Source organism: Shimia sp. CNT1-13L.2 (assembly GCF_024331145.1).
Classification (GTDB): domain Bacteria; phylum Pseudomonadota; class Alphaproteobacteria; order Rhodobacterales; family Rhodobacteraceae; genus Shimia.
Genome location: NZ_JANDJO010000005.1, coordinates 1 through 113,328 on the forward strand (window position 1 = coordinate 1; position 113,328 = coordinate 113,328).

111 protein-coding genes, 1 tRNA gene, 3 pseudogenes and 1 riboswitch are annotated in these 113,328 nt (G+C 59.2%); of the genes and pseudogenes, 50 read left to right on the top strand and 65 right to left on the bottom strand.

All coding sequences use genetic code 11. The annotated features are described in order from the left end of the window. Positions 1–411 precede the first annotated feature (411 nt). Positions 412–699: an integrase core domain-containing protein gene (locus tag NNA36_RS19985; protein WP_369681669.1), complete on the bottom strand. Its 288-nt coding sequence runs from the start codon at positions 697–699 to the stop codon at positions 412–414. A gap of 648 nt (positions 700–1,347) precedes the next feature. Here NNA36_RS19985 and NNA36_RS11860 point away from each other — a divergent pair. The 4 genes from NNA36_RS11860 (at position 1,348) to NNA36_RS11870 (ending at position 4,377) form a co-directional block, all read left to right on the top strand. Continuing rightward, positions 1,348–2,474, top strand: a protein-coding gene (locus NNA36_RS11860) for an IS3 family transposase (protein WP_255107250.1) whose coding sequence is annotated in 2 segments (ribosomal slippage) — positions 1,348–1,612 and positions 1,612–2,474 — 1,128 coding nt in all. Because the reading frame shifts where the segments join, the coding sequence is not laid out codon by codon here. A gap of 2 nt (positions 2,475–2,476) precedes the next feature. Next, on the top strand, positions 2,477–2,869 hold the full coding sequence (locus tag NNA36_RS19990) for a tyrosine-type recombinase/integrase (protein WP_369681661.1): 393 nt from the start codon (positions 2,477–2,479) through the stop codon (positions 2,867–2,869). Between the two features lie 602 nt (positions 2,870–3,471). After that, on the top strand, positions 3,472–4,092 hold the full coding sequence (locus tag NNA36_RS11865) for a response regulator transcription factor (protein WP_255107251.1): 621 nt from the start codon (positions 3,472–3,474) through the stop codon (positions 4,090–4,092). A 126-nt stretch (positions 4,093–4,218) separates the two neighbouring features. Continuing rightward, complete coding sequence (locus tag NNA36_RS11870; RefSeq protein WP_255107871.1) at positions 4,219–4,377, top strand: hypothetical protein; 159 nt, start codon at positions 4,219–4,221, stop codon at positions 4,375–4,377. 5 nt (positions 4,378–4,382) lie between these two features. Here NNA36_RS11870 and NNA36_RS11875 read toward each other — a convergent pair. Continuing rightward, positions 4,383–5,105 (bottom strand): annotated as a pseudogene (locus tag NNA36_RS11875) (IS3 family transposase); the annotation flags it as partial. Here NNA36_RS11875 and NNA36_RS11880 point away from each other — a divergent pair. Continuing rightward, positions 5,092–5,874 (top strand): annotated as a pseudogene (locus tag NNA36_RS11880) (IS3 family transposase); the annotation flags it as partial. The pseudogenes NNA36_RS11875 and NNA36_RS11880 sit on opposite strands and share 14 nt — an antisense overlap. Before the next feature lie 207 nt (positions 5,875–6,081). On the opposite strand, the gene NNA36_RS11885 reads toward NNA36_RS11880, so the two are convergent. Further along, positions 6,082–6,588, bottom strand: a complete 507-nt coding sequence (locus NNA36_RS11885) for a hypothetical protein (RefSeq protein WP_255107252.1) — start codon at positions 6,586–6,588, stop codon at positions 6,082–6,084. Positions 6,589–6,916: 328 nt separating this feature from the next. Between NNA36_RS11885 and NNA36_RS11890 the strand changes: the two genes are divergently transcribed. Next, positions 6,917–7,978, top strand: coding sequence for a RimK family alpha-L-glutamate ligase (locus tag NNA36_RS11890; RefSeq protein ID WP_255107253.1), 1,062 nt, complete (start codon positions 6,917–6,919; stop codon positions 7,976–7,978). A gap of 69 nt (positions 7,979–8,047) precedes the next feature. Then, complete coding sequence (locus NNA36_RS11895) at positions 8,048–9,655, top strand: hypothetical protein (protein ID WP_255107254.1); 1,608 nt, start codon at positions 8,048–8,050, stop codon at positions 9,653–9,655. Here the strand turns inward: NNA36_RS11895 and NNA36_RS11900 are convergent. The 6 genes from NNA36_RS11900 to NNA36_RS11925 all read right to left on the bottom strand — a co-directional run bounded on the left by NNA36_RS11900 (position 9,652) and on the right by NNA36_RS11925 (position 19,470). After that, complete coding sequence (locus NNA36_RS11900; RefSeq protein ID WP_255107255.1) at positions 9,652–10,569, bottom strand: glycosyltransferase family 2 protein; 918 nt, start codon at positions 10,567–10,569, stop codon at positions 9,652–9,654. The two genes, NNA36_RS11895 and NNA36_RS11900, sit on opposite strands and share 4 nt — an antisense overlap. 96 nt (positions 10,570–10,665) lie before the next feature. After that, positions 10,666–11,268, bottom strand: a complete 603-nt coding sequence (locus tag NNA36_RS11905; RefSeq protein WP_255107256.1) for a peptidoglycan-binding protein — start codon at positions 11,266–11,268, stop codon at positions 10,666–10,668. Positions 11,269–11,381: 113 nt separating this feature from the next. After that, positions 11,382–15,866 carry a hypothetical protein gene (locus tag NNA36_RS11910; RefSeq protein ID WP_255107258.1) on the bottom strand — a complete coding sequence of 1,495 codons (4,485 nt, stop codon included), beginning with the start codon at positions 15,864–15,866 and terminating at the stop codon, positions 11,382–11,384. A 140-nt stretch (positions 15,867–16,006) separates the two neighbouring features. Further along, a complete protein-coding gene (locus NNA36_RS11915) occupies positions 16,007–16,909 on the bottom strand; it encodes a CsgG/HfaB family protein (protein ID WP_255107261.1) in 903 nt (300 codons plus the stop codon). Next, positions 16,909–17,553, bottom strand: a complete 645-nt coding sequence (locus tag NNA36_RS11920) for a hypothetical protein (protein ID WP_255107263.1) — start codon at positions 17,551–17,553, stop codon at positions 16,909–16,911. Before NNA36_RS11920 ends, NNA36_RS11915 begins: the two co-directional genes overlap by 1 nt. A gap of 294 nt (positions 17,554–17,847) precedes the next feature. Beyond that, positions 17,848–19,470, bottom strand: coding sequence for an acetate--CoA ligase family protein (locus NNA36_RS11925; RefSeq protein WP_255107265.1), 1,623 nt, complete (start codon positions 19,468–19,470; stop codon positions 17,848–17,850). Between the two features lie 229 nt (positions 19,471–19,699). Between NNA36_RS11925 and NNA36_RS11930 the strand changes: the two are divergent. Beyond that, positions 19,700–20,900, top strand: a pseudogene (locus NNA36_RS11930) (IS3 family transposase). Between the two features lie 210 nt (positions 20,901–21,110). Then, entirely contained in the window at positions 21,111–21,917 is an 807-nt protein-coding gene (locus NNA36_RS11935) for a hypothetical protein (protein ID WP_255107267.1), read from the top strand. Positions 21,918–22,240: 323 nt separating this feature from the next. On the opposite strand, the gene NNA36_RS11940 is transcribed toward NNA36_RS11935, so the two are convergent. The 5 genes from NNA36_RS11940 to NNA36_RS11960 form a co-directional block, all read right to left on the bottom strand. Next, a protein-coding gene (locus NNA36_RS11940) for an IS3 family transposase (RefSeq protein ID WP_255107269.1) occupies positions 22,241–23,337 on the bottom strand; the annotation gives its coding sequence in 2 pieces (ribosomal slippage) (positions 22,241–23,088 and positions 23,088–23,337; 1,098 coding nt in all). A 450-nt stretch (positions 23,338–23,787) separates the two neighbouring features. Next, positions 23,788–25,413 (bottom strand): tyrosine-type recombinase/integrase, encoded by a 1,626-nt coding sequence (locus NNA36_RS11945; protein ID WP_255107270.1) that lies wholly within the window; start codon positions 25,411–25,413, stop codon positions 23,788–23,790. Further along, positions 25,410–25,757, bottom strand: coding sequence for an AlpA family transcriptional regulator (locus NNA36_RS11950; RefSeq protein ID WP_255107272.1), 348 nt, complete (start codon positions 25,755–25,757; stop codon positions 25,410–25,412). Before NNA36_RS11950 ends, NNA36_RS11945 begins: the two co-directional genes overlap by 4 nt. Before the next feature lie 236 nt (positions 25,758–25,993). After that, positions 25,994–26,083: transfer RNA gene (locus NNA36_RS11955), tRNA-Ser, on the bottom strand. An 83-nt stretch (positions 26,084–26,166) separates the two neighbouring features. Further along, positions 26,167–27,015, bottom strand: coding sequence for a class I SAM-dependent methyltransferase (locus tag NNA36_RS11960; protein ID WP_255107274.1), 849 nt, complete (start codon positions 27,013–27,015; stop codon positions 26,167–26,169). Positions 27,016–27,053: 38 nt separating this feature from the next. Between NNA36_RS11960 and NNA36_RS11965 the strand changes: the two genes are divergently transcribed. Then, the gene (locus NNA36_RS11965) at positions 27,054–28,118 is read left to right on the top strand and encodes a GNAT family N-acetyltransferase (protein WP_255107276.1); all 1,065 of its coding nucleotides are present in this window, start codon (positions 27,054–27,056) and stop codon (positions 28,116–28,118) included. Here the strand turns inward: NNA36_RS11965 and ychF are convergent. Next, entirely contained in the window at positions 28,115–29,212 is a 1,098-nt protein-coding gene (gene ychF, locus NNA36_RS11970) for a redox-regulated ATPase YchF (protein WP_255107278.1), read from the bottom strand. The genes NNA36_RS11965 and ychF overlap by 4 nt on opposite strands. A 202-nt stretch (positions 29,213–29,414) precedes the next feature. Between ychF and NNA36_RS11975 the strand changes: the two genes are divergently transcribed. The 11 genes from NNA36_RS11975 to NNA36_RS12025 all read left to right on the top strand — a co-directional run bounded on the left by NNA36_RS11975 (position 29,415) and on the right by NNA36_RS12025 (position 39,212). Continuing rightward, positions 29,415–29,900, top strand: coding sequence for an acyloxyacyl hydrolase (locus NNA36_RS11975; protein WP_255107280.1), 486 nt, complete (start codon positions 29,415–29,417; stop codon positions 29,898–29,900). A gap of 113 nt (positions 29,901–30,013) precedes the next feature. After that, the gene (trpA, locus tag NNA36_RS11980; protein ID WP_255107281.1) at positions 30,014–30,805 is read left to right on the top strand and encodes a tryptophan synthase subunit alpha; all 792 of its coding nucleotides are present in this window, start codon (positions 30,014–30,016) and stop codon (positions 30,803–30,805) included. A 5-nt stretch (positions 30,806–30,810) separates the two neighbouring features. Continuing rightward, positions 30,811–31,512 (top strand): hypothetical protein, encoded by a 702-nt coding sequence (locus tag NNA36_RS11985; RefSeq protein WP_255107283.1) that lies wholly within the window; start codon positions 30,811–30,813, stop codon positions 31,510–31,512. A gap of 130 nt (positions 31,513–31,642) precedes the next feature. Further along, entirely contained in the window at positions 31,643–32,809 is a 1,167-nt protein-coding gene (locus NNA36_RS11990) for an alpha-hydroxy acid oxidase (protein WP_255107285.1), read from the top strand. 132 nt (positions 32,810–32,941) lie between these two features. Then, positions 32,942–34,252, top strand: coding sequence for a PD-(D/E)XK nuclease family protein (locus NNA36_RS11995; protein ID WP_255107287.1), 1,311 nt, complete (start codon positions 32,942–32,944; stop codon positions 34,250–34,252). Between the two features lie 114 nt (positions 34,253–34,366). Further along, positions 34,367–34,999 (top strand): 50S ribosomal protein L25/general stress protein Ctc, encoded by a 633-nt coding sequence (locus NNA36_RS12000; protein ID WP_255107289.1) that lies wholly within the window; start codon positions 34,367–34,369, stop codon positions 34,997–34,999. Between the two features lie 127 nt (positions 35,000–35,126). Next, positions 35,127–35,807, top strand: a complete 681-nt coding sequence (gene pth / locus NNA36_RS12005; protein ID WP_255107291.1) for an aminoacyl-tRNA hydrolase — start codon at positions 35,127–35,129, stop codon at positions 35,805–35,807. Then, the gene (locus NNA36_RS12010) at positions 35,804–36,847 is read left to right on the top strand and encodes a DUF2332 domain-containing protein (protein ID WP_255107293.1); all 1,044 of its coding nucleotides are present in this window, start codon (positions 35,804–35,806) and stop codon (positions 36,845–36,847) included. The genes pth and NNA36_RS12010 overlap by 4 nt, the downstream gene beginning before the upstream one ends. 57 nt (positions 36,848–36,904) lie before the next feature. Then, positions 36,905–38,071 (top strand): serine hydrolase, encoded by a 1,167-nt coding sequence (locus NNA36_RS12015; RefSeq protein WP_255107294.1) that lies wholly within the window; start codon positions 36,905–36,907, stop codon positions 38,069–38,071. Between the two features lie 60 nt (positions 38,072–38,131). Then, complete coding sequence (locus tag NNA36_RS12020) at positions 38,132–38,503, top strand: DUF2237 family protein (protein WP_255107296.1); 372 nt, start codon at positions 38,132–38,134, stop codon at positions 38,501–38,503. A 142-nt stretch (positions 38,504–38,645) separates the two neighbouring features. Continuing rightward, the gene (locus NNA36_RS12025; protein ID WP_255107298.1) at positions 38,646–39,212 is read left to right on the top strand and encodes a hypothetical protein; all 567 of its coding nucleotides are present in this window, start codon (positions 38,646–38,648) and stop codon (positions 39,210–39,212) included. Positions 39,213–39,312: 100 nt separating this feature from the next. Here NNA36_RS12025 and NNA36_RS12030 read toward each other — a convergent pair whose 3' ends face one another. The 7 genes from NNA36_RS12030 to rpsA all read right to left on the bottom strand — a co-directional run bounded on the left by NNA36_RS12030 (position 39,313) and on the right by rpsA (position 45,861). Then, complete coding sequence (locus NNA36_RS12030; RefSeq protein WP_255107299.1) at positions 39,313–40,677, bottom strand: FAD-dependent oxidoreductase; 1,365 nt, start codon at positions 40,675–40,677, stop codon at positions 39,313–39,315. Positions 40,678–40,802: 125 nt separating this feature from the next. Continuing rightward, on the bottom strand, positions 40,803–42,056 hold the full coding sequence (gene trpB, locus NNA36_RS12035) for a tryptophan synthase subunit beta (protein ID WP_255107300.1): 1,254 nt from the start codon (positions 42,054–42,056) through the stop codon (positions 40,803–40,805). 91 nt (positions 42,057–42,147) lie between these two features. Next, the gene (locus NNA36_RS12040; protein ID WP_255107301.1) at positions 42,148–42,438 is read right to left on the bottom strand and encodes an N-(5'-phosphoribosyl)anthranilate isomerase; all 291 of its coding nucleotides are present in this window, start codon (positions 42,436–42,438) and stop codon (positions 42,148–42,150) included. Positions 42,439–42,490: 52 nt separating this feature from the next. Further along, positions 42,491–43,159: a phosphoribosylanthranilate isomerase gene (locus NNA36_RS12045; RefSeq protein WP_255107302.1), complete on the bottom strand. Its 669-nt coding sequence runs from the start codon at positions 43,157–43,159 to the stop codon at positions 42,491–42,493. 81 nt (positions 43,160–43,240) lie between these two features. After that, on the bottom strand, positions 43,241–43,582 hold the full coding sequence (locus NNA36_RS12050) for a LapA family protein (RefSeq protein ID WP_255107303.1): 342 nt from the start codon (positions 43,580–43,582) through the stop codon (positions 43,241–43,243). Between the two features lie 3 nt (positions 43,583–43,585). After that, positions 43,586–43,867, bottom strand: a complete 282-nt coding sequence (gene ihfB, locus NNA36_RS12055; protein ID WP_255107304.1) for an integration host factor subunit beta — start codon at positions 43,865–43,867, stop codon at positions 43,586–43,588. A 314-nt stretch (positions 43,868–44,181) separates the two neighbouring features. Then, positions 44,182–45,861: a 30S ribosomal protein S1 gene (gene rpsA, locus NNA36_RS12060; protein ID WP_255107305.1), complete on the bottom strand. Its 1,680-nt coding sequence runs from the start codon at positions 45,859–45,861 to the stop codon at positions 44,182–44,184. Positions 45,862–46,166: 305 nt separating this feature from the next. Between rpsA and NNA36_RS12065 the strand changes: the two genes are divergently transcribed. After that, positions 46,167–46,574 carry a hypothetical protein gene (locus tag NNA36_RS12065; protein WP_255107307.1) on the top strand — a complete coding sequence of 136 codons (408 nt, stop codon included), beginning with the start codon at positions 46,167–46,169 and terminating at the stop codon, positions 46,572–46,574. A gap of 87 nt (positions 46,575–46,661) precedes the next feature. On the opposite strand, the gene NNA36_RS12070 is transcribed toward NNA36_RS12065, so the two are convergent. From NNA36_RS12070 to miaB, 14 genes are all read right to left on the bottom strand, one after another. Further along, positions 46,662–46,907 (bottom strand): DUF6525 family protein, encoded by a 246-nt coding sequence (locus tag NNA36_RS12070; protein ID WP_255107308.1) that lies wholly within the window; start codon positions 46,905–46,907, stop codon positions 46,662–46,664. A 97-nt stretch (positions 46,908–47,004) separates the two neighbouring features. After that, positions 47,005–47,613, bottom strand: coding sequence for a (d)CMP kinase (gene cmk / locus NNA36_RS12075; RefSeq protein ID WP_255107310.1), 609 nt, complete (start codon positions 47,611–47,613; stop codon positions 47,005–47,007). A 38-nt stretch (positions 47,614–47,651) separates the two neighbouring features. Beyond that, positions 47,652–48,170 carry a hypothetical protein gene (locus NNA36_RS12080; protein ID WP_255107312.1) on the bottom strand — a complete coding sequence of 173 codons (519 nt, stop codon included), beginning with the start codon at positions 48,168–48,170 and terminating at the stop codon, positions 47,652–47,654. Beyond that, entirely contained in the window at positions 48,167–49,519 is a 1,353-nt protein-coding gene (gene aroA, locus NNA36_RS12085; RefSeq protein ID WP_255107313.1) for a 3-phosphoshikimate 1-carboxyvinyltransferase, read from the bottom strand. The genes NNA36_RS12080 and aroA overlap by 4 nt, the downstream gene beginning before the upstream one ends. A 173-nt stretch (positions 49,520–49,692) precedes the next feature. Beyond that, positions 49,693–50,406 (bottom strand): tRNA (guanosine(46)-N7)-methyltransferase TrmB, encoded by a 714-nt coding sequence (gene trmB / locus NNA36_RS12090; protein ID WP_255107315.1) that lies wholly within the window; start codon positions 50,404–50,406, stop codon positions 49,693–49,695. A 51-nt stretch (positions 50,407–50,457) separates the two neighbouring features. Continuing rightward, positions 50,458–51,384 (bottom strand): bile acid:sodium symporter family protein, encoded by a 927-nt coding sequence (locus NNA36_RS12095; protein ID WP_369681662.1) that lies wholly within the window; start codon positions 51,382–51,384, stop codon positions 50,458–50,460. A gap of 38 nt (positions 51,385–51,422) precedes the next feature. Continuing rightward, positions 51,423–52,604 (bottom strand): methionine adenosyltransferase, encoded by a 1,182-nt coding sequence (gene metK, locus NNA36_RS12100; RefSeq protein WP_255107318.1) that lies wholly within the window; start codon positions 52,602–52,604, stop codon positions 51,423–51,425. 6 nt (positions 52,605–52,610) lie between these two features. Then, a riboswitch (SAM-SAH riboswitch) is annotated at positions 52,611–52,659 on the bottom strand. 33 nt (positions 52,660–52,692) lie between these two features. After that, positions 52,693–54,177, bottom strand: a complete 1,485-nt coding sequence (lnt, locus tag NNA36_RS12105; protein ID WP_255107320.1) for an apolipoprotein N-acyltransferase — start codon at positions 54,175–54,177, stop codon at positions 52,693–52,695. After that, positions 54,170–55,054 carry a hemolysin family protein gene (locus NNA36_RS12110; protein ID WP_255107322.1) on the bottom strand — a complete coding sequence of 295 codons (885 nt, stop codon included), beginning with the start codon at positions 55,052–55,054 and terminating at the stop codon, positions 54,170–54,172. Before NNA36_RS12110 ends, lnt begins: the two co-directional genes overlap by 8 nt. A gap of 31 nt (positions 55,055–55,085) precedes the next feature. After that, on the bottom strand, positions 55,086–55,589 hold the full coding sequence (gene ybeY / locus NNA36_RS12115) for an rRNA maturation RNase YbeY (protein ID WP_255107330.1): 504 nt from the start codon (positions 55,587–55,589) through the stop codon (positions 55,086–55,088). A 65-nt stretch (positions 55,590–55,654) separates the two neighbouring features. Next, a complete protein-coding gene (locus NNA36_RS12120) occupies positions 55,655–56,695 on the bottom strand; it encodes a PhoH family protein (protein ID WP_255107331.1) in 1,041 nt (346 codons plus the stop codon). 147 nt (positions 56,696–56,842) lie between these two features. Beyond that, the gene (locus NNA36_RS12125; protein WP_255107332.1) at positions 56,843–57,139 is read right to left on the bottom strand and encodes a hypothetical protein; all 297 of its coding nucleotides are present in this window, start codon (positions 57,137–57,139) and stop codon (positions 56,843–56,845) included. A 12-nt stretch (positions 57,140–57,151) separates the two neighbouring features. Next, positions 57,152–57,673: an OmpA family protein gene (locus NNA36_RS12130; protein ID WP_255107858.1), complete on the bottom strand. Its 522-nt coding sequence runs from the start codon at positions 57,671–57,673 to the stop codon at positions 57,152–57,154. 294 nt (positions 57,674–57,967) lie between these two features. After that, positions 57,968–59,302, bottom strand: coding sequence for a tRNA (N6-isopentenyl adenosine(37)-C2)-methylthiotransferase MiaB (miaB, locus tag NNA36_RS12135; protein WP_255107340.1), 1,335 nt, complete (start codon positions 59,300–59,302; stop codon positions 57,968–57,970). Positions 59,303–59,411: 109 nt separating this feature from the next. On the opposite strand from miaB, the gene NNA36_RS12140 reads away from it, so the two are divergent. Beyond that, on the top strand, positions 59,412–60,281 hold the full coding sequence (locus NNA36_RS12140) for a glycosyltransferase family 2 protein (protein ID WP_255107342.1): 870 nt from the start codon (positions 59,412–59,414) through the stop codon (positions 60,279–60,281). Between the two features lie 17 nt (positions 60,282–60,298). Next, positions 60,299–60,940: a hypothetical protein gene (locus NNA36_RS12145; protein ID WP_255107344.1), complete on the top strand. Its 642-nt coding sequence runs from the start codon at positions 60,299–60,301 to the stop codon at positions 60,938–60,940. Between the two features lie 92 nt (positions 60,941–61,032). Here NNA36_RS12145 and NNA36_RS12150 read toward each other — a convergent pair whose 3' ends face one another. Further along, positions 61,033–62,019 (bottom strand): NADPH:quinone reductase, encoded by a 987-nt coding sequence (locus NNA36_RS12150; RefSeq protein ID WP_255107346.1) that lies wholly within the window; start codon positions 62,017–62,019, stop codon positions 61,033–61,035. Between the two features lie 134 nt (positions 62,020–62,153). After that, positions 62,154–62,570, bottom strand: coding sequence for an iron response transcriptional regulator IrrA (gene irrA / locus NNA36_RS12155; protein ID WP_255107347.1), 417 nt, complete (start codon positions 62,568–62,570; stop codon positions 62,154–62,156). A gap of 196 nt (positions 62,571–62,766) precedes the next feature. On the opposite strand from irrA, the gene fabA reads away from it, so the two are divergent. Both fabA and NNA36_RS12165 read left to right on the top strand, forming a co-directional pair. Beyond that, positions 62,767–63,276, top strand: coding sequence for a bifunctional 3-hydroxydecanoyl-ACP dehydratase/trans-2-decenoyl-ACP isomerase (gene fabA, locus NNA36_RS12160; protein WP_255107348.1), 510 nt, complete (start codon positions 62,767–62,769; stop codon positions 63,274–63,276). A gap of 159 nt (positions 63,277–63,435) precedes the next feature. After that, positions 63,436–63,981, top strand: a complete 546-nt coding sequence (locus NNA36_RS12165; protein ID WP_255107349.1) for a hypothetical protein — start codon at positions 63,436–63,438, stop codon at positions 63,979–63,981. A 64-nt stretch (positions 63,982–64,045) separates the two neighbouring features. Here NNA36_RS12165 and NNA36_RS12170 read toward each other — a convergent pair whose 3' ends face one another. Further along, positions 64,046–64,321 (bottom strand): helix-turn-helix transcriptional regulator, encoded by a 276-nt coding sequence (locus tag NNA36_RS12170; protein ID WP_255107350.1) that lies wholly within the window; start codon positions 64,319–64,321, stop codon positions 64,046–64,048. 133 nt (positions 64,322–64,454) lie between these two features. Continuing rightward, positions 64,455–65,378 (bottom strand): LysR substrate-binding domain-containing protein, encoded by a 924-nt coding sequence (locus tag NNA36_RS12175; protein ID WP_255107351.1) that lies wholly within the window; start codon positions 65,376–65,378, stop codon positions 64,455–64,457. Between the two features lie 95 nt (positions 65,379–65,473). On the opposite strand from NNA36_RS12175, the gene NNA36_RS12180 reads away from it, so the two are divergent. Beyond that, positions 65,474–66,775 (top strand): aminotransferase class III-fold pyridoxal phosphate-dependent enzyme, encoded by a 1,302-nt coding sequence (locus NNA36_RS12180; protein WP_255107352.1) that lies wholly within the window; start codon positions 65,474–65,476, stop codon positions 66,773–66,775. A 194-nt stretch (positions 66,776–66,969) separates the two neighbouring features. On the opposite strand, the gene NNA36_RS12185 is transcribed toward NNA36_RS12180, so the two are convergent. Continuing rightward, entirely contained in the window at positions 66,970–67,668 is a 699-nt protein-coding gene (locus tag NNA36_RS12185) for a hypothetical protein (protein ID WP_255107354.1), read from the bottom strand. Positions 67,669–67,877: 209 nt separating this feature from the next. Between NNA36_RS12185 and fabB the strand changes: the two genes are divergently transcribed. Together fabB and NNA36_RS12195 are read left to right on the top strand one after the other, a co-directional pair. Continuing rightward, positions 67,878–69,107 carry a beta-ketoacyl-ACP synthase I gene (gene fabB / locus NNA36_RS12190; protein WP_255107356.1) on the top strand — a complete coding sequence of 410 codons (1,230 nt, stop codon included), beginning with the start codon at positions 67,878–67,880 and terminating at the stop codon, positions 69,105–69,107. Positions 69,108–69,269: 162 nt separating this feature from the next. Then, on the top strand, positions 69,270–70,058 hold the full coding sequence (locus NNA36_RS12195) for an enoyl-ACP reductase (RefSeq protein WP_255107358.1): 789 nt from the start codon (positions 69,270–69,272) through the stop codon (positions 70,056–70,058). Here NNA36_RS12195 and NNA36_RS12200 read toward each other — a convergent pair. Beyond that, positions 70,055–71,110, bottom strand: coding sequence for a nitronate monooxygenase family protein (locus tag NNA36_RS12200; RefSeq protein WP_255107360.1), 1,056 nt, complete (start codon positions 71,108–71,110; stop codon positions 70,055–70,057). The two genes, NNA36_RS12195 and NNA36_RS12200, sit on opposite strands and share 4 nt — an antisense overlap. Positions 71,111–71,353: 243 nt before the next feature. Then, a complete protein-coding gene (locus tag NNA36_RS12205; protein ID WP_255107362.1) occupies positions 71,354–71,782 on the bottom strand; it encodes a peptidylprolyl isomerase in 429 nt (142 codons plus the stop codon). Positions 71,783–71,941: 159 nt separating this feature from the next. On the opposite strand from NNA36_RS12205, the gene NNA36_RS12210 reads away from it, so the two are divergent. From NNA36_RS12210 to NNA36_RS12235, 6 genes are read left to right on the top strand one after another with little or no spacing between them, the layout of a single operon-like run. Continuing rightward, positions 71,942–72,628: a haloacid dehalogenase type II gene (locus NNA36_RS12210; RefSeq protein ID WP_255107364.1), complete on the top strand. Its 687-nt coding sequence runs from the start codon at positions 71,942–71,944 to the stop codon at positions 72,626–72,628. After that, a complete protein-coding gene (locus tag NNA36_RS12215; RefSeq protein ID WP_255107367.1) occupies positions 72,629–73,468 on the top strand; it encodes an alpha/beta fold hydrolase in 840 nt (279 codons plus the stop codon). Further along, positions 73,465–74,439, top strand: coding sequence for a threonine/serine dehydratase (locus NNA36_RS12220; RefSeq protein ID WP_255107369.1), 975 nt, complete (start codon positions 73,465–73,467; stop codon positions 74,437–74,439). The genes NNA36_RS12215 and NNA36_RS12220 overlap by 4 nt, the downstream gene beginning before the upstream one ends. A 10-nt stretch (positions 74,440–74,449) precedes the next feature. After that, complete coding sequence (locus NNA36_RS12225; protein ID WP_255107371.1) at positions 74,450–75,643, top strand: endonuclease/exonuclease/phosphatase family protein; 1,194 nt, start codon at positions 74,450–74,452, stop codon at positions 75,641–75,643. A gap of 2 nt (positions 75,644–75,645) precedes the next feature. Continuing rightward, positions 75,646–76,449 (top strand): 3-oxoadipate enol-lactonase, encoded by an 804-nt coding sequence (gene pcaD, locus NNA36_RS12230; protein WP_255107373.1) that lies wholly within the window; start codon positions 75,646–75,648, stop codon positions 76,447–76,449. After that, complete coding sequence (locus NNA36_RS12235; protein ID WP_255107375.1) at positions 76,442–77,158, top strand: alpha/beta fold hydrolase; 717 nt, start codon at positions 76,442–76,444, stop codon at positions 77,156–77,158. Before pcaD ends, NNA36_RS12235 begins: the two co-directional genes overlap by 8 nt. A gap of 91 nt (positions 77,159–77,249) precedes the next feature. Here the strand turns inward: NNA36_RS12235 and NNA36_RS12240 are convergent, their stop codons facing one another. Further along, entirely contained in the window at positions 77,250–77,687 is a 438-nt protein-coding gene (locus NNA36_RS12240) for a hypothetical protein (protein ID WP_255107377.1), read from the bottom strand. Between the two features lie 279 nt (positions 77,688–77,966). Then, entirely contained in the window at positions 77,967–79,406 is a 1,440-nt protein-coding gene (locus NNA36_RS12245; RefSeq protein ID WP_255107379.1) for an SPFH domain-containing protein, read from the bottom strand. 192 nt (positions 79,407–79,598) lie between these two features. Between NNA36_RS12245 and NNA36_RS12250 the strand changes: the two genes are divergently transcribed. The 10 genes from NNA36_RS12250 to pdeM all read left to right on the top strand — a co-directional run bounded on the left by NNA36_RS12250 (position 79,599) and on the right by pdeM (position 90,911). Then, a complete protein-coding gene (locus NNA36_RS12250) occupies positions 79,599–80,927 on the top strand; it encodes a lyase family protein (protein ID WP_255107381.1) in 1,329 nt (442 codons plus the stop codon). A gap of 73 nt (positions 80,928–81,000) precedes the next feature. Then, a complete protein-coding gene (locus tag NNA36_RS12255) occupies positions 81,001–82,203 on the top strand; it encodes a TCR/Tet family MFS transporter (RefSeq protein ID WP_255107859.1) in 1,203 nt (400 codons plus the stop codon). Positions 82,204–82,313: 110 nt separating this feature from the next. Beyond that, positions 82,314–83,399 carry a Zn-dependent alcohol dehydrogenase gene (locus NNA36_RS12260; RefSeq protein ID WP_255107383.1) on the top strand — a complete coding sequence of 362 codons (1,086 nt, stop codon included), beginning with the start codon at positions 82,314–82,316 and terminating at the stop codon, positions 83,397–83,399. A gap of 23 nt (positions 83,400–83,422) precedes the next feature. Further along, a complete protein-coding gene (locus NNA36_RS12265; RefSeq protein ID WP_255107385.1) occupies positions 83,423–83,791 on the top strand; it encodes a hypothetical protein in 369 nt (122 codons plus the stop codon). A 347-nt stretch (positions 83,792–84,138) separates the two neighbouring features. Continuing rightward, positions 84,139–85,272 carry a TauD/TfdA family dioxygenase gene (locus NNA36_RS12270; RefSeq protein WP_255107387.1) on the top strand — a complete coding sequence of 378 codons (1,134 nt, stop codon included), beginning with the start codon at positions 84,139–84,141 and terminating at the stop codon, positions 85,270–85,272. Next, the gene (locus NNA36_RS12275; RefSeq protein WP_255107389.1) at positions 85,269–85,856 is read left to right on the top strand and encodes an HD domain-containing protein; all 588 of its coding nucleotides are present in this window, start codon (positions 85,269–85,271) and stop codon (positions 85,854–85,856) included. The genes NNA36_RS12270 and NNA36_RS12275 overlap by 4 nt, the downstream gene beginning before the upstream one ends. 221 nt (positions 85,857–86,077) lie before the next feature. Beyond that, on the top strand, positions 86,078–87,310 hold the full coding sequence (locus NNA36_RS12280) for a mandelate racemase/muconate lactonizing enzyme family protein (RefSeq protein ID WP_255107391.1): 1,233 nt from the start codon (positions 86,078–86,080) through the stop codon (positions 87,308–87,310). A 64-nt stretch (positions 87,311–87,374) separates the two neighbouring features. Then, the gene (locus NNA36_RS12285) at positions 87,375–87,695 is read left to right on the top strand and encodes a helix-turn-helix transcriptional regulator (RefSeq protein WP_255107392.1); all 321 of its coding nucleotides are present in this window, start codon (positions 87,375–87,377) and stop codon (positions 87,693–87,695) included. A 4-nt stretch (positions 87,696–87,699) separates the two neighbouring features. Continuing rightward, positions 87,700–90,114, top strand: a complete 2,415-nt coding sequence (locus NNA36_RS12290; RefSeq protein WP_255107394.1) for a ligase-associated DNA damage response DEXH box helicase — start codon at positions 87,700–87,702, stop codon at positions 90,112–90,114. A 101-nt stretch (positions 90,115–90,215) separates the two neighbouring features. After that, the gene (gene pdeM, locus NNA36_RS12295; RefSeq protein ID WP_255107396.1) at positions 90,216–90,911 is read left to right on the top strand and encodes a ligase-associated DNA damage response endonuclease PdeM; all 696 of its coding nucleotides are present in this window, start codon (positions 90,216–90,218) and stop codon (positions 90,909–90,911) included. Here pdeM and NNA36_RS12300 read toward each other — a convergent pair. Further along, positions 90,875–91,534 carry a LytTR family DNA-binding domain-containing protein gene (locus NNA36_RS12300; protein WP_255107398.1) on the bottom strand — a complete coding sequence of 220 codons (660 nt, stop codon included), beginning with the start codon at positions 91,532–91,534 and terminating at the stop codon, positions 90,875–90,877. The two genes, pdeM and NNA36_RS12300, sit on opposite strands and share 37 nt — an antisense overlap. A 243-nt stretch (positions 91,535–91,777) precedes the next feature. Between NNA36_RS12300 and NNA36_RS12305 the strand changes: the two genes are divergently transcribed. Further along, positions 91,778–92,200 (top strand): PaaI family thioesterase, encoded by a 423-nt coding sequence (locus NNA36_RS12305; RefSeq protein WP_255107860.1) that lies wholly within the window; start codon positions 91,778–91,780, stop codon positions 92,198–92,200. Between the two features lie 55 nt (positions 92,201–92,255). Here NNA36_RS12305 and folD read toward each other — a convergent pair whose 3' ends face one another. The 3 genes from folD to NNA36_RS12320 are packed head-to-tail and all read right to left on the bottom strand — an operon-like array spanning position 92,256 to position 95,229. Next, the gene (gene folD, locus NNA36_RS12310; RefSeq protein ID WP_255107400.1) at positions 92,256–93,146 is read right to left on the bottom strand and encodes a bifunctional methylenetetrahydrofolate dehydrogenase/methenyltetrahydrofolate cyclohydrolase FolD; all 891 of its coding nucleotides are present in this window, start codon (positions 93,144–93,146) and stop codon (positions 92,256–92,258) included. A gap of 45 nt (positions 93,147–93,191) precedes the next feature. Then, positions 93,192–93,497 (bottom strand): chorismate mutase, encoded by a 306-nt coding sequence (locus NNA36_RS12315; protein ID WP_255107402.1) that lies wholly within the window; start codon positions 93,495–93,497, stop codon positions 93,192–93,194. A gap of 55 nt (positions 93,498–93,552) precedes the next feature. After that, complete coding sequence (locus NNA36_RS12320; RefSeq protein WP_255107404.1) at positions 93,553–95,229, bottom strand: formate--tetrahydrofolate ligase; 1,677 nt, start codon at positions 95,227–95,229, stop codon at positions 93,553–93,555. A gap of 271 nt (positions 95,230–95,500) precedes the next feature. Here NNA36_RS12320 and NNA36_RS12325 point away from each other — a divergent pair, with 271 nt between their 5' ends. After that, entirely contained in the window at positions 95,501–96,472 is a 972-nt protein-coding gene (locus tag NNA36_RS12325; RefSeq protein WP_255107405.1) for a calcium-binding protein, read from the top strand. 73 nt (positions 96,473–96,545) lie between these two features. Here NNA36_RS12325 and NNA36_RS12330 read toward each other — a convergent pair whose 3' ends face one another. The 16 genes from NNA36_RS12330 to ruvC all read right to left on the bottom strand — a co-directional run bounded on the left by NNA36_RS12330 (position 96,546) and on the right by ruvC (position 110,315). Continuing rightward, positions 96,546–97,130 carry an MOSC domain-containing protein gene (locus NNA36_RS12330; protein WP_255107407.1) on the bottom strand — a complete coding sequence of 195 codons (585 nt, stop codon included), beginning with the start codon at positions 97,128–97,130 and terminating at the stop codon, positions 96,546–96,548. 23 nt (positions 97,131–97,153) lie between these two features. Then, a complete protein-coding gene (locus NNA36_RS12335) occupies positions 97,154–97,912 on the bottom strand; it encodes a methyltransferase domain-containing protein (RefSeq protein ID WP_255107409.1) in 759 nt (252 codons plus the stop codon). An 85-nt stretch (positions 97,913–97,997) separates the two neighbouring features. Next, complete coding sequence (gene ftsH, locus NNA36_RS12340; protein ID WP_255107411.1) at positions 97,998–99,917, bottom strand: ATP-dependent zinc metalloprotease FtsH; 1,920 nt, start codon at positions 99,915–99,917, stop codon at positions 97,998–98,000. A 97-nt stretch (positions 99,918–100,014) separates the two neighbouring features. After that, on the bottom strand, positions 100,015–101,268 hold the full coding sequence (tilS, locus tag NNA36_RS12345; RefSeq protein ID WP_255107413.1) for a tRNA lysidine(34) synthetase TilS: 1,254 nt from the start codon (positions 101,266–101,268) through the stop codon (positions 100,015–100,017). After that, positions 101,259–102,080: a tetratricopeptide repeat protein gene (locus tag NNA36_RS12350; RefSeq protein WP_255107415.1), complete on the bottom strand. Its 822-nt coding sequence runs from the start codon at positions 102,078–102,080 to the stop codon at positions 101,259–101,261. Before NNA36_RS12350 ends, tilS begins: the two co-directional genes overlap by 10 nt. A 13-nt stretch (positions 102,081–102,093) precedes the next feature. Continuing rightward, positions 102,094–102,609 carry a peptidoglycan-associated lipoprotein Pal gene (gene pal / locus NNA36_RS12355; protein ID WP_255107416.1) on the bottom strand — a complete coding sequence of 172 codons (516 nt, stop codon included), beginning with the start codon at positions 102,607–102,609 and terminating at the stop codon, positions 102,094–102,096. A gap of 73 nt (positions 102,610–102,682) precedes the next feature. Next, the gene (tolB, locus tag NNA36_RS12360) at positions 102,683–104,002 is read right to left on the bottom strand and encodes a Tol-Pal system beta propeller repeat protein TolB (RefSeq protein WP_255107418.1); all 1,320 of its coding nucleotides are present in this window, start codon (positions 104,000–104,002) and stop codon (positions 102,683–102,685) included. Further along, positions 103,999–105,060, bottom strand: a complete 1,062-nt coding sequence (locus NNA36_RS12365) for an energy transducer TonB (protein WP_255107420.1) — start codon at positions 105,058–105,060, stop codon at positions 103,999–104,001. The genes tolB and NNA36_RS12365 overlap by 4 nt, the downstream gene beginning before the upstream one ends. A gap of 7 nt (positions 105,061–105,067) precedes the next feature. Further along, a complete protein-coding gene (gene tolR / locus NNA36_RS12370) occupies positions 105,068–105,544 on the bottom strand; it encodes a protein TolR (protein WP_255107422.1) in 477 nt (158 codons plus the stop codon). Positions 105,545–105,547: 3 nt separating this feature from the next. Beyond that, entirely contained in the window at positions 105,548–106,222 is a 675-nt protein-coding gene (gene tolQ, locus NNA36_RS12375; RefSeq protein ID WP_255107424.1) for a protein TolQ, read from the bottom strand. 113 nt (positions 106,223–106,335) lie between these two features. Beyond that, complete coding sequence (gene ybgC, locus NNA36_RS12380) at positions 106,336–106,725, bottom strand: tol-pal system-associated acyl-CoA thioesterase (RefSeq protein ID WP_255107426.1); 390 nt, start codon at positions 106,723–106,725, stop codon at positions 106,336–106,338. A gap of 61 nt (positions 106,726–106,786) precedes the next feature. Continuing rightward, positions 106,787–107,329, bottom strand: coding sequence for an RNA 2',3'-cyclic phosphodiesterase (gene thpR, locus NNA36_RS12385; RefSeq protein WP_255107428.1), 543 nt, complete (start codon positions 107,327–107,329; stop codon positions 106,787–106,789). Continuing rightward, the gene (locus tag NNA36_RS12390) at positions 107,329–107,958 is read right to left on the bottom strand and encodes a hypothetical protein (RefSeq protein ID WP_255107430.1); all 630 of its coding nucleotides are present in this window, start codon (positions 107,956–107,958) and stop codon (positions 107,329–107,331) included. The genes thpR and NNA36_RS12390 overlap by 1 nt, the downstream gene beginning before the upstream one ends. A gap of 144 nt (positions 107,959–108,102) precedes the next feature. Next, complete coding sequence (ruvB, locus tag NNA36_RS12395) at positions 108,103–109,128, bottom strand: Holliday junction branch migration DNA helicase RuvB (protein ID WP_255107433.1); 1,026 nt, start codon at positions 109,126–109,128, stop codon at positions 108,103–108,105. Positions 109,129–109,131: 3 nt separating this feature from the next. Continuing rightward, positions 109,132–109,812, bottom strand: coding sequence for a Holliday junction branch migration protein RuvA (ruvA, locus tag NNA36_RS12400; protein WP_255107435.1), 681 nt, complete (start codon positions 109,810–109,812; stop codon positions 109,132–109,134). Beyond that, positions 109,809–110,315 (bottom strand): crossover junction endodeoxyribonuclease RuvC, encoded by a 507-nt coding sequence (gene ruvC / locus NNA36_RS12405; RefSeq protein ID WP_255107437.1) that lies wholly within the window; start codon positions 110,313–110,315, stop codon positions 109,809–109,811. The genes ruvA and ruvC overlap by 4 nt, the downstream gene beginning before the upstream one ends. 329 nt (positions 110,316–110,644) lie before the next feature. Here ruvC and NNA36_RS12410 point away from each other — a divergent pair, with 329 nt between their 5' ends. From NNA36_RS12410 to NNA36_RS12420, 3 genes are all read left to right on the top strand, one after another. After that, the gene (locus tag NNA36_RS12410; RefSeq protein ID WP_255107439.1) at positions 110,645–110,845 is read left to right on the top strand and encodes a DUF1127 domain-containing protein; all 201 of its coding nucleotides are present in this window, start codon (positions 110,645–110,647) and stop codon (positions 110,843–110,845) included. Between the two features lie 160 nt (positions 110,846–111,005). Then, positions 111,006–112,019 carry a GlxA family transcriptional regulator gene (locus tag NNA36_RS12415; protein ID WP_255107440.1) on the top strand — a complete coding sequence of 338 codons (1,014 nt, stop codon included), beginning with the start codon at positions 111,006–111,008 and terminating at the stop codon, positions 112,017–112,019. Between the two features lie 116 nt (positions 112,020–112,135). Then, positions 112,136–113,275 carry an SRPBCC family protein gene (locus NNA36_RS12420; protein WP_255107442.1) on the top strand — a complete coding sequence of 380 codons (1,140 nt, stop codon included), beginning with the start codon at positions 112,136–112,138 and terminating at the stop codon, positions 113,273–113,275. Positions 113,276–113,328: the final 53 nt, after the last annotated feature.

Here is a 113,328-nt window from a genome sequence, read left to right on the forward strand (position 1 = left end):
CGATGCCGTTTATGCGGTAGGTCTGCTCCCCGATGACCAGTGTGTCTCCGTCAATCACTCTCACCTGGGCCGATGTGGCGGTGCTGAGCCCAACAAATGCGATCCAAATAGCTAACCAGAAACCGACGCTGCTCATTGAAAACCCAAATTTACCCTATGTTAAGAGTTTGATCCAAAACTCGGAGACGCCCCGGATTTGAAGGTAGCTCACAATGGACCTAAATCGCTTTGAAACCAATCAGGAGAGAGAGCTGAAAGCAAGAATGCAAATTCTAGAAGAGGCGCTGGCGGAGTATGTTCAGCGTTATGGATGGACTGTGAAGTCTAGAAAGGTCTTCTTGGGTGGCAGAATCGTAAGGAACTGCGGCAGCAAAGTGTACACAAAACTGAATTGAGCAAATGTAGAATTCATCAGCCCCACTTGAGTGGTCTAATTTGATAGTTAGTGCGTGACCGGCCTCTGGTCCCTCTGGACGATGGTTTCGGGGCCGTTGGACGGTAGCCCAGCGCAATATGTGGGCGTTTGGTGTTTTTGTCTTTGCTCCATCCTTCAATCAGGATTTGGGCTTCTCTCAGGTTGTTGAAGATTTTGCGATTCAGGAACTCATCCCTAACCGGGTATTGTAGCTTTCGTAACATCCGTTCCCCCAAGAGTGATCCGGGTTCGATGTCAGCCGTCTTTGCACTGACGGCTTTGATTCAGTACCCCAAGGTTTGAGCCGCGAACTTCAGACTATTGTCTGACCATATGTACGACAGCACGCCTCACAGGATGAACAGATCACTCAGCGCATCGATGACGTTTCCCGAGTTCAGCTTGCGATCCACACGGATTACCAGGCATTCTCAGCTGTATTCGTCGACAATTGTTAGCGTGCGGAACGCCATCCCAGCATTTGTGCGACATAAGGCGAAATCGTACGATCAAACATGGTTGCGGCGCTCTGGCCGAAACGGGTTTCACGAGCCATCATTCAACCAAAGCTGCCCTTGGCTAGGTTACTTCATTGGCATTTTCAGGCCCTCCTCACAATCCAAGGAGAGCTTTGCCCCAGCCAGCTTCCTTAGTTTGGCTGAAAAGTTGGCCAGCTTTCGTCTGGCATAACTACTCCAAGACCTCGCCCTCCTCGACCAACCTGGCGCGCGCCTCGACGAGCGTCCTTGCTCTTTCGAACTCAGGTGTCCCACGCGTGAGAAAATGCTGAAGATAATCCAGCATCAACTCCTTCTCCTCATCCAACCATTTCTGCTCGGACCGCATGCGATCGATCAACTCAGCACTCTGACTTTCTGGAATGCCCCAACTGAACTGGTCCACCGCTATGTTTAGGAAACGGAGGACCAAGAATGGCGAACAAGAGACACAAGCCAGAGGAAATAGTTCAGAAGCTGCGGCAGGTTGATGTGCTTGTCGGTCAAGGGATGATGCGCGCGGATGCGATCCGCGAAGTTCGCATAACCGAGCAGACCTATTATCGTTGGCGCAAGCAATATGGTGGGATGGGAACCGACCAACTGAAGGAGCTAAAACGGCTCAAGAAGGAGAACGAACGGTTGCGTAAGGCCGTGTCGGACCTAACCTTGGACAAATTGATCCTGAAGGAGGCAGCTCGGGGAAACTTCTGAGCCCCGCCCGCCGGCGAGCCTGCATCGACCTTATCCGCAGCGAGATGAAGGTGTCAGAACGCCGGATCTGTCGGTTGTTGGGGCAGCATCGATCAACACAACGATATCAGCCACAGGGTCGAGAAGATGAAGAGCAGCTTGTGGAAGACATGATCGAACTGGCTAGGGAGTATGGCGGCTACGGCTATCGCCGTGTTGCTGCCCTACTGCAAGATGCAGGTTGGCAAGTCAGCACCGGTCGGGTCGAACGGCTGTGGAAGCGGGAGGGGCTGAAGGTGCCATCGAAACAACCGAAGAAAGGGCGGCTTTGGCTCAATGACGGATCATGCATCCGGCTCAGGTCAGAGCATCGCAACCACGTATGGAGCTACGACTTCGTCCACTGCCGCACTGACGATGGCAAGGCGTTCCGGACATTGAACATCCTAGATGAGTTCAGCCGTGAATGCCTGGCGATCCGGGTAAAGCGAAAGCTGAACTCGACCGATGTGATCGATGCTCTGACCGACCTGTTTATCCTGCGCGGGTCACCTGCATATGTGCGAAGCGACAATGGCCCAGAGTTCATCGCTCAGGCAGTTCGCGACTGGATCACCGCAGTTGGCGCCAAGACGGCGTACATCGAGCCGGGAAGCCCATGGGAGAACGGTTATGTAGAGAGCTTCAACGCACGTTTCCGAGACGAACTGCTGACCCGGGAGATCTTCTACTCGCTAAGAGAAGCCCAGATCATCATCGAAGAATGGAGAAAACACTACAACACCAAGCGGCCCCACAGTGCCCTAGGATACCGACCGCCGGCACCCGAAACCATCGTCCAGATGGACCAAAGGCCAGTCATGCACTAACAATGAACCTGGACCAGTCAGATCAGGCTAGCCAGAGCCGCCTTCCCTCCCGCGAAGATAGCCATTGGATATTCTCAAATACTGGACGCGCACCGATAAGCGATATGACCCTGACCAAAGCGCTCCGTGACAACAGAGTCCCAAGCGACACCCCAGGTCGTACAGCAACGGCCCATGGCTTCAGGTCCAGCTTTCGAGATTGGGCGTCAGAACACCAAGTCCCGCGCGACGTGGCAGAACGAGCCCTCGCTCACACGATCGCAAATGCAACGGAAGCCGCCTATCATCGCACTGATCTATTGGAACAACGGCGCCAAGTTATGCAAAAATGGGCGGATTACGTAATACCAAGACGCTCAAAGAACGCGGAGTCTGGCGGAGCGTCGTCGAGTTAAGCTTCTGTAACTCAAACGGCCTTTACATAACCTGCTGAAAGCATGAGATACAACTATCTAGCCTCATCGAAACTTTATGACCGAATAAGCCTTCCAACGACAACCTTTCTATCTATTACAACCTCGGCCCGACAATCATCAATCATTCGCACCAGGTATCCTTGGGCGAAAATATATTCACCCAAGGTCACAGTTACTAGACGACCTTCTAGAGATCCGTGAGTGGGAGACATTGTAACCTCATAGAAATTGCACTGTAAACTCATAGGAATTGCACTATCGCAATTGTACATCAGTGAAGCGTGGCCATGTAAGCAAACTTACGGCGCACATCAGGTATCATTCGATACACAAACACATCGCAGCTTAACGCGGGTCAGAGATGCCCTCACGTTGGAGAGATCAGGAAGATGAGCAAGGCACCCGACAGCGATAATCTTGGCCCCGGCCAAACAATCAAATGCGTCAAAAAGCTAAACTTTAGATACAAATGCTTACCCAACAAGAACCCACCACCCCCAATGCACATTTGGTTCGCCATGCGGTTCGTGTTTGGTGCAACATTAAGGCAAAATTGATGAAAAAGATGGATCGCGCAACCAATGTCGAGTAATATCTCAGTTCTTCTCGCAGACGATCACTATTTGATAACAGATATCCTCTCTGCCTTCCTCGAAGCTGAGTCTAACATATCCGTTGATGCAGCTCACACCCTTGAGGAAGCAAAAGAAAAGTTGCGAGCAGGCAAGCACGACATTGCCCTGATAGACTACAGAATGCCTGGCGTGACAGACACGAGCTTTGTAGGAGAACTTGCAAAAGAATCCCCCAATACGAAAATATTGGTCTTCTCTGGCGCCATACCGGATTGGCTCGCGATGCAAATCGTTGAAGCTGGCGCGAGCGGATACATCCCCAAATCCATGTCAGCCCAATCAATCGTAAACATCATATGCCTCGTAAAATCGGGCCAGAGCTTTATCCCCGCCTCTCTGATGCAATTTGCTAATAAGAAACAAAGAAGCGTGGAGAGCTTGAGCACGCTCGAGTACCAAATCACGAAAATGATAGCGACCGGTGCAGTCAACAAGGAAATCGCACGAGAGCTCAACTTGTCAGACACGACAGTCAAGATGCATGTGCGCAGTATTTTTTCCAAGCTCGATGTAAGAAACCGTACAGAAGCAGCCATCAAAGCTCGGCATTTCGGGATTCCAGAGTGAAAAAATTTATGTCGACTGGTTTGTGGCGCTGACTTTTTTCTTTCTCTGAGCTACCCCCTGAAATTCGGACACTGACGTAAGCTACGATTTGTTGTCTGCTGATCTTCGACGAAGAGGAGATTAGAGATGTCGCAACGGAAGCAACATGCGCCTGAGTTCAAGGCGAAGGTGGCGCTTGAGGCGCTGAAGGGTGAGCAGACGGTGGCCGAACTTGCGAGCCGGTTCGGGGTTGACCTGAGCCCCAAGTTTCCTCCAACCTTCGGAGAGTCCTTGGTTTTGGTTTGATGGCGTTACGCGGCCAGTTTGTCCATGTTCATTTTCTCTGCAAATTCCGTCGGTGTCAGGTTGCCCAACGCAGAATGTGGTCTTTGATAGTGGTAATACTCCTGCCATGCTTCCAGCGTTTCATGGGCCTCGGCCAGTGAACTGAAAAGCGTTTCATTCAGACATTCGTCACGCAGCTTGCCATTGAAGCTTTCGATGAATGCGTTTTGGGTTGGTTTTCCCGGCGCGATGTAATGCCAGTCGATCCCGTTGTCTTGAACCCACCGCAGGATGGCCATGCTGGTGAACTCGGTGCCGTTGTCGGAAACGATTGTTCCGGGCGTCCCGCGTTCGGAAATGATCCGATCTAGCTCTCGCGTGACCCGCAAGCCTGACAGCGATGTATCGGCGACCAGCGCCAGGTTCTCTCTCGTGTGGTCATCCACCACGGCCAGGATGCGAAAGCGGCGGCCATCCGTCAGCGCGTCAGATACGAAGTCAAGCGACCACCTTTGGTTCGGTCCATCCGGCACAACCATCGGCCTTCTGGTGCCCAGAGCTCGCTTCCGTCCGCCCCTCCGACGCACCTGCAGCCTCTCTTCGCGATAGATCCGCCGGAACTTCTTGTGGTTCACTTGCCAGCCCTGCCGTTCCAACATCACCTGCAGCCGTCGATAACCAAACCGGCGACGCTCTTTGGCGACAGCCTTCATGGCATCTCGCAGCGCCGTGTCATCGTCCCGACGAGCCTGTGGGGTTCTTCGGTTTGATCGCTCCACCTACCACTACAAGTCCCGGCGCACCGATCCGGCAGCATTGAAGAAGCGCATAAAGGAGATCTGTGAAACGCGTGTGCGCTATGGCTATCGCCGGGTGCACTACGTGCTGTGTCGTGAAGGCTGGGAGGTGAACGTGAAGAAAGTCTATCGCATTTACAGGGAGATGGGCCTGCAGCTGCGCAACAAGACACCCAAGCGCCGGGTAAAGGCGAAACTGCGTGAGGACCGTAGCGATGCCGTCAGGCCGAACGATGTGTGGGCCATGGACTTCGTGCATGACCAGCTTGCCACCGGCCGCAAACTACGGGTGCTGACAGTCGTCGATACCTTCTCGAGGGTCGCCCCAGTCATCGATCCGAAATTCAGCTATCGCGGCGAAGATGTGGTCGCGACACTGGATCGTGTGTGCCGTCGGACCGGTTACCCCAAGACGATACGAGTCGACAACGGCAGCGAGTTTATCTCGCGCGACATGGATCTCTGGGCCTATCAGCGCGGTGTGATCCTGGACTTCTCACGGCCGGGCAAACCGACCGACAACGCCTTCATCGAGGCGTTTAACTCCAAGTTCCGGGCGGAGTGTCTGAATGCTCACTGGTTCCTGTCGCTGTCGGATGCTTGCGAAAAGATGGAGGAATGGCGTAGATACTACAACGAGGAGAGACCACACAGCGCCATCGGGAACATCCCACCGGCAATGCTGGCAAACTCACATGGCGACACCAGCCCGCCATGCTGAGAAAAGGCGGGAAACTCTAGCCCTGGGTGGCGGAAGGTTGGGTACCAGAGCAAAGTCGGGCGGACTCTACACAAAACTGGAGGAGATTCAGGGGCTCAGGTCATAAAGCTCCACGGTCCCCAGCGTTGCGAAAATTTTTTGCATAGTGTCGGATATAGAGCGCCGGACCAGAAAGCTACGACAGTCTAGCTTGAATGAATTTCGATATCACAGAATATTCACGTGGGCGCCTTTTCTGACAGTTCCTGAGCTTGCCTGTCTGCGCTGCCATTCAATATTATTCTCAAGCGCAAGAACCACAGCCAGGTCAAGTTTACTAATTCTGAGCGGCAACTTCAAAGATACGTCGCAGACTGACAGTCGTGACAGCGAGAAATCGTCTCGGCCCAAAATACTCGAGGTAAGAATAATGGCTAGATGAGGGTGCCTCTCACGAATATCTGCCAAGTCATCAAGAGCATCCTCAAGTTCACAATCGTCTAAATCGACCATGACCAAAACGAGGTCCTTGCGGAATTCAAGGAATGGCTTCAAGTTTTGTTGGTCAAGGACAATGACATCTGACCCCTGCGCTCGTGACCAACCAATGAAGTCGGAAAACCCACGTATATTACTTGCTACAAGAGCCACAGGCGCACCATTCAACAAGCCACTATCGAAACTGCTTGGGTACGCCTTGAGCGTCGACCCGCCAATGATCGTATTCAAGTTCACGGGGGATCTTGTGGTCTTTGCACCGGACTTGGCACCTTCAGAAATTCGAGATGCATTCTTTCATAGTAACCGCTTTATGCTCTGCATATTTCTTCCCCTTTGGAGTCAAGTTTACCGCATAGAATGCCCCCTAGACGACTGATCCTTGGGTTTTCGAATGCATCCTTCGATCACCGAAGTGATAATAAGTTCTCGTGGCCCGCCAAAAGGATTTAGATCATCTATATTCGGTTGGTAAGACGCCGATCCGCGCATGGTGCACTGGATTTTTTCCGCTCGTGGAAATACTCGAAGCGAGTATCTAACCGCGTGATTTAGGAAGGCGAGTATGGCAGGACTCATTTACGAAGCGATACCCGACAATGGATCGACACGGGTCCGCGGCACCAGCACAAATACTGGAGTTACGCTCGTCTGGCCCAACCGCGCTGTCTTCACTGACAGGATCAAGGGGGAACTCGCCGAACGCGCCGGCACTTTCATCCACTCTGGAACTTCGAACCAAACGATAAAGCTTTCCTGTGATTGGGTTATTAACAGGCTGGCAGATACAGATGAATACGCCAACAGTCTCGCCGCGCTCTCGGACGCCGCTGGCGACACAGTTCGCATCTTCAACCACCCGAATGCGATTGCTGCGTCGCGACGTGATATCAGCTCAAAGCTGCTACTCGGCATCCCAAACCTGGTCGTGCCTAAATGTGTCCGCTTCGTGCCGGCCAAGCTCAACGACTTCCGACAAGTGTTGTCCGAAAACAGCATGCGCTACCCGGTGCTGGTCCGACCTGCAAGATCACAATCTGGCACAGGCCTCCATAAAATCGCATCAGACTCCGAGATGCGCGCTTACATGGCGGTAAGAGAATTGGGTATCGCCTACTACATCACCGAATATGTCGATTGCCGCCGGAAGAATGCCCCGAAACCCTACTCGAAGGTCCGCCTTGCTATTGTCGGCGACGAGATCTTCTTCAGGGGGTTTGGCGAGAGTGACTATTGGAACATCAACCGAGCTTTCGGTAATGAGCCAAGTGACCAAGATGTGAAAAAGTTTCTATTCCTTGAACAGAAATTCGAAGAGATGACAGGCCTACAGGCTCTTGGCAAGGAGATCGCCTCACGAGGGGGTCTTGATTTCTGGGGTGTAGACCTGGGTTACCTCGGCAATGGAAAATACGTCTTATTCGAAGCGAATGCCGCAATGTCCATTCTTAAGCCTCAAGGTTTGCAACCCAATCAGCAGAAAGCAGTGCTGCCCCTCATTACACGCATCGAGGACGCACTGCGCGCGCACATGGAAAACCCAGATAGATGGGTAAACCCGTTCGGCACCGTGACACCGGTAACGATTGGTCGCCAGCACAGGGCTGACACCGTAAAGGCCTCTTGATGGGAAGCAGGTAGCAATTGAGCTACTACCATAGCTGGACAGCCAATCACGTAAACTGATGCGCCTTTCATGCATATAAAAACGCACATTTTCAAAGGTTATGTCTTTGGCGCGATCCAGCCGAGCCTTCTTTTGCGCTTTCCTGCGAATCATGGCCCGTCGTCAAGGCTCTGCGCTGCCATGGATGTCGTTGGCGAGTCACTTGGCATCGATGCCGGCCCTGACCAGTTCCACCCGACCGAAACGGGTTTTGACAAACTGTCCGGACCAGCATGCATTGTTGCAATGCTTGATATGTTTCAACAGCATTGCGGCGATCAGCGCCTGACCCCAATCCGTGTTTTCCCAGTGAGCGACAGTGTTTCATTTGTCTACCCGTCTCTAGTGCCGGACGTGGCTCGCGCGAACCTAACGGTGCTTGCAAAGATGCTTGAGGGCGCGCGCGCTTCGCTCAGCAAAGACAGCGTGAACGCACATGCAATGGCGATGAAGATAAAGGCGCGCCCTTTCTTGCCCTCGGGCACCAACGCAATAAGCTTCATCGCCGCCGCGGCCAAATATCGAATTCCCTTCAAACAGCTCGAAAGACGATACATTGCGTTTGGCTATGGGAAGGATACGAGCATCTTCAATAGCTCCATCACGGACCGTGATAGCGCCGTCGGCATTGGGATCGCTGGAAGCAAATTTGTAAGCCACCGCCTTCTTAAGCTCTCGGGATTTCCCGTCGCCGAGCAGCTTCCCGTCACTTCCGTAGAAAACGCGATTGCGAGCGCCCAGTCTATTGGATACCCGGTCGTGCTAAAGCCCGAGAATGAGGAAGGGGGACGTGGAGTCTGCCCAAACATCCTGAGCGAAGAAGAGCTCGTTTTCACCTATAATAGATTGCAACCCGTCTATCCGAAGCTCTTACTCGAAAAACATATTCGCGGAGATGGTTACAGAGTATACGTTCTAGGCAACGAGATTGTACGCGTTCGGCGGCTCCAAGCCGCGCATATCATCGGTGACGGTCTGCGTGATGTCAAAACCCTGATCGACGCCGAAAACGCTTCCCCATCACGGCATGCAATCAATGCTTCGATGAAGCCGATCAAGGTCGATCAGGAGTTGAGCGACATGATCGCAAAGCAAGGACACACCCTAACGAGTGTCCCTGTCGCAGATGAGAAAGTAGTGCTCGCAGCAACGACCAACCTGAGCCGTGGAGGCAGTTCTACTGATTTCATTGATGAACTGCATGTCTCAAACAAGAGGGCGTGCATCGAGATCGCTAAAACTTTCGGCCTCTACTGCTGTGGTATTGACTTGATTTCCAATGACGCCTCGCGACCTTTGAGGGAGAACGGTGGCGTCGTCTGCGAAGTGAATGCGCAGCCCCAGATTGGGTCAGTGGGACGCGTCAGGATGCACGAAGACATGATCTTGACCGCTGTCAGGAGTTGTCCACCGATCGACCTCCGTGTCCACAGCCGCCCCGTTGGGATCAACCATAGCATCTTCAACAAAGCAGCAAATCGTCTTCGCATTGATATCGACGTCAAAACGCTCCTCACCCACGGTTGCCCTGTGCAATATTTTGACAGCCTAGAGATAGTCGGAGGGGTGAGCGAAGAGGATCGTATGCATCTAGAGGCATTGCTAGAAAGCGTTCGACCGGACCTATCCCCCGCCTAGGCTGAAAGGCCATTATTAAGCGTTTCCTGCACCAAACAGTCCAGCGCCTCGACGAGATTGATCTTGGCGCGGTCAGCATATTCACAGGCACCACCCCAAATTTCCAGCTCAGATGACGGAGAAATCGACGGTGTGAGATCGCTATCGATGAGGGAATACCGCTGCGCCATCAACATCAGCTCAGTATCGCTGAAAACATATCCGTTATTGCGTGCCTGGTCCGCCATCGCGGTCCAATGGTAACCTTCGGTCGGATTGCGCCGTCCTCCCAATGCAAAGCCGGAACTCCCTAACAGCGCCTTTCGAACAATCTGTTCCGAGCTTCTAACGGGCACATGTTGGAGATAGAATGGCAAGATAGGTATCTGCCCAAGCGGGCACTCGGCGGAGATGTCGTGGTTGCCGGTGGAAATCCGACAGGTTTCACCGACTGTCCTTCCAAAAACGACTTTATAATATTGGCGCACTTCCCGACTGCGTGCACGAAAGCGCTCGTGCCATGAACCGCCTTCAGAGCAATCGGAGAGGGGGAGCGGACAAAATGTCTTCCGGGGAACCCTTGCGGCACCCGCGTGGCCAATATACGCCTCGAGACACGCGATGAAATTTGCTCGTTCGACGCACAGGAATTCGTCCGCGTCCAGCGGCATAATATAGTCGAAACGACCAGACGCTGCTATCAAACGTGAAGCAGCTGTCGTAAAATCCGCCTGCCGATAGGACGGATCCCGCAGATGTCTCACGCTAAGCGACACGCCTTCAGCCTGAAGCCTGCTTAGAATTTCCAGCGTTGAGTCACTACTGAAGTGGTTCAGGAAATAGATATGATCGAAGATCTGGCTATTGTGCCGTACGAACTGTTCGACAATATCACATTCGTTCCTGATCATGCAGAGCGCTGCAAGTCTCGTCACTTTACTCGCCCCCTACTGGTTTAGCGAAAATAGATTTCGTGATCGGGCAGAGATTCATAGCAATTCCCCCTGCCCGATCATCTGAGCACATCTCCGTTACTTCTCGCTGAGAAGGCGATAGAGCGTCACAGTGTCCGGTACGCCAGTTTCTTTAATGCCCGCAGCTTTCTGAAAATCAGCAACAGCCTTCGAGGACTTCGGCCCAAATGCGCCATCCACATCATCCTTTGTGAGATACCCGCGGCTTGCCAGCAACGCTTGTACGCTCATGACCGTTTCCCGGCGCAGGGCGACCTGATGCGTTGCAGACTTCACCACCTCAAACGACCCTTTCTCCGCAGAATGATAGGGTTCAAAATGCGTTATAAGAGAGTCCATGACGCTTTGAACCTGTGCCTCCGCCTGTGTTCGGCAAATCGCAGCAACTAGGCGCGAGAATTGTTCGGTGTTTTGAAATGGTAGGTGATCAAAAACGCCATTCTGGGTTTTGTTGGCGTAAGTGACATAGCCACCAACCCAGTTCGAAAGTTCAAGTTGCTTGGTCTTGTTTTCCGGGAAATCCTCGTTGAGAAACGAGCATTTCTGTGCGCCGATACCTCGAATGACAAATTGACCATCTTGGTTGCCAGCATTTGCAGCCTGACTCGCCATACCCAGCGCAATGCTCAAAGTAGTAGCGAGAACTGTTTTCGTCGTCATAGTTCTACCTTTCGTAAGAAAAAGCACAGGCAACATAAGCTGCCTGTGCCAGTTGGCTCCGATCTCCCAGTAAAAAGGGGGGTGGGACGAGCTGATCGAAGCGTTCTCTTGAGTTAGCGGCGTTTGATCACGCTGCTTGCGACGTTGCCCGTTGCGGTGGCCGAGATGGTGTTACCCACGACGCCAGCAGTCGTACCAACAACCGCACCGCTGGTCCCGGCGCCGATCTGCGCATTGCGCACGACCGCCGTAACCATTGCCGTGGTGAACTGCTCGTTGGTCAGAGCGACATTGTTTGCCGATGCACCATCATAGCCGGTCACAGTCACAGTGTTGTATGCGGTGTTGGCAGTGGCCGAAGCCATGACAACGTTGCCACCAACAGACACTTGGCTCGCGTTCAGAGCGTCATACTCACCCAGAGCGCTGTTGAGCGCCGCACCAATGGTGGTGTTCTCTGCGGTTGCAGAAATCGCGCCATCATTGACCTGGTAGCTCGCCAGAAGGAGATCACCCTGTGCGGTGTAGCCGCTTTCACCCTGTGCAATCGCATCCGAATCGTTGAATGCAAGCACAGTGCCGGAAGCGTTGAGCGCGTTGGTGGCAATGTTGCCCCGTGCGGTCGCTGCGACACGGTTTGCATCAATCTCGATCGAGGATGCATCAGCCGCATAGATCGGGTCGGTTGCCGGCTCAGAGCCGTTCAGCGCAACACCGATATCCGCAGAAGCATTCGCCGAGACGTCTGCTTCACTCACCTGGTGGTTCAACACAGCACCGGTCAGGCCCATCACCGCGTCTGCGGCGAGGGTCATGGTGTTGGTGTTGTTGTTGGCAAGTGCGGTTGCAGACACAGAGTTCCCGTTGAGAGCCACAGAGCCTTCAACAAGACCCGCAGTGCTACCTTCAAGCTCATCGAGGTTGTAGATGTTGGCATAGGCGTCGGCATCGATTGCCACCCCTTCACCGAAATCAAGAGCCTCTTGCTTCGCTACGAGAAGGTGATGCGCTTCGAGGGTGTTGCCGGCGTCGACAAAGTCGCCAGAGTCCTCGATTTCCGCATAGTCTTCATCCGGGTTGGTCGCGTTCACGGCATCAACGGTGAGAGTGTTCACACCTTCGTTGCCGATAGAAAGCGCCTGAGTGCTGTTCCCGGACAGGCTAACCGTCGAGCGGTTGGATTCGATCGGAGCAAAGATCTCCGCATCGGCCAACGTCGACACATAGGTTCCGTCATCGTCATCGTCATACACTTCCTGCTCAGAGAACAGAACGCTGGTGACAGGGAGGTTTCCACCGTCATCAACGTTGGTCGCCGAAACCGACAGATCATTGGTGACAACGTTGACTGCCGCAGTGGCCTTCAGAGTGTTGTCATCAACCGCGAGCGTGGAGTTGTTGAGGTCAGCGTAGCCCGCTTCGAGGCCAAACGATGCAAACACTTCCACGTCGAGATCGACTTCCTCCGATTCCTGCTCGTTGGTCAGCATATAGTCGCCTTCAACGTCGTCGATATCGTCCGCCGAACCGTCAACTGCTGCGAGATCATATTCCTGACCTTGCGCGAGGTTGACGCCAGCCACATCGATCGAGTTGGTTGCAACGTTTGCCTTCGCCGAACCGGACACGATGTTAGACGCGACTTCAAGCATGGAGTCGTTGATATCTTCGTCGATCGTCACGATCACACCGCCCGCGTTATGCGTTGCCGGTGTCGGGTCGGTTGCGGGCGAGACTACAGCTGCGAGGATTTGAACGGAGTCGTCACCGTCAAAACCATCACCGAGTGCCCCTTCAAAGTTCGGGCCATCAATCGTGACAAGGGTCATGTCGGTCTTGTCGAAGCTCGTACCGGCTTCCCAGGTCAGCGTCGTGCTGTTGGTCACCGTGAGACCTGCAGCAGTGTAGAACGACTGCTCAGCGGTTGTCATGGGTGTGGCCATCGTGAACACAATGTCACTGGTCATGTCGTTGGTGTAGACATTGCCAACATTGGACCATTCGACATTCGCGATCGTATTCGACTGGTTGCTCGAAGAAGTCGCGGGCGATCCTTCCGAACCTTCCGTGCCGGCAAGACCGATGCGCACGGTGAGATCGGAGTCGATAACGTCGCTGTCGTTGCGAACACCAACAGTCGTCTGGATATCGGTCGCCGAAAGCTCAACACCAGACGCCTGATTGTTGCCGATCACGGCCGCGCTCAGGAGGTTGTTGTTGGACTCGATCGTGGACCCTTGGATATCTTCGTCAACCCAGGTGCTGACCAGTGCCGAGGTATCATCGTCACCGTCAAGGCCACGCAGGCTTGCCAGCATCGACGTATTGTCAAGGTCCTGCTCGCTGATCGCAACGAAGGATGCTTCGACAGCGTGGTCGTCATGAACTTCGTTATAAGCGTACTGCACACCGGTATCGATGACAACGGCATCAACTGCGGCAGTCAGGGTCGTGGCCTGGTTACCAATGGCCTGGGTCTGAACCGCGTTGCCAGAGGTCGAGACGGAAGAATCCGTCAGATCCCAATCGATATAGGTATCGACGATTTCACGATCAGCCGGGGACGAGATCGTCGCGCGCATGTCAACGCTGTCGATGCTCTGGTAGTTCGTCGCAACAGCGATGTCGCTACCGTCAGCGCCACCATTACCGACAATGTTCGTCGCATCGAGATCGATCACCGATCCGTTTGCGGCACCAGTCGAGCTGTAGCCAGCGTCGGCATCGTTGCCATATGCGGCCGCAACAATTGCGTTGCCATCAAGCGAGACAGAGCTGTCGTCGACATCATCAAAGACATCGATAAAGACACCGGAGTCAGACACGACTGCATAATCTTCGCCGTCAGCAAGCGTCTGCTTGTTCGCGGCAACGATTGCAGCGGCCGAATCGTTCACGTTCTCGTTCGTGTCAGAACCGAAGGTCGCAACTTCGAAGTCATTCGCGCTTACGGCAACGCTATTTGCGTTGGACTGTGCAACGGAGATCGAGCGGATCATGTTGCCCGAGACATCGAGATCGCTACCGTCTAGGTCTTCGTCGATATACGCACCAATGCTCGCTTCGTCCACGACTGCGGCAGCAGCGAAGAAAGCAGTTTCCTGTTCGCTTGCAACGCCGACGCCACCGTACACAGTGTTGCCATCGACATCGATCTCGTTGCTCGCGGTTGCGATGGTCGCAACGGACTCGATCGCGTTGCCTGCAACGGAAAGATCGGAGTCTTCGATCGAGTATTCGTTGCCAAGGTCAAGACCCGCGAATGCCTGATTAACAGCGCTCACCGAAACAGCTTCAAACCCTTGTTGAGAATTCGCGATGATCATCTCGCCTGTGAGCTCAAGACCTTCAGTCGTGAGTGTATCTTCACCATCGATACCCACCGAAGCAGTATCAAAGTAGTCGAAGTCGACATCCGCGACAGTTGCTGCGCCGACAGAATTCGCATCGACTGCGATCGACTGGTCTGCGTTCATGAGGTTCGACGATGCTTTGATCGTGTTGCCCTCGACCGCTGCGCTCGAGAAGTTCAGGTCTTCGCGAACGTCGATTTCAACAGTTGTTCCGTTGAGACCGGCCGATGCGCCCGCATCGTAAACGCCTTGGCCGTTGGAGATTGCGATCGACGCATCAACATCCGCAGCGCCTTCACCCGTAGCAACCGACTGGTTCGCATCAAGCATCGTGGCGGTCGCAGTGACATCGTTATTCGAAACCGTAACCGAAGAGTTGTCGACGGACTCAAGGTCAGCGCGGATGGTCGAATCAAATGCAACAGCGGACACCTTGAGATCTTCTGCTGCCTGCATCGAGCCCATTGCGATATCGGCATCCGCAGTCAGTGCGTAGGTGTCATCAGGGTCGGCACCGTCGAAAAGGTCAAGCGAAGAGGTGAAATGGGTGATCGACGCATCTTCACCATCGCCGTTCACGGTCACGCCATCAGCGATCAGGGTCGTACCGTCAAAAGACGAACCGGTTGCAGAGGTAGTGATCGCGTTGTTGTTGACCGAAAGGGTCGCTGCGTCGAGGGTAAGATCCAAGGAGCCATCGATGATATCGAAACCGTCACCATCAGCAAAAGCCTCGATCGTTGCGCTTTCCGCAAGGGCAAGCACATCTGCATCTTCGCCAAGGACGGCGCCGTCCGTCATCGCGAAGAAGAAATCTTCGCCATCAAAAGCGCCGTCGCCCTCGTTGCGCTGAAGGTTCGAAAGCACAACGTCGTCATTGAACGACGGAAGCGTATCGACGTCAGCTGTCAGGCTACCATCGTTTCCCACCGCCGTTGCTGCAACAGTGTTCTCGTCGAGCTCAAATGCGCCCGAAACGGTGAGATCGTCGCCAGCGAACAGATCAAGATAGACCTCGAGGTCATCATCACCGGGCTGAACAGTTGCAGTGACTGTGCCGGTTGCCGCTTGGTTGTTGACATCCGACAGGCCAGCTGTCGCCGTCACGACCGGATTCGTAAGATCCCCAGTGATCGCCACTTGGTCGACCGAGGTGACTGATGTGCCCGCCTGGGCATATGCAGTCAGGCCCACGACCAGTGCCGCAGAACCTGCGCTGGCCAAAAGGGCATTTCTCTTCTTCATTGTTCGCATTTCCACTCCTAATTCTTAATGCTAATTTGGCAGCTCTAATGAGCTATATTTCTCCCGCAGCGCTCAGCTTTTTACTGAGCAAGACGAGAAAACTCTTTGGAGCAGCCCGCTTGCGCGGACTGCCAATTTTGTCATGACTTATTCGGCTTGCTCTCTTGGATCCGGCAGCTATCAGCCGAGACATTGGTGAGTCCTTCAAGCAAATCGACAACACCAAGCTCAATCGCGGTTCTAACGCCAAGTTGCAGCGGCTCCTGCTCCTTCGCACCGGTGTTGATGTCGATGAGATCCATTCCGAAGAACCGGAATACACCTGCGCCCACTTCATAGCCTGTAACCTGCTTTTGCAGGCTTACTGTTTCGACGACTTTAAGCGATTGAGAACCAACAAGACGGAGGTCCACGGCAACGTTCATCGTGTACGAGCGACGTTTGCCGCCAACATTGTTGACCGCGACCTCAGCACCACCAGACGTGATGTTATAGTTGAGCTCCGTAATGCCTCCAACAATGTAGTAGTCAGACTGAAGCACCGAGCCGCCATAATAGGGCTTCCAAGGCACCTCTTTCTTCTCACCTTCGGCACCTGCATCACCATCAACAGGATGCGTACGACCGTCACCAAGTTGTCGCTTCGAGCTGTAGTGGAGCTCGACATCCGCGATGCGAGTGTCAAAGCGCTCGTGGATCGTGAAAGCAGGCGAAAGCTTGCCCAGCGCAGAATATGCCATCAAGGCACCGCCTTGCGTGATTGCAAAGCCTTCGCCATCCGACTGTTTACCCGTGTAGTCACGGATATCTCCGACAGCGATGCCAAGCCCGGTGCGCCCGAGCTTCTTCTTGTAGCAGGAGAGAACTTCACCGCTCGGCGTCACGTTGCGCGACACCTCAGAACTTTTAAGGACAGGCTTCTGTCCCTCGGCAAACTCCACCTTCTCCAAACCGTTCGGCGCTGCACAGGCCGACACTATGGAAAGACCGGCGGCAAGGACAGGAACGAAGCGGACGCGTTTCGCAAGTCGATCAGCAACCATTAGTTTAGCACCCCCGTTGCTTCCACATCAACTTCGCCGGTGATCGCGCTACCTTCGAGATAACACGCCGTACTGCTGTCAACGGTGGCGTATTGATCTCCAGAGTTGTCTTGATCGTTGAGCATATCCTGGGCTGTATTTCCGACATCAACATCTGACACATCAGCACTCGACGAGGACCCATCAATCACAGCAGTGATCGCTCCATCATTCTCCTGATCGGAATCGATGCTTCCCGACGACCCTTCGCTGCCGATATCAGCAGTGCTGTCGTTGCCGGTAGAATCAGCATTCAAAGCAGTTTCTGGGCTAATGTCGGAAGAGCTGCCACCTTGGGTGTTCTCAGCAATATTGCCTGCTGCATCCGCAATATTGTTGCAATTCACTTGAGTGCCGATATTCGTCGTATTGTAAACAGTCGTATCGAAGCCATCGTAGTATCCACCACGCTTCTTCTCGATCATGTCCAACACAACAGCTTTATTCGCTTTGTCGGCAGTTGTTTCAAACTGCCAGGAACGGCTCTCACCGAGACCATTGGCCATAACAACGACCGGCGACAATGACGCCATCGCCATTGTCGCCAACCCCAGCTTCACCCAGAAGGCGAATTTCTGCGCTTTTCTTTTTGAATCACTCATCATCCCAACTTTCCAATCGTTTTGGGATCATAGCTATCACTGAGCCACACTCTTGTTGTCTTCACTAACGGGGGTTAAGGCATATCTTTTGATAGTTGCCTTTTCACTCTAGGCCTACGTCGATGTTTCTGGCGGCCTCGAAAGTATCGCGAACTCAACCAAGTAGCAGCGTCTACCCCATACCAATAACGACAGCGTGCAACTCCGTTTGATGTGACGCTCAGGGAAACGCATGCGCTTTTCTCACTACAAACACAGCCCGGGACCTGTCAAAATAGACGCAGTCATTCATTGAAATCAAAGATCGGCTCTACTGTGCACAGCTAGACCGAAGAAATCGTCTAGCCGACGAACCTGATCTTCAGTGACATCACCGAGATGCTCGATCTCAGAGCAATACTGTGTCGGAAGACCGTGTCTCAATAGGTGATCTGGGCTCGCCCGAAGCTCTATGCGTTTCAGTCCGCGATTGAAGATTGGCGCCTCCATCTCGGTGAATTCATTCGACACCAGGAGCCTTACCGGAGGGCAGCCCACTCCGAGCATATCGATTACCTGACCGTAAATTTCAGGGTGCGAAACCCCGAGCTGCGGCTTCGAATTGATCTCGCAGATCACCGCGCCGGTTTCATACCAAGGCTTCGCAGGGTCGACACAAAGGAAGTCAATTCCGGCCATCTGGAGCCCAACCGTTTCCGTCGCCTCTTTCAGCATCTTGAGGTTTTCATGATGAAAGTCGGCTCGTGCATCCCTCGCGGTGCCACCGTTGTTCACTCGCGCCAAGCTCGTTAGAGCAATGTTCAACCCATGCTCCGGCATGCTCTCGAGGCGAAGCCCCTGCCTTTCCAAGGTAGCATGAACATCTGCATCGATGACGAGTCTGTGTTTGGTGGAGTTCCTACCGCCGCGATCGCTCTCTGAATTCAGGGCCTCGATAAGCTGCGACACTGTATGCCTACCATCACCCACAATCATCGCGGGAATGCGCTCTGCGACACGCATGATGTTCCCATCAAATACGTTGATACGAAACAATTTACCGGGCACAAACGCCTCAAGGACCAAATCATTTCGCGTCTTTGAAAGCGCCTCGAAGGCGTTTTGCAGTTGCTCGCGGTTCGAAAGGTTTGCGACAACGCCATGCCCCTGCTCCGCTGTGGCCGGCTTCAGCACGAGCGGATATCCGATCGCCTCAGCTTGCACGATAACTTGTTCGCGAGTGCTCACCACTGCCTGCCTGGCGACAGGAAAGCCAGCAAGCCGAAGCAAACGGTTGGTCAATCTCTTGTTGTTTGCGATTTCGAACCCGATAACGGACTCCTTGTCTGTAACCGAGCTATTCAAGACCCGCGTACCACTTCCGTAGCCAAGCAGTATGAGCTGGGGCGAAAACTGGAAGTAAGGAATGTTTCGCTCCACGGCAGCCGCGATGAAGTTTCCGGCGTTCGTACCACCGGGAAGAAATGCGCGGGCTCGAGTTGCGCGCCTCGAACAGAACGCGTCCCAGTCTAACGTTTCATCATTTCCGCGGAGTTCGCTTGCGAAGGCAACAAGAGCTTCTATGTTCTCCCTAACCAACATGGGCGCTAGGCTAGGGACCGCCAAGCAAAAGAAAACTTCCTCCTCAACGGCCCATGGCTGCGTGCTACGAATGCTCGAGAACCTCTGATCTCCGCAGCTAGTGTTTAGTTGATCAAGCAGTAGGGTAAATCGACCCGCTGAAGTCTGTTGCAGCTCATCGTGATAGCCGGGATCTAGAGCGAACATACTCACATGCCTACTCGAAGTGCTGGAAACATGCTCGAATAGCCGATCTACGGCCAAAGAACCCTCACGCCATTTCTCATCAAATGCCACCAACAAACACGGCTGCGGGAACCCGTAAGCATAGCCACGAACCACTCGCGTCTTAATTTTCATCGACTTTTCTCGCTTACAATTACTCGCTCCGCTTAGGGTGAGAAGGAAAAGCTCGCAAACGTTCAAAAGGTTAAAAGCACTAACGTTTGATAGGCACGTATCTAACCAATCCTAAAAGCTATCGAATAATCACCGATCAATGGACTGATCAAACGCTGTTTAAGCGGCCAAAGTGAGCCTCCCCAACTGAACTGGTCCACCGCTAAGTTTAGGAAACGGAGGACCAAGAATGGCAAACAAGCGACCGAAGCCCGAAGAGATTGTCTCGAAGTTACGGCAGGTTGAGGTGCTGATGGGGCAAGGCATGCCCCGGCTCGATGCAATCAGACAGATCGGTGTTGTTGAACAGACCTATTACCGGTGGCGCAAGCAATACGGCGGAATGGGTGTAGATCAACTTAAGGAACTGAAGCGGCTCCAGAAGGAGAACGATCGGCTGAGACGAGCTGTGTCAGACCTGACGCTCGATAAGCTGATCCTGACGGAGGCTGCAAAGGGAAACTTTTGAGCCCCGCTCGCCGTCGCGCCTGCATCGAACACGTTCGCCGCCAGTTCAAAGTGTCTGAGCGCAGGGCCTGCCGCGTGCTGGGACAACATCGCTCCACACAGAGGCACATCCCGAGAGGCCGTGTCGATGAGGATCGGTTGGTTGCCGACATGATCGAGCTGGCCAGGCAGTATGGTCGATACGGCTATCGTCGGATTGCGGCCTTGCTCAGAGAGGCAGGGTGGTCGGTCAGCGATGGCCGTATCGAACGACTATGGCGACGAGAGGGGCTGAAGGTTCCGCAGAAACAACCGAAGAAGGGGCGGCTCTGGCTGAACGATGGATCATGCGTGCGGCTGCGGCCTGAGTATCAGAACCATGTCTGGTCTTATGACTTCGTTCACTGCCGGACAGATGATGGCAAGGCCTTCCGGACGCTGAACATCATTGATGAGCACAGCCGAGAATGTCCCCTCTCGGCGATTGCAGGCAATCGCCTGTCGGCAGCGGGACGATCAAGGTGAAGCGTAAACTGAACTCGACAGACGTGATTGACGCTTTGACCGATCTGTTCATCCTGCGTGGCCCTCCCGCCTTCATACGTTCCGACAATGGTCCCGAGTTTGTTGCACAAGCGGTTCGGGATTCGATCGCAGCCGTCGGCTCTCTAACAGCCTACATCGAACCGGGAAGCCCATGGGAGAACGGATATTGTGAAAGCTTCAATGGCCGGTTCCGGGACGAACTGCTCAACGGGGAGATCTTCTATACCCTGCGTGAAGCCCAGATCCTGATCGAAGAATGGCCCCTCTCGGTGACTTTCAGTCACCTGACGGTCAATGGGAAACACTACAACACAAAGAGACCACACAGTGCATTGGGCTATCGCCCACCAGCGCCGGAGGCCACTATCCCGATGGAACACAGGCCAATCATGCACTAACAATCAAATTGGACCAGTCAGATGAGGCTGCTCAATTGGCCGAGGCACCACAACGATTATCTTCGGATACATGGCAGTTTAAATCATTGAGGAATATGTGTCACTGTGTGCACAGTAACGTGTGCCGAACGCAAGTCAGAAACCACTTGAATGCTGGTCCTTTCGGCGCATTAGATCGCAGCCGATAGACATCTGGGGCATGACGAAGAAATGGAAACCTGGTGGGTGATCGGCAATGGTATGGACGCGGGAAAAACGACGATTGCGTCTACCCTCATTCAGCTCTTGGATGCCAGAAAATCCGCAATTGGCTTCAAACCACGCGCTCACTACCGTATCCACAAATACTTCGAAGACTTTTTCGCCTATTCATCCAATGAACGCTTGATGAATTGCGGCGATGGGTACCATCTTTCCACAAACTCCAGCCTTTCAAGCGTAGACGACATCGAGCTACTCGTTCCGTTTCAGATGATCAGTTCGATGAATTTCAAAGTGCCCTATCTCGTGCGATCCGGATCGGATCAGATTGCTCGTCGAACAATCCTCACATCCCCCTTTCTCCATGATTTCCTCAAGACCCCGTTGGATGCCAACACGGCCGATCCAATGGCCTTCCTGCAACATGCAGATACGAGAGATCAGGAGATTGGCTTCAAGTTTCCACGGTCCTACCGACAATCGCAGGATTGCATCGAGCAAAGCTTCGCGAAGCTACAGGAAAGACAGCCAGCGCACATTGTTATAGAAGGTGCAGGTCAATTTCTTCCCCTCTGGCGCAAAAATACTTTGGTCAATCACCTCGTGATTGTTGGGGGCTTCGAAGTCCAACTTTACCACAATATTGGCCTCGAGCTCCATTGGAAGCAACCAGAGCTGCCGCAGTATGGTCATCTGTTACCTCATCTCACCAAGCAACAACTGACGAAATCAGCGAGCATCCCGATAACAACACCCGACAGATATACTGCAGTCGCAAAATCAGTCTTGGAGGGCTTACTGTCGGACGTCACTTAGCGAAAGGCACTCGCTGAGCGCTTAAATTTGATCTGCTTCATTGGCATCATGACTCTACGACCATCCTGCATGCGATAGAGGGAAATGCTCGCAACTGTTCGCATAATCATTAATACAATTGGGTCCTCAACCTTCTCAGCAACACATCGAGTCACCGCAACTATGAACTCTTTTGAAAAGGTCTTTGAAAAATTGTGGCATCATCAAAGATCAAGTCCCAATCCGCCAGAGTTTCTACAGGTCAGAGCAGAATAGTGTCTGGCTGACCTGAGCCCCAAGTTTCCTCCACCTCGCGGAGAGTCCTTGGGGTTGGTTTGATGGCCTTACGCGGCCAGTTTGTCCATCGTTCTTTTCTCAGCGAATTCTCTGGGCGTCAGGTTTCCGAGCGCCGAGTGTGGTCTGTGGGTGTTATAGTCCTCCTTCCATTCTTCCAGCGTTGATCTGGCTTCGGCCAACGATCCGAAGAGCGTTTCGTTTAGGCATTCATCTCGCAGCTTGCCGTTGAAGCTCTCGATAAATGCGTTCTGGGTCGGCTTGCCTGGAGCGATATAGTGCCAGTCGATGCCGTTCTCCTGCAGCCATCGCAGGATGGCCATGCTGGTGAACTCGGTGCCGTTGTCCGAAACGATTGTTTCAGGCATCCCGCGTTCGGAAATGACCCGGTCGAGTTCTCGCGTGACCCGCAAGCCCGACAGCGATGTATCGGCGACCAGCGCCAGGTTTTCCCGCGTGTGGTCATCCACCACGGTCAGGATACGGAAGCGGCGACCATCGGTCAGCGCATCAGATACGAAATCGAGGCTCCAACGCTGGTTCGGGCTATCCGGCACAACCATCGGCCTTCGCGTGCCCAGAGCCCGCTTTCTACCGCCCTTGCAGCGCACTTGGAGCTTCTCTTCGCGATAGATCCGTCGGAACTTCTTGTGGTTCACTTGCCAGCCCTGCCGTTCCACCATCACATGCAGCCGCCGATAGCCGAACCGGCGACGTTCCTTGGCGACCGCCTTCATGGCATTGCGCAGCTCCGTGTCATCCGACCGGCGCGTTTGATACCGCACCGTCGAACGATCCACATTCAGCGCAGAACACGCCCGACGCTGGCTCACCTGATGAACTTCCATCAGATGAACCACCGCCTTCCGCTTGGCATCGGGCGTCACCACTTTTTTGAGTTCACATCCCGCAGCATCGCATTGTCGAGCATCTGTTCCGCCAGCAGCTTCTTCAGCTTCGCGTTCTCGGCTTCCAGTGCTCGGAGCTTCTTGGCATCGGAGGGCTCCATGCCGCCATACTTTGACTTGTATTTGTAGAAGGTGCCTTGGCTGATCCCGTAGCGCCTGCATACATCAGCAGTCTTCTCACCAGCTTCCTGTTCCTTGATCATCTGAATGATCTGTTCGTCGGTGAATCTCGTCTTCATTGGTCCGTCCTTTGGTTGGGCGGACTCTACACAAAGCTGGAGGGGTTTCTGGGGCTCAGGTCAGTTGGCAAGTTCTTTGAATTCTTCTCTCGTTACCGCCTTTGAGGAAATACCGAACTCTCAACTGTACCTTCAGCCTAAGAATACGATAGCGCGTGGCTGCCTAAGTAAGCTGGAGTTCATGCGAGGTGCGACTTGGTGGATTCGGGAGCGATCAAGCAATGAGCTCACTAAAGACCTAGCTGCGCACTCGCTTACCTAGCATACCGGCGGCATCGCGTTCTCCTATGGTTATCTCCAAAATACCGAGTGCCTCAGCCAATCCGCGCAAGCGAGGGAAAATCCGCCAAGCAAACCCATCGACTGAACCACATTCTACCCGCCTAGAGCTCGGCCCCAGCCAGCCTCCATGGTTTGGCTGCAAGGTTGGCCAGCTTTCGTCTGGCATAACTACTCCAAGACCTTGCCCTCCTCGACCAACCTGGCGCGCGCCTCGACGAGCGTCCTTGCTCTTTCGAACTCAGGTGTCCCACGCGTGAGCAAATGCTGAAGATAATCCAGCATCAACTCCTTCTCCTCATCCGACCATTTCTGCTCGGACCGCATGCGATCGATCAACTCAGCACTCTGACTTTCAGTCATCTTTGCGTAGTAGGTTTCCGTCACTTTCTCCGAAGAATGGCCAAGATTCTTGGACCAAGCCTTTCGCTCCTCCAGGGTCCGACACATCTTGTCGCCCAGCGCCTTCAAACAGTGGCGGGCGCTGTGCGGAGTATAGCTCTTACCGACAAGTTTGCTGGCTTCAGAAAATGCACGCGCAACCGCATCACTCGTCGCCATCGGCACAACCGGCACGTGATCAGCCCCGTCCTTCGGGCTTGGTCGAGCAAGATCATCCTTGGAGGGAAACAACGCATCTTCAGGGCCAAAACCAATTCTATCTAGTTCCAGCAACCAAGACCTGACAATGCCCTCAAAACGGTCCGTGCGCGGGAACCACTTGGCTGTATAGCTTTTGCCGTTTTTTGCACGCACCTCTCTGGCATCTTGGAAGACTGTCCGACTTTGCTCGTCCACGTGTTTCCGCCGCAAAGAAATCAGGGCATTCGCACGAAGGCCCGCGGTGAACGCCAATGCAACAATTGCGCGGTCGCGTCGTTGAATAAGCTGATGGGATGGCATGGCTTCTACCATGTTCCACGCTTCATCGATGGTAGGAAAGAGCTTGTCAGTTGTTTTTGAGACGGGCGCAGATACCTTGCGTGGCACTGCAAAATACCCAGGTAGGCTGGCATTGATGCGACGATAGCCCTGCTGATCCTTCAACCATTTTACGAACTCCCTCAAGGACGCCAAACGATGGCTGACGGACGACTTGCTCAGGCCGCCCTGTGCTCTTGGCAAAGCAAGCCGTTCAATCAGGTGCTGTTTGTAGCAAACGGCGTCATCTGACTTTAATTTGCCAAAGCACTTGCCCTGCAACAGCGCCTCAAATTCACGGATGGCTCTGAGATGCGCGTCAGTGGATTTCCCGTCGTACTTGGTGGCGTACTTCAACCACTCAAACAGAATACGATCGTTGAGCGAACACCAGTTCGAGACATCACCACCGTCAATTTTCACAACACCAGCCGGAATCCTTGTTTCAGTTTCGTCTCTTGGAACCAAGCTGGTGTTGTGTTTCTTGTGACTCAGGATGAAGTCGTGTTCTGTCTCACCCAGTAACTTTAACATGATGCCGGAACAGTCAGGACAAACCGAACGGGCCATCCATTTTGCGTCACTCGTTTTATCAATGGTTACTTTCCCGATCTCTGGGAAGACTGCAGCCTTGCACTTAACACACTTGAATTCGCCCGGCCTGAGTTGCTTATGCGTCCGCTCCAATCGCTCGACATGAAACCTCGCGAGTTCAGCGCCACGAAACAGTTGCGGCCCGGTTCCACCGGTCGCGCGTAAACCCGACCTCACCCAGTTCGTGATCGTGTTTCGATGAACGGAATACAACTCCTGAACCTGATCAACGGAATAGACCCAGTGCTTCTTGGGGCGAACGTTGCGATAAGAGCGGCTCATTTCGAAAGACCACTCTCATAGTCAACCAAATCCGAAAGACGCCAGCGGCTCGTTCCAGGAGAGAGCTGTACGGGCTTGGGAAAGGCACTACCCTGCTTCGCCCAGCGCCAAACGGTTTGTCTGGACACGGAAAACCGCTTCGCAACAGCAACATCGGACAAGAAGCGTTCCTGCTCAGCCGGATGCTCACTCGGCTCCAACAGCTTCGAAGTGCTCACCCTCTCCTGAGCGACAGGCGTCCCTACAGTTGCTTTGGGCCTGGTCGTCTCACTTGCGCCGGGCACGCCTTGTTCATGTGCCTCGAAAAGATCTCGCTGTTTTGAATTTTTTGATGCATTGGCCATGCCAAAAACCCTCAACTTGATTGGGGTTTCATGACACCTCTTGCATCTCGAAACGTATGGAACAGAGCTCTAGCGCCCTGCGTGACTGATCGTTACAGATCGGTAGCAAATGAACCAACCGATCGGCCTCAAGTCAATGTTAGAGTTTTACCGTTACGAAAATGTGGGGCTAGATGTGGGGCTAAAAAACTAGACGCAATAATAATCTTTAAAATACAATGCATTAAAGATCTTTATGGCGGAGACGAAGGGATTCGAACCCTCGATACCGTTTCCGGTATACTCCCTTAGCAGGGGAGCGCCTTCGACCACTCGGCCACGTCTCCGTCGACCCGTCTATCTTGAGGGCCAATCGGTGACAAGAGGAAATTCGCCGAATTCTGCAAGAAGCATGGATCGCACTGACATCTCATGATTTTCGACACAGGACATGCACCATGTAGTCGTCCTCGAAAACCTCACCCGGATCAATCCTGCGCCCGTCGATGGCATAGGCCGCCTCGACCCCAAGGCCCATGCGGGCCAAAAGGGCGGTCTGGGCGGCAAGGTCGGAGTAGTAGGTCAAAAGCGCATAGTTCATGCCGCTGTCGTTCAGGATCGCGTAGTCGCTGGTGGCCCGACAGCCCTTGGCCAACTCGTCACGCAGGGCATCCCGACGTCGCCGCGCCCCGGCCAGCCAGAAGAATAACACGCGTTCCCATAGCGGTATCTGCCGCGGCTCCAACGTGCGATCCAGATCGCGAAAATCCCGATTGTGGAAGCTGAAAAGGAAATACCCTCCGGGGCGCAGCACGCGGGCGATTTCCGCCAGGGCCTGGCACCGCCCCTCGTGATCAACATAGTCCAGACCGTTGTAGGAAAACACAGCGAAATCAAAGGCATCCACTGCCAAATCAGGCATGTCGCGTGCATCCATCCTACGGAAGGTGACATCGGGAAAGGCGCGCTGCGCTTCCTGAATGGCCTGCGCGGCATAGTCAACGCCAAGATACGTCTCCGCCGGATCGGCCAGCGTGGACACAAGCCGCCCTGTCCCCACGCCAAGCTCAAGAACCCGCCCGCACCTCACGGCGTCAGGCACCGCCTGCAAGGCCTCCACCTCGGCCGGGAAAAGCCCGGCTTTCGCCCGGTTGGCACGTCCGTTCTCAACGCTGTCAAACGCCCTGAGGTTAACCGAATTCATGTTGACCGGCATGGCGCTCCCCGCTTGGTCCAGCGGCAGGATTGCCGTCTGGTCATCGCCGTCATTTCCAACCATTATCGACCCACAGTCAACCCGGACAGGGGCACCGCACCATGGCATCTGCCACCACCATTTCCGTGCTCCCGTCAGGGGACGAAGCCACAGCCCGCTGGCGCGCCCTCTGGTCGGCGGGGACGGCAACGGTGTTCCAGTCGCCGGTGTTTGTCGAAACGGTGCTTGAGCAGGCCCGCAAACACGACACCGACAGGCAGAACATGCTGTTTGCCTTCATGTCGTCGGAGGGTCAGGACTTCGCGGGGTTTCACGTGCTGTCCACGCGCGAAAATGGCCTTCGGGTTCTGCGCCATCCGGGCATCGGGGAATGCGACTATGCCGGGCCGCTCCTGCGCGCGCCGTCTGACGCCACACGCTTTGTCGAACACTGGCCCGCTCTGTGCGCGGCCCTGCCCCGCCACGACGTGCTCCATATGCGCCAGATGCCGGAAAAACCGGTGTCTCCCGAAGAACTTGGCGGGCTGCAACGGGCGCACACCCACGCGCATCCGGTCCGGCTCACTACCGCCGATCCTATTGACCTCCTGCCAACCTCCAAGCTGCGCAGCGACCTGCGCCGCCGCCGCCGCAAGCTCGAAGCGCAGGGCGATCTCGCCTTCTTTGTTGCCACACCTCCGGACGTGCCCGCTCACTACCAACAGCTTGTCGACTGGCGCATTGCCCGTTTCACGGCGATGGGCAAGGATGACCCGCTTCTGCAACCGGCGCACCGCGATCTCTACCTCGACCTTGCGACACGACACCCCGACACGGCAGTTGTCTCGGGCCTGTCCCTTGATGGCCACCCCATTGCTATGCAATTTGGGCTGCTCGATCATGACCGCTACTGCCAGATCGTCACCGCCTTCCAAGATGGCCCCCACAAGGTCAACGCGCCTGCACGTTTGTTGATGCTCGACATGATGCGCTGGACCCGTGACCGCGGCCTGCCGGTCTATGATTTCACGGTCGGGGACGAGCCCTACAAGGACAGCTTCGGCGCAGATCGTTTGCCGATCCACGAAATCGTGCTGCCCCGCACGATGGCGGGGCAGGTCTACACGTTCTACAAAAAATGCGAATTCGCTGTCGAAGCCTATCTCGAACAGCGCAAGTCGACTTAGGTGTTGAACAGGAAGTGCATGACGTCGCCGTCTTTCACGAGATACGACTTGCCTTCCGCACGCATTTTCCCGGCTTCTTTGGCCCCCTGTTCACCGTTGCAGGCAACATAGTCGTCATAGGCGATGGTCTCGGCCCGGATAAAGCCTTTCTCGAAGTCACCGTGAATGACACCTGCCGCCTGCGGGGCAAGCGTGCCCTGCCTGATGGTCCAGGCGCGGGCTTCTTTCGGGCCGACGGTGAAATAGGTTTCAAGGTGCAGCAACTCGTAACCCGCCTTGATCAGACGATCCAGACCGGCCTCTTCCAGCCCCATCTCAGAGAGGAACATTTCGGCTTCCTCATCGTCCAGCTGGCTGATCTCTTCCTCGATCTGCGCCGAGATGATCACGTGGCTGTTGCCCTGCGCTGCCGCCATTTCGGCCACTTTCGCGGAATGGTCGTTGCCTTCCGCCGCTTCAGATTCGCCGACGTTGCAAACGTAGAGCACCGGCTTGGTGCTCAGAAGCTGCAGCATCTTCCAGGCCTTTGCATCTTCCGCATCAACCTCGACAAGACGCGCGGGCTTGCCGTCTTCCAGCATCGCCTGTGCCGCCGCCAGCAGACGATCCTGCTGTTGCGCTTCCTTGTCGTTGCCCTTGAGCTTGCGCACCAGGTTGGCGCGGCGCTTTTCGATGCTTTCCAGATCGGCCAGCATCAGCTCGGTTTCGATGGTCTCGGCATCTGCCACCGGATCGACACGGCCATCAACGTGGGTCACGTCGCCGTCTTCGAAACAGCGCAGCACGTGGGCAATGGCGTCGGTTTCGCGAATGTTGGCAAGGAACTGGTTGCCCAGACCTTCACCCTTGGACGCGCCCTTCACCAGACCCGCAATATCGACAAACGTCATGCGCGTCGGAATGATCTGCTTGGACTGTGCAATCTCGGCCAGCGTATCCAGACGCGCGTCGGGAACGCCCACGTCGCCCACGTTCGGCTCGATGGTGCAGAACGGAAAGTTAGCCGCCTGCGCCGCAGCGGTTTTCGTCAATGCGTTGAACAAGGTGGACTTGCCGACATTCGGAAGACCCACAATACCCATTTTAAAGCCCATAGCGGCCTCCTGATGCCATTCGGTTGCCGCTTCTAGGCAACAAATGCCAACTGCGCAAGAACACGCTTGAAACCATAATGTTGCCGGCAAGACACTTTTTCCGACGATCAAGCAAAGGTGAAACCCATACGTGTACCCAACTGTTTAAATTCCCGGGGCCACCCACTATCCTCTTCGGATGTTTTTTCAACGGAGTCGTCCCATGAAGGCACCCTGGCTAGCAGCCCTCGCGATTTCTGCCGCAAGCACCGTTTCGGCACAGGAATTCATTATCGGAGCAGGTGTCTCCGACTTCTCCGCAGCGGGCGCTGAGAGTGGCGCAGTCATCGACATCGAGTATCATACCGCGCCCATGTGGACCCGCGGTTCTCTGGATATGGGTCTTGGCGCGGTTCTGTCCGCCCACAAGGCAGGAGATATCTTTATTGGTGGCGGTGCCTTTGCGGAATACAACTTCCAAAACAACTGGTTCGCCCAGGCAAGCTTCATGCCCGGCGCCTACTTCGAAGACTCGCCGGCAAACGATCTGGGCCAAACCCTCGAGTTCCGCACCCAGGTCGGTTTTGGGTACCGTTTCGAGAATGGCACCAAGCTGTCGCTTGCCTTCGCGCACACATCAAACGCCAGTTTGGGCAACACGAACCCGGGCATGAACACCTGGACATTGCGCTGGCATAAACAGTTCTAAGGCCCTTCTCCCTGCCCGATCAGTCACCTTCTCAAAGGTTTCCTCTGCTCGGGCATTGATTTCCCCACTGCTTTTGCGGCACATCGGTGCACGGATAGTACAAGGACGCCCCGATGACTCGCATTGACGCCAAATTCGCTGAACTCAACGCAGCCGGAAAAAAGGCCTTTGTCGCCTATGTCATGGCGGGCGATCCGGACTACGACACCTCTCTGGAGATCGTCAAAGGCCTGCCCGACGCAGGTGTTGACGTCATCGAACTGGGTCTGCCCTTCACCGATCCGATGGCCGATGGCCCGACAATTCAGCTCGCGGGTCAGCGCGCGCTTGACGGCGGCATGACCCTCCAGCGCACGCTCGATCTTGCGGCCGAGTTCCGCAAAGAGGACGACACCACCCCGATCGTGCTGATGGGCTACTACAACCCGATCTACAGCCGCGGCGTGGACAAGTTCCTCGAAGACGCCAAGGCCGCAGGCATTGACGGCCTTATTGTCGTCGATCTGCCGCCCGAAGAAGACGAGGAACTCTGCATTCCGGCACAGGCCGCTGGCATGAACTTCATTCGCCTCGCCACGCCCACCACGGATGACAAACGCCTGCCCAAGGTGCTTCAGAACACCTCCGGCTTTGTCTACTACGTCTCGATCACCGGCATCACGGGTGCCGCCGAGGCTGAAGCCACCAACGTTGGCCCCGAAGTCGCCCGCATCAAGGCATCGACCGACCTGCCCGTCATCGTCGGCTTTGGCATCAACACGCCCGAGAAATCCGAGGCCATCGCCTCGGTGGCCGATGGCGCCGTTGTCGGTTCCGCCATCGTCAGCCAGATCGGCGCGGGCAAACCGGTTGCCGAAGTTCTGTCCTTCGTGAAATCTCTGGCAGACGGCGCACACCGCGCCTGATCCGGATGTACGCACGCGCCTTCACCACCCTCAAGCACAACATCGCGTTCTATGTTGTGGTGACGGTGGTGGTGGTCATGCTGGAATCCATGATGCAGGCCGTCGGTATCGTCACCCTGGTCTTTGCTGGCCTGACAATGCTCTACACCCACCGCATGATCCAGCTTCAGGAACACTACGGTTGGGCCGATCCGCTCAGCACAACAGGCAAGAACGGTGACAAGGTCCCGATCTTCGGCTATTGCCTGCGCTTTCTGGCCCTGTTCGTGATCCTGACACTGGTGCTCTCCCTCTGCTTCGTGCTCTTGGGTCAACTGGGCGTCATAGCCGCAGGAGATAGCGAAACCGGCGGCGCCTCCAATCTCTTGGCCCCGCTCTTTGGCATCCCGCTCTTCGTCGTTCTCTTGTCCCTGATCGGCACCGTCCTCCCCGCAAGCGCGGAACGTGCCAACACCTCGCTTCAGGCCGCCCTCAAGCGGGGCCGCGCCACACTTGGCAAGACAGCAATCAACCTTCTGATCGGACCAATCGCCATTGCCGCGCTCGGTTTCGTGCTTCAAATGGCCTTCGCCTCCGGCATCAGCGCGGAAAGCGGCTTTCTACCCAAACTGGCCTACCGCACAGCCGCAACGATTCTCACGATCCTGCCCGCCATGCTTGCCGCAACCGCGCTCAGCATCGCCTACCTCGACGCTGAATCGCGCTGAACACCCCCGAAACTTCTGTTTTGCTTCAAACGGTTTCCACCGTTCTTGACGTGCAGCCGCATGCCGCACTTGCGCAAAACACCCCGCATTGGTAAAGAAGTTTTACCAATACGAGGGAAAGTGAGCCAAAATGCCCGTTATAACCTGCATTGACGACCTGAAGCGCATCTATGAGCGCCGTGTGCCGCGCATGTTCTTTGACTATGCCGAGAGCGGCAGCTGGACCGAACAAACCTTCCGCGAGAACACCTCGGACTTCGAACAGCTCTACCTGCGCCAGCGCGTTGCCATCGACATGACCGGTCGCAGCACCAAGACCCAGATGATCGGTCAGGACGTCTCAATGCCGGTGGCCCTCGCCCCGGTTGGCCTCACTGGCATGCAGAACGCGGATGGCGAGATCAAGGCCGCCCGTGCCGCCGAGAAATTCGGCGTCCCCTTCACCCTCTCGACCATGTCCATCTGTTCGATCGAGGACGTGGCGGAAAACACCTCCCAGCCCTTCTGGATGCAGGTCTACACGCTGAATGACGACGACTTCATGCAGCGCCTGTTCGACCGCGCCAAGGATGCCAAATGCTCCGCCGCCGTCATCACCGTCGACCTGCAACTCCTTGGCCAGCGCCACAAGGATCTGAAAAACGGCCTCTCCGCCCCGCCCAAGCTCACCGTCAAATCCATGGCGAACCTCGCCACCAAGTGGAGCTGGGGCCTCCAAATGCTCGGCACCAAGCGCCGCTTCTTCGGCAACATCGTCGGCCACGCCAAGGACGTCAAAGACCCGGGCAGCCTCTCGACCTGGACCTCCAAGGCCTTTGATCAGGCGCTCGACTGGGACCGCATCCGCCAGTTCCGCAAGATGTGGGATGGCCCGCTCATCATCAAGGGCATCATTGATCCGCGCGACGCGCTTGAAGCCCTGAACGTCGGTGCCGACGCCATCATCGTCTCCAACCACGGCGGCCGCCAGCTTGACGGTGCTCTCTCCTCGATCCGCGCCCTGCCCGCGATCATGGATGCCGTGGGCGACAAGATCGAAGTCCACCTCGACAGCGGCATCCGCTCCGGTCAGGACGTCCTCAAGGCCGTCGCCATGGGCGCCAAGGGCACCTACATCGGCCGTGCCTTCACCTATGGCCTCGGCGCAATGGGCGAAGCGGGCGTGACCAAGGCCCTCGAACTCATCCACAACGAACTCGACGTCTCGATGGCCCTTTGCGGCAAGACCGACATCAACACCGTCGACCGCGATATCCTGATGATCCCGGAAGGCTTCGAAGGCAACTGGCAGGAGTAATACTCCTCTAATTGAGTTCATAAACTCTCAGAAAGGGACGGTTCTCCGTCCCTTTTTCTTTGCGCCTTGCATGCAAACGATCTGCGTCCTATCAATCAATCACATTTTCAAAATTGCATATGGGAACACAGGATGTCAGATCAATCTCATTCCCCTGTATCATCAGACAGTTTGCCTGAAAACCTCGCCAAAATCGAAGACTTGATACTAGGTAGCGGTGCGGACGATTTCGAACGCATCAAGAGCTATTCCGACGTGTTTTGCCCGTTCGAGGCCATCGGCATGGTGCATCAGGAAATTCGGCACTCCAACTTTCTCGCCTATTGTCTAAACCCTCACAAGCCCCATGGTTTCGGAGACGAATTGCTCAGAGAGTTCCTGTACCTTGTCGCTGACGAGGTCGAAACGCTCCCTTCGAAACTCGAACTCTCTTTGATGTCGCTGCACAACGCGGAAATTAGACGCGAATGGAATCACATTGACCTTCTCATCCGCGTCCCCAACGAAGATGGGCAAGAAATTGTCGTGGCAATTGAGCAGAAAATTCATGCGGCCGAAGGGCTGAATCAACTCAAACGCTACACAGAAGTGGTCAAGGACCACTTTGAAAAAACGAAACACACGGCATTGATATTCCTCCCAAAAGACGCGACCGCCCCAAGTGAAAGCGAAACTTGGGGCCAACTCTCGCTACAGGACGTGGTCAGGCGATTTGAGATTGTTGCAAATACGCGTCTCATCACAGCCAAAGGCACTCCACTTCTCAACCAGTATATTGCAATGCTCCGGAGGCACATTATGCCCGACAATACCCTCACAGAAATCGCTCAAAAACTCTGGAATGAACACGGCGAAGCGCTCAACCTTCTGATGGAGCACAGACCTGATCAACACAGCGAAATTGTGGCAGCTTTCAAGGCGGCGCGCACAGAAATGGCTGAAACCCTGAATGCGAAACTCAAGGGCAAAGGGTTTGAGGGGACCGATATAACACTTGAACCGGTTTTTGATAACAACTGGGTCGGACACTTCTCCGTCACGTCCTGGGCGGCTATTCCCGAACTGTCAAAAAAGGTTGAAGACAAAAATGTCTCAATACTCATGCCGGAGATTGCAGGCGACAGAAACGCATTGCGGTATTGGAGCTCTATGGTTCTTCATCCGGGAGACGCCGAGCAACGAAAAGCAATCTACAAAACGATTTCGGAGACCGCAGCCGGCAAGGGAACGGGCAAAATATCAATTGGGCGCCGCAACCCGATTGATAAGATACCGCAATACAAACACTTCTCCAGAATCGAAATCGCGGCCGCTCCAAAAGAGAGTGATTTCAAGGAAACAGACGAGTTCCTCCACGACATCAAAAGCAACTTCGTCAAGCACTGGGAAAAGGCGCTTCCGCTATACGACAAATTGCTTAGATCAAAGCTACTCGTCCAATAGACAGCCAACCTTCTCAAAAGCGCTTTTCTTCTCAACGAATCCCGTGTAAGGGAGCGGCTTCACGCGGGGTTACAGCCTTGGAGGAACCCCGCCCTAATCATATGGAGAAATATCATGGCTGGACAGATCCCTGATCTTCACGCCGAGGTCCGCGCGGGGACAGGCAAGGGCGCCGCTCGCGCAGCACGTCGTGACGGTATGGTTCCTGGTGTTGTCTACGGTGGCGACGCAGAACCGCAAGCAATTCAACTGCCCTTCAACTCGCTTCTTAAGAAGCTGAAAGAAGGTCGCTTCCTGTCGACTCTCTTCAACCTGAAGATCGAAGGCCAGGAAGACGTGCGCGTCATCTGCCGTAACGTGCAGCGTGACACCGTCAAAGACCTGCCGACCCACATCGACCTGCTGCGCCTGCGCCGCACCTCGAAAATCAACCTCTTCATCCACGTTGACTTCGTCAACGAAGAGGCGGCACCGGGCATCAAGAAGGGTGGCGTTCTGACCATCGTTCGCCCCGAAGTCGAACTGAACGTGACCGCCGGCGAAATCCCGGAAAGCATCACTGTCGACCTGACCGGCCTGAACATCGGCGACATCGTCCACATCTCGGACGTAACCCTGCCGTCGGGCGCCAAGCCGACCATCGACCGCGACTTCGTCATCGCCAACATCTCGGCCCCGTCGGGTCTGCGTTCGGCAGAAGACGAAGCTGAAGGCGAAGAAGGCGAAGAGGCAGCAGCAGAAGAGTAATCTTCTCTCCCTCTCGGAAATTGAAACGCGGCTCCTTTGGGGCCGCGTTTTTCGTTTCAGGGGCAATGATTGATTCCGCGCATGTCGCCGCCTATAGATCAGGGCATTACGAGACAGGACACGCGGCATGAAACTCTTCGTCGGATTGGGCAACCCCGGCCCCAAATACGCAGGCAACCGCCACAACATCGGCTTCATGGCGCTGGATCGCATCGCCGAAGACCACGGCTTTGCCCCCTGGCGTAAGAAGTTCCAGGGCCAGGTCTCCGAAGGCAAGTTCGGCTCGCAAAAGGTCGTGCTGCTCAAGCCGGAAACCTTCATGAACCTCTCCGGCCAGTCCGTGGGCGAGGCCATGCGCTTTTACAAGCTCGACAGCACCGACATCACCGTCTTCCACGACGAACTCGACCTGGCCCCCGGCAAATGCCGCGCCAAGGCCGGGGGCGGCCACGCCGGCCACAACGGCCTGCGCTCGATCCACCAACACATCGGCCCGCACTATGATCGCATCCGCATCGGCATCGGCCACCCCGGCCACAAGGATGCCGTGGCGGGCTATGTTTTGCGCGACTTTGCCAAGGCCGATCAGGAGTGGCTGGATGACCTGCTGCGCGGCATGTCCGACGGGGCTCCGTCTCTCGCCGCCGGTGACAGCGGCAAGTTCATGAACGCCGTGGCCCTGCGCGTGAACCCGCCACGGTCCTCCACCAGCAAGCCAAAGGCCAACACCTCTGCCAAACCCGCCCCTGCCCCCGAACCCGAGGACACCCGCAGCCCGCTGGAAAAGCTGATGGACAAGTTCAAATGACCGATACACTGCACCAGGCCTTCCGCGAACAGGCAGGCCATTGCGAGAACCTCGACAGTCCCTTCATGGGCCGCCTCCTGCGCCTGCTGGCCGACCACTGGCCGGAAGACACCGCCCTGTCGCGCAAACTCGCAGACTGGCAGGGCGACATCGGCCCCATGGCCGCATCCCTGCCCCTGCGGGTCTGTGGCGGCCTGCATGCCCTGCGCCTCTCCGGTCAGGATGACGGCCTCGACGCCACCTACCCGCCGCAGTCCCCCGATGACGCGGCGCTCTGGTCCGCCGTTGATGCGGCCCTGCATCGCCATGACACCTTCATGTGCGCTTGGGTGGACCACGCCCCGCAAACCAACGAAGTCCGCCGTGCTGCTGCCTTGATCGCAGGCACGGCCCTTCTGGCAGATCGCTATGCCCTGCCAATCCGCCTCTCCGAACTTGGTGCAAGTGGCGGATTGAACCTGATGTTCGATCACTTCGCCCTCGATATCAACGACACCCGCCTTGGCCCCGATGGCGCCACAGTGACGCTCGCCCCCAACTGGACAGGCAAGACGCCGCCCGCTGCCACACCCACCATCACCGAACGGCGCGGCGTGGATCTGAACCCGCTTGACGCCCACGATAACGGCGATGCCCTGCGCCTCATGGCCTACCTCTGGCCGGATCAGGCCGAACGCATGGCCCGCACCCGCGCCGCCATCGCCCTTCAGGACGCGCCAGTTGACCCGTCCGACGCCATCGACTGGCTCGAAACCCGCCTGCCCCACCAGCCCGGCCAGATGCACCTGATCTATCACACCATCGCCTGGCAGTATTTCCCGCCCGAGGCACAGGCACGCGGCACACAGCTGATCGAAGCCGCCGGCGCCAAGGCCACTGAGACCACCCCGCTTGCATGGCTGCGCATGGAGGCGGATGGCGACACGCCCGGCGCGGGCCTGTCCCTGCGCCTCTGGCCCGGCAATCACACCATCGCCCTTGGCCGCATCGACTTCCACGGCCGCTGGGTCGATTGGCAGGCCCCACCCCGCCTGCCCTAACGTCAGACTTGCCAAAGCCCCCCGCGCCCCTGTCGTATGTCCGAAAGGGAGACAAACATGCGTACTTTTGGCAAATGGCTGGGCCGCATCCTGCTGGTCCTGATCATCACCGCAACAGCCCTCTACGTCTGGAAACGCGAGGAAATCACCCGCCTGATGGCGGTGAACACCCTGTTCTCGGAAGACAAGATCGTTACCAATTTCTCGAACATGAACGCGGCCTTCCTGACCCGTGACGTGCCCCGTGGCGATGGCCCCGTTTCCGACCTGCCCCAAGGCGAGACCGCAACCCTGCCAGCCTCTACCACAGACTGGGTCAAAGAACGCTCTGTCACCGCGCTTGTCGTCCTGAAGGATGGCCAATTGGTCCACGAAAGCTACTACAAGGGCACCACGCCGGAAGATCGCCGCATCTCGTGGTCGGTTGCCAAATCCTATCTCTCGGCCCTCTTCGGCGTGATCATGGCCGAGGGCCACATCGACAGCCTCGACGATCCGGTCACCAAATATGCCCCCTCCCTCAAGGGTGGCGCCTATGACCGCGCCAGCATCCGCGACGTGCTGCAAATGTCCTCTGGCGTCACCTTCAACGAGGACTATCTCGACTTCCATTCCGACATCAACCGCATGGGCCGCGTGATCGCCCTTGGCGGCACGATGGACGGCTTTGCCGAAGGCCTGAGCGAAACCTTCACCGCCCCCGGCAGCCAATGGCAGTATGTCTCGATCGACACCCATGTCATCGGCATGGTGATCCGCGGCGCAACCGGTCGCGACATCGCCAGCCTGCTGTCGGAAAAGATCATCCAACCGCTCGGCTACGAGGTCTCACCCTACTACATCACCGATGGCGTTGACGTGGCCTTTGTGCTTGGCGGTCTCAACATCCGCACCCGCGATTATGCCCGCTTTGGCCAGATGTTCCTGCAAAACGGCAGCTACAACGGCCAACAGGTCGTCCCCGCCGAGTGGGTCGCGGAAAGCACCGTGCCAAGCGCCAGAACGCAACCCGGCGAACTGCAATACGGCTACCAGTGGTGGATGCCCAAAGACGCCCGCGACGGTGAATTCTTCGGCATCGGCGTCTATGGCCAGTACATCTATATCAACCGCCCCGCAGGCATCGTGATCGCGGTGAACTCGGCCGATCGCCAGTTCAAGTCCGGCGGCGTGACCACCCGCAACATCGCCCAGTTCCGCGAGATCGCGGACAGCCTGCAATAAGTTGACCTGAAAGCGTTTTGCAATAACCTGTTGGCAGCCATTGCCGACAGGAGCAGACCGATGCAGATGGAGCCCTCGATCAACGTACTCGGCGATCCGCTCGAGCCCTGCTCGCGCGATCCGTTGACCGGGTTCTTCCGCGACGGCCACTGCAACACCTGCTACGAGGATCAGGGCACCCACACTGTCTGCGCCATCATGACCGCCGAATTCCTCGCCTTTTCGAAATACGTCGGCAACGATCTCTCGACCCCGCGTCCCGACTATGGCTTTGCCGGCCTGAACCCGGGCGACCAATGGTGCCTCTGCGCCGCCCGCTTCCTGCAAGCCCACGACGAAGGCTGCGCCCCCAAGGTCCACCTCGCCGCCACCCACCAACGCACCCTCGACATCGTCCCGCTGCGCATCCTCAAACAGCACGCGGCGGAGTGACAGGAAGGGGCCCCTTGTCAGCACAAGACATGGGCCAGAAACGCCTAAATAGTGGCGTTGAGTTCAATGTTGCAACCGATTGCTACATCCACTTTAGTACCAATCATTTGCAATGTGTTCTTTCGATAGCAGGAACAAAACTTTGAATCAGCTTTCATATCAGATTGGATCGTCAGTGTTTTCGAACGATCACGAAGTTCGGGTACTGATCGATGGTGATGACGTTCTCGGCCCTGACTATTTAGGTTTGGATCCAGTAGATTTTTTGGAGTTTGTTAAGCCTGACAAGGTAGGCCTTATGCTTGTTGGGCGGTGCGACTGCGGCTGTATAGGTTGCTGTGACGTTTTTGCAGATGTGACGCTTGCCGACCATCAGGTCACATGGAAATTATCTGGCCAGACCTACCAGTTTGAAATTTCGGCTTATAAATCGACACTCTCCGCCATTGCATTCGACCACTCGTGGGAAGACATAAATCGGCGCGTTGAACGTATTCTTACAGAACGCATCCAGATTGATGACCGATGGGCCAAGGATGACGTCCACTTCAACTGGGTGTCTACGCGATGTTCACGGCATCAATTGACCTATAGTTTTACCATTTCCGGAGAACAGGTAACTTTCGCCACTGGGTGGGATTCGCAGACGGAAGCGGACGCTATTGCAGCTCACGATCGTTTGTTTCTAAAAAAGTTCACCAAAAAGTGAGACACAGGACATCCTGTCATCCGCTCAAATGAAGCAAACGGCAGCCTCGTCCGCACAGCCGCCATTCCCCTTCGCAGGCCCTAGACACCGCTCCGAACGGTCAGTGAACCCGGGAATCCTGGCGCTCCAGTTCTCGCTGGATTGATCCGATATCGATCTCTTCCAACTCGCGGTTCGATTTGATCGACAGCGCTGCCGCAACGCCTGCGCCCTGTCCGATCACCGCGCAGCAGGCCATGTTGCGGGTGGCGGCATGGGCGATCTTTTCGCCGCCCGTCGCCCGCCCCGACACCAGCAACCCCTTGATACGCTTGGGCAAAAGGTTGCGATAGGGGATTTCGAAATACCGCCCCGTTGTCGGCAGGATCAGCACACCATAGCCATCTATGAACTCAGGGAAAATGCCGATACTGTCCTCGAACCGCCCCTGTTCGCGCACGTCCCACTCGGTCATGCGATAGGCGGTGTCGACCTTGCGCGTATCGCGGATGCCCAGCGTCATGCCGAAGTTCCGCAGCCGGATACCTTCACAGCCCGGAGTGAAGGCGCGCAGGGCCTCGATCGCCAGCATCGCCTGCCGCCGCCCCTCGATCTCGTTGCGGGTCAGGTCATCCGGATCGGTGCCATCGCAATTCCCGAGGTGGATCAGGTTCATATAGGTCAGTTCACCCGTTTCATGCGCTGCACCCCATGTGCCCGCAATCGTGTTCAGGTGCGGCGGGATCATCCCCGCCTCGATGGCCTGTGCAAACGGCTTGTGCAGGAAGGGTGAGAACATCTCGTCCTCCTTGCCGGTGGTCTCGATGTTCCACTCGCCACCACCACCCCAGTCGGCATAGGTCTGCGGATCGGCCTTGACCCCCTCAAGGAACTTCTGGCGATCCACACCGGCCACGTGGAACATGACCGAGGCCGCCATCAGATCTTCCCGCGGTGCCTTCTCGGTCGGTGCTCCGGCCCGATGCGCCACATCCGCATCCCCCGTCGCATCAATCACGACCCTGGCCAAGAGCGCCTCGCGCCCGGCCTTGGATTCGGTGATGATGCCGGTGATCCGATCCCCCTCCATGATCGGCGCCACGAACGACCGGTGCAGCATGGCGTGAATACCCGCCTCCTCCACCATGCGGTCCGCCACCAGCTTGAACCCTTCCGAGTCGATCTCATAGCTGAGCGACTGGCTCTCCGGCACCGCCGCGCCGGCCGTCTTGGCGGCCTCCTCGAACTCGCGCGCGATGCCGTTGGATTCCACGGTTTGCTCGTGGCGATACCAGTGCATCCCCTCGACACCCACCACGGTGATATTCCCCCCGAAACAACCAAACCGCTCGACCAGTGTCACCTCGACACCAGCCCGCGCCGCCGCCAGCGCCGCCGACAGCCCACCAGGGCCCGAGCCGACAACAAGCACGTCGGTTTCGTGGATCACATCAATGTCGCGGGCGGGTTCGGTTATCGTTTTCATGACGCCCAGCGTTGCGCCGCCAGATACGATCCGTCAATCAAAAAATTGAACCACTATTCAAGTTACCCAACGACATGAAAAAGGCGCCCCGATGGGACGCCTCGAAAACCAATCCGGCAAGACGTTTAGTCTGCCGCACGACCTTCTGTATCGCTCATGTCAAAGCCAAGGTAACGCGCCACGGTCTGCACGTCCTTGTCGCCCCGGCCACACATGTTCATCACGATCACGTGGTCCTTGGGCAGGGTCGGCGCGATCTTCATCACATGCGCCAGCGCGTGGCAGGGCTCCAGCGCGGGGATGATCCCCTCCTGCGCACAGGAGAACTGGAACGCCTCCAGAGCTTCCTTGTCGGTGATCGACACATACTGCGCGCGGCCCGTGTCATGCAGCCAGCTGTGCTCCGGTCCAATGCCCGGATAATCCAGACCCGCCGAAATCGAATAGCCTTCGAGGATCTGGCCGTCATCGTCCTGCAACAGGTAGGTGCGGTTGCCGTGCAGAACGCCGGGGCGGCCGCCCGTCAGCGACGCACAGTGCTCCATCTTCTCGTCCACGCCACGACCACCGGCTTCGACACCAATGATGTTCACCGATGTGTCGTCGAGGAACGGATAGAACAGGCCCATCGCATTCGATCCGCCACCAATCGCCGCGATCACGGTATCGGGCAACGCGCCTTCACCTTCGAACTCGGGCAATTGCTGCTTCACTTCCTTGCCGATGATCGACTGGAAGTCGCGCACCATGGCCGGATAGGGGTGCGGGCCGGCCACGGTCCCGATGCAGTAGAAGGTGTCACGCACGTTGGTGACCCAGTCGCGCAGCGCATCGTTCATCGCGTCCTTGAGGGTGCCACGGCCCGAGGTCACAGGCACCACTTCGGCGCCCAGAAGGCGCATCCGGAACACGTTCGGCGCCTGGCGCTGAACATCATGCGCGCCCATGTAGACCACGCACTTCAGGCCGAACTTGGCACAGACGGTGGCCGTGGCCACCCCATGCTGGCCCGCGCCGGTTTCGGCGATGATGCGGGTCTTGCCCATGCGGCGTGCGAGAATGATCTGGCCCAGCACATTGTTGATCTTGTGCGCGCCGGTGTGGTTCAACTCGTCGCGCTTGAGATAGATTTTCGCGCCACCCAGGGTTTCGGTGGTGCGCTCTGCGAAGTACAGCGGGCTAGGACGGCCCACATAGTGCTTCCACAGATCATCCATCTCGGCCCAGAAACTTGCATCCGTCTTGGCCTTTTCATACTCGGCTTCCAGATCAAGGATCAGCGGCATCAGGGTTTCCGATACAAAGCGGCCCCCGAAGTCACCAAAACGGCCCTTCTCATCGGGACCATTCATGAAGCTGTTGAAAAGATCTTCGGCCATACTCTCGCCCTTCCGTTGCGCCCACTTTACCTAGAACGCAGGCCGCGTCGGGGCAAGCGCAAAGCGTTTCGAAACGCTTTGCGTGCGCGGTTTACAAACCGCGTTCGCGCCCCACCGCCGTCCGAAGGGGCACAAGGGCTTTCGAAAGCCCTTGGCCGCACCCGAAGGATGGGGCCGTCATTGCAGAACACGACAAAGTGGCGGCCGTTTTCATAGGCTCGAAAGCCGCGCCGGGCCACGGCCTGGGCAAAGGCTCGCGCCCAACCAGCCGTTCAACATCCCGAATCTGCCGCTTGACCACACCACCCCGACGCGCCTCGGCCGAGCCAAGGAACTGGGCCTGCCACTGTTCGGCCGTCAGATGATCGGGAAGCGATGCCATGGGGCCACCCCATCCGATCATGGTAAAGATGTCGTAAAGAAATAGGCGCCGCTCACCGCAGGATCGGCACAGCCCCCGCATCCTGTCCCTTGGCCGCCGCAACAAAGGCGCGGATTTTCTCGACGTCCTTCACACCCGGTGCGCTTTCCACACCCGAAGACACGTCAACCTGTCGCGCGCCGGTCATACGCACCGCTTCGGCCACGTTTTCCGGCGTCAATCCTCCGGCCAGCATCCACGGGCAGGGCCAGTATTTGCGGTTCACCAGACGCCAGTCAAACGCCAGCCCATTGCCCCCCGGCAGATCGGCCCCTTTCGGCGGCTTGGCATCCACCAGCAACTGATCGGCCACCATGCCGTAATCCTTGAGCGCAATCAGATCGGCTTCTTCGGCGATCCCCACGGCCTTCATCACCGGCAGACCATAGCGCGCGCGCAACTCCGCCACCCGCGCCGGGCTCTCCTTGCCGTGAAGCTGCAACATATCAAGCGGCACGGTGTCGATCAGCCGATCCAGAAAAGCATCCTCGGCATTCACCGTCAGCGCCACCTTGGCAAGCCCCACCGGCGCCGCCAGCGCCAGATCACGCGCCAGCTCAACACTCACATGTCGCGGCGATTTTTCGAAAAAGACAAAGCCGGCATAGGCCGCCCCGGCCTCGGCCACCGCTTCCACATGTTCGGGCTCACGCAGCCCGCAGATCTTGACGCGAATATCCATGACAGTTCTCTAGACGTGCATCAGGCGGAACGCAAATCACGCTCCGCCCGTCGCTGTTCCAAAACTCCAAAGGCCAGGCCCCTACTCGAGGATCGCCAGAACCTCGTCCTGCGGCTTGCCCTCGCCCCCTTTCAGGCGGCGCACTTCGCGTTCGGTCTGTTTCAGGGCACGCTGGGTCTTGCTCTTGTCGGCGCGGTGCTTGTGTTCGCGCAGCCATTCCCAGACGAAGCCGATCAGCAGGCCAACCGCGATGCTGGCAAAGATCACCGCGTAAAGCGGCAGGGTGATCGAATAGCCAAAGCCGATCAGATCCGCCAGCGTGGCCGGCAACAGGCTCAGGGTCACAAAGTCACGATTGGCCATCGCCACCGAGATCAGAACGATCGCGAGCGCAGCCAGAAACGCATACCGAATGTATCGCATGAATTATTGTCCGTTGAGACGGTCACGCAGCAGTTTGCCCGTCTTGAAGAAGGGCACGTGTTTCTCTTCGACTTCAACCGATTCACCGGTGCGCGGGTTGCGGCCCACGCGGGCATCCCGTTTCTTCACCGAGAACGCCCCGAAGCCACGAAGCTCAACACGATCGCCACGCGACATTGCGTTGGTGATCTCTTCAAAGATCGTATTCACGATCCGCTCAACGTCCCTCTGGTACAAGTGAGGGTTCTCATCAGCGATCTTCTGAATCAGTTCCGAACGGATCATCGGTTATCTCTCCCTGGGCGTGCACGTCTTGTCGCTTGCATCACAGGAACTATAGGAACAATCGTTCAAAACGGAAACAGATACGACGGGGGCAAGTCGTAAAATCGCCCGAAATCGACAGGTTTTTGCACGGATCGGCAGTTCCCCGCCGGTCATTCTCCATGCCAGCCCGACAAATGCGCGCTGCACCTGCAGAAAGAACTCATTGATTCGGAACGAAAAAGGTCTGGGTGTTTCGACCAAACGAGAAACGAAAAACCCCGCACCGGATGGTGCGGGGTTCCAATTTTGCACGGATGCAAAGACGCGAACGATTAGTCGCCGGTCTTCAGTGCTGCACCCAGGATGTCGCCCAGCGATGCACCCGAGTCCGACGAACCGTACTGTTCCACGGCCTCTTTCTCTTCGGCGATCTCGCGTGCCTTGATCGACAGGCCAAGACGACGGGTCTTGCTGTCAACGTTGGTGACGCGGACGTCGATCTTGTCGCCTTCCGAGAAACGCTCGGGGCGCTGCTCTGCACGGTCGCGCGACAGGTCCGAACGACGGATGAACGACTTCATGCCTTCGTACTCGACCTCGATGCCGCCGTCTTCGATCGCGGTGACTTCTACGGTGATGACCGAGCCACGCTTCACGCCGCCGGTTGCTTCGGCAAACTTATCACCGCCCAGGGCTTTGATCGAGAGCGAGATACGCTCTTTGTCAACGTCAACTTCCGAAACAACGGCTTTGACAACGTCGCCCTTCTTGTAGTTCTGGATGGCGTCTTCGCCACGCTCGTCCCACGAGATGTCGCTGAGGTGAACCATGCCGTCGATGTCGTTGTCGAGGCCGATGAACAGACCGAATTCGGTGATGTTCTTGACTTCGCCTTCGACCTCGGTGCCTTCCGGGTGAGTTTCCGCGAAAACTTCCCACGGGTTGCGCATGGTCTGCTTGAGGCCCAGCGAAACGCGGCGCTTGGCACCGTCGATTTCCAGAACCATGACTTCGACTTCCTGCGAGGTCGAAACGATCTTGCCGGGGTGAACGTTCTTCTTGGTCCAGGACATTTCCGAAACGTGGACCAGGCCTTCGACACCAGGCTCCAGTTCGACGAACGCACCGTAGTCGGTGATGTTGGTCACGCGGCCGGTGTGTACCGATTCCAGCGGGTACTTGGCAGCAACCAGATCCCACGGATCTTCTTGCAGCTGCTTCATGCCCAGGCTGATGCGGTGGGTTTCTTTGTTGATCTTGATGACCTGAACCTTGACGGTTTCGCCGATCGACAGGATCTCCGACGGGTGGTTCACACGGCGCCATGCCATGTCGGTGACGTGCAGCAGGCCGTCAACGCCGCCCAGGTCAACGAATGCACCGTACTCGGTGATGTTCTTGACAACACCCTCGACGGCTTGACCTTCGGACAGGTTGCCGATGACTTCTGCACGCTGTTCGGCGCGCGACTCTTCCAGGATGGCGCGACGCGAAACAACGATGTTGCCACGACGACGGTCCATTTTCAGGATTTGGAACGGCTGCTTCAGACCCATCAGCGGGCCAGCGTCACGTACCGGACGTACGTCAACTTGCGAGCCGGGCAGGAAGGCAACAGCGCCGCCAAGGTCGACAGTGAAGCCGCCTTTGACGCGGCCGAAGATCGCGCCTTCGACGCGTGCATCGTCTGCGTATGCTTTTTCCAGGCGGTCCCATGCTTCTTCACGACGGGCCATCTCGCGCGAGATAACAGCTTCGCCACGGGCGTTTTCAGCTGCGCGCAGGAAGACTTCTACTTCGTCGCCAACAGCGATTTCAGGAGCTTCACCGGGGTTTGCGAATTCTTTCAGATCAACGCGGCCTTCCATTTTGTAGCCTACGTCGATGATGGCTTGGCCTGCTTCAACAGCGATGACTTTGCCTTTGACAACCGAACCCTCGTTCGGGGTGTCCATTTCGAAGCTTTCGTTAAGGAGGGCTTCGAATTCCTCCATCGATACGTTTTGAGCCATGTGGTCTCAGGTTCCTTTACTAACGTTTTTGCGGGCCGCGCGGTTGTCTCCGCCGGTCTTGGTTTCGTTACGTCCCGGGCCGTTTGACCAAGAATTCGGACGCGGTGTCACAAACAAACAATAAGGGCCGGAGGAATTCCTCGGGCCCTACTCACCACATCCGCGACTCTTGACGGTCTCTGGACAGGGCGCGTTTAGACCGTTTCGCGCAATGATGCAAGGCCATCCCTTGATTTAAGACAAGTCCCCGCGTCCAGCGCTCCGCTATGGAAGGAAAACTCGAACGGACAATGGGACTGCTACGCATGAAACTCACCAAACGCATCTTCCTGGCCAATCTTGTGGCCCTGACCGCCCTGCCTTCCGCGATGTTTGCCGAGGACGATCCCATCCTCGCGGACGCCAACTTCCGTCTGACCTTTATTTTTAACGATCCCCAAGGGGCAACCGGAACAGTTCCCGTTGCGCCCGAAGACGTGGTCAAGGCCGTCGATATGGGCCCCAAAACCGGCCTGCCCTACCTTGCCGGTATCGTCAGCACCGCGGCTGCGGCCCAGATGACCAATTTCCCGACCGGGGAAACCCAAGCCCTCGAACTGGTCGTGCGCGAAGGCCTGATCGGCGTTGCCCACGGCAAAGTCGCCATCCGAGACCTGCCCTTCGATCTGAACGAGGCCGGATGGAAAGGCGTCCTGTCGGTCACCCGCCCGTAATGATCCGCGGCGCGCGGACGATGGGCAACTCGCCTCATTGTCCGCGCGACATAATTTTCCTGCGGGCTTGAGCCCGGCGCCGACCGCCTAAAGCTGCGCCAAACGATCCCGTTTCAAGGTCGCCACTTCTGCACTCTCCAGACGGCGCAATGCCTCGTCGACACCGCCAGTCTTCAACCCCTGCCGCCAGATGCGCCGGGCCGAACGCGGCGACCACGGCAACGAGGCCTCCGCCAGCCACCGCCGCAATTCCGGCGGCAGGGCATCAAATTCCCGCATCGGATCACCAGCGCGGCGACGCTTCAGACGGGTCGAGATATTGCGTTGGTGCATAGGGTGCATTCCGGTGCGGCCTTCATTATTTCGATATGTAATAACATATCAAAAAGACCGCAACACACCGCCCACGCAATTTGCCTGAAACGCGATGCTACCCGCGCCGTGCCTCGATCGCCGCAATCGCTGCGGCCACCGCCTCGTCGATCCCAAGACTGCTGGTGTCGATCACAACCGCATCCTTGGCCGCAACCATCGGCGCCTCGGCGCGTTCGCGGTCTCGCGTGTCCCGCTCTTTGACGTCGGCCAGAACCTCTTCCCGGCTCACCGACATGCCCTTGCCCGCCAGTTCAAGATAGCGCCGCTCTGCCCTTACCTCGGCACTCGCCGTAACGAACAGCTTGGCCTCGGCATCGGGACAGATCACCGTGCCGATGTCGCGCCCATCCAGAACTGCCCCGCCGGCCCGGCGCGCAAAGGCCCGCTGGAAGTCCACCAGCGCCGCGCGTACTTCGGAAATCACCGCCACCTTGCTGGCTGCCTGCGCCACTTCGGGCGTGCGCAGATTGTCCGCTTCCAGATCGTCCGCCATCAATGCCAAGGCCGCGGCAATCGGGTCCGTACCGTCCAGCGTCTTGGCGCCAACGGCCCGGTACAACAGCCCGGTATCAAGATGCGCGAACCCGAAATGTGCAGCGACCGCCTTGGAAATTGTTCCCTTTCCCGCCGCCGCAGGGCCATCAATCGCAATCGTGAAAGGCATCTTTTTCCTCGAACTCTCTTCCTATCGGGGCCCAAGCCCTACCCCACCCGCATAGAGCGTTGCAAGGCCATGCCCCCCAGAACAAGGATGGCCACGAGCAAGGTCACATATTTCGACACCGTGTAACTGCTGGCCAGAACGACGAGATCACGATCAATCCCTTCCGGCCCCAAGCGCACCATCTCGGCAATCAGCGCGTTTTCGCAAAGATCCATCATGGTAAACGCCGCCGGGGCAATCAGCATGATCACCCGCGACCACGGGTGTATCCGCGTAGTCAGCCCCCACCAGAGCATCCCCATCCAGAACCCGAGCAGAATCGGAAACGCAGTATCCAGAAGGCGCATCGGCCCAAGGTAAAAGGCCGACCCCTCTTCCTTCAGCAGCATCAGGTAGGTCTTGGCATCAAAGAACCCGTAACCCAGCGGGCGCTGATCAAACGGCCAGAGTTTCTCGCTGCCGACGACAAGATGCTGTGCTCCAAGCCATATCGAGATGACATAGACAGCCCCTGTCGCCACGCTCAGAAGCGCGAAAACTCTGGCATAGGCCGTCACTTGGCCGCGCTCGAAAGCTGAGCGCCAAGGTCTCCCATGAGACGCTCGAAAATCGGGAAGGAGGTGGCAATCGGCCCGCCGTCATCCACGCTGACCGGCTGTTGTGTCGCCATGCCCATCACCATGAACGACATCGCGATCCGGTGATCCAAATGGCTCTCGCAGGTGGCCCCGCCCGGCACGTTGCCATGGCCAAGGCCCTTCACGATCCACCAGTCCTCACCTTCATCCACCTCGACACCATTGGCGCGCAGCCCCTTGGCCATCGCGTCAATCCGGTCGCTTTCCTTGACCCGCAACTCCTTGACGCCCTTCATCACCGTGTCACCCTGCGCAAACGCGGCAACCACGGACAGAACCGGATACTCGTCGATCATGCTGGCGGCACGCGCCGGATCAACTTCGATCCCCTTGAGGTCCGGCGAAAACTTCGCACGCAGGTCCGCCACCGGCTCGCCACCTTCCTCGCGTTCGTTTTCATAGGTCAGGTCTGCGCCCATCTCGCGCAGCGTGGTGAACAGGCCCGCCCGCGTCGGGTTCAGCCCGATATTCGGCACCAGCACATCCGATCCCGGCGTAATCACCGCCGCACAGACGGGAAACGCCGCCGAACTCGGATCGCGCGGCACGACAATGGTCTGCGGTTTCAACTCGGGCTGACCGGTCAGGGTGATCACCCGGCCCTCCTCGGTCTCCTCGGTGCGAATGTCTGCACCAAACCCTGCCAGCATCCGCTCGGTATGGTCGCGGGTCGCCTCTTTCTCGATCACCACCGTCTCGCCGGGCGCATTCAGACCCGCCAGCAAAACAGCCGATTTCACCTGCGCCGAGGGCATCGGAACCGTATAGCGCACCGGCACCGGATCAGCCGCGCCCACGATGGTCATCGGCAGACGGCCACCCGAACGGCCTACCGACTGCGCGCCGAACAGGGCAATCGGATCGGTCACCCGCGCCATCGGGCGCTTGTTCAGGCTGGCATCGCCGGTAAAGGTCACGGTGATCGGGCAAGAGGCCATCGCCCCCATGATCAGCCGCACACCCGTACCCGAGTTGCCGCAATCGATCACGTTGTCCGGTTCGGCAAACCCGCCAACACCGACCCCATGCACATGCCACGTGCCATCTTCGTCCCGCACCACATCGGCCCCGAAGGCCCGCATCGCCTTGGCCGTATCCAGAACGTCCTCACCTTCCAAAAGGCCGGTGATCTTGGTCTCGCCCACGGCCATCGCCCCGAAAATCAGCGATCGGTGCGAGATCGACTTGTCCCCCGGCACATGCGCCTCGCCCTTTAGCGGGCCACAGGGGGTGGAGGTCATCGGGATGGGGGTGCCATGTCCGGACATTTGCGCGTTCCTTTGAAAGGATGTCCCGAGGCGCGGGGTTTGCCCGCACACCGCATCAGGACACCCAGTAGATGTTATTTCGTTGACTTCGCTGTTACCGCAAGCAGCGGCACAGGTCCATGCCGCGTTTTGCCCTACGACGGTTCAGCCCCACATTCGGGGCAACCCTGCACTCAGGTCTTTCTGAACGTCAGATAATGCGCTGTGCGCCCCTCGCGGAAAGCCTTCTGCTCATAGCGGGTGGAAATCCAGTCATCCCACGGCTCGCGCCAATCTGCGGGGCGTTCGGCCAGCCATTCAAATCCCTGCTGCGGCACCTGCTCCAATGTCTGGCGCACATAATCGGGAATGTCCGTGGCCACCCGAAAGATCGCGCCTTTCTTCAGAACCCGCGCCAGCGGCGCAAGGTGTTCCGGCGTCACGAACCGGCGGCGGTGGTGGCGCTTCTTGGGCCAGGGATCGGGATACAGCAGAAAGGCCCGCGAGATGCTCTCGTCTTCCAGCACGTCGAACATGTCACGCGCATCCCCCGGATGCACACGGATATTGTCCGCACCGGCATCGCGGATCTTCCCCAGAAGCATGGCAACGCCGTTGATATACGGCTCACAGCCGATAATGCCGACATCCGGATTCTGGACGGCCTGATGCACCATGTGCTCACCCCCGCCGAACCCGACTTCCAGCCAGACATCCTTGCCGCCGAACAACGCCCCAAGGTCGATCTTCTCGCGCTCGGGGTTCTCTTCCCAGCTCACCTTGCCCGGGCTCAGCCCTGCCAGATCCTCGTCAAGCCAGGTCTCCTGCGTCTTGCGCAGACCCTTGCCCTTGAAGCGACCATAAAAGTTGCGCCACGGGGCGCCCGAGGGGTGTTGACCGTTCGTCATCGTTCTACCTGTGCAAATCCGGGAGGCATGTGCCCGTTTGCGCCGCCCCAGTCAAGCTCTGCCGAAGATCCTGCGCAACAGGAACATGCCCGGAATGGTCACGATATACATGGTGATCCCGTATACCGCAGCGGGCACCGCGAACTCGGGGATACCGCCCACCTGCGCCACAAGACCGGCCACCGTGATGCCCAGCGCGGCGTTCTGAACCCCCATCTCGACCGAGATACAAAGCCCGTCCGCGCCAGACAGCCCGATCACCCGCGAGATCACAACGCCAAGCACCAGAAGGATCGCGTTGATCGCCATCAACAGCGGCCCCAACAACGCCACGTTCTCAAGGAACAGCTGCCAGTTCGTCGCCAGTGCCGCCACAACGATCACCACGAACAGGATCAGCGCCACCCGCGTCACCGTCGGCTCTGTCTGATCCGCGATTGATCCCGCAAGAAACCGCGCCAGAAGGCCGATCAGCACAGGGATCGCCGTAATCGCGAACATCGAGAAGGCAATCGCCGTCACGTTCAGATCCGGCGCCGCCGCCCCCAGAAAGGCATCCGAAGCCCATCCCACCAGTACCGGCACCGTCGCCACCGACATCAGGCTAACGACTGCGGTCAGGGTAATCGAAAGCGCCACGTTGCCCCCCGAAAGCTTGGTCAGGATGTTCGAAGTCACCCCACCGGGGCAAAAGGCCAGGATCATCACACCAAAAGCCAGCGCAGGCGGCAGGTTCACCAGTTGCAACAGCCCATAAGCCACCGCAGGCACCACGCACACCTGCAACACGATCCCCGACAGCGCCGCCTTCGGCATGGCAAACACCCGCCCGAAATCGGCAAACGTCAGGCCATAGCCCAGCGAAAACATGATGAACGCCAATGAAAGCGGCAAAGCCACGTCAAGCAACATGTGATTTCCTCCCTGTTCCGGAACAACCTGCCACAGGAAAGCAAAAGGGCCAAAGCATTCCGCCACGGAACACTCTGGCCCTCAATGTCAGGTTGTCTGAAAGATCAGACCGCTTTTTTCAGCGCCTCAACCAGATCGGTGCGCTCCCAGCTGAAGCCACCGTCGTCGCTGGGGTTACGGCCAAAGTGACCATAGGCAGCGGTGCGCTGGTAGATCGGCTTGTTCAGACCAAGGTGGGTCCGGATGCCACGCGGGGTCAGGTCCATGACCTGCGGGATCGCGGCCTCGATGTCACGCGCTTCAACCGAACCGGTGCCATGCGTGTCGGCATAGATCGACAGCGGTGCCGAAACACCAATCGCGTAGGACAGCTGGATGGTGCATTTCTCGGCCATGCCAGCGGCAACCACGTTCTTGGCAAGGTAACGCGCGGCATAGGCTGCCGAACGGTCAACCTTTGTCGGGTCTTTGCCCGAGAACGCACCACCACCGTGCGGCGCGGCACCACCGTAGGTGTCCACGATGATCTTGCGGCCGGTCAGGCCCGCGTCGCCATCCGGGCCGCCAATCACGAACTTGCCGGTCGGGTTCACGTGCCATGCGGTATCCGCAGTCACCCAGCCCTCCGGCAGGGTTTCAAGGATATAGGGTTCGACAATCGCACGGATGTCATCCGAAGACAGCGCCGCATCAAGGTGCTGGGTCGACAGAACGATCGAGCTAACGCCAACCGGCTTGCCGCCTTCGTAAACCACCGACAGCTGCGATTTCGCATCCGGGCCAAGCGCCGGCTCAGTGCCGTTCTTGCGCACTTCCGCCAGACGACGCAGGATCGCGTGGCTGTACTGGATCGGGGCGGGCATCAGCGCCGGGGTCTCGGTCGTGGCATAGCCGAACATGATGCCCTGGTCGCCCGCGCCCTCATCCTTGTTGTCGGCCGCATCCACGCCCTGCGCGATATGCGCCGACTGCTCGTGCAACAGGTTGGTCACTTCCACGGTCTCGTGGTGGAACTTGTCCTGCTCATAGCCGATGTCCTTGATACAGGCCCGCGTGATCTCGTCGATGCGGTCCATGTATTCATGCAGCTTGTCCTGGTCAGACAGACCAACCTCGCCGCCAATCACCACGCGATTGGTGGTGGCAAAAGTTTCGCAAGCGACACGCGCCTCGGGCTCTTCCGCGAGGAAGGCATCCAGCACCGCGTCGGAAATGCGGTCGCAAACCTTGTCGGGATGCCCCTCGGAAACCGACTCCGAGGTGAAGGTGTAGTTCTGTCTGCTCATGAGATGTGCTCCATTAGAAATCCGTCGCCACGCCAGGAAGCCGTTGTGACAACACCATCTGAGGCCTTACGCGCCAAGTTGGAATAGGTCAATGCCTATTGCGTATAGCGATCCCAAGCAAACCGGCATTGAGCAAAATCAAGATCACCATCAGCGGCATGTCCCCCGTCCAGCTGTAAAGCGTCGCCGCACTTGCCGTGGGCAGGGCGATATCAAGGTGTCCATGCGTATTGAGCGGCAGGAAATCCAGCACCCGCCCGCGCGGATCAATCACCGCCGACACCCCCGTATTCGCCGCTCGCACCAGCGGCAGCCCCATTTCAATCGCCCGCACCCGCGCCTGCTGCAAATGTTGGAACGGCCCCGAGAAGTTCCCGAACCACGCATCATTGGTAATCTGCAACAACAGGTCGGGCCGCTCTTCCACGGCAAACACATCCTGCGGGAACACCACCTCGTAACAGATCAACGGCAGCGCCTTGCCGACGCCCTCGATCTCGATCAGCCGCGGTCCACTGCCAGCCGAGAAACCGCCCCCGTCCCGCGCCGCCATGCCATGAATGCCAAACCGCGCCATCAGGTCGCCAAAGGGCACGTATTCACCAAAGGGCACAAGGTGGTGCTTGTCATAGACATCCGCCACGGCACCATCGCGCCCCATCAGAACCGCCGCGTTGAAAAACCGCTGACCGTCGATACGGTTCATCCCCAACACCACAGGCACCCCCTGCGCCGCCGAGGCAATCGCGGCCATCGAATTCGGTGCACGCCCAAGAGGCGCGGGCACCGAGGTTTCCGGCCAGACAATCACATCTGGCCGCTCTGGTCCGGCCACTGTGCCAAGGATCGCGCGATCAAAGAACCGCTGCATATGCGCCGGGTCCCACTTCTCGCGCTGCGGTGCATTGGGCTGGATCACCCGCACGACCGGCGCATCCTCGGCAATCAACGTCCCCTGCGGCACAGGCCACAGCCCCGCGATCAGAACTGCTGCCCCGATCACCGACACCGCCCGCACCTGCATCCCAAGCGCCAGCGCCGCGAACATCACGAGGTTCATCCCGTGTGACCCGACAAGGGCAGCGCCCTGCCCCAGCATGCCATCTACAAGTACGTAGGAGGGCATCGCCCACGGAAACCCGGTGAACAGGTAGGCCCGCAAAAGCTCCATCCCAGTCCAGGCCACCACCAGCAACCAAAGCGACCGCCCTACCCCGCGCGCCAGCGCAAAGGCCCAGCCCCAGAACAGCGACATACCCACCGCCATCAGAACAAGCGCAAAAGGGGCCATCCACCCGTGCCGCGCCAGATCAACAAGGAAAGGTTCTACGATCCAGTGCAGCGCCACCGCGAAATACCCGGTGCCCAAGGCAATCCCTGTCCAGAAGGCCTGCCACACCCGCGTTGTCCGGGCAAAACACAGCATCGCCAGAGCAAGGCCGACAAAGGTGAAAACCGGCAGTGCAAACGGCGCCTGTCCCAGCGCCGCAATACCACCCAGTCCAAGGAGAAGTGCGAACCTGTGGCGCGGCGTGCGCTCAGCCCACCATCGCGCCACCCGGCTCTCAGCCATCCTGCGCCTCGGTCAGTCGCACCCTCAGGCGCTTGATCCGGCGCGGGTCTGCGTCCACCACCTCGAACTCGGTCCCGTCCGGATGCGCCACAACCTCGCCCCGCGCAGGCACATGGCCCGACAGGGTAAAGACCAGCCCGCCAAGGGTTTCCACATCCTCGGCATCCACCTCGTCATGGGTGGTCAGGTGGCGTCCGATTTCGGCCTCGAAATCCTCCAGCGGCGTCTTGGCAAGGGCCAGATAGCAGCCGGGCATTTCCTGCACCCAGTGCTCGGCCTCGTCCACGTCGTGTTCGTCTTCGATCTCGCCGATCACCTGTTCGATCAGGTCTTCGATGGTCACAAGCCCATCCACGCCGCCATATTCGTCGATCACCAGCGCCATATGCCGGCGTTCGGTCTGCATCTTGGTCAGCAGCACGCCAATCGACATCGACGGCGGCACGAACAACAACGGGCGCAGCATCGCCTCAAGGTCAAACGACCCGCCCGACCCGTTGAATCCGTGGCGCAGCGCCACGTCCTTGAGGTGCGCAAATCCGCTCGGCGTATCCAGCGTGCCCGAATACACAGGCAAACGGGTAAACCCGCTGTCCCTGAATATCTGCACCAGCTCTTCCTTGCTGATGTCATCGGGCACGGCAACGATGTCGGCTTTGGGGATGGCAACGTCCTCAACCCGCATCCGGCGCAGGTTGATCATGCCATGGGTCTGGGGGCGCGGCGTGTCCGCGGTCTCCTGGGGCTCGATATCATTTTCGTCAGAGGCACCCAGCGCCTTGACGATCCGGCCAAAGAAACCGGGTTTCGATTGTGTTGGGGCCAAAGGCTGCGCGCTCAGCGCTGCGTTAGAAGACCCGTCGGTACTGTCGCCCATTTTACCTTTCCATCAAGGGGTTTGCCCCCGGTCACTCTCTATATGGGTCAGGAAGACCCATTTTGCCAAGTATCACGCTTTCGATCCCCTCCATCAGAGTGGCATCAAGGTCACGGATATGGTCATACCCCAGCAAGTGTAAAACCCCGTGCACCATCAAATGTGTCACGTGATCGGCCACGGGTTTGCCCGCCGCCTCGGCCTCGCGCAGACAGGTGTCATAGGAAATCGCGATATCGCCCAGCTCTTCCGGCATGCCTTCAAACGACACCTCTGGCCGCTCGGGCACCCCGCCATCCTCTTGCGCGCCGCGCTCTTCCGAAGGCCAGCTCAACACGTTGGTCGCCGTCGGCTTGTCGCGAAAATCCGCATTCAACTCGGCAATCCGCGCATCATCACAGGCCAGCACCGCAATCTCGAAGTCTGCCGCGTCAATCTCCAGATGCGCCAAAGTCGCCTGCGCCGCCGCTTCGGCCAGCACCTCGAACCCCAGCACCTGCCAGCGGTCATCCTCGAAAATCGTATCGGTCAGCATCCAGAGCCTCTCTCGGTGGCGCACAAAGGCACGCCCCCTTGCGTCCTACAAATCCGAGGCAGCCCCTAAGCCTTCTGCGCGCGCTTCGCCATCTCTTTTTGCGAGTCCGCGTCATAGGCTTCGATGATCGCCGCCACCAGCGGGTGACGCACCACGTCCTTGGCGGTGAAATAGTTGAAGCTGATGTTCGGGATCGACTTCAGCAGCCGCTCTGCATCGGCAAGCCCCGACGGCACCCCGCGCGGCAGGTCAACCTGGCTGCGGTCGCCCGTGATCACCATGCGCGACCCTTCGCCAAGACGGGTCAGGAACATCTTCATCTGCATGGTCGTGGCATTCTGCGCCTCGTCCAGAACAACAAAGGCATTCGCCAGCGTCCGCCCCCGCATAAAGGCCAGCGGCGCAATCTCGATCCGCTTTTCCTCGATCAGCTTGGCCAACTGCTTGCCCGGCAGGAAATCGTTCAGCGCATCGTAGAGCGGCTGCATGTAGGGATCGACCTTATCCTTCATGTCACCGGGCAGATAGCCCAGCTTCTCACCCGCCTCCACGGCGGGACGCGACAGGATGATGCGATCCACATGCCCCTCAATGAACATCGCTACCGCAACGGCCACCGCCAGATAGGTCTTGCCGGTCCCGGCAGGGCCAATCCCGAACGCCAACTCGTTGTTGAACAGCGACAGCACATAGGCCTTCTGCGCATCCGTGCGCGGCTCGATCAGCTTCTTGCGCGTCTTGATCTCGACGGGGCCACCCTTGAACATCTCAAGCTGGTCGCCCTCGCGCGCGCCGGTGCCCTCTTCCGAGCCCCCCATGCGGATTTCGCGATCAATATCGCCATGTTCGACCGATTTGCCACTTTCCAGCCGCTCATACAGCGCCTCAAGTACCTCAACGGCCTCTTTCTGAGCCGTTTCCTCGCCATGCACGGCAAGCTGGTTGCCACGGCGCACGATCTGTACCGAAAGTTTTTGTTCAATGTCTGCAAGGTTGCGGTCGTACTCTCCGCACAGGTCGATCAGCAATCTGTTGTCCGGAAATTCGACCAATACCTCGGCTGGATTTTCGGATGCGGGCGGCGGGGTCAGAACACCAGTGGCCAATCAACTCTCCTGTTGGCAAACGTCTTTCCAAAATGGTGCCAACTCGCGCGCGGATACGCAAGCCGCGCGGCATCACTTTTCACGGAAAGGTCACAAAAAAGACCGCGTGTCGAAACACGCGGCCTTTGGAATGGGAAGCACCAGACATCAGATCTGGTCTTTGAACGCCGAGCCCTTCTTGAACGGCCCGGTGGCGACGCCCGGAGGGGCCGTTCCCGAACAGACCGGCTTGCCATAGGGGTCAAGACGCTGCGAGAGATACCCTTCGACACCGTCGTCAATGATCCAGTGGTCACAGCCGTTCGGATCAACCCAGATACCGCCTTTCAGCTGGCTCAGGTGCTTGCTGTCAAATCCGCGGTCGACGGTTTTGTCGACCTTGTTGTCACAGGCCGCAACGGCGGCAACTGCCCCAACCAGAAGAAGTCCACGTACAAGTTTCATTTCAGTGTCTCCTCAGCGGATGCAGATGATTTCAACGCGGCGGTTCTGCGCCATGCCACCGGCGGACCGGTTCGACGCCCGCGGCATCCGCTCGCCATAGCCACGCACGTCAATCACGCGCGCACCTGTCGAACGGGCGATCTTGGCCACCGCGTTGGCGCGGTTATAGCTCAGACGCATGTTGTATTCGTCGCTCGCGCGGCTGTCGGTGTGGCCCGCGATGATAAAGGCCGAGGCGGTCGCGTTCTGGAAGAACTGCGCCAGGCGCTGGCGGTTCGCCGAGTTGATCGAATACCGGTCGGTTGCAAAGAACTGATCCGAGTTCATCACGCCGCAGACATTGCCGCGACGGCACACCGGAATACCCTGACGGTTCACGTGGGGCGTCATATAGCCCTCGACACCATCGTCCATCACCCAGTGTTCACATCCATCCGGATCAATCCAGACTGTCGGCACATACTCCTGACCAAGAACGGTCCGCGTGTTCTGTGCAGCTGCGGGCTGAGCAAGAGACACCAGCGCCAAACAGATGGCTGCCGCTCCTCCCAGTGTGGCCCGCGCCTTCTTAATCGTCTTGTTCGCCACAGCAATATCCTCGCCATACTCTGGTCAACTGCGGCTGGAAAAAGCGCAGTTAGACCCTAATCTTAATGGCCCCTACTGTAGCAAATTTAGAGAGTCTGTGAAGAACTATTCACAACATCTGGTAGGTTAATGTGGCAACATTGTGTTTCCGCGCCCGCCGAAACAGCGGTTTTCACAGATCATTAACCACCGCTTAAACAACAACCGCGCGCAGGCCGCGCGATTGTTTCCAGCCCGCGATCAATCGCCGATCACTTCGCCCTTGAGCGAGTTGGCACCGCTTTCCACGATTCTGACGCGCTTGAGATCGCCAACCGCTGCATTCGCATTTGCCACGTGCACCGCATGCAGATAGTCGGACTTGCCCACCATTTGGCCTTCGAAACGGCCCGCCTTCTCGAACAACACACCCACCTCGCGGCCAACCATGCTGTCCTGAATCTCGCGCTGCTGCTTGGTGATCAGCGCCTGAAGGCGATACAGGCGATCCGAAGCCTCGGCATCATCCACCATCACGCTATCCCGTTCCGCCGCCGGCGTGCCGGGACGCGGCGAATACTTGAAGCTGAACGCCTGCCCGTATTTCACCTCTTCAATAAGATCCATCGTGTCCTGGAAATCCGCTTCGGTCTCTTCCGGGAAGCCAACGATGAAATCACCCGACAACAGGATATCCGGACGCGCGGCTCGGATACGTTCGATCAGCTTGATATAGCTCTCCCGGTCATGGCTGCGGTTCATCCGCTTCAAAATCTTGTTCGATCCCGACTGCACCGGCAGGTGCAGATAAGGCATCAGCTTCTCACAGGTTCCATGCGCCTCGATCAGGTCGTCCATCATGTCGTTGGGATGGCTGGTCGTAAAGCGGATGCGCTCAAGCCCATCCACCTTGTCCAGCTCCCAGATCAGCTTGGCCAGCGACCACGCGCTGCCACCGGGACCGGCCCCGTGATAAGCATTCACGTTCTGCCCCAAAAGGGTGATCTCGCGCACGCCCCGCTCTACAAGGTCACGCGCCTCGCCCAGGATCCGCTCAACCGGGCGGCTGACTTCGGCACCGCGGGTATAGGGCACCACGCAGAAGGCACAGAACTTGTCACAGCCTTCCTGAACCGTCAGGAAGGCGGTTGGCCCGCGCTTGGCCTTGGCACGGCCCTTCAGCTTCTCGAACTTGTCTTCCTCGGGGAAATCCGTGTCCAGCGCCTTTTCGCCACCCTGCGCCTTGGCTTCCATCTCGGGCAGACGGTGATAGGCCTGCGGACCAACCACGAGGTCAACCAGCGGCTGGCGCCGCATGATCTCTTCGCCTTCCGCCTGCGCCACACAGCCCGCAACCCCGATTTTCAGGTCCGGCTTCTCGGCCTTCAGGCCCTTGAAACGGCCCAGTTCCGAATAGACTTTCTCTGCCGCCTTCTCGCGAATGTGGCAGGTGTTCAGCAGGATCATATCCGCGTCTTCCGGGCTTTCGGTGGTCTCGTAACCCGCCCCGCCCATGGCCTCGGCCATGCGCTCGCTGTCATAGACGTTCATCTGACAGCCATAAGTCTTGATATAGAGCTTCTTCGTATCGGCCATGTGCCCGGTCCCATCGCGGTTTCAGGGCGCTTCCCTACATCAAAAAGGGTATGGCTTGCAATGCACGACGATTTCCCCGAATCTGTCGCCAATAAGAGCAGAGGCATTCATGAAATACGGTTCCCTGAAAGAGTTTCTGGACACGGACACCACGACCCTGGCCAAGGGTCCGGTCGCCCTGATCTTCGCCGAAGACCGGATCGAACTGGAAACCACGCTGCGTCATCACCTTGAGCTTGGCTTCAAGGCAGTTCTGGTGTTCATGCCCGACGCCTACACCCTGCCCGAAGACATCGCTGGCCGCGTGATCCGCATCCGTGAAGACCGCCCCACTGGGCAGGTCATGATCGACACCGTGAACACCATCATCGAAGCCGCGCCGGGCATCTGGCTCTACTACTGTTTCAATGCCGAATACCTGTTCTTCCCGTTCTGCGAATCGCGCAACGTGAGCGAAATGGCCACCTTCCACATGGAGGAACGCCGCTACGCCATGCTCACCTATGTAATCGACCTCTATGCGAACGACCTCGAGAGCTACCCCGACGCCGTCTCGCTGGATCACGCGATGCTCGACAAATCGGGTTACTACGCCCTCGCCCGCCCCGACACGGCCAACCACAACCACCCCAAGGAACGGCAACTCGATTTCTTCGGCGGCCTGCGCTGGCGCTACGAGGAACACATCCCCGCCGAACGCCGCAAGATCGACAGGATCTCGCTGTTCATGTCCAAGCCCGACCTGCAGCTGCGCCCGGACTTCACCTTCAGTGACGAGGAATACAACACCTACAGCTGCGAATGGCACAACAACCTGACCGCCGCCGTCTGTTCCTTCCGCACCGCCAAGGCGCTCAAGACCAACCCGGGCAGCACCTTCGACATCCGCTCCTTCACCTGGCACAACTCCGTGCCATTCGAATGGCACTCCCGCCAGCTCCTCGACCTCGGTCTAATGGAACCGGGACAGTGGTTCTGAATACAGCCTCCTAGCAAATGGGCGAAGTGATCTACATTTTGGGCTGCATGCTACTCGCTCCGCTATGGTGGTGCCCGGTGATCGTGTCTTTCCTACGCAACAAGGGACGCATCACTCAGAACCCCTACGCGTTGTGGTTTCTTCTCGCTCAATGCACGGCTTTCTTGGGCGCGACCACATGGTTTCTCTACACGCCGTTTAGCACCGGCATTCTTCTATTCCCCCCGAGCACCCTGTTTGTAATCGGTGTTCTCTTCGATACAACAAGAGTCTTTCCGGCTCTGATTTGGACCTTCCTCTTGTCGTTCGGCGCAATCGTGCTTGGCGCGGCATTCCTGACCAGAAAAGCACTTGGCTGGAAACTCGGCATCTTCTGGCCCCTGATCGCTATCGCGGCCTTTTACTCCGCCCTCTGGGTTGCCGATCAGACTCTAAATCGACACATAGAAACGAAGGCCGTCGAGTTGCAAGCCGAGAGACTTGTTCGGAAAAACGTTTTCGAAATCCTGTCGGGCTACGGAAAGGAATTCGGCCAGCCACCACATGCCATCGCCATGATTGACGGGTGTTATGTGCATTTCAGCTTCCAAAAAAACCGCTTCGAGCCCTTTTACGGCTTACCCAATCCGCGCGATTGTGTACCTGCAAAACCAGAATAGACCAACGTTCCCCTAAGAACGTTGGTCTCAACAAAACACCCCAAGCCGTTTCCAAACGGCTTGGTAAGGCCTTTCGAAAGGCCTTACCCCCTTCAGAACCGCACCAACACCGCGCCTGCGCGACCGCCGGCTTCCACCGCCTCATGCGCCTTTGCGGTCTCGTCTGCCGCAAAGACCGTCTCGACTGGCACCTCCAGGGCACCATCGGCAAGCGCGCCGTTCAGGCGGCCAATCGCCGCCGCACGTTCGGCATCGGGCAGGATGTAGATCAGCACGATATCCAGCGTCAGCGCCTTGAACAGCATCGGCCCGAAGGGCAGTTCAGGCGCCATATCCTTGGCCGACCCGTAGATCGCCACCCGCGCGTTCGGGGCCATCACCTCGGCCAGCATGCCTGCATTGATACCGAACTCCACCTCGACCGCCATGTCGATCAGCGCGCCCCCGTTCGCGGCCAGAACATCCGCCGCCAGCGTCGCGCTGCGATAGTCGATCACGTGATCCGCCCCAGCCCCGCGCATCCGGTCGAAATCACGCGGCGATCCGGTCGCGATCACCGTCGCACCACCCCATTTCGCAAGCTGCAGCGCCAGATACCCAACGGTGCCCGCACCGCCGTTGATCAGCACCGTCTGGCCCGCCACGTCGCCAGCGCCAAACACGCAATGCGCCGCTGTCAGGCCGGGAATACCCAGAACCGCCCCCACCTCCAGCGAGACACCCTCCGGCAGGGCCACCGCCTGCGCCGCGGGCAGGGCAATATACTCTGCCGCCGTGCCAAAGGCCCGCTGCCACTGGCCGTTCCAGATCCACACGCGCTCTCCCACGCGGGCGGGATCAACGCCCGCGCCCACCGCTTCGATCACGCCAGCGCCGTCGCTATGCGGCACGATCTCCGGAAACGCCGGTTTGGTCACACCGGGGCGCGTCCCCGCCCGCGCCTTGCAGTCCGACGGGTTCACCCCCGAAAACGCCACCCGCACCAGAACCTCGCCCTCCGCGAGGACAGGGGTGGCCATATCTTCCAGGCCAAGGGCCGTCTCTGCCGATCCGAACGCACGGTAAACAACTGCTTTCATGGGAAACTCCTCCTGTTGGGCGCACCCTTGCACGCCCCTTGCGGACTGCCAAGACGGACGCGGCGTTCCGCCTCACCGAGCGCAACAAAAAAGGGACGCCCAGCGCCCCTTCCCATCGCAAATCCGCGATCACATCACTTGCGACGCAGGCGGATCACCACGTCGACCTTGGAAATCTCGGCCCCCTCCGGCACGTCAGGCAGGCGCTGAATCTCGAGCTGCTCGGCCGGTGCATCGGTCAGCACGCGATCATCTTCCCAGAAGAAATGCGGGTGGTCATGGGTGTTGGTATCGAAATAGCTCTTCGATCCATCCACCGTGATCTCCTGCATCAGACCGGCATCACAAAACGCCCGCAGCGTATTGTAAACCGTTGCCAGCGAAACACTTTCGCCGTGTTCACGCGCATCGGCAAACAGGCTCTCGGCGGTCACATGGCGGTCCATCCCGTCGCCAACAAGCAGCGAAGCCAGGGCAACGCGCTGTCGCGTGGGGCGCAAACCGGCCTTGGCCAGCCAGTTGGTTCCATTGTCGATCGCTTGCGTGGTCATGCGGGCTTTCCTTTGTTCACACGCCAATATAAAGCCTCGCGCCCCCCATTTTCAATTGAAAATCACTCGCAATCCAGCCTGTACCCCGCGCTGCCCGTCATGACACCCTTATGACACGGCCACACTTGCAGGAGCGCCGCGGGCGGTGTTAGAGGGGACATAACCTGAGAAAACCAGACAAACGAGGGCAGCCAGCATGGCCGACTATCCAACCAGCTTCGACAAAGAAGACCTGCTGAAATGCGCGCGCGGCGAGCTTTTCGGCCCCGGCAACGCACAGCTTCCGGCGCCTCCGATGCTGATGATGGACCGCATCACCGAGATCTCCGCTGATGGCGGGGCCCACGGCAAAGGCCACGTTCTGGCCGAGTTCGACATCACCCCCGACCTGTGGTTCTTCGACTGCCACTTCCCCGGCAACCCGATCATGCCCGGCTGCCTTGGTCTTGACGGCCTGTGGCAGCTGACCGGCTTCAACCTCGGCTGGCGCGGCTGGCTGGGTCGCGGCTATGCGCTGGGTGTGGGCGAAGTCAAACTCACCGGCATGGTCCGCCCCGACCGCAAGATGCTGACCTACAAGATCGACTTCACCAAGGCGATCCAGACCCGCCGCCTGACCATGGGCGTCGCCGACGGCATCGTCGAAGCCGACGGCGAAGTGATCTACCAGGTCAAGGACATGAAAGTGGCGCTCTCCGAGAGCTGATCCACCCGGTCACAGAGACATCGAGAAAGAGGCCCACGGGCCTCTTTTTTGTTTTCGCGCTGCAAACGGAACCCGGTCTCGACCGACGCTGAGACATCCCTTGCCCTCTGTATCTTTGCGGCTAAGGTGAGCCCAAATCGATTTTGGAAAGGCCATTTCATGAATTTCTTGCCGAAGCTGATACTTGGCGTTGCCCTTTCCGCACTTGCCGCCTGCGTCTCCTCGCAACAAGACAGCTCCACCCGCAAACCTGTCGAGACTGTCCCGACCGAAACAGCACTCAACCTGTTTACTGATGCCTGCCTCAATACCCTCCCCAATTTTCGCAAATTCGAGTCACAAGTCGCAAAGCACGGAATGCAACTGGTGCAAGGCGGATTGACGCGAGTTTATTTGCATCCTGAAAATAGAGAACTTTTTGCGACAATTTCGCGCGAACTGGAACTATGGGCCTGCGGCGTCATCTTCGTTGGGCCGGCTGACAAACACAGTATTTCCCAACAGTTTCTGAACAAGGCTATGAGCAAGACCGGTGGTACGCCACAATCCAAAATTCCCATCTCGCGCTACGAAGTTGTGCACCACTTGCAAAACGGAAGTTTCTTCTTTCACGAGGTAAAGAGGAAACGAGGCCAGACGCTACACTTCATTATGATCACACCGCCAGTCCCAAGAGATGGTGCCTTCGCATACGTTTACAAATAAGCGCCGCCCAAGCCGTCGTGATTGGCCTCGCAGGGTGGGCGTCCTGACCCACCCAATACTCACCTCACCCGCAGCAGCTGCAACTCGGCTTCGCAGCAGGCGCAAGATAGGCGTCCGACACCTGCAACTCACCGGTCAGCGTCTCGACCGGCACTTGCAACACATGGGCCAGACGCAGCGCCGCCGCGAGCGGCACATTTCCGCCCTTTGAGCCAACACCTTCCAGCCGCGCGATCTGCCGTTCGCTCAAACCGGTTTCCTTCGCCACACGGGGGCGGCCCAGCTTGCGTGCCTTGCGCACGGTCTTGAGGGCATTCGCGTCAATCATCAAAGCCGTCATCGGTACAGTCCTTCCTGTCCGGCATCCGTTCCGCTTGGCCCCGATGCCTCGTTTCGCACCGGGTGCGAAAACCACGTCGCAGGGAAAATTGCAAGCCGCGCTCGCTCGCACGCGGGAAACACCCGCCTCCCTCTTACCCCCGCCCCTCCCAGAACCTCTGGAAAAACTGGCGGTGCGCGTCCCGTTCGTGCTCCAGCCATGTCAGGAATGTGGTCAGCGACGGCGTCTCACGCCCGCCTTCAGGCTGAGCGATATAGTAGGCATCCGGTGATGGCAGTCGCGCCTCGAACGGGCAGACCAGCGTGCCCTGTTCGATATGTTCGCGCGTCGTGACTTCGTCTCCGATGGTGATGCCATGCCCCCGCACCGCCGCCTCGAGACACAGCGCCGACCGGTTGTAGATCCGGCCCGCGTTGGGGTTGAACGACCGCGCCCCCGCAGCCTCGCGGAAGGCCCGCCACCAATAGGCGCTCTGGTCGTGGATCAGATGCTGTTCCCGAATATCAGAGAGCGCCGGAGCCCGGCCGAGGTGATGAAAAAACCCCGGCGCGGCCACGGGAAAAACACTGTTTGTCAGGAAAGGCGCAAATCGGCACCCGGCCCAGCCGCCACGTCCCCAGATCACCGCGCAATCATACCGTCCCTGGGGCGGCCTGTTCATGCCCACCTGCACCGAGATGGAAATCCTGATCTCGGGATGCAGCGCCTCGAACCGATGCAGACGCGGGAACAGCCACAGCTCGATGAAATCCGCATCCCCCCACAGCGCGATCTGATCCGGCGCCCCGGCCTCCTCCTCGCGCAGCCCGGCCCGGATCTGCGCAAAGGCCCCGTCTGCAAGGTCCGCCACCCGCCGCCCGAAGGCCGTGATCTTGATCTTGCGATGCGACCGGACAAACAGCGGCTGCCCCAGCTCGGCCTCCAGCGCGGCAACCTGCTTGCTGACCGCCGACTGCGTCACGCCAAGGCTCTCCGCCGCTTTGGTAAAGCTGCGATGGCGGGCCACCTCGGCCAGAACCCGCAGGGCGTTCAGATTGGGCAGGCGGAATTCAGACATGAGCAAACCGACTTAAAAGCACAACTATTTCGAATTTGACTGAATATTTCGACTGCGTAAAGCTCCTCCCAACACTCGACCAACCGGAGCCTCCCGTGACACAGCTTTTCCCCTTCACCGATCCCATCGCAGCGGAAACCTCTCCCCCCAAGCGGTTCGCCAAAGGCGATGGCATCCGCGTCTTCGATACCGGGGGCAAGGCCTATATTGATGCGGTCTCGGCGCTCTGGTGCACTTCACTTGGCTTTACGCCGGACCGCCTGCGCTGCGCCCTCGACACGCAGATGCAGGAGCTTGCCTACTACCATTCCTTCATGGGCCGCACCCCCGAGATCACAGACCGGCTGGCAGCACGCCTTGCCGCGCGACTGCCCGGTGCCCTGAACCACCTTTTCTTCGGCACCTCCGGCTCCGAGGCGGTCGAGACCGCAGCCAAGTTTGCCCGCTACTATCAGGCCGCCCGCGACAAGCCTGAGAAACGGCGCTTCATCGCCCGCGAGGGGGCCTATCACGGCTCCGGCCAGATGAGCGCCGCCCTCACCGGTCTCACCTATTGCCACGACGGCTTTGGCTTGCCGCTGACAGACGTGCTGCGCACCGGACGCCCCCACCACCTGCGCGATGCCCACCCGGGTGAAAGCGAAATCGACTTCTCGAAACGCCGCGCGCGGGAACTCGACGACTTGATCCGTCGCGAAGACCCCGACACCATCGCCGCCTTCATCGGCGAACCGGCGATGGGCGCGGGCGGGGTAATCCTGCCGCCCGAGGGCTACTGGCCCGAGATCCAGGAGGTCCTCAGCCGCCACGACATCCTGCTGATCGCCGACGAGATCATCTGCGGCTTCGGCCGAACGGGCGAATGGTTCGCCTGCGAAACTTACGGCATCGCGCCCGACATGATGACAATGGCCAAACAGATGACCGCTTCGGTCTTCCCGATGTCCGCCGTCGCCATGACCGACACGGTGCGCGACACCATCGCGAAACGTGCTGGCGACTATGGCACCTTCGGCCACGGGGTCACCTACGGCGGCCACCCGGTCGGCGCGGCCGTCGCGCTGGAATGCCTCGACATCTATGAAGAGATGGACCTGCCGGCTCACGTGAAATCCCTCGAGGCCCGCATCGCCGCCCACCTTCAGGACATCAAATTCCTCCCCGGCGTTCTCGACACCCGCTGCAACGGCATGCTGGCCGCAGTTGAATTCGAAACCGACGGCCGCTGCGGCCCCGACCTGGCAAAACGGATCGGACAGGAGGCCGAACACCGCGGTGTCTTCTTCCGCATCATCGGCGACGTCCTCGCCATCGCCCCACCCTACATCTGCACCAACGACGACATCGACACCATCATGCAGACCATGTCCGACGCAATCCGCGAGGTGACGGGCTAATATCTGGTCAGAGTCTAGGCTACTAGGTCGGGCTCAACGTAGGAGACTAAGAGAAAGGAAGTGCACCACCACATCTTTCCATTGAAAAAACTGCGGAACTGCGGGCGATCCTAGCGAAGCGCGGCTACTTTCGCCAACTTTCCAAATAAGAAATCTGACAGACCCAAATCCCTACTAAGTTTTGGACACAAATCTTATCTGTTCAAATCCCCTCGGGCGATCTGTGCTATCCAATGCCTTTCTCTTTCGTTCAGAAGTTCACTAGGGCAGTTTTCGACTAATTTTAGGATAATCGTTCGTTCTAAGGTTACTGCCTCGGCCAACGCTCTATGAATTTCTCGAAATCCGTCAGGTTTCGATCGCCGGTAAGGCTTGCCATTTAACAAGTTCCGCACGTTTTTATTGTATTCACTTAGCGGTCGGGATTTGCGCGTGTACTTTCCAACATAGACCCCACGCCCTTCGATTTCCCAAGAGTAGATTCCAGGCTCGCTTATACTCCAGTCGCCGCAAAGCTGCCGAACATCGTTGAGTTCCGGAAATTCATTTGACGAAGACGTTTTCAAAATTGTGTTTTTAATCTGACGCTCAAGGCGAAACTCATTGGCAGACGTGTCTTCAGAAGGAGCATCTTCGTAAAAGCGTGCAAACTTCAAGTCTTCAGCACTTCGCCAGACAACTGAGGGTGAAAACCGTCTGTTTGGATCGCCCTTCGGACCACCGCACATATCTCGAAACTCTTGATATGTCTTTCCATCGCAACTTCTTAGTGCTTCGAATCCTGTGTACAGCTTCGTGCCGGCCTTCACCGTGGATGGGATTTCGTGAGCAACAATTTCAATCGTCTTGTGTAGCCTGGGAGAAAGATTGGGGCGGCCCTTCGAAGAACGCATGGCAAACTCAATGATGTTTGAAGAATACAAAACGTTCTACATTAGCTTAACAAGTAACAAAAGAGACCTGCCCGTTTGGCGCGTTCAGGCCTCCTAGGTTTCTCAATTCCAGTTTGATTTTCAGCTAGGACCTCTGAGCGTTTGTCGATCACCTTGCACCTGCCCCCCTCAACGCCTAGTAAGGCATAAGCAAATAAGGGAGAGCACGTATGCGTCGTGTCGTCGTCACCGGACTGGGCATCGTTTCGTCCATCGGCAACAATGCCGAAGAGGTCACCGCCTCGCTGAAAGCGGGTAAATCGGGCATCGTGGCCAGCCCCGAAATGGCGGAACATGGCTTCCGCAGCCAGATCGCCGGTACCCTCAAGATCGACATCAAGGAACATGTCGACAAACGCGCCCTGCGTTTCATGGGCGACGGTGCGGCCTATGCCCATATCGCCATGAGCCAGGCCATCGCTGACGCGGGTCTCAGCGAAGATCAGGTCGTGAACGAACGCACCGGCCTTGTTGCCGGTTCGGGCGGCCCCTCGACCTCGGCGATGCTGACCGCGCACCAGACCGTGCTGAAAACCGGCGCGACCAAGCGCATCGGCCCCTTCGCGGTGCCGAAATGCATGTCCTCGACGATCTCGGCCAACCTCGCGACCGCCTTCAAGATCAAGGGCATCAACTACTCGATCACCTCGGCCTGCTCGACCTCGCTGCACTGCATCGGCAACGCGGCGGAACAGATCATGATGGGCAAACAGGACGTGATGTTCGCCGGTGGTGGCGAAGAACTCGACTGGACCCTGTCCTGCCTGTTCGACGCGATGGGCGCGATGTCGTCGAAATACAACGACGCCCCCGAAACCGCCTCGCGCGCCTTCGACGAAAGCCGTGACGGTTTCGTCATCTCCGGCGGTGGCGGCATCGTGGTTCTCGAAGACCTCGAGCACGCACTGGCCCGTGGTGCCAAAATCTATGCCGAAGTGACCGGCTTTGCCGCCACCTCGGACGGCCACGACATGGTTGCACCCTCCGGTGAAGGCGGCGAACGCGCCATGCGCCTCGCCCTGCAAACCCTGCCCGAAGGCCGCAAGGTCGACTATATCAACGCCCACGGCACCTCGACCCCGGTCGGCGACGTCGGCGAAGTCGAGGCCGTGCGCCGTGTCTTCGAAGGCAAGGAACAACCGCCGATCTCTTCGACCAAGTCGATGACTGGCCACGCACAGGGCGCCGCCGGCGCACTCGAAGCCATCTTCTGCCTGCTGATGCTCGACGGTGACTTCATCACCCCGTCGATCAACGTCGAAAACCAGGACCCGGCCATCAACGACGGCGAAATCGCCACCAAGCTGGTCGAAAACGCGGGCCTCGACAGTGTCATGACCAACAGCTTCGGCTTCGGCGGCACCAACGGTTCGATGATCCTGTCCAAGTACAAGGGCTGATCCGGCCAGATCAACATCAGGGCGGGGATTTCCCCGCCCTTTTCTTTTGGGAGACAGGCCAGGGCATCCATGCCCGCCAGTCCCGCGCAGCCCAAGCCTCCGACTTGACCCGCCCCCGCAAAGCCGCCATTCCGGTCTTACCAAGACAAAGGACCTGACGACATGCAGCCACTGTCCGGCAAACGCGGCCTCATCATGGGTGTCGCCAACGAGCGTTCCATCGCATGGGGCATTGCCAAGGCCATGTCCGAGGCCGGCGCGGAGCTGGCCTTCACCTATCAGGGCGAAGGCTTTGGCAGACGGGTCCGCCCGCTGGTGCAAAGCCTTGGCGCGGATTTCATGGTCGATGTCGACGTCACCGACGACGCCTCGCTGGACGAGGCCTTTGATCAGCTCTCGGCCAAATGGCCCACCCTCGATTTCATCGTCCATGCCATCGCCTTTTCCGACCGTGATGAGCTGACCGGGCGGTTCCTCGACACCAGCCGTGACAACTTCAAGACCTCGCTGGACATCTCCTGTTACTCGCTGATCGACGTGGCCCGCCGCGCGCACCCGATGATGCGGGAAAACGGCGGCACGATCCTGACCCTGACCTACCAGGGGTCCACCCGCGTGACGCCATTCTACAACGTGATGGGCGTGGCCAAGGCGGCGCTGGAATCCACCACCCGCTACCTTGCCAACGATCTCGGCCCCGACGGCATCCGCGTGAACGCGATCTCCCCCGGCCCGATGAAAACCCTCGCCGGTGCGGTGATCGGCGGCGCACGCAAGACCTTCCGCCAGACCGAGGAAAACGCCCCGCTGCGCGCCAACGCCACGCTCGAGGCCATCGGCGGCACCGCCGTCTACCTCGCCTCCGAGGCCGGCGCCTGCACTACCGGCGAAATCATCCGCGTTGACGGCGGCTACCATGTTCTCGGCATGCCGCAATCCGAGAACCTCTAGGCCGCCTGCAACTCCGCCACCAGCTGCGCCATGATCTCGGCCGCGCCGCCATCGCGGGCGCGCATGGCACCGCTTCCGGCCCATTGTGCCCCGTACCCGCTGGCTCCAGCCTGCTTGGCCGCTGCCATCAGCGCCTTGCTGGCGTCATAGGTCACCGGATAGGCCGGAACCGTTTCGGTACAAGCTGCGCCCCAGCCCACAAGCGCATTCTGCAAACAGCGAGCCGGACGCCCCGAAATCGTCTTGGTCAGAACCGGCGGCTGGCAGGCGGGATCGCGCAGGGACGCACGATAATCCGCATCCGCCGCGCTTTCGTCTGAGGCCACGAACGCCGTGCCCAACTGACCCGCCACGGCCCCCAGCCCAAGAACGCGTGCAATGTCGGCACCCTCCATCAGGCCGCCCGCCGCGATCACCGGCACCTCCAGCACCCCGACAAGCTGCGCGACCAGCGCCTCAGTGCCCAGCGCCTCATCTTCCGCATCCGGATCAAACACTCCACGATGCCCGCCCGCTTCGATGCCCTGCGCCACAACCGCATCCACACCCGCCGCCTGACAGGCCAACGCGCTGTCCACCGAGGTCGCCGAGGCCAGCAGCACACAGCCCGCCTCCTTCAGGGCCGCGATCCGCGCCGCATCCGGCAGGCCGAAATGAAAGCTCACCACCGCAGGACGTGTCTCCAGCAGCACCTCAAGCATGGCATCATCCACAAGGAAGCTCTTGTAGATCTCCGCCAATGCCTTTGGCGCCTCGGCACCAAACCGGGCAAATTCGGGTGCAAGCGCCTCAAGCCAGCGCCCTTCAATCGCGCTGTCCCGTTCAGCAGGTTCATGACAGAACAGGTTGATGTTGAACGGCCGCGTGGTCAGCGCCTGCAGCTCCCGGATCATCTCCCGCGCGCCCTCGGCACTGGCCGCGCCAACCCCGAGCGATCCCAACCCGCCAGCCGCACAGACGGCGGCGGCCATGCGGGGCGTCGACACCCCTGCCATAGGGGCCTGAATGATCGGATGGGCCACGCCCAGCCTGTCCTGCAACCAATGCGTCATGACGAAATCCTCCCAAAGCCCAGGAAACCCCGCACCCCGACAAAAAGAAAGCCCGCAGAACTACGGCTTGCGCCTGGAACATCAGGGGCGCGCCCGAGCCTGGGTGGGCGCAAATGCGCCCTCCCGGGGGGAGGGTCGGGCGCGGCCCGGGCGAACCGCCCGAGCCCAGAACATACCCCCATCCCAAACAAAAAGACCCGCAGCCGCGCCACGGGTCTTTTCAAAATCTCGGCGCAAGCCAGATCAGGCGATCTCGACCAGCTCCAGAGCAAAGGTCAGGTCCTTGCCCGCCAGCGCGTGGTTGGCATCCAGCGTCACCGCCTCTTCGGTGATCTTCACCACGGTCACCGGAACAACCTGGCCGGTCGGTGCCTGCATCTGCAGTTGCAGCCCCACCTCCAGCGGGATTTCCGCCGGGATCTGCTCGCGCGGGACATCCTGGATCGCTTCCGGATGCGACGGGCCATAGGCCTGGTCACAGGGGATCTCGACGGTCTTCTTCTCACCCACGCTCATGCCGGTCACGCCCGCATCGAAACCGGGGATCACCTGGCCCGAACCAAGGGTGAATTCCAGCGGCTCACGGCCTTCCGAGCTGTCGAAAACCGAGCCATCGCTCAGCGTTCCGGTATAGTGGATACGGACCTTATCGCCCGATTTTGCAACAGTCATGTCTTGTCCAGTTCTGGTTTTGCGGTCCGGCAGGCAGGTATTTCTACCGAATTGAATTGGCGCACCCTATGCGATCACCCTGTCAAACACAACGGCAGGTCATTCACCCTTTGACAGCCCGCTTCCAATCGCCACTATGGCCACGAGGGGAGAGACAAAATGGCCATCACAACCTGCATCTTCGATGCCTACGGAACCCTGTTCGACGTCGCCGCCGCCGCCCGCGAGGCCGCCACCGAGCCGGGCCGCGAAACCTTTGCGACACACTGGCCCAAGGTGGCCGAGAACTGGCGCCTGAAACAGCTGCAATACACCTGGCTGCGCGCCATCACCGACGCCCACACCGATTTCTGGGAGGTCACCCAGAACGGCCTCGACTGGGCGCTCGAGGCCAGCGGCCTTCAGGGCGATGCCGAGCTGCGCGAACGCCTGCTGCAACTCTACTGGGAACTCTCGGCCTACCCCGAGGTGCCCGCCATGCTCGCCGCCCTCAAGGCGCAGGGCATGAACACCGCGATCCTGTCCAACGGCTCGCCCGACATGCTGAACGGCGCGGTCCAGAGCGCAGGCGTCGGCGATGTCCTCGACGATGTCCTGAGCGTCGAAAGCGTCGGCATTTTCAAACCAGACCACCGTGTCTACGACCTCGTCGGTCAGCGGTTCGGCTGCGCCCGCGACGAGGTTCTCTTCGTCTCTTCCAACGGCTGGGACGCTGCCGGGGCCTCCGGCTACGGGTTTCAGACCGCATGGGTCAACCGCGCCGGCGATCCCGTCGACCGCCTGCCGTGGACACCGCACACAATCCTTTCCGACCTCACCACAATCCCCGACCTGACAGGAGGCTGAATGCCCCGCTTCACCACCACGGACGGCCTGTCCCTTCACTACACCGACGAAGGCACCGGCCTGCCCGTGATCTGCCTCTCGGGTCTCACCCGCAATGGCAGCGATTTCGACTATGCCCTGCCCGCCTTGCAGGGCACGCGCATCATCCGCCCCGACTATCGCGGCCGGGGCCAGTCCGACTGGGCCGAGGATTTCCTCACCTACACTGTCCCGCGCGAGGCGCAGGATGTGCTGGAACTGATGGATCACCTCAAGATCGACAAGGCCGCCTTCCTCGGCACCTCGCGCGGCGGCCTGATCTCCCTCACCCTCGCCGCCCTGGCCCGCGACCGGATGCTGGGCGTCTGTTTCGTCGACATCGGCCCGGTGATCGAAACCGGCGGCCTTGATGTCATCATGGGCTATCTCGGGCGCAATCCGGTCTGGAAAACCCACGACGAAGCCGCCGCCGTCTTCGGCGACCGCATGATCGGCTTTGATGGCGTTCCACAATCGCGCTGGCGCGAAGAGGTCGAGAAGCACTTTGTCGAAACCGACACCGGTCTCTCCATCAACTACGATCCCAAACTGCGTGATGCGGTGCTTGCCACCTACGACCCCAATGCCACGCCCCCCGATCTCTGGCCGCTCTACGCCACCCTGAACGGCATACCTCTCGCGGCCATTCGCGGCGCGAACTCGGACCTCCTGAGCGCCGACACCCTTGCAACCATGGTGCAACACACGCCCGGCCTGCTCGCGGTTACGGTGCCAAATCGCGGACATGTCCCCTTTCTTGACGAAAAGGAATCCGTCACGGTGCTGACGGAATGGATTGCGCAAATGAAAGAGACGCCATGAACATCGACATGATCCGCGCCGCCGCCACCCGCCTTCAGGGCCACGCGCGCCGGACGCCCCTCTTGTCCTCGCCCTTTCTGGACGAGATCGCGGGCCGCCGCCTCTGGGTCAAACCCGAATGCCTGCAACACACCGGATCGTTCAAGTTCCGCGGCGGCTGGTCGGCCCTGTCCGCGCTGGATGAAGACACCCGCAAACGCGGCGTGATCGCCTATTCCTCCGGCAACCACGCACAGGGCGTCGCCTATGCCGCGGCCCAACACGGCGCACCGGCGGTGATCGTCATGCCCGAAGACGCGCCGCAACTGAAGATCGCCAACACCCGCGCCCTTGGCGCCGAGGTCGTGCTCTATGACCGCGCCGGCGGCGAAAGCCGCGAAGAGGTTGGCTCTGCCATCGCCGAAGACCGTGGCCTCACCCTCATTCGCCCCTACGACGAACCCCAAGTCATCGCCGGCCAGGGCACCTGCGGCCTTGAAATCGCCGAACAGGCCAGCGACGCAGGCATCCAGAACGCCGATGTTCTCGTCTGCTGCGGTGGCGGCGGCCTGACATCCGGCGTTGCCCTCGCGCTCGAGGCCGAGGCCCCCACCCTGCGCGCCCGCACCTGCGAACCGCAGGGCTTTGACGACGTCGCCCGCTCGCTCACCTCTGGCGGCATCGAACAGAACAACGCCCCTTCCGGCAGCATCTGCGATGCCATCGTGACCCCCTCACCGGGCCAGATCACCTTCCCGATCATGCACCGCCTCTGCGGCCCCGGCCTTGTCGTGACGGATGACGAATGCCTGCACGCCATGGCGCTGGCCTTCCTGCGCCTCAAGATCGTGGTTGAACCCGGCGGCGCTGCCGCCCTCGCCGCCGCCCTGTTCCACAGTGACCAGATCGAAGGCGACGACGTCATCGCCATCTGCACCGGCGGCAACGTCGACCCGGATATGTTCCAGACCGCGCTCTCCCGCTTCGCCTGAGGTTTCGCCCATGACCCGCTTCACCATCGCCTCGTTCAACGTCAAGAACCTGATCGGCCCGGATCAGGAATACTACCAGTTCCAGACCTACACCCCCGAGGAATACGCCTGGAAAGAAGACTGGATGGCCCAGCAGATCTTTTCGATGGACGCCGATATCATCGGGTTTCAGGAAATCTTCGAGGAAAAGGCCCTGCGCGATGTCGTGGCCGAGGCCGACCGCATCGGACAGGAAAGCAACGATGCCGTCCTGCCCTCGAAAACCAAGAGCTACCGCAAAAAGGCGATCTTCCGGAAACTCGGCTACGACAGCTACCGCGACGCAGGCCTTGCCTTTGCCCCGAACGTGAATGACACCGGCCTGCCCGGCCAGCGCCGCCCCGGCCTCGCCATTCTTTCGCGCCACGGGTTTGTCGGCACCCCCGAAGTGATCCAGCAATTGGATGAACCGCTGGAAATCCCCTTCCGCGATCTCACCGGCGAAGACGCCGGCTCCTACCGCCTCACCCGCACCTCGCGCCCGATCCTCAAGGCCCGTGTGCCTGTCGGCAACACGGTCATCACCGTCTTCAACTGCCACCTGAAATCGAAACTCGGCGAATTCGCCAAAGCCCCCGGTGCCGACTTCGCCCCCGAGGCCGATCTCACCCACTATGATCCCGTCGGCCGCGCCCTCGGCGCCCTGCGCGCCGCAACCCGCCGCATGGCCGAAGCCTGGGTCCTGCGCCGCGAGATCGTGGCCGAACTCGAACAGGGGCACCCGGTCATGGTGCTGGGCGATTTCAACGACGGCGAACATGCGGTCAGCTCGGAAATCATCTCCGGCGAACAGCCCTTCCGCAACTATGCATGGATGCTGCGCCACGACGCCAAGGACCACAACGACCGCTACTCGAAAGAGGAAAACACCGCGATCACCAACGCCGTTCTCTCGCATCGCCTGACCAGCGCCGAAAGCCTGTTTGTGCGCAAGTCCCTGCGCGACATGATCTACACCTCGGCCTTCGGCGGCGTCTACGAAAGCCTTGACCAGATCTACATGTCGCGCCATTTCCATCCTGACAACGCCGACCGCATCGGCGAGATGGAATACTTCAGCGTCTTCAACGACCACCTGACCGACGGCAGCCACGCCGAAGCGCCCTATAACAAGCTGGCGTCGGACCACGGACAGGTGATGGCGCATATGCAGATCAAGGATTGAGCATGAACATCGCAGACCTTGGCGACGTCCGCCTCCACTACCGCATCGACGGCGACCCCGATGGCGCGCCCGTGGTCTTTGCCAACTCGCTTGGCACCGATCTGCGCCTCTGGGATCCGATCCTGCCGCACCTGCCCAAGGGGCTCAGGATCATCCGCTTCGACAAACGCGGCCACGGTCTCTCCTCCTGCCCGCCCGGCCCCTATTCGATGGGGGCCTTGGTGCGTGACACCGAACGCCTGCTCGACATGCTCGCGGTCAAAGACGCGCTCTTTGTCGGCCTCTCCATCGGCGGCATGATCGCGCAGGGCCTCGCCGTGAAACGCCTCGATCTGATCCGCGCCCTTGTCCTGTCCAACACCGCCGCCAAGATGGGCCTGCCCAAGATGTGGCAGGACCGCATCGACACCGTGAAACGCGACGGGATCGAGGCACTGGCCGATCCCATCATGGAACGCTGGTTCGGCCGCGATTTCCGCGCGACACCCGAGGTGGACCTCTGGCGCAACATGCTGGTGCGCCAGCCCGTCGAAGGCTACGCCGGGTGCTGCGCCGCCATCAAGGGCACCGATTTCTACACACCCACCTCCGGCCTGCGCCTGCCCACCCTCGGCATCGCCGGCAGCGAAGACGGCGCCTCGCCCCCCGATCTCGTGCGCGAAACCGTCGACCTGATCCACGGCTCGAAATTCGAACTGATCCGCCGCGCCGGCCACCTGCCCTGCGTCGAGAAACCCAAGGAATACGCCGCCCTCCTGACCCGCTTCATCGAAGACACCGGCCACCTGCGAGGCACCGATGGCTGACATCCTGCTGCTCCACGGCTCCTGCCACGGCGCATGGTGCTGGCGCGACACCATCCCCGCACTCGCCGCCCTCGGCCACACCGCCCGCGCCATCGACATGCCCAGCCACGGCACCGATCCCACACCAATCGCCGAGGTCACACTGGAAAGCTGCACCCGCTCCGTTGTCGACGCGCTCGACAAGGACACCGTGGTTGTCGCCCACAGTTGGGGCGGCTTCCCCGCGACGCTGGCCGCCGACATCGCGCCTGACCGCATCCGCCACCTGATCTACCTCTGCGCCTATATCCCGCGCGACGGCCTTTCGCTGGTCGACATGCGCAAACTCGCCCCGCGCCAGCCGATCCTGAAGGCGATCAACCGCGCCGAAGACGGCCAAAGCTACACCGTCTTCCCGGAACACGCCGAAGAGGTCTTCTACGCCGATTGCCCCCCCGGCACCGTCGCCTATGCACAGGCCCATATCACGCCACAGGCCACCCTGCCGCAAACCACGCCCGCCCGGCTGGGTTCCGGCCACACCACCATCCCCCGCAGCTACATCCGCTGCGCCTTTGACAACGCCATTCCCACCGAGTTCCAGGAAGAGATGGCCACCGCCCTGCCCGCCACCAACCGGCACCTGCTGTCCACCAGCCACTCGCCCTTCTTCGCCAACCCCACCGGCCTCGCCACCCTGATCAACGACATCCTCAACACCCCGTCCTGAGGCGCAGGATAAGGGTGCGAGGTCCGAGACACCTTGCGTCTGGTTTGAGGCTGGGTTGTCGCATACAGCGACAGGTCCCTAGTCTATTGCTTTAGCAGTTGATATCGACTGGGTCTTGAAGCATCGGCCAATCTTCTAAGATTTTATCGAGTTTAGAATTGAAGGAGAACCTTACAGCAACCATGTCTTCCACAGATTTTTCATAGACAAAACGAACATAGATGCTTCCGATGTCCTGTTGGTTGAGAACAATAAAATGCTCAACAACAAGGCCTCCCACATTGGCGACCTCAACAACTGCCCCCTCGTCAAACTTGTCAGGCAAAGCGCTGATGGAGCCCACAATCGTCTGAAGTGCATTTTCGTTATGACCGAAAGTCGTTTCAAGAGCTTGAAAAGCCTTGGACTTACTATCGATAAAAGCGTTGACGAAGTTACAAGACTGCTCGGTTGCCGTTGCACCCAATCCCGGCAAAGCTGTCGTAAAGACCAACACTATCGGTAACAATGCAAGACGTACAAAATTCATGAAAAGTGCTCCGGATCGAGTTTAGGTTAAATGTCCAAACATGAAATCACGACCTTGGCATTTCCACAACATTTGCCTCAGTCAGTTCGACCGCGAAAATAATTTTCTTTTCTGCGACGCAGCCATTGGCACATCCCCAACTTCCCAAACAACTACACCCCCGCAGAAACCTGCGAGGGTGTTTTTCTGTAAGACCCCATTGCACCGCTGTGTTTGACCTCACAACGGGTCCAGCAAGAGGCGCAGGCTTCCCGCGCCCCTTCCGTGTCTCCGCAAGCCTTACTGGCCGGTTGCGATCGAGCGGTTGTAGTCAAGCCGTTCCGCCGCCTGCAGCGTCAGGATCTGGAACAGGCGCGAGGCCTCGTCGTCTGATCCGACCGGCGCGCCACCGTCCGATGACCCGCTGCCGCCAAAGACATAGGTCGGCACGTTGCGGCGGGCGAAAGCCTCCGCCCAAAGGCGCTGGATTTCCACCTCGGCATCCAGCTTCTGCGCCAGCGCGTTGTCCGCCTCGAGGATCTGCGTCTTGGCATAGGCCTCTGCATCCGCAGCCACCTGTACGGCCTCGGCATCAATCCGTGCCTTCTCCAGAAGGATCTCCGACTGCTCCTTTGCAATCCGTGCCGCTTCCCGCTCACGCTCGGCCGCGGTGATCGCCAGCTGCTTTTCGGTCTCGGCATCGGTGGTCTTTTCGATCTGGATCACCTTCGCCGCCGCCTGGCGTTCGGCCACCTCGCGTTCCCCGCGGGCCACGGCCAACAGCTTCTGTTCCTCTTCCTGAATGCGCTGTTCACGGGCAATTGCGCGATCCGCCGCTGCCTGCTGGCGCAGCGCCATGCGGTCCTTGAACTTCTGGTTCGGGTTCACATCCGTCACCCGCGCCGAGGTCACCGAGATCCCGAACTTGGTAAACGACTGCTGCTTGCGGCGCGGCTGACCGGTGGCATCCAGCAGCTTCTGAACCACGAAAACCGTCTTGGTGTCGTCGCCAAAATCCTCCTGATCCTCGCCCAGCGCCGCATTGGCCGAACCCGCGCGCCTCTGCCCGCTTTCCACCTGCGTCTCGATCCGGCGCACAAGGTAAATCCCGTCCTCCATCTGGCGCTGGAACTCGTTGTTGAACTCGGTCTTGCCGCCCTGGAAATAATCCTCTGCCGACATCAGCGCCGCCGTCGCCCCAAGGGTTTCCTCGAACGCCGGTACAAGTTCCGTGCGCAATAGGTTCTCGGGCGTACGGTACTGGCGGGCCAGACGCAGGAAGGCATCCTCATCGCTTGGCAGCTCAAACCGCGAGGTGGCCGACACGAAGGCATCCACCTGATCCAGGAACACGAGCGATTTCGGCGCAAGGTTCGCGCTCATCTGCGCGCTTTCGGCCTCGGCGACAACCTCGCCACGTCCCGACGATGACGCCTGCACCGACATCGCGTTCTTCCACGCGTTGTAGCGCCCGAACAGATAGAGGTTATAGCCGGTATCCGACACCATCTTTTCTTCGCCCAGAATGGTGCGCACGTGGTATTTGAACCCCGGCTCGGCATAAAAGAACATCCCGTTGAACGCCGTCACGACGACCATCAGAAAGCCCCCTGCCTTGATGCCCCAACCGGCCATGTTCACGGCCCCGTCAAGGTTGGCATTGTCCGGAAAGTTGAAGTTGCGACGTATGACATAGCCCGCCGCAATGATGAAAAGTCCTAGGATTGGCCAAAACAGCATGTAAATCCCCCTGTGGTATTGTTTTCTTAAAAGAAACGGGCGCATGGATCGCCCCCTCAACAACCAGAATATGGGGATTGTATTTAACAAATTCAAGACATTAGCACATTACCCCCGCTTCCCTGCTGACTTTCGGGACGTTTGCGATTACCACTGGCCGCGCCCTGATTACCCAACCAAAGGACAGTCCAAATGGCCGGTTCCGTCTTCGACAGCCCCCTGTTTTCCCGCCTCTTTCCCACCGGCGAGGCAGGCCGCCTGTTCACCGACACGGCCGAGGTCCGGGCCATGCTGCTGGTCGAGGGAACATTGGCCAAGGTACAGGGCGAACTGGGCCTGATCCCCGAAAACAGCGCCTTCTTCATCCACCGCTCCGCCATGGAGGTCCAGATCGACCCCGCGGGCCTTGCCGAACCCACCGGCCAGAACGGCGTAAACGTCCCCGGTCTGGTGGCGGCCTTCCGCAAGGCCATGGAAGCCCCGGAACACGCCCAATACATCCACTGGGGCGCGACCTCGCAGGACATCATCGACACCGGCCTGATGCTGCGCCTGCGCTCGCTGCTGACCCTGGCCGAGAAAGACCTCAAGACCTGCCTCGCTGCCCTCGCCGCGCTTGCAGAGACCCACGCCGAAACCCCGATGACCGCGCGCACCTATGGCCAATACGCCACCCTCACCTCCTTCGGGGCGCAGGCCGCCGAATGGGGCGCGCCGCTGCTGGGCCTGCTTCAGGAACTGCCGGACCTGCGCGCCTCCTGCCTCATGGTCTCGCTCTCCGGCGCGGCAGGCACCGCCGGCGCCCTCGGCCCAAAGGCCGCCGAAATTCGCGCCGCGCTGGCCAAGGGCCTCAACCTGCGTGACCCCGGCCACAGCTGGCACACTGACCGCACGCCGGTCCTGCGCATTGCCGACTGGCTGGTGCGCAGCAACATCGCCCTTGGCAAGATCGGCGAAGACCTGATCGCCATGGCCATGTCCGGCATCGGCGAAATCGACCTCGGCGCAGGCGGGTCCTCCTCGACCATGCCGCAGAAACAGAACCCGGTGATGCCCTCAGCCCTCTCTGCCCTGTCGCATCAGGCACGCGGTCTTCTGTCCACCCTGCAAGGCGCGGCCATCCACAAACACCAACGCGACGGGGCCGCATGGTTCACCGAATGGCTGACCCTGCCGCAGATCGCCCTCGGCGCGGCCTCTGCCCTGACGCTCGCAGCGAAACAACTTCCGCTGATCGCGCCACGCCCTGATGCGATGGCCCAATCCGTCAACGCCCCACTCCAGCTGATCCACGCCGAGGCGCTGTCTTTCGCGCTGGCCGCCCACATGCCCCGCCCCGACGCACAGGCCGCCACCAAGGAGCTCTGCCAAGAGGCAAACGCCAGCCAGACGCCTCTCTCGACACTCACGGCCCGCGACTACCCGCAGATTGACAGCGCCCTGTTCGATCCCGCCACGCAACTGGGCACCGCCCCCGCCGATGCCCGTGCCTTCGCCGCACAGGTCGCCACGCTGAAGTAACGTCGCGCCACAATTGCCAAACCGGCGCGCCCGCGCCACCTTAGGCGGCACAGTACCAGTGCCCGAGCCCCCCATGCGCCCCAACCTGCCGATCCTCTTCATCTTCATCACCGTCGTGATCGACGCCATGGGTATCGGCCTGATCTTTCCGGTCATGCCAACGCTGATCCAAGAGGTCTCGGACGGCACCCTGGCCGACGCCGCGATCTGGGGCGGCGTGCTCTCCGCCGCCTTTGCCCTGATGCAGTTCCTCTTTGGCCCGATCATCGGCAACCTCTCGGATCGTTACGGCCGTCGCCCGGTGCTGCTGGTCTCACTGATGGTCATGGCGGTCGACTACGTGGTCATGGCGGTGGCCGGCTCGATCTGGCTCCTGCTGGCAGGCCGCATCGTCGGCGGCATCACGGCCGCCACCCATTCCACCGCCTCTGCCTATATGGCCGACATCTCAAAACCCGAAGAAAAAGCCCGCAACTTCGGCCTGATCGGCGCGGCCTTCGGCGTCGGCTTCGTGCTGGGGCCGGTGCTTGGCGGCCTGCTCGCCGAATTCGGCTCGCGCGCACCGTTCTGGGCCGCGGCCTGCCTCACCGGGGCCAATGCCCTTCTGGGCTGGATCGTGCTGCGTGAAACGGTGACCGACAAAATCCGCCGCCCGTTCTCGTGGAAACGCGCCAACCCGCTTGGCGCCCTGCGCGCTGTCACTCACCTGCCGGGCCTTGCCGCGCTTCTGGCGGTCTATTTCTTCTACCAGATCGCCACCGCCGTCTATCCGTCGATCTGGGCCTATTTCACCACCGAACGCCTCGGCTGGTCGCCCGGCATGATCGGCGTTTCTCTTGCCGCCTACGGCCTCGGCTTTGCCATCGTTCAGGGCCTGCTGGTCGCGCCATCCATCCGCATCTTCGGCAACCGCGGCACAGTAACCTTCGGCCTCCTGATCGAATTCGCCTCGCTCCTCTTCCTCGGCGTCGTCACCTCCGGCCTGCTTGTCCTCGCCGCCGTCCCGGTCTCCGCCCTCGGCGCTCTCGGAATGCCCGCCCTCCAGGCCATCATGTCCCGCCGCGTCCCTGATGACGCGCAGGGCGAACTACAGGGCGTCCTGACCTCGCTCACCTCTCTGGCCACCATCCTTGCGCCGCTGATGATGACGCAAACCTTCGCCTATTTCACCAAGCCCGCCGCCCCGGTCTATGCCCCCGGCGCCCCCTTCATCCTCTCCGCCTGCCTGCTCGGCATCGGCCTCCTCTTGTTTTCTCGCGTCCGCAAAAAGCTCTGAACCCCGCACTTCCAGAAAATGTCAGGCATTTGACGGCACGTCTCGAATTTTTGCCCTTGCGTAACCGTGCCGTGCCCCGCAACGCTGATGCCAGCCAAAGGGAGGGCACCATGCAAACAATCAAAGCCGCTGTCTGCCACGAATTCGGACAGCCCCTCGTTGTCGAAGATGTTCAGCTCCGCAGCCCCGAAATGGGCGAAGTCGAAGTCACCCTCGACGCCGTCGCCGTCTGCCATTCCGACATCTCCTTTGCCGACGGCGCATGGGGCGGCACCCTGCCAGCAGTCTACGGCCACGAAGCCGCTGGACGCGTCACTTCCGTGGGCGCGGGCATCACAGGCCTTGCCGAAGGCGACCCCGTGGTTGTCACCCTGATCCGCGCCTGCGGCACCTGTCCCTCCTGTTCGGAAGGCAAACCCGTGATCTGCGGCACCCCCTACGATGGTGACAAGGGGCCGCTGAAAACCGCCGAGGGCGGCACCCTGCATCAGGCCATGGCCTGCGGTGCCTTCGCCGAAAAGGTGGTTGTTGACCAAAGCCAGGTTGTAAAAATCCCCGAAGGCATCCCCATGGACTCCGCCGCGCTTGTGGCCTGCGGAGTCATCACCGGCGTCGGCTCGGTCGTGAATGCTGCCCAGCTCCGCGCCGGTCAGGACGTGGTTGTCATCGGCGCAGGTGGCGTTGGCCTCAACGCGATCCAGGGCGCCCGCATCGCCGGGGCGCGCCGCATCGTCGCCGTCGACATGAGCGAGGAAAAGCTCGAAATCGCCAAACAGTTCGGCGCCACCGACGGCGTCCTTGCCACCGAGAAGAAACCCTTCGTCAAAGCCATGCGCGCGATGGGCCGCGGCGCCGACGCCGTGATCGTCACCGTCGGTGCCATCCCCGCCTATGACGAAGCCCCCCGCTACCTCGCCCCTGGCGGCAAGGTCATCATGGTCGGCATGCCGCATTCCGGTGCCAAATCCACTTACGAACCCGTCATCCTCGCCGCCATCGGCCAGGGCATGCAGGGCTCCAAGATGGGCGACGTCGTGATCAAGCGCGACATTCCCTGGATGGTCGACCTCTACCAGCAGGGCCGCCTCAAACTCGACGAGCTGATCTCCGGCCGCTGGACCCTCGACCAGATCAACGAGGCCATCGCCGACACCAAAACCGGATCGGCCAAACGCAACGTGATTGTCTTTGACTGACGCGGCAGGATAAAAGCCAACCCATGCTGACCTTCCTGACCGACCTGTTCAAACCGCAAGCGCCCAAGGCCCCGCCGATCACCTCGGAAACCTCGATGAACTTCGATGCTCCCGAGGTCGCGCCCTTCCTCACGCGGCTCGCCAACAACCCGCGCTTCGGACTTCCCGCCGACCTTGCCGAACAGATCGCCAGCGATCTTTCTGGCATGGAACTGGGCCAGACCCGCCGCTGGAAAGTCGAAGGTGATTTCGACGGCGCCCCCGTGATGATCGAGATCGAGGCCTTCATGGACGACATCGACGCCCCCGACCTCACCTTCTTCGGCCCCGACGCAACCGTCGCCGAGATCGATCGCGAACTGATCGCATTTGACGAGGCCACCGCCGGCTAGCGGCGCACGGGCCAGTCACCCAATCTTCATGAAACCTTGTGCCCCGCCCTCCCGGCGGGGTTTGGCGTTTTCACACCTCCGCAATACCGTCACGATACCGACGGAATACCGACGTGGAATTTCGACCTGTTCTGACGCCAGAGAATCACTCTATCGAAGATCGACTGCCGGCCCTTCACCTGAATTTTTTGATAAAACGATCAGATTATTCATTTCCAGAATGAGTATTTTAATGAATGGACGAAAAAATCTGAAAAATCATCCGATTTTTACAGATTTGTCACTTAACACACCCCCACCCCCGGCCTCACCCTGAAACACAGGAAGCACTGACCCGGAAACACACCATGCCCCTCACCCCTTCGATCACCGAAAACGGCACCGTCCTGACCCTCACCGCAGACGACGGCGCCACCACCCGGTTCCACGCCATCTGGCTGCGTGACAACGCCATCGACGGCCAGACCCGCGACCCCGATAACGGCCAGCGCCTGATCACCCTCGCCGACCTGTCACTCGACACGAAAATCAGCACCGCAACCCTCGAAGGAGACAAGGTAAACCTCACCTTCACCCCCGAAGATCACAGCGCCACCTATGATCTGAACTGGCTCCTTGCCAACAGCTACGACCGCAGGCAACCCCGCCTCGCAGGCCGCCTTCCCGAGGCCGCCATCGCCTGGACCTCCGAGTTGAACACCGACGTCCCGACCGGCGACTACCCCGCTCTGCTGAAGGATACAACCGCGCGGCGCAACTGGCTCGCGCTGATCCGCCGTTACGGGTTCGCCAAGGTCACCGGCCTGCCGGTGGAATCCGGTAACCTGTTCAAAATCGTCGATCTTTTCGGCTATGTCCGTGAAACCAACTATGGCCGCCACTTCGAAGTTCGTACCGAGGTCAACCCTGTCAACCTCGCCTACACCGGCCTTGGCCTACAGGCCCACACCGACAACCCCTACCGCGATCCGGTGCCGACATTGCAGGTCCTGTCCTGCCTCGACAACTCTGCTGCGGGCGGTGAAAACATGGTCGTTGACGGCTTCGCCTGCGCCCTGCGCCTCAAGGATGAAAACCCCGAAGGCTTTGACCTCCTGTCGAAATACACCGCGCGCTTCTCCTACGCCGGCAGCTCCGGCGTAAAGCTGCAATCGCGCCGTCCTATGATCGAACTCGCCCCCGATGGCACGCTGCAAGCGGTGCGGTTCAATTCCCGCTCCATCGCCCCCCTGACCGACATCCCATTCGAGGACATGCAGGCCTACTACGCCGCCTACCGCCAGCTGTCCGACATCATCGACGACACCGCAATGGAAGTGGCCTTCAAGCTGGAACCCGGCGAAGCCTTCATCGTCGACAACACCCGCGTCCTGCACGCCCGCAAAGGCTATTCCGGCGAAGGCTCCCGCTGGCTCCAGGGATGCTACGCCGACAAGGACGGCCTCCTCTCCACCCTCGCAAGCCTTGAGGCCCGCACATGACCAGACCTGACTTCTCCACCCTCGACAAAACCAACATCGTGGCCTTCCTCGGCGACATCTTCGACCGCCGCGGCGGCGAGGAATATCTCGGCGAGGCCGTCACCATGGCCGAACACATGCTGCAAGGCGCCACCATCGCCGAACAGAACGGCATGCCCGAAGACGTGATCGTCGGCGCCCTGCTGCATGACATCGGCCACTTCACCTCCGAATTCGGCACCTACAGCCCCGATGATACCGAGGACCGCCACCACGAAGACGCCGGGGCCGAGGTTCTGGCCCCCTTCTTTCCAACCCTGATCACCGACTGCGTGCTCTACCACGTCGCCGCCAAACGCTATCTCTGCGCGACCAAACCAGAGTATTTCAAACGCCTCTCCGAGGCCTCAATCCACACGCTCGAACTACAGGGCGGCCCCATGTCGCCCGAAGAGGTGGCAGAGTTCGAGACCAACCCCAACCTCGAAAAGATCATCCAGGTGCGCTATCTGGATGAGGCCGGCAAACGCGCAGGCATGGAAACCCCGGATTTCTGGCACTTTGCACCGATGGTCCAGCGCCTTGTCGACGCCCATTGCGGCTGACCTTTCCCGCGGGGGCCAGCCCCCGCACCCCCGGAGTATTTTCCGTGCATTGAAGGCCAGCCTGTCTTCAATGCACCCGAAATACTCCCGCCGGAGGCGGAACCTGCCTGCCGCTACGTTGGTGCAGGCAACGCCCGTTTCCGACATCCTCTGACGCATTCACGCTTGCTTTGCCCCTTCGCCACGGTCACCCTCTCCGGAAACCAACAGGGAGAGAGCCGATGCGCCTCATGGACCTCGATGTCATCGTCACCGCACCGCCCGCACCGGGCTGGGGTGGGCGCTACTGGATTCTGGTGAAAGTGACCACCGACACCGGCATCACCGGCTGGGGCGAATGCTATGCCTCGACCATTGGCCCCGAGGCGATGACCCACGTGATCCGCGACGTCTTTGAGCGGCATTTCTTTGGCGAGAACCCCGAGAACATCGAACGCCTGTTCCGCAAGGTCTATTCTTCCGGTTTCACCCAGCGCCCCGACCTGACCGTCATGGGGGCCTTCTCCGGTCTCGAGATCGCCTGCTGGGATATCCTTGGCAAACACCGCGAACGCCCGGTCTGGGCTCTGCTTGGCGGGCTGATGAACGAAAAGCTGCGCGCCTACACCTATCTCTACCCGCTGCCGCATCACTCGATGTCGGAGTTCTGGACCTCGCCCGAGATGGCAGCAGAGACGGCCGCCGCGATGGTCGAAAAGGGCTATACCGCCGTCAAGTTCGACCCGGCCGGCCCCTATACCATGCGGGGCGGCCACATGCCCGCAATGAGCGACATCACCATGTCCGCCGCTTTCTGCAAGGCCATCCGCGAAGCGGTCGAGGATCGCGCCGACCTGCTGTTCGGCACCCACGGCCAGTTCAACACCGCAGGGGCCATCCGGCTTGGCCAGGCGCTCGAACCCTATTCGCCCCTCTGGTTCGAAGAACCCACGCCCCCCGACAACATCGAGGACATGGCCCGCGTCGCCCGCAACGTGCGCATCCCTGTCGCAACTGGTGAACGTATGGCCACCAAGGCCGAGTTCGGTGCCGTGCTGCGCGCGGGCGCCGCCGAGATCCTGCAACCTGCCCTTGGCCGCGCCGGTGGCATCTGGGAAATGAAGAAGGTCGCCGCCATGGCCGAAGCCTTCAACGCACAGATGGCACCGCACCTCTATGCCGGCCCCGTCGAGTGGGCCGCCAACATCCACCTCGCGGCCTCGATCCCCAACCTCCTGATGATCGAAACCATCGAGACCGACTTCCACAATGACCTGATCAGGGGCGCTATCAGCGTCGATAACGGTTTTGTGATCCCGCCCGAAACCCCGGGCCTCGGCATCGAGGTCGACGAAGATCTGGCCCGCGCGCATCCCTATACAGGCAAGGATCTGCACCTCCAGATGCAGGATGCGCCCTGCGACTATGCAAATGGCAACAGTTTCCAGGGCGGCGCACCCGCCCCTGCGGACTGATCTCGCACTTTCCCAAAAGCCGTGTTATATGGGTCCAAAGACCCGAGGAAACGTGCAAGTGAACATGCAGAAGACCCCAGCACCGCCCGCCGAAATGGCGCGCAGCGCCGCACAGGCCGCTGCTTACCTCAAGACCCTGGCGCACGAGGGCCGATTAATGATCCTCTGCCACCTCGGCTCGGGTGAAAAATCCGTGGGCGAACTGGAACAGCTTCTGGAAATCCGTCAGGCCGCCGTGAGCCAGATGCTCGCCCGCCTGCGCGAAGAAGGCCTTGTCCAGACCCGCCGCGACGGCAAGACCATCTACTACAGCCTTGCCGACGACAACACCGCCGAAGTGATCGGCATGCTCTACCGCCTGTTCTGCGGACCGGCCGAGGAGTAACCCCTTGGCTCAGGGCACCCTGCCCAGGCAATTTCACGACTGGTTTGCCAGCCGAGGCTGGCGGGCGCACCCGCACCAGCTCGACATGCTGGCGCGGGCCGATGATCCCTGCACCCTGCTGATCGCCCCCACCGGTGGCGGCAAGACGATGGCGGGCTTTCTGCCCTCGCTTGTCGATCTGGCCGACAGCCCGCACCAGGGTCTGCACACCCTCTATATCTCGCCGCTCAAGGCACTGGCCGCCGACATCAAGCGCAACCTGCGCACCCCGGTCGAGGAGATGGGTCTCGACATCCGCATCGACGACCGCACGGGCGACACATCGAATACTCGGAAAAAGGCGCAACGCGCCGATCCGCCGCATATTCTGCTGACCACGCCGGAAAGCCTCGCACTGCTCACCTCTTACGAGGATGCCGCCCGCACCTTCAAAGGGCTCAAGCGGGTCATCGTCGACGAAATTCATGCCCTTGCCGAAAGCAAGCGCGGCGACCAGCTGATGCTCGCGCTGGCTCGTCTGCAAAGCCTCTGTCCCGATCTGCGACGGGTGGGCCTTTCGGCCACCGTCGATGACCCCGAGGCCATCGCCCGCCTGCTCGCGCGCAATCCCGATCCCTGCAACATCCTGATGGCTGATCCCGGCCCCGATCCCGACATTGCCATGCTTCAGACCGAAGAGCATCCGCCGTGGTCGGGTGGCGGCGCGGCCTATGCCATTCCGGCCGTGATGGAACAGATCAAACGGCACAAGACCACGCTGATCTTTCACAACACTCGCGCCCAGGCCGAGATCTTCTTTCACAACCTGTGGCTTGCCAACGAAGACGCGCTGCCGATCGGCATCCACCACGGCTCTCTTGATCGTCAACAACGCGAAAAGGTCGAGGCCGCGATGGTAAGGGGAGACCTGCGGGCCATTGTCTGCACCGGCTCTCTCGACCTTGGGATCGACTGGGGGGATGTCGACCTCGTGATACAGGTGGGTGCGCCGAAGAACGTCAAGCGTCTTGTCCAGCGGATCGGCCGCGCCAACCACCGATACAACGCTCCCTCCAAGGCGCTGCTTGTGCCTGCCAACCGCTTTGAGGTGATCGAATGCGTTGCCGCGTTACAGGCCGTGCGCGACCACGATCTTGATGGTGATCCCCGCGGCCCCGGCCCGCGCGATGTTCTGTGTCAGCACATCTTGCTGGCCGCCGCCTCCGGCCCTTTCGACGCCGACGACCTGTTCGATGAAATGACATCGGCAGGCGCCTATGCCGACCTGCCAAGATCCCAATTCGATGCCTGCCTCGATTTCTGCGCCACCGGGGGCTATGCGCTCAAAGCCTATGACCGGTGGCAACGCCTACTTCAGCGCCCCGATGGTCTCTGGCAGTTGCGCGATCCCCGCGCCGCGGCCCAGATCCGCATGAACGCTGGCACCATTCAGGACAGCGACACTCTCAAGGTCCGTCTCAAGAGGTCACGGGGTGGCCGCCCCTTGGGCGAAGTCGAAGAAGGTTTTGCCGCCTCGCTCACCCCCGGCGATACCTTTCTCATCGGTGGCCAGATCGTGCGCTACGAGGGGCTGCGCGAAATGACGGTCGAGGTCTCGCGCAATGCCGCGAAGAAACCTAAGATCGCCACCTTCTCCGGCACCAAGTTCGCCACCTCGACGCAGCTCTCGCACCGTATCCTCAAGCTCTTCCGACAGGACGACTGGCCGGACCTGCCGCAACACACGGCCGACTGGCTGCACCTGCAACGCGCCATGTCGCAACTGCCCAGCCATGACAGGCTCCTTGTCGAGAGCTTTCCGCGTGACGGGCGCGAAAACCTCTGTGTCTACGGGTTTGCCGGTCGCAACGCACAGCAGACCCTTGGCCTCTTGCTTACCAAGCGCATGGAAGACCTTGGCCTCGCGCCGATGGGGTTTGTCTCGACCGACTATGCCACCCTGATCTGGGGGCTGGATGCCGTCACCGACCCGACGCCACTGTTTGACCCGCATGTCCTTCGCGAAGGTGTCGATGGCTGGCTTGCCGGCAATGCCCTGATGAAACGCAGCTTCCGTTCGGCCGCCACCATCGCAGGCCTGATCGAACGCAACAGCCCGCAAGGGCGCAAGTCCGGGCGGCAGGCCACATTCTCCTCTGACATCCTCTATGACACGCTGCTGAAATACGATCCGGATCATCTGCTGATGCAGATCACCCGCGACGAAGCCATGCGCGGCCTTGTCGATTTCTCGCGGATCGAGGAAATGCTGGCCCGCATTGACGGGCGCATTGATCTGGTGCGCACGGATCACGTGACGCCCCTCTCTGCCCCGCTCTTCCTTGAGGTTGGCAAGGTCCGCGTTGACGGCGAGGCCGAGGAACGGCTGTTGGCCGAAGAAAGTGAACGGCTTCTTAACGATGCCGGATTGTCCGCCTGACGCACCCCCGTGATACAGTCGCAATACCGACGTAATACCGACGTTGATTTTCGCGGGTCTGGCCCCTTGCCCGATCCCCAGATTTGCGCCACCAATATCCCATGCAGACTGTTCCCTTCACCCTTGCCGGCACACGGCTGGATGCCCTCGGCTCCGGCGCGCTCTGGTGGGAGGAACGGCGCATTCTCTGCGTCTCGGATCTTCACCTGGGTAAGTCCGAAAGGGTGGCTCGCCGCAAGGGCACGACCCTGCCCCCCTATGACACCCGCGACACGCTTTTGCGGCTCGAGAACGACCTGCGCCAGACCAACGCCTCAACCGTTGTCTGCCTCGGTGACAGCTTTGATGACCTCGAAGCCGCCGACGCCCTGTCCGACGCCGAAAGGCTGTGGATTTCCCGTCTTCAGGCAGGGCGCCAGTGGATATGGATCGAAGGCAATCACGATCCCGGCCCCGTGGAATTCGGAGGCAGTCACCTCGCCGAATTCCCCCTACCGCCGCTGACGTTCCGACACATCGCAAAACCCGGAAAAAGTGGCGAAATTTCAGGGCATTACCACCCCAAGGTGCGCATCCAGACCCGCCTGCGCAGCATTTCTCGCCCGGCCTTCCTGTTTGATTCCGATCGTGTGATCCTGCCCGCCTATGGCACCTATACCGGCGGTCTTCGCTCAACCGACGAGGCGCTTGACGGTCTGATGCGCAACGAAGCACGCGCCATCGTCACCGGACAGGTGCCGCGCCTCGTGCCAATGCCCCGTCAGATCAAGCCCGCGTCTTCCAGTTCAGGACGGTAGTTGCGGCTCACCGGCACCTTGCGGCCATCGGGCAACCGCAGGTACACCCGCGCCTGATCCCGCTCCACGCCCTGCACCGCATGATGCGCCACCCAATGCGACCGGTGCACCCGATAGCCCGGCACCCCGTCCATCTCGTCCAGCGCATCGCGAAACCGCATCCTGAGCGAGGTCTGACCGGCTTCGGTGAACACATCCACCATGTGATCGCGCACCGACAAATACAGGATGTCTTCCCCCATCTCATCCGGCAACCGCCGCGCCAACCGCGGCTGCTCCCGCAGTGTCAGGGCTTCGTCACGCTCTTCGGCGATCGAGGTTTCCCGGGCAAGGAACGTGAGCAGCAAATACCGCAAAGCGCCGATAACGGCGGTCACAACAAAGACATAGCCAAAGAGTTCCCAGAACCCGATCATCGATTGCGAGCCCCAAGGCTTAGTCACTGAAATCGCCCACACATCCACAGTGATGAAGAATGACGCGATGAGCGAGCCGACAGCCGCATGAGGTGCATCATCCTTGTTGAAACCAATCGCGCGTGCCAGGGCAAATCCGAGATAGCCGAACAGTACCGAAGAGGTGGAGATCAGGCTCCAATAGAAAATCCGCGTCGGCAAATCCATTGCCGAAAATGTCCCGAAAGGCCCGGCCACTGCCGCGACCGTGGTCCCCAAGAATACCAAGGCCAGAACACGCGGGGTCCCGAGTGTGTCAAAGGTATTCAGAAATACTGCAAGTCTATTTTCGTTTTCTTTCGTCATGCCCAAAATTCGTGACGTTGCGACCAGCTTGACCTGTTCGCGGTTTCCACCCGATCTTGAAAATGCGCTTATCCCACAAAACAAATAAGGGGAATTTCCGTGGCCTTGTCACCCGAAATCGTCAAGAAAATCAATCAGAGTTTTGCGGATCAGTCTTTGATGGGCTCGATCGGGGCGTCTATCGCATCACTCGATTACGGTGTGGCGACCCTGACAAGCCCGATACGGGACGGTTTCAAACAACAGCAGGGCTTTGGCCATGCCGCGCTGACGTTCGCCCTGGGGGATACGGCGGCGGGCTACGCGGCACTGTCTGTGATGCCCGAGAATTGTGAAGTCCTGACCACCGAAATGAAGATCAACCTCCTTGCCCCGTCAATGGGTGTGCAACTTCGCGCTGAGGGTCGGGTCATCAAGCCGGGGCGCCGTTTGGTCATTGTGCAGGCCGATGTCTACGCTGATCAGGAAGACGGCAGCGCCCGCCACATCGCCCTTCTGACCGGCAGCATGATTCCGGTCGAGGTTTGAACGAAAAAGGGCGGCCCGACTAGACCGCCCTTATAAACCTTGAAACTAACGGCGCTTACGCGGTCAGACCTTCCGGCTCGGCCAGACCGTTTGCACGGCAGCAGGCGGTTACGGTGTTGGCCAGCAGGCAGGCAATGGTCATCGGCCCCACGCCACCCGGAACCGGGGTGATCGCACCGGCACGCTCAGCGGCCGAAGCAAAGTCCACGTCGCCAACCAGCTTGTTCTTGCCATCGCGTTCGATGCGGTTGATGCCCACGTCGATCACGGTTGCGCCTTCCTTGATCCAGTCGCCAGGCACCATCTCGGGGCGGCCTACTGCGGCGACGACGATGTCGGCCCGGCGCACAACGTCCGGCAGGTCCTTGGTGCGCGAGTGCGCGATTGTCACGGTGCAGCTATCGCCCAGCAGCAGCTGCGCCATCGGCTTGCCAACAATGTTCGAACGGCCAATCACAACGGCGTCCATACCCGAAAGCGAACCGTGGTAGTCGCGCAGCATCATCAGGCAACCCAGCGGAGTGCAGGGCACCATCGACTTCTGACCGGTGCCCAGAAGGCCAACGTTGGAGATGTGGAAACCGTCAACGTCTTTTTCCGGCGCGATCGAGTTGATGATCAGGTCTTCGTTCAGGTGGCCGGGCAACGGCAGCTGAACCAGGATACCGTGAACAGACGGATCGTTGTTGAGCTTCTCGACGACAGCCAGCAGATCCTCTTCCGACGTGTCCGCATCCATCTTGTGCTCGAACGAGTTCATACCCGCTTCGACGGTTTGCTTGCCTTTCGAACGAACGTAGACTTCGCTGGCCGGGTCTTCACCCACCAGAACCACCGCCAGACCGGGGGTGATGCCGTGCTCTTCCTTGAGACGTGCTACATGGCCCGCGACCTTCTCGCGAACCGTTGCCGCAAAGGCTTTACCGTCGATGATGTTAGCTGCCATAGCTCTTGCTTCCTTTTCCACTGACAAGGGCAAGCAGCCCCTGCATCACTCGGCGACGATCACTTGCGCTTCTCGCGCAATCGACCAGTCAATCAATTCCCGCCAGAGAGTCTCGATCAGCTTGGGGTCCAGCCCCTGGCCCTCGGCCTCCTGGCAAACCTTGCTGACCACCTCTTCCACCCGATCGGGGATGCGCGCCGGCCAGCCATTCTCTTGCTTGAGCTCGATCGCGCGGTCGATATAGGTCGCACGTGTCGCCAGAAGTGCAACAAGACGCCGGTCAAGGGCGTCTATCTCGGCACGAAGCGCCGTCATATCCTGACAATCACGTGGCGGGGTCAATTCGGTCATCTTTGTCTCCTGCGGCCCGAAGGCTCTCCGGGCCGCAGAAAGCGCATTTTGCGTCTTAGAACAAGCCTTCGATCTGGCCTTCTTCGTTCAGACGGATCGATTCTGCTGCAGGTTTGCGCGGCAGACCCGGCATGGTCATGATTTCACCGCAAACAACAACGATGAAACCGGCACCAGCCGACAGACGGACTTCACGAACCGGAACCGAGTGGCCAACCGGCGCGCCGCGCAGGTTCGGGTCGGTCGAGAACGAATACTGGGTTTTCGCCATGCAGACCGGCAGGTTGCCGTAGCCGGCTTCTTCCCACTCGCGCAGCTGGTTGCGGATTTTCATGTCAGCGAGAACTTCGTCGGCACGGTAAATGCGCTTGGCGATGGTTTCGATCTTCTCGAACAGCGGCATTTCGTCGGGGTAGATCGGTGCAAAGTTGGCGGTGTCGGCGTCAGCGATTTCCGCAACGCGCTTGGCCAGTTCTTCCGAACCTTCCGAACCCAGTTCCCAGTGACGCGACAGGATGGCTTCCGAACCATGTGCTTCCACATAGTCTTTCACGGCCTGAACTTCCTCGTCGGTGTCGGTGACGAAGTGGTTGATCGCGACAACAACCGGAACACCGAAGGATTTGACGTTCTCGATGTGGCGGCCAAGGTTTGCGCAACCTTCCTGAACCGCTGCAACGTTTTCCGCACCGAGATCGGCTTTGGCAACGCCACCGTTCATCTTCATCGCACGGACAGTGGCCACAACAACCACGACCGACGGTGCGATGCCTGCCTTGCGGCACTTGATGTTCATGAACTTCTCGGCACCAAGGTCGGCACCAAAGCCCGCTTCGGTCACAACGTAGTCGGCAACTTTCAGAGCAGTCTGGGTTGCGATGACCGAGTTACAGCCGTGCGCGATGTTCGCGAACGGACCGCCGTGTACGAAGGCCGGGTTGTTTTCCAGGGTTTGCACCAGGTTCGGCTGCATCGCGTCTTTGAGAAGAACGGTCATTGCGCCTTCTGCCTTGATGTCGCGGCAGTAAACCGGGGTCTTGTCGCGGCGGTAGGCCACGATGATGTCGCCCAGACGCTTCTCGAGGTCGGCCAGGTCGGTGGCCAGGCAGAGGATCGCCATGACTTCCGAAGCCACGGTGATGTCAAAGCCGGTTTCGCGCGGGAAGCCGTTCGAAACACCGCCCAGCGAGGCGGTGATCTGACGCAGGGCGCGGTCGTTCATGTCAACCACACGACGCCATGCAACGCGACGCACGTCGATCTCGCACTCGTTGCCCCAGTAGATGTGGTTGTCGATCATCGCCGACAGCAGCGAGTGCGCAGAGGTGATGGCGTGGAAGTCGCCGGTGAAGTGCAAGTTCATCTCTTCCATCGGAACAACCTGCGCGTAACCGCCACCTGCAGCGCCACCCTTCATACCGAAGTTCGGGCCGAGCGAGGCTTCACGGATACAGATCATCGCGTTCTTGCCGATGCGGTTCAGGCCGTCACCCAGGCCAACGGTGGTGGTGGTTTTACCTTCACCTGCCGGGGTCGGGTTGATCGCGGTCACGAGGATCAGCTTGCCGTCCTCTTTGCCCTGAACCGAGTTGATGAACTCCTGGCTCACCTTGGCCTTGTCGTGGCCATAGGGCAGCAGATCAGCGGATTCGATGCCGATTTTGGCTCCGATTTCCTGGATCGGTTTCTTGTTCGCCTCACGGGCGATTTCGATGTCGGTTTTGTAGCTCATGGCAATCCCTGTCCCAGCAGCTGTCGAAATTTCAGTCTGCCATTGCATACCGCCTCGCCTTCCCGACTCAGGTTGCAATTCCGACATTTCCAATACTCCTTGCGTCGAAGGAGCTCTGTCACGTCGCTTTTTGGAAACTTTGGAACAAGTGAGAAACGGATCGCAACAGACACGATAGAAGCGTACGAGGTATGGTTTTTCTCTATTGAGAGTCAGCTATGAACCGATAGAACCGGGGCAAGGATTTTGAATCTCATTTCGGAAAATCGCCATGACCACATATACATTTAGCGGAACAAAACTCACGTTCATTGATCGGGATCGGAACGGCACATTTGATGATGTATCGTTTTCGCAAACAGAATTCAGCATCACGACCCCAAGGGACGATGCGACCATTTCCTACAGTTTGGTATTAAACGCGCTCGCAAATATCTCCGGTGATTTTTACCACATGTACATGGGCAACTCGTCTAAAATTGATTCGAACTCTATCACCGAGTTGAGCGAATACACGTGGGGCGGGTTCCGCAAGACAGTTGTCCTGAGCGTAATTGACGACAATGACGCGGGCTTTTTCTCGCTCGAAGGCGCCGATCTCCCGAGATTCACGAGTGTCGCGGGATACCAAAACTGGATAAACAGTGCGACAGCTCAGCTTCTTACGGGTGATCTTGCCCCGGGGAAAACCATCAATCTCGCCGATTTCGACGGCGTTTCGATCTCCCAACACGATTACATCCGCGGCGCAACAGGACATACAACCCTGAACGGCGGGATCGGCAATGATACCATCGTCGGAAACTCCACAAGTGACCGCCTTATGGGGGGTAAGGGTGCTGATGAGTTGAATGGCGGATTTGGCAACGACACAATAAAAGGAGACAAGGGGTATGATCTTCTCGAGGGCTCGTTTGGAAACGACAAGCTTCTGGGCGGTAAAGGCAGAGATACGCTGGATGGCGGACGCGGAAACGACACCCTGAACGGCAATCTGGGCGCTGATACTTTCTCCTTCCGAGAGAGCGACGGAGTGGATACGATCTTTGGCTTTCAGGATGACATCGATACCATCCGGCTTACCAGCGGTCTCACCGGCGGCGTTACGAATGCCCAAGACATTCTCGACACCTTCGGTCAGGACATGGGTAAATACGTCAGGCTCAATTTCGGCAGTGACGAGATCACCATCCGCGGAATCGATGATCTGTCTCTTCTGGTCGACGATCTCGTGGTTGTCTGATGTCACACAGACAATTTGAAACAAGCAGGAGCCGCCCAAAGGCGGCTCTTTCTCTTTGGCTCAACCTTCAGAATTAACCTGCTTCGGCCCAGGCCCTCTGATCCGGGATATGCAGGCGAAGGATGTCACCCACCTTGACGGCACCTTCGCGTTCAACCCATGCCGTCACACCGCGCTTGCCTTCTGATGCGGTTTTGAAGGCCTTGCCTTTGCCCGGTTCTTCCTTTTCGATCACTCGCCCCGGCAGAACGCAGGGGCGGTTTACCATATCCACCACCAGCGTCGCCCCGCTATCTGCCTGAAGGCGCGAAGACGGCGGAACATGCGTGAAATCCGGAATCCCCTTCAGGATCATCGTGGCGCCAACCCAGGCCGGATCAAATTCCTCGATGCCCATGGCATCGGAAATCTCTTCCAGCTCTTCGGCCGACAGGATCGAAAGCTGGCGCACGTTGGCAATCTCGGTTCCGCGCGGATGCTGCGCCTTGACCCGGCTACAGGAGGGGCGTGTCAAACCCGCATGGCAGTCGCCTTCGACACCCTCGTAGCTCAGGACCATGCTGTCCATTGGCTCGGCACGCAGATCCTCGACACTATCGGCCACGCGGCCCAGCCAAAGCACTTCGGCAAAATAGTCGGTCGGTTTCAAAGCTGGCATCGTATCCCGTCTCCTTGGGCGCTCTATCGGCGCAAGGTGAAAAACAGCCGCCGGAACGGGAACAAAACCGATCCATCCGCCCGCAGCGGGTATGCTTCGGCCATAGCGGCTTCATAGGCTGCGATCAACCGCGCTTTGTCCTCATGCGCCAATGGGTCCAGATAAGGTTTGCCAAAGGTGCTTTGCGTGAACATCCGAACCGGGTGCCCCATGACGCTTGCGGCCAGGTGCTGCGTGTATTCCACCATCCACACATTGATGTCGCCCAACGGAGAAAGGAGGTCAAAGTACCTCTCTGGGGCAAGTACGTTCAACCTGCTCTCTGTACGTTCCGCGCCAAAAACCGATCGCTCGGCTTGTGACCATCCCCGATGTGACGGTGCGCCATGCTGAAACGGCATCTGTACCGCCAACGTGCCACCCTCTGCCAACATGCCGGCCAATCCCGGCATAAGTTCCATGTGGTTGCAGACCCACTGCAACGCCGCATTGGAAAAGATCAAAGCGGGATCTCTGGCCAGCCAGTTTTCGATGTCGGCCAATTGCAGTTGATCAAATGCCTTGCCCTCTGCTTTGGCCAGCATGGCAGGAGAACTGTCTACACCGACAAGATCATGCGCGTGGAACCTGTGCTTCAAAGCCGAAGCCATGACACCGCTGCCGCATCCAAGGTCAACCACGGAACCCGCGGGCAATGCTCCGACACGCGCCAGCAAATCCAACGCCGGTTGCAGCCGCACATCCGCGAACTGCCCATAGTCTTCCGGGTTCCAATCCGTCATTCTCCCACCTCAAGCTTTGCATACCATTGCATACCAAACTTCGAGGCAAGAAAAAAGGCCGGGTCAGTCCCCGGCCTTCTGTCTCTTATACGCTGGGTTCCGGCTCCATATCGCCATCGCCGCTGGGTTTGCTACGCGGCTTGGTCTTTGGGATCGCGGTCACGCTTGGGGCGTTACCCTCGTCAGCGTCATCACCTTCGTCCCCACCCGCCTGCGGCGGCTCACCGTTCATGACCCGTTTGATCTCGTCACCGGTCAGGGTCTCGTACTCCAGAAGGCCCTGCGCAAGACGTTCCCACGCATCGTTCTTGTCCTTGAGGATTTGCAGAGCGCGGTCGTATCCCTGCTGGATGAAGCGCTTTACTTCTTCCTCGATCATTTCCTTGGTGCTGGCAGAGACCGAGAATCCAGCCGTGTTGCCCGAATAGCCTTCGTGCGCCTCGGCATAGTCGATGTTGCCAACCTTGTCGGACATGCCCCAGCGCATCACCATGGCACGTGCCAGTTGCGAGGCCTGCATGATATCGCCGGCAGGGCCGTTGGAAACGTGATCTTCACCGTACTTGATAACTTCGGCAGCCTTACCCGCCATGGTCATCGCCAGCTTTTGCTCACACTCATCACGGTGATAGTTCAGGCGGTCCATTTCGGGAAGGGACACAACCATCCCCAGCGCGCCACCGCGCGGAATGATCGTCGCCTTGTAGACCGGATCACACAGAGGCAGTTCGAGACCGACAACAGCGTGACCTGCTTCGTGATAGGCGGTCTTTTCCTTCTGGTCCTGCGTCAGAACCATCGACCGGCGCTCCGCGCCCATCATCACCTTGTCCTTGGCGTTCTCAAAGTCTTCCATGGTGACAAAGCGACGGCCCACACGTGCTGCCATCAGCGCAGCCTCGTTCACGAGGTTGGCAAGATCAGCACCGGAAAAGCCCGGCGTACCGCGCGCGATAATGCGCAGGTCTACATCGGGGCCAAGCGGGGTCTTGCGGGCGTGTACGCCCAGGATCTTCTCACGGCCTTTGATGTCCGGGTTGCCCACGGTGACGTTACGGTCAAAACGGCCGGGACGCAGAAGTGCCGGGTCCAGAACGTCTTTCCGGTTGGTCGCGGCGAGGATGATCACACCTTCGTTGGCCTCGAAACCATCCATCTCAACCAGAAGCTGGTTGAGGGTCTGTTCGCGTTCGTCGTTACCACCGCCATAGCCTGCGCCACGATGGCGGCCCACGGCGTCGATCTCGTCGATAAACACGATACAGGGTGCGTTCTTCTTGGCCTGTTCAAACATGTCGCGCACACGGGATGCACCCACACCGACGAACATCTCGACAAAGTCCGAACCCGAAATTGTGAAGAAGGGTACGCCCGCCTCACCCGCGATCGCACGAGCCAGCAGCGTCTTACCAGTACCCGGAGGGCCAACAAGCAGCGCCCCCTTGGGGATTTTGCCGCCCAGGCGCGAGAACTTTTGCGGATTACGCAGGAATTCGACGATCTCTTCCAGCTCTTCCTTGGCTTCATCAATGCCCGCCACGTCATCAAAGGTCACGCGGCCATGTTTCTCGGTAAGCATCTTGGCCTTGGATTTGCCAAAGCCCATCGCGCCACCTTTGCCGCCGCCTTGCATCCGGTTCATGAAGTAGATCCAGACACCGATCAAAAGCAGGAAGGGCAGGAGGGAAATGATGAACGACTGGAAGCCCGATTGCTGCTGGCTTTCTGCTTTCACGGGAATGCCCTTTTCAATCAGCATGCCGGTCAGTTCCGCGTCTTCTGGCTTGATGGTGACGAAATCACCACCGTCAGATGTCTTGTAGCGCACGGTCTCGCCATCAAGTGTGACGCTGTTGACGCTGCCGCCATCCACGGCTGCCACGAATTCCGAATACCCGATTTCACGGCTTTGCAGGCTGCTGTTGCCGCCGCTGAACAGGTTGAAGAGGGCAAGGATCAGCAGAAACAGAACCACCCAGAATGCAATATTGCGTGCGTTGCCCAAGGCAAAAACTCCCAATCGTCGACTGCCGCGTGTCCTAGCACAGCGGTGTTCCTTGATAAATAGAGATCAAGTCAGCATGTTCAATGCGATATTCCGGTCAGGGCGCCTTCCCGAGCGGGAAATCCGCCCGTTCCGCCAATATATTGGCCGTCCACCCTACTCCAAAGCCTAATATTGGCGAGGCAACGAGTGTCTCCCCCATCCAAACGGATGGGGTGGACAGAAGGCTGGTTCGAGGCATGTTGGCCGCCCGCCAATCATCTATCTGGCGCAATCCTTCCTCGCCCAAGGCGCGGATTTCCATTCCGTCTTGCCACGGTCCGTCCAGTTGCCAGCGACCATCCCAAACCTCCCCAGCCGCGACACTTTTCGCGACGGCCGCATATTCGCGTGTGACCCGAAGGTGTCCTTTGGCGACGGTCATAAGGCATCCTGACAGTGTCGTGCCCTCGCCTGCTTCGATTTTTGCCATAACCTGACCAAGGCTTGCCCTGCGCGGCGCATAATCCGCGCCAGAGACCCAGCGAACAGCCGCAACCAGCAGCCTCCGGCGCAACTCGATAGGCGCGGATTGGAGCGACGAAACCTCCACCACGAGATCACCGCGATCCTGCGTTACGGCCTGCGCCGCGAGCACATTGACCTGCCACTCCAAAGCCTCTCGGGCATCGCTAAGATTTCGGCTCACATCGGCAAGCGCATCGGTGTCGATCCCCAAAGGCGCCAGAACAGCCAAGGCCTGCCGCGCCTTGACGCGGTCAAAGGCCGCGTTCTCGTTGGAAGGGTCATCGAGCCATTCAATACCCCGCGACCGCAAGTCCTCACGCAGGGCCTCGCGCGACACCCCCAGCAGAGGCCGTGCAAACACTTGCCCGTCCCTTTCGAACCGCGAGGCCATCGCAGAAAGCCCGTCGACCCCGGCCCGCCGCGACAAGCGGATCAATAGGTTTTCCGCCAGATCGTCTTGTGTGTGCCCAAGAAGCACGGCATCCAGCTCCAGTTCCCGCGCCCAGTCTGCCAACAGCCGGTAGCGTGCGGCGCGTGCTTCGGCCTGAAGATTGCCGCTTTGATTCCAATCACGCCAATCAAGAACACGATGCGCGACACCTCGGCCGGCGCAAATCTCTCCAACACGCGCGGCTTCTGCCGCCGCCTCATCGCGCAGACCGTGATCCACTGTCGCCGCAAAAACGGTCCGCCCGTGTGTATTGCCCCAGTCATGTACCAGATGCAAAAGGCCAAGCGAGTCGCTGCCGCCTGACACGGCAACACCAAGACGTTTGCCCCCGAAGTCACGAAGAAACGCCGTCAGAGCTTCGGACGGCGTCTGATCCCCCCGGCTCAATTGCACGCCAGATTGCGCATCTCGCTCTGGGCCAGAACAACCATGTCCGACCCGGGGTGGCGGGCATGTACCTCACCAAGCGTTACACAGGCTTCTGAGACCTTGCCCAAGGCGCCAAGGGACTTGCCAAGGTGATAGAGCGCCTGATCGGCAACAGGGCTGTTGGGATAGCGCGAATAGCTGTCCAGAAAGGCTCGAGCCGCCGGAGTGGTTTCCCCAAGCTGCTCCAACGCCTGCCCACGCCGCAGATGCGCCTCGGCTTCCAGCGGGCTACCGGGATAGGCATCGGTAAAGGCCGCGAACTGATCCGCCGCGCTGCGGGCATCACCGCCATCCAGCGCTGCCTTGGCACGATTGAAATCGGAAGTCTCGCCGATCGCAAGTTCCGATCCACCATCAACCGGATCGCTGGTTTCGGGTGTGCCAAACGAGGGCACCTCGGGATCGCCACCAAGCGTGGTGGTCTCTCCAAGATCACTTACATCGCCACCTTCCAACTCGACCAAGCGGAACTCGAGATCGCCAATGCGGTTGGTGCCATCTTCGACAACCCGTTGCACCCGCTGCTCAAGCCGCTCCATCCGGCCCGTCAGTCGCGAAAGCTCCGTCTCGATGGCATTCACGCGGTTCAGGGTGGTGCCGCTGGTGTCCACACCGCTGGGTGCGCCCGTTGTCGACATTTCGCGTTTCAGGTTCTGGATCTCGACATAAAGCACCGTCAGTTGCTGACGAATATCCGCCAGCGTTTCGGCATCCTGCGCCGCAGCAAATCGCGGCATCACCGCCAACCCAACAAGCAAAACCGCAATCAAGCGCATCTCGTTTCTCCGATCAGAAGTTCAGGTCCGCTTGCAGCACGGTCACCGCACGGCGGTTCTGCGCATAGCAGGCTTCGGCCGAACACACTTCAAGCGGGCGTTCCTTGCCATAGCTGACGGTGGTCAAACGGTTCGAGGCAACACCACGCGACACAAGGTATTCCTTGACCGCGCTGGCCCGACGCGCCCCAAGCGCAAGGTTGTATTCACGGGTGCCCTGCTCATCCGCGTGCCCCTCGATCACCGCCTTGTAGGCCGAATTTTCCAGCAGCCAGTTGGCCTGCCCCAGCAGGACAAGCTCACCATCAGATGTCAGCGAAGACTGGTCCACGGCAAACAACACGCGGTCTCCGACACGTTCCTGGAAATGCGCGATCGAACGCGGATCATCCGGGCTGCCCTCGGCATATTCGCCGGTTGCGCCGGTGCCATCGCCCAACGTGTCATCCAATCCAAAAATACCGGAATTCGAACAGGCCCCCAGTGCCAGCATTGCCAGCAAGGCCCCTACCTTCGTCAAACTGCTCATCGCTTTGCCTCGCGTTTCCAAATGTTTTTATTTCTTCTGTTCTACCACACCGTGCGCTTCTTTGAAACGCGCCTCACTTTTGCAGTGGCGACCACGCCGGGTCAGACCCGCCACCTGCCAGCTTCACCTTTTTCAGGTTGCGCCCCGACACATCAACCGAGAACAGCGAGGCAGAGCCATTCGCGCCCTGCGTTTCACGGGTAAACATGATCACCCGCCCATTCGGTGCCCAGGTCGGCCCTTCATCAAGGAAAGACGCCGTCAACAGACGCTCTTCGCTGCCATCCGTACGCATCACGCCAATGTGGAAGCGCCCCTTGTTCTGCTTGGTAAAGGCCACGAGATCGCCCCGCGGGCTCCAGACAGGCGTACCATAGCGCCCCTGCCCAAAGCTGATCCGACGCGGTTCACCCCCATTGGCGGGCATGACATAAAGCTGCTGCGAGCCGGAACGGTCGCTTTCAAACACGATCTGGCTGCCATCGGGGCTGAAACTCGGGGCCGTGTCAATTGCCGGTGACGAGGTCAGGCGCGTCTGCCGCCCGCTGGCAATATCCATCTTGAAGATGTCCGTGTTGCCGCCCCGCGTGATCGACAGCAAGAGGCTCTTGCCATCCGGTGCAAATCGCGGCGCAAAGCTCATGCTGCCTTCTTCGTTGTGCAGGACGCGGCGCTTTACGCTGCCGACATCCAGAATATAGACCTGCGGGAAGCCAGTCTCATAGCTGGTGTAAAGAACCTTGTCGCCCATCGGGGAAAACCGTGGCGCCAGCACGATGGCGCTCGAGTCCGTCAGGTACTGAAGGTTCGCACCGTCATAGTCCATGATCGCCAGGCGCTTCTTGCGGTCGTTCTTGGGGCCGGTTTCGCTCACGAAAACAACACGGCTGTCGAAGTACCCGCCTTCACCGGTGATCCGGCTGTAAACCGCATCCGCCACCTTGTGGGCCATGCGCCGCCAACCATCGACCGTGCCCTTGAACCGCAACCCGTTGCCAAGTTCCTGCCCCGCGAAAACGTCATAGACACGAAACTTCACTTCCAACTGGTTGCCCGAAACCTTGACGGCCCCGGTGATCAGGGCCTGGGCATTCACGGCCTTCCAGTCCGCGAACTGTACGGGCGACGCGAAATTGGTGATTTTGCTGATATGTGCTTTTTCGGAAATCTCACGAAACAGCCCCGTCCCGCTCAGGTCCGACGCAATCACCCGTGCCAGTTCCTTGGCATAGCCACCTGACGCGCTGTTTTCCGGCACGAAGTTTGGCACCGCATAGGGCAGTGGCTCGACCACCCCATCCGTGATTTCAATCCGAAGAGGCCCATTCTGCGCCTGAGCCGCCTGCCCAACCACAAACAAACCAACTAGAAGTGCTGCAAGAACCCGTATCATTTCAGCCTCATTTTCTCCGGATTAAACGTGATTTCGATGTCACGCCAATGATCATATTTTTCGATCGGCAAATTATAGCCGCCCTTTTGACACCGCAGGATAGCACGCCGCGCCGCCTCATAGGCGGTTTTCGTGGCCCGTTCATCGCCGCCCTCACTGCTCAGCAGCTTGATCGCGCCGTCCACTTTGCCTTCGCGGGTCATCGACATGCCAACGGTCACGGTGACGTTGGCTGACTGGCTGCCCACGTCCACGACCCAGCATTTCTGTACCGACACCCGCAGTGCATCCTTCTCACCCTGACTGAGGGGAGGTCCGCTTGGCACAGACGGGGTCGTGTCCTCGGCCAATGCCGCCGCGACTGCCGCATCCGCCCCGGCCGAGACCGAAGGCTTCGGTTGCGAGCGTGTCCGCAGCACGGGGCGCAATGACCGTTTCGGCGCGAGCGCAACCTGGTCCTTGGCTTCAGTAACAATCTCTGTCGTCGCGGCCTCGGGTGCCGTTGCATCCTGCGGCTCTTCCACCGCCTCGCCCGGTTGCTCATCCGGAACCGTGGCTTCGCGCACCGCATCATCAATACGCACATCAGGTTCGGGCGGCGCCACAGGTTCGGGCGCGACACGATCGGCGGGGCGCAGCACGGGCCGCACCTCGTCGCGCGGGATCAACACGGCCATTTCCTCGGCCGGCGCTTCAATATCGGGCGCATCGTCCGTCACATCCGAAGGCTGCGGTGCCTGCAAGTCGCTCAGGTCCGGCGTCACATCCGGTTCGGGCACCTGCGCGTTGTCCGGTGCATCCGTCGGCACCTCACGATCAACCTGCGATGGCACCTCGGGCACATCCTCGCGCAATTCCGGCGCCACCGGCACGTCCACTTCCGTCTCCGGCCCCGGCGCCCGTTGCACGGCATTCAGCGCGTCGAACTGCTCTGAGGTAATCACGGACACGCCCGTCACCTCGAAAGGCGGCGGATCCGACCGGAACACGCCGCCGAACATGACCCAGCCGATCACACCGACATGGGCTGCACCAGAGATATAATGCCCGATATGCACCGTGACCTCAGCCGCCCTGCCCGTTCAGGCCCGGCCCTCCAATGTCCGTGACCAGACCGATATCCGTAAACCCGCCTGCATTCAGCGCGCCCATGATCTGCACCACCATCTCGTAGGGCAGGTTGCCGTCGGCCCGCAGGTAAACCCGCTGCGACGACCGTTCAGCCGCAATCGCACGCAGCTTTGGCACAAGCTGTTCGATCTCTGTCTGCGTGGTCTGGATCGAAACCACGCCATCGGCGGCAATTGTCACCGTCAGCGGCTCTTCCTGTTCACCCGGAAGGGGTGTTGCTGCCGTCTTGGGCAGTTCAACCGGCACGCCAACCGTCAGCAAAGGCGCCGCCACCATGAAGATAATCAACAGCACAAGCATCACGTCGACAAAGGGCGTGACGTTGATTTCGGACATCGGCGCAGAGCGGCGTCGCGTCCTGCGCCGCCGCTTGTGGCCTCCGCCTGCCCCCTGGATCACTCCGGCACCCATGGCTCAGGAATCCAACTGTCGGCTGAGGATCGTGGCGAACTCATCGGCAAAGGCCTCGTAGCCCGCGATGATCCGGTCACTGTCCGAACTCAGCTTGTTATAAAAAATCACCGCGGGGATCGCCGCCAGAAGGCCAAGTCCCGTCGCCAGAAGGGCTTCTGCAATTCCCGGTGCCACAACGGCGAGGTTCGTGTTCTGTTGCGCCGCGATCTCTATAAAGGCATTCATGATGCCCCAAACCGTCCCGAACAGCCCCACAAAAGGAGCGGTCGAACCCACCGTCGCCAGCACCGGCAGGCCGCGCTGTAGGTCTTCGGCCTCCTTGGCGATGGCTACGTCCATCGACCGGTCGATCCGACTGGTGGCATTGGCAATCAAACCCCCGTCCTGACGGTGACTGCGCCGCCACTCCATCATCCCGGCGGCAAAAATCCGTTCCGACCGCCCCTTGGGCGTGGTGCCGATCTGGTCGAACAATCCGTCCAGCGGCTCACCACTCCAGAAGGCGCGATCAAACTGCGCCGCCTCGGCACGCGCCGCGCGGTAACTGATGATTTTCTGAATGATCACCGACCATGACCAGAACGACGATGCCACCAAGAGGAGCATCACGAGTTTCACGGTAAGAGTGGCGCGCGCAAAAAGCGCCCACATCGAAAAGTCGACTGCTGCTTCCATATGCCTGCTCTGCCTTTGTGGCCCGATTGTGGGCCTTGTTTTGTCAGGAAAACTACAGCAGTTGCAGGGGGAAAGCCATCAAATAGGCGTCATTGGCAGGTTTCCACCGCCATTTAATGCAACATCAGGCGAATATTTGCCGGCAAACGTACCGGTTGACCGCTTTCACCAATGCAAACGATGGTCACCACAGCGTGGAACAACTCTTCCTCGCCCCGTTTCACAACCTGGTCCATCACCAGACGCGCCGCTGTCACGTTGATCGTATTGGTTTCGATCACCAGTTCATCATCGAAATGCGCAGGGCTCAGATAGTCCGCTTCGACCCGACGCACCGCAAAGACAACGCCATCATCGTCCTTCATCGCATTCTGATCGATCCCCATCTCGCGCACCCAGTCGCTGCGTGCCCGCTCGATATAACGCAGGTAATTCGCATAGTAGACGATCCCCGCCATGTCGGTATCTTCATAGTAGACGCGAATGGGAAACCTGTGGGTCATGATACTACCTGCTGTTCTGTGCCTGAGCGCACCAAACCAAGAAGCGCTGCGCTGCGCAAGCCTAAGTCAGGTCGTATCTCGCAAGGACCTCATGCACCGCGCCCTCCGGGTGCAGCGTTGATCCAAACAGACAGAATCCGTCCACCCCGAATGAGGGCACCTGCACATCGCCATGCGATGCCATGAACCGGCCGAGTTTGATCGCCTCATCTTCCATCATGTCACGCCGAAACCGCGCCAGTGTCACATGCGGGCGGAACCGTTCCCGCGGCATGCCAATCCCGACCTCTTCGGCAGCCCGCCGCACCGCCTTGTGCAAGGCCATCAACGCGCTGCCACCATCTGCCTTCGCGTAGAGAACCCGGGGCCGCTTGCCGCCAAACAGCTCCAGACCGGAAAGCCTCAGATCGAACGCAGGCATCTCGATCGCGGCCAGCCGCTCATGCAAAGCCCGCAGGTCCAACTCGGTCTGATCATCCAGAAATGCCAGCGTCAGGTGCAGGTTCTCCCATGGCACCCTGCTCCCGACGCGAAGGGCATCCTGCCAACTGGCCACCGCATCCCGCACCTCCTCGGGCAGGTCGATGGCCACAAAGGCCCGCATCAGTCGTCCAGCCGCAGCCGCGCAAACAGGCGCAGCGCATGGCTCGCGTCATCGGCCGAGGCCGGCATCATCCGGTCATAGGCAGCCGCAATCACCGCCGCGATCTCGGGGCGCAACACGGTCGCGCCACTGTCGGGCAGGATCGCCAGAGGCGACGTTTCGGCAAAGGCCCGGTCGCCCCACATGAGGATCACCTGAACCGCCTGTGCAAGCGCCACCGCATCTGCCGACTGCTTCGCCATCTCGCCGCTCATGCGGACAAAAACAAACGCGGCCTGAATGGCCCCTGCATCATCAAACCGAAATGCGCGGTACTGCGCCGCATCTGCCGCCGACAGGCGTCCGACCAGAGCTTTCAGATCCGGGATCAGCCGGTCCAGATCCGGCACGCCAAGCAACTCGTCCCATTCGCGAAAGAAAAAGAACATCAGGTTCGACCCAAGCTCAGGGTCGGTCTCGGCCATCTGCGCCCCGGCCAGCGTCGCAACAGCCTCGATCGCGCCCTTCACCGTCGACAGCGTCTGATCCTGCACACCGAACACGATCGGCGCAATTGGCCGCCCCCAGCGGGCAAAGGCATAGCTTCCGTCATTGCGGGTGAACAGGGCTTCCACGGCCTCGGGCGTCATGATGATCTCCTCTGGGTTCCGTCGCCCTGTTTCCACCGACCGCCCCCGGAAAGCAACCCCTCGGACAGGCCGCACGCCAGGCTTCAATGCACGCGAAATACTCTGGGGTGAATTGCCCCGACCGGGGCAAGAGGGGCAAGGCCCCTACTTGAACAGATCGCCGTGCTCGCTACGCCGCGGCGCCTCAAGCCCCAGATGCCGCCAGGCCTTCTGCGCCAGCATCCGCCCCCGCGGCGTGCGCTGGATCAGGCCCTGCTGCAACAGGAACGGCTCGATCACTTCCTCAATGGCATCGCGGCTCTCGCTCAGCGCGGCCGAGATTGTGTCGATCCCGACCGGACCCCCACCATAATTCTCGGCAATGAAACGAAGATACCGCCGGTCCGCACCGTCAAGGCCAAGGTTGTCCACCCCCAACCGCGTCAGCGCCCCATCAGCCAGATCGCGATTGATGTGCCCATCCCCCTCGACCAGTGCGAAATCGACGACACGCCGCAACAGCCGTCCGGCAATTCGGGGCGTCCCCCGCGACCTCCGCGCAATCTCCCGCGCGCCACCATCATCGGCGGGAACGCCCAGCTTGCGGGCGTTGCGGGTCACGATCTCGTTCAACTCGTCTTCGGTATAGAACTGCAACCGCGTCGGAATGCCGAACCGGTCCCGCAACGGCGTTGTCAACAGCCCCAATCGCGTCGTCGCCCCCACCAGCGTGAAAGGCTGCAATTCAATGCGCACAGTCCGCGCTGCTGGACCTTCTCCAATCACGAGGTCCAGTTCGAAATCTTCCATCGCCGGATAGAGCACTTCTTCGACCGCCGGGTTCAGACGGTGAATCTCGTCGATGAACAAGACGTCACGCGCTTCAAGGTTGGTCAGGATCGCCGCCAGATCCCCCGCCTTGGCCAACACCGGCCCCGAGGTCATGCGGAAGTTCACCCCCAACTCCCGCGCCATGATCTGCGCAAGCGTGGTTTTCCCCAATCCGGGCGGTCCGTGAAACAGCGTGTGGTCCATCGCCTCGCCACGGCGTCGCGCGCTTTCGATGAACACTCGCAGGTTCGCCCGCGCCTCGGCCTGACCGATGAAATCCCCAAGCGCCTGAGGCCGCAACGCCCTATCGGCATCTTCCGGGCGCGGTTCGGGGCGCAAAGTCGGATCTGGTTCGCTCATGCCTTATCCCTTCGGGGCCAGAAGCCGCAGCGCCGCCTTGATCAGCGTCGAGGTATCCGCCCCTTCGTTTTCGCCCGCCGCTTCGGCCACCGCAGCGGCGGCATCTCCTGGACCATAGCCAAGGTTACCCAGTGCCGACAACGCCTCTGCCTGCGCCGAAGCATTCGACGACGCCTTTGGTTTTGCGGCCCGCTTCGGAGCGGGCGTTACCGGCTCGACCACGTCGGCCTCTGCTTCGGCCACGCCAACCGCCTCGTCCAACGTTCCCCCCAGCGCCATCACACCCGGTGCCTTGTCTTTCAACTCAATCACCACGCGCTGCGCCGTCTTGGGGCCGACGCCCTTGGCCGCCTTGATCGCATTCACATCGCCAAGCGCGATTGCCCGGCTCACGCCATCTGCGCCCAACGCCCCAAGGATCGCCATCGACGCCTTGGCACCAATGCCCTGCACACCCATCAACAGACGGTGCCACTCTTTCTCAACAAGCGTGGTGAACCCGAAAAGCTGCATCAGGTCTTCGCGCACCAACATATCCGTATACAGCGCCACAACCTCGCCATTGCCCGGCAGCCCGGCCAGCGTACGCTCGGAGACGTACACCATGTAGCCAACACCACGCACGTCAATCAGAACATGATCCAGACTGCGGTATTCGATCCGTCCGGTAATCTTGCCGATCATGCGCTTGCCCTCCTCAAGGCCCCCTCAAGCCCTGCGCCCGCCTTGGCATAATGCGCGTGACAGATCGCAATCGCCAGCGCGTCCGAGGCATCCGGCCCATTGATCTTAACGCCGGGCAGTTGCAGCTTGACCATGTGCTCCACCTGATGCTTTTCCGCGTGACCAACGCCAACCACCGTCTTCTTGACCTTGTTGGGCGCGTATTCCCCGATCACCAAGCCCGCCTGCGCAGGCACCAGAAGGGCCACGCCCCGCGCCTGACCCAGCTTCAGGGTGCCAACCGCATCCTTGTTGACGAAGGTATTCTCGATGGCGGCATGATCCGGCTCGAACCGGGCCACAACATCGGTCAGCTGCTCGTGAAGCGACAACAACCGAGTCGCCAAGTCTTCACCTTCCGAGTGACAAATACCGTTCGCGACGTGACTGAGTCGGCTGCCTTCGGCGTCAATGACACCCCATCCCATGTTCCGCAAACCGGGATCGATTCCCAAAACCCGCATATTTTATCCAACTGCTCGTGTTTTGTTGCATTTTTGAACCACTAGCACAAAACCGGAACATTCGCCAAGACCCTTGCACACATTGCATAGGAAATTGCCCGCTATGCCGGCATTGCATTTCGAGGTCTGATTGCGACCATTCCGCAGGTCAAACGCGACACTTTCAAGGCCGGTTTCCGCCATATTTTTAAGGCCTTTGCAGCATCTTTCATCCATGCACAAACTGCATATCACCTATGCAGTTTTTTCTCCTTGTTGCGCAATAAATAGGCTCCTAAATGCGGTTTCACGAAAACGACGACCATCACCCAAACAGAAGGAAGATTGATATGGCCGCTTTTGACACCACCCGCGCGCAGTTTGAAACTGCTGGCTTCGCTGGCCGTATTGGCCAGACCTTCGCAACCCTGGCAGCAGCCGTCGTTGCATGGAACGACGATCGCGTCACCCGCAACGCACTCAACGGTCTGACCGAACGCGAACTCGAAGACATCGGTCTGTCGCGCTTCGACGTCGACAACATCCGCTGACGGGAAACGAAACACGTTTTCATCCGTTTTCAGATCTTCGGATCAAAGAAACCGCAGTCACACCACTGCGGTTTTCTTTTTGCGCAGCCATGTCGCATTCATCGGCTGCAATGGTTGCCGAACTTGCTAGACTGGAATCGAAACCCAGCGCAGGCACGGCATGGCATCGCTTCCCGACCATATTCGCATCAGGCTCATCCTGACCCCGAATTTCAATCTGGCCGCCACGATGAATTTCATCGATCCCTTTCGCGCTGCCAATTACCTTGAAGGTCGCGGGTTGTTTCAGTGGGAGTTCGCTTCGGAACATGGCGGCCCCTGTACGGCAAGCAACGGCGCAAGTCTCGAAACTCAGGCCCTAGCCGAATTGCCCGCAAACGGCACCGACTTCCTGATCGTCTCATCAAGCTGGACGCCCGACGAACACGGAACTCCGGCCATCCTCTCTGCCCTTCGGACGGCATCCCGCCAGTCGATCACCCTCGGCGCCATCGACACCGGTGCCTTTGTTCTGGCCAAGGCCGGTCTTCTCAACGGACGCCAGGCCACCGTCCACTACGAGCACATGGATGCTTTCCAAGAGCTCTATCCCGATGTCGAACTCAGCGAAAATCTGACCGTTTTTGACGGCCCCCGCATCACTTGCTGCGGCGGGGTCGCCTCTGTCGATTTCGGGCTTCAGATCCTGCAAAGCACCTACGGAAGCGATATCGCCAATGCCGCCGCCCGCTATATATTCCACCCTGAATTCCGCGGTCATGGCGCTCCTCAGAACCCCAGCGGAAACGAACCGATGGGGGCGACCGTGCCCGACGTTGTCCGCCACGCCATCAAGCTGATGGAAACCAACCTCGAAGAACCGCTCAGCATCCCCGACGTCGCCGAACAGGCGGGAATTTCCCAGCGCCAACTCAACCGGCTTTTCTCGCAATACCTGCGCAAAACACCCGCGATGTACTACCGCGACATCCGCCTTGATCGCGCCCGCGGCCTGGTGACCCAGACGACGCTTTCAATGGCCCAGATTGCGATTGCCAGCGGCTTTTCCAGTCAGATCCATTTTAGCCGCGCCTACCGCGATCGTTTCGGGATGCCGCCTATTCAGGATCGCAGCGAAGGTCGTATTCCCTTCGAATTCCGAGCGTGGCCAATGCATCGAAAAGTCAAATCCTGAGATAGCGTCCAAAATTGATAAAGTTCTGGCGAAAAAAGTTTCCCAACTGCGCTAAGCTGACGCAATGCTGAGATCAAGGCCGATGCGCCACCGAGTTTCAGAACATGAGGTCAGCCATGACGGAACGACCGTCCAAGCAACAATTCGATGCCATTGCCGGGGGCTATCACGAAAACGCCTCCGCCTCGCTCGCTCTCAAGGCCGAAGCCTACACCGATCCCGCCTGGCATCAGGTCGACCTGCAAGAGATCATCGCCAAGACCTGGCAATGGGTCTGCCACGTCGAGAAACTGCGTGATGCGGGCAGCTATGTGACCATCGAGATCGCGGGCCAGCCCATTGCCATCGTACGTGACCGCGAAGGCGCATTGCGAGCATTCTACAATGTCTGCAAGCACCGTGCGCACGAACTTCTTTCCGGCGAAGGCAACATCACGCGCATCATGTGCCCCTACCACGCCTGGGTCTACAAGCTGGATGGTCAGTTGGTTCGTGCGCCCCACACCGAAACCCTGGAGAATTTCCAACCCAAAGACATCTGCCTGGACGAGGTTCAGGTCGAAGAGTTCTGTGGCTTTGTCTATGTCAACCTCGACCGCAGCGCCCCGCCATTGCGTGACCTGTCCGGCGACCTCGAAACCGAAATTCGCCACTGGGCGCCGGACATCGAAGAGCTCACCTTTGCGCATCGCCTCACCTATGACATCAAGTCCAATTGGAAAAACGTCGTCGACAACTTCCTCGAGTGCTACCACTGCCCAACCGCGCACAAGGATTTCTGCACCCTTGTCGACATGGACACCTACAAGGTGACAACCCACGGCATCTACTCAAGCCACATGGCAGACGCGGGACAAAGCGCCAACAGCGCCTATGATGTCTCCAACGCCACCGTGAAAACCCATGCGGTCTGGTGGCTTTGGCCCAATACCTGCATCATGCGCTATCCCGGCCGGTCCTCGATGATCATCCTCAACATCATACCGGCAGGCCCCGACCGGACACTGGAAACCTATGATTTCTTCCTCGAGGAGAAAACACCGAACGAAGCCGAGATCGAAAGCATCCGCTACCTCGACGAAGTGCTTCAGGTCGAAGACATCGCCATCTGCGAAAGCGTCCAGAAAGGTATGATGACCCCTGCCTTCACGCAGGGGCGCATCGTAAATGATCCCGACGGCTCGGGCATGTCCGAACACGCGGTGCATCACTTCCATGGCCTAGTTCTTGACGCCTACAAACGGGCCGCCGGATGATATCACCCTGCCCAAAGCCGATGTGTTTCGAACCGCCCCCAAGGGCGGCCCAT

Excerpts from the sequence above, each read along its gene's own strand:
- NNA36_RS12215 (WP_255107367.1), top strand. The coding sequence starts at position 72,629 with ATGCCCCGCTTCACCACCACGGACGGCCTGTCCCTTCACTACACCGAC.
- NNA36_RS11870 (WP_255107871.1), top strand. The coding sequence starts at position 4,219 with ATGTCGCAACGGAAGCAACATGCGCCTGAGTTCAAGGCGAAGGTGGCG.
- NNA36_RS11995 (WP_255107287.1), top strand. The coding sequence starts at position 32,942 with ATGTCAGATCAATCTCATTCCCCTGTATCATCAGACAGTTTGCCTGAA.
- ihfB (WP_255107304.1), bottom strand. The coding sequence starts at position 43,867 with ATGATCCGTTCGGAACTGATTCAGAAGATCGCTGATGAGAACCCTCAC.
- NNA36_RS12220 (WP_255107369.1), top strand. The coding sequence starts at position 73,465 with ATGAACATCGACATGATCCGCGCCGCCGCCACCCGCCTTCAGGGCCAC.
- NNA36_RS12200 (WP_255107360.1), bottom strand. The coding sequence starts at position 71,110 with ATGACGCATTGGTTGCAGGACAGGCTGGGCGTGGCCCATCCGATCATT.
- cmk (WP_255107310.1), bottom strand. The coding sequence starts at position 47,613 with ATGCCTTTCACGATTGCGATTGATGGCCCTGCGGCGGCGGGAAAGGGA.
- ybeY (WP_255107330.1), bottom strand. The coding sequence starts at position 55,589 with ATGCTGACCGATACGATTTTCGAGGATGACCGCTGGCAGGTGCTGGGG.
- irrA (WP_255107347.1), bottom strand. The coding sequence starts at position 62,570 with ATGACCACGCAAGCGATCGACAATGGAACCAACTGGCTGGCCAAGGCC.
- fabB (WP_255107356.1), top strand. The coding sequence starts at position 67,878 with ATGCGTCGTGTCGTCGTCACCGGACTGGGCATCGTTTCGTCCATCGGC.
- miaB (WP_255107340.1), bottom strand. The coding sequence starts at position 59,302 with ATGGCCGATACGAAGAAGCTCTATATCAAGACTTATGGCTGTCAGATG.
- NNA36_RS12315 (WP_255107402.1), bottom strand. The coding sequence starts at position 93,497 with ATGACCGAATTGACCCCGCCACGTGATTGTCAGGATATGACGGCGCTT.
- ruvB (WP_255107433.1), bottom strand. The coding sequence starts at position 109,128 with ATGAGCGAACCAGATCCGACTTTGCGCCCCGAACCGCGCCCGGAAGAT.
- rpsA (WP_255107305.1), bottom strand. The coding sequence starts at position 45,861 with ATGGCTCAAAACGTATCGATGGAGGAATTCGAAGCCCTCCTTAACGAA.
- NNA36_RS12280 (WP_255107391.1), top strand. The coding sequence starts at position 86,078 with ATGCGCCTCATGGACCTCGATGTCATCGTCACCGCACCGCCCGCACCG.
- NNA36_RS11985 (WP_255107283.1), top strand. The coding sequence starts at position 30,811 with ATGTACGCACGCGCCTTCACCACCCTCAAGCACAACATCGCGTTCTAT.
- NNA36_RS11910 (WP_255107258.1), bottom strand. The coding sequence starts at position 15,866 with ATGAAGAAGAGAAATGCCCTTTTGGCCAGCGCAGGTTCTGCGGCACTG.
- pth (WP_255107291.1), top strand. The coding sequence starts at position 35,127 with ATGAAACTCTTCGTCGGATTGGGCAACCCCGGCCCCAAATACGCAGGC.
- pcaD (WP_255107373.1), top strand. The coding sequence starts at position 75,646 with ATGAACATCGCAGACCTTGGCGACGTCCGCCTCCACTACCGCATCGAC.
- NNA36_RS12030 (WP_255107299.1), bottom strand. The coding sequence starts at position 40,677 with ATGAAAACGATAACCGAACCCGCCCGCGACATTGATGTGATCCACGAA.
- trpA (WP_255107281.1), top strand. The coding sequence starts at position 30,014 with ATGACTCGCATTGACGCCAAATTCGCTGAACTCAACGCAGCCGGAAAA.
- NNA36_RS12250 (WP_255107381.1), top strand. The coding sequence starts at position 79,599 with ATGGCCGGTTCCGTCTTCGACAGCCCCCTGTTTTCCCGCCTCTTTCCC.
- fabA (WP_255107348.1), top strand. The coding sequence starts at position 62,767 with ATGGCCGACTATCCAACCAGCTTCGACAAAGAAGACCTGCTGAAATGC.
- NNA36_RS11925 (WP_255107265.1), bottom strand. The coding sequence starts at position 19,470 with ATGAAAATTAAGACGCGAGTGGTTCGTGGCTATGCTTACGGGTTCCCG.
- lnt (WP_255107320.1), bottom strand. The coding sequence starts at position 54,177 with ATGGCTGAGAGCCGGGTGGCGCGATGGTGGGCTGAGCGCACGCCGCGC.
- NNA36_RS12275 (WP_255107389.1), top strand. The coding sequence starts at position 85,269 with ATGACCAGACCTGACTTCTCCACCCTCGACAAAACCAACATCGTGGCC.
- NNA36_RS11890 (WP_255107253.1), top strand. The coding sequence starts at position 6,917 with ATGGCAGGACTCATTTACGAAGCGATACCCGACAATGGATCGACACGG.
- NNA36_RS12125 (WP_255107332.1), bottom strand. The coding sequence starts at position 57,139 with ATGAAACTTGTACGTGGACTTCTTCTGGTTGGGGCAGTTGCCGCCGTT.
- NNA36_RS12045 (WP_255107302.1), bottom strand. The coding sequence starts at position 43,159 with ATGGATATTCGCGTCAAGATCTGCGGGCTGCGTGAGCCCGAACATGTG.
- NNA36_RS12330 (WP_255107407.1), bottom strand. The coding sequence starts at position 97,130 with ATGCCAGCTTTGAAACCGACCGACTATTTTGCCGAAGTGCTTTGGCTG.
- NNA36_RS12210 (WP_255107364.1), top strand. The coding sequence starts at position 71,942 with ATGGCCATCACAACCTGCATCTTCGATGCCTACGGAACCCTGTTCGAC.
- thpR (WP_255107428.1), bottom strand. The coding sequence starts at position 107,329 with ATGCGGGCCTTTGTGGCCATCGACCTGCCCGAGGAGGTGCGGGATGCG.
- ruvA (WP_255107435.1), bottom strand. The coding sequence starts at position 109,812 with ATGATCGGCAAGATTACCGGACGGATCGAATACCGCAGTCTGGATCAT.
- NNA36_RS12410 (WP_255107439.1), top strand. The coding sequence starts at position 110,645 with ATGGCCGCTTTTGACACCACCCGCGCGCAGTTTGAAACTGCTGGCTTC.
- NNA36_RS11865 (WP_255107251.1), top strand. The coding sequence starts at position 3,472 with ATGTCGAGTAATATCTCAGTTCTTCTCGCAGACGATCACTATTTGATA.
- NNA36_RS12235 (WP_255107375.1), top strand. The coding sequence starts at position 76,442 with ATGGCTGACATCCTGCTGCTCCACGGCTCCTGCCACGGCGCATGGTGC.
- NNA36_RS12015 (WP_255107294.1), top strand. The coding sequence starts at position 36,905 with ATGCGTACTTTTGGCAAATGGCTGGGCCGCATCCTGCTGGTCCTGATC.
- NNA36_RS12240 (WP_255107377.1), bottom strand. The coding sequence starts at position 77,687 with ATGAATTTTGTACGTCTTGCATTGTTACCGATAGTGTTGGTCTTTACG.
- tolR (WP_255107422.1), bottom strand. The coding sequence starts at position 105,544 with ATGGGTGCCGGAGTGATCCAGGGGGCAGGCGGAGGCCACAAGCGGCGG.
- NNA36_RS11960 (WP_255107274.1), bottom strand. The coding sequence starts at position 27,015 with ATGGTTGGAAATGACGGCGATGACCAGACGGCAATCCTGCCGCTGGAC.
- ychF (WP_255107278.1), bottom strand. The coding sequence starts at position 29,212 with ATGGGCTTTAAAATGGGTATTGTGGGTCTTCCGAATGTCGGCAAGTCC.
- tolQ (WP_255107424.1), bottom strand. The coding sequence starts at position 106,222 with ATGGAAGCAGCAGTCGACTTTTCGATGTGGGCGCTTTTTGCGCGCGCC.
- NNA36_RS12140 (WP_255107342.1), top strand. The coding sequence starts at position 59,412 with ATGAAATACGGTTCCCTGAAAGAGTTTCTGGACACGGACACCACGACC.
- NNA36_RS12050 (WP_255107303.1), bottom strand. The coding sequence starts at position 43,582 with ATGCGATACATTCGGTATGCGTTTCTGGCTGCGCTCGCGATCGTTCTG.
- NNA36_RS11905 (WP_255107256.1), bottom strand. The coding sequence starts at position 11,268 with ATGACGACGAAAACAGTTCTCGCTACTACTTTGAGCATTGCGCTGGGT.
- NNA36_RS12205 (WP_255107362.1), bottom strand. The coding sequence starts at position 71,782 with ATGACTGTTGCAAAATCGGGCGATAAGGTCCGTATCCACTATACCGGA.
- NNA36_RS12285 (WP_255107392.1), top strand. The coding sequence starts at position 87,375 with ATGCAGAAGACCCCAGCACCGCCCGCCGAAATGGCGCGCAGCGCCGCA.
- NNA36_RS11950 (WP_255107272.1), bottom strand. The coding sequence starts at position 25,757 with ATGGCCAATGCATCAAAAAATTCAAAACAGCGAGATCTTTTCGAGGCA.
- NNA36_RS12150 (WP_255107346.1), bottom strand. The coding sequence starts at position 62,019 with ATGAAAGCAGTTGTTTACCGTGCGTTCGGATCGGCAGAGACGGCCCTT.
- NNA36_RS12175 (WP_255107351.1), bottom strand. The coding sequence starts at position 65,378 with ATGTCTGAATTCCGCCTGCCCAATCTGAACGCCCTGCGGGTTCTGGCC.
- NNA36_RS11920 (WP_255107263.1), bottom strand. The coding sequence starts at position 17,553 with ATGATGAGTGATTCAAAAAGAAAAGCGCAGAAATTCGCCTTCTGGGTG.
- pdeM (WP_255107396.1), top strand. The coding sequence starts at position 90,216 with ATGCAGACTGTTCCCTTCACCCTTGCCGGCACACGGCTGGATGCCCTC.
- NNA36_RS12040 (WP_255107301.1), bottom strand. The coding sequence starts at position 42,438 with ATGGCATCGCTTCCCGATCATCTGACGGCCGAACAGTGGCAGGCCCAG.
- folD (WP_255107400.1), bottom strand. The coding sequence starts at position 93,146 with ATGGCAGCTAACATCATCGACGGTAAAGCCTTTGCGGCAACGGTTCGC.
- NNA36_RS12300 (WP_255107398.1), bottom strand. The coding sequence starts at position 91,534 with ATGGATTTGCCGACGCGGATTTTCTATTGGAGCCTGATCTCCACCTCT.
- trmB (WP_255107315.1), bottom strand. The coding sequence starts at position 50,406 with ATGACGAACGGTCAACACCCCTCGGGCGCCCCGTGGCGCAACTTTTAT.
- NNA36_RS12000 (WP_255107289.1), top strand. The coding sequence starts at position 34,367 with ATGGCTGGACAGATCCCTGATCTTCACGCCGAGGTCCGCGCGGGGACA.
- NNA36_RS11895 (WP_255107254.1), top strand. The coding sequence starts at position 8,048 with ATGCATATAAAAACGCACATTTTCAAAGGTTATGTCTTTGGCGCGATC.
- NNA36_RS11965 (WP_255107276.1), top strand. The coding sequence starts at position 27,054 with ATGGCATCTGCCACCACCATTTCCGTGCTCCCGTCAGGGGACGAAGCC.
- NNA36_RS12165 (WP_255107349.1), top strand. The coding sequence starts at position 63,436 with ATGAATTTCTTGCCGAAGCTGATACTTGGCGTTGCCCTTTCCGCACTT.
- NNA36_RS11990 (WP_255107285.1), top strand. The coding sequence starts at position 31,643 with ATGCCCGTTATAACCTGCATTGACGACCTGAAGCGCATCTATGAGCGC.
- NNA36_RS12185 (WP_255107354.1), bottom strand. The coding sequence starts at position 67,668 with ATGCGTTCTTCGAAGGGCCGCCCCAATCTTTCTCCCAGGCTACACAAG.
- NNA36_RS11915 (WP_255107261.1), bottom strand. The coding sequence starts at position 16,909 with ATGGTTGCTGATCGACTTGCGAAACGCGTCCGCTTCGTTCCTGTCCTT.
- NNA36_RS19990 (WP_369681661.1), top strand. The coding sequence starts at position 2,477 with ATGAACCTGGACCAGTCAGATCAGGCTAGCCAGAGCCGCCTTCCCTCC.
- NNA36_RS12145 (WP_255107344.1), top strand. The coding sequence starts at position 60,299 with ATGGGCGAAGTGATCTACATTTTGGGCTGCATGCTACTCGCTCCGCTA.
- pal (WP_255107416.1), bottom strand. The coding sequence starts at position 102,609 with ATGAGCAGTTTGACGAAGGTAGGGGCCTTGCTGGCAATGCTGGCACTG.
- NNA36_RS12225 (WP_255107371.1), top strand. The coding sequence starts at position 74,450 with ATGACCCGCTTCACCATCGCCTCGTTCAACGTCAAGAACCTGATCGGC.
- NNA36_RS12110 (WP_255107322.1), bottom strand. The coding sequence starts at position 55,054 with ATGGGCGACAGTACCGACGGGTCTTCTAACGCAGCGCTGAGCGCGCAG.
- NNA36_RS11975 (WP_255107280.1), top strand. The coding sequence starts at position 29,415 with ATGAAGGCACCCTGGCTAGCAGCCCTCGCGATTTCTGCCGCAAGCACC.
- NNA36_RS11935 (WP_255107267.1), top strand. The coding sequence starts at position 21,111 with ATGGAAACCTGGTGGGTGATCGGCAATGGTATGGACGCGGGAAAAACG.
- NNA36_RS12195 (WP_255107358.1), top strand. The coding sequence starts at position 69,270 with ATGCAGCCACTGTCCGGCAAACGCGGCCTCATCATGGGTGTCGCCAAC.
- NNA36_RS12070 (WP_255107308.1), bottom strand. The coding sequence starts at position 46,907 with ATGCACCAACGCAATATCTCGACCCGTCTGAAGCGTCGCCGCGCTGGT.
- NNA36_RS12415 (WP_255107440.1), top strand. The coding sequence starts at position 111,006 with ATGGCATCGCTTCCCGACCATATTCGCATCAGGCTCATCCTGACCCCG.
- NNA36_RS12245 (WP_255107379.1), bottom strand. The coding sequence starts at position 79,406 with ATGCTGTTTTGGCCAATCCTAGGACTTTTCATCATTGCGGCGGGCTAT.
- NNA36_RS11945 (WP_255107270.1), bottom strand. The coding sequence starts at position 25,413 with ATGAGCCGCTCTTATCGCAACGTTCGCCCCAAGAAGCACTGGGTCTAT.
- NNA36_RS12420 (WP_255107442.1), top strand. The coding sequence starts at position 112,136 with ATGACGGAACGACCGTCCAAGCAACAATTCGATGCCATTGCCGGGGGC.
- NNA36_RS12260 (WP_255107383.1), top strand. The coding sequence starts at position 82,314 with ATGCAAACAATCAAAGCCGCTGTCTGCCACGAATTCGGACAGCCCCTC.
- aroA (WP_255107313.1), bottom strand. The coding sequence starts at position 49,519 with ATGTCCGGACATGGCACCCCCATCCCGATGACCTCCACCCCCTGTGGC.
- NNA36_RS12335 (WP_255107409.1), bottom strand. The coding sequence starts at position 97,912 with ATGACGGATTGGAACCCGGAAGACTATGGGCAGTTCGCGGATGTGCGG.
- NNA36_RS12270 (WP_255107387.1), top strand. The coding sequence starts at position 84,139 with ATGCCCCTCACCCCTTCGATCACCGAAAACGGCACCGTCCTGACCCTC.
- NNA36_RS12265 (WP_255107385.1), top strand. The coding sequence starts at position 83,423 with ATGCTGACCTTCCTGACCGACCTGTTCAAACCGCAAGCGCCCAAGGCC.
- ybgC (WP_255107426.1), bottom strand. The coding sequence starts at position 106,725 with ATGACCCACAGGTTTCCCATTCGCGTCTACTATGAAGATACCGACATG.
- NNA36_RS12350 (WP_255107415.1), bottom strand. The coding sequence starts at position 102,080 with ATGCGCTTGATTGCGGTTTTGCTTGTTGGGTTGGCGGTGATGCCGCGA.
- tolB (WP_255107418.1), bottom strand. The coding sequence starts at position 104,002 with ATGATACGGGTTCTTGCAGCACTTCTAGTTGGTTTGTTTGTGGTTGGG.
- NNA36_RS12255 (WP_255107859.1), top strand. The coding sequence starts at position 81,001 with ATGCGCCCCAACCTGCCGATCCTCTTCATCTTCATCACCGTCGTGATC.
- NNA36_RS12010 (WP_255107293.1), top strand. The coding sequence starts at position 35,804 with ATGACCGATACACTGCACCAGGCCTTCCGCGAACAGGCAGGCCATTGC.
- NNA36_RS12320 (WP_255107404.1), bottom strand. The coding sequence starts at position 95,229 with ATGAGCTACAAAACCGACATCGAAATCGCCCGTGAGGCGAACAAGAAA.
- NNA36_RS12170 (WP_255107350.1), bottom strand. The coding sequence starts at position 64,321 with ATGACGGCTTTGATGATTGACGCGAATGCCCTCAAGACCGTGCGCAAG.
- NNA36_RS12390 (WP_255107430.1), bottom strand. The coding sequence starts at position 107,958 with ATGACGCCCGAGGCCGTGGAAGCCCTGTTCACCCGCAATGACGGAAGC.
- NNA36_RS12065 (WP_255107307.1), top strand. The coding sequence starts at position 46,167 with ATGAAACTCACCAAACGCATCTTCCTGGCCAATCTTGTGGCCCTGACC.
- metK (WP_255107318.1), bottom strand. The coding sequence starts at position 52,604 with ATGAGCAGACAGAACTACACCTTCACCTCGGAGTCGGTTTCCGAGGGG.
- NNA36_RS12020 (WP_255107296.1), top strand. The coding sequence starts at position 38,132 with ATGCAGATGGAGCCCTCGATCAACGTACTCGGCGATCCGCTCGAGCCC.
- NNA36_RS12325 (WP_255107405.1), top strand. The coding sequence starts at position 95,501 with ATGACCACATATACATTTAGCGGAACAAAACTCACGTTCATTGATCGG.
- ruvC (WP_255107437.1), bottom strand. The coding sequence starts at position 110,315 with ATGCGGGTTTTGGGAATCGATCCCGGTTTGCGGAACATGGGATGGGGT.
- trpB (WP_255107300.1), bottom strand. The coding sequence starts at position 42,056 with ATGGCCGAAGATCTTTTCAACAGCTTCATGAATGGTCCCGATGAGAAG.